Consider the following 115,343-nt stretch of genomic DNA (forward strand, 5'->3'; position numbering starts at 1 on the left):
ACTACCACGGCAACACCAACTACGCCGTGGTGGACATCGACCTCATCGACGACCTGTACCGCCAGGCCTACCAGGAGAAGGTCCTCGGGACCGAGCGGCTGCGCTTCGTCAACGTGTCCCGGCTCACCGGTGTCGAGGAGACGCCGGAGAAGGTCCGGTCCACCGTGAAGTCCCTCGTCACGGGTGAGGAGAGCGAACTGGACGCCGACATCGTGGTGTTCGCCACCGGCTACAGCCCCGTCGACCCCGTCGGCCTCCTCGGCGACGTCGCGGACCGCTGCCTCCGCGACGACGAGGGCCGTGTCCGCGTCGAGCGCGACTACCGCATAGCGACGGACTCCGACCTGCGTTGCGGCATCTACCTGCAGGGGGGCACGGAGCACACGCACGGCATCACGTCGTCCCTGCTGTCCAACACCGCGATCCGGGTCGGCGAGATCCTGGACTCGCTGCTCGACCGGGGCGTCAAGTCCGCTTCCGACGAGGCCAGGCCGGTCACCGACGGGGCCGGCAGCACAGTCCGCTAGCCCGCAGTCGCGAGGCTCGGGGCCGAGGCGCGGGGTGAGCGACCGCCGCGCCTCCCCAGTGGATCAAAGGGATAACGTACGTCGACATGAGCACGACTGCAGTTGAGCGCCCCGCGACCGGGGGAACAACGCAAGCCCGCCGGCGCCGGGTTGTGGGTTCGGCCACGCTCGTGGTCATCCTCCTGACCGTGGGGGTGATGTCGTTGGCCGTCGGGGCGCGCGCGTTGAGTCCTGGCGAGGTGTGGCACGGGCTGTTCGCCGCGCCGGACTCCGACCAGCGGCTCACCGAGATCAGGCTCATCGTGGAGACCGTGCGGATACCCCGGACGGCGCTGGCCATCGTGGCGGGCGTCGCCCTGGGGGTCGGCGGGGCGTTGATCCAGGGGTACACGCGCAACCCCATCGCCGACACGGGCCTGCTGGGGGTGAACTCCGGAGCCTCGTTCGCGGTGGTGACGGTGATCGCACTGTTCGGGCTCTCCAATCCGTTCCAGTACGTATGGTTCGCCTTCCTGGGGGCCGCGGTCGCCGGCGTCGTCGTGTTCGGGCTGTCGAGCATCGGCCGGGGGGCGGGCAACCCCCTGACGCTCGCACTGGCCGGGCAGGGGGTCACGGTCTTCCTCGCGGCGATGACCACGGCGGTCGCGCTGTCGGACAAGGAGTCGCTGAACGCGCTGCGGTTCTGGAACGCCGGCTCCGTGGCCGGTGTCGGATTCGACGTCATCTGGCCGGTGACCGCGTTCATCGCGGTCGGGCTGGTGCTGGCCCTGACCCAGCTGCCCACCCTCAACCTGCTCAACCTGGGCGACGACGTGGCGCGAGGGCTCGGGGTGAACATCGCGCTGAGCCGGACCGTCGGCATCGTCGCGATCACCCTGCTGGCGGGCGCGGCGACGGCGGCGTGCGGACCGATCGCGTTTCTCGGCCTCATGGTGGCCCACGTGGCCCGGTACCTGACCGGCCCGGACTATCGCTGGCTGGTGCCGTACGCGGGTCTGCTCGGAGCCGTCGTCCTGCTGGTCTGTGACATCGTGGGCCGTTTGGTGGTGCGGCCGGGTGAGCTGGACGCGGGAGTCGTCGTCGCCCTTCTCGGCGCCCCGTTCTTCGCGGCCCTGGTGTGGCGAGGAAAGTTCAGGAACGCATGAATGTGACAGACGTGAAGCCGTCGGTGGCGCCGGGCGTACGCCTGGGGCATGTGTCGTTCGTATGGCGGCCCTGGCTCCTGTGCGTCACGCTGCTGCTGATGACGGCGACCTTCCTGGTGTTCTGCCTGTCCGTCAGCGTGGGGGACTTCCCCATCGGCCTTTCCCGGGTGATCGCCACGATCCTCGGCAGGGGCGAGCAGTTCGACGAGTTCATCATCATGGATCTGCGGATGCCGCGGGCCCTGGCCGGGCTCGTCGTGGGCATCGCCCTGGGAGTGTCCGGGGCGATCACGCAGTCCATCGCGCGCAATCCGCTGGCCAGCCCGGACATTCTGGGAATCACCGGGGGCGCCAGCGCGGTCGCGGTGTTCCTGGTGACGGTGTCGGGCGGGACCGCCGCGGCGGTCGTCAGCTCCGTGGGTCTGTCCGCCGCGGCTCTCGCCGGCGGCCTCGGTACGGGTCTGCTCGTGTACTTCCTGGCGTGGCGGCGCGGGATCGACGGCTTCCGGCTCATCCTCATCGGCATCTCGGTGAGCGCCGCGATGGAGGCGATCACGACCTGGCTGCTCGTCTCGGCCGACATCAGGGACGTGGCACGGGCCCAGACATGGCTGGTCGGCTCGCTGGACAACCGGTCCTGGGACGAGGTCGAAGTCGCGCTCTGGGGCACGCTCGTCCTCATGGTGGCGGTGGCATGCGTCGCGTTCCAGTTCAAGCCGATGCACCTCGGCGACGACATCGCCGCGGGCCTCGGCGTCCGGTACTCGTGGGTGCGCGCGGTCCTCCTGCTGTGCGCGGTTCTGCTGGCCGCTGTGGCGGTGAGCGCGGCCGGTCCCGTTCCGTTCGTCGCGCTGGTGGCGCCGCAGGTGGCGATGCGTCTGGCGAGGTACCCGACTCCGCCGATGGTGGCCTCCGGCATGGTGGGGGCGCTGCTGCTGATCGGCGCCGACCTCTTCGCACGTACGGCACTGCCGATCACTCTCCCCGTCGGCGTGGTCACCGCCGCGATCGGCGGCCCGTTCCTCGTGTACCTGCTGGTGCGCGCGAACCTCAGATAGAGCACGCGAAGGCTTCGGCAATCCAGACAGTCTTGACTACAGGGGGACTTGTGGCCGCTCAGTACATCACCGAGACCGAGTCCGGCGTCCACGACGTCGCACGGCTGGCAGCCAGGGGCGTCACGGTCGGGTACGGCAGCCGGACCGTCATCGACGGCCTCGACGTGACGATCCCGACAGGGGTGATCACCACGATCATCGGCCCCAACGGCTGTGGGAAGTCGACCCTGTTGCGCACCCTGACGCGGCTGCTCAAGCCGACCGGCGGGACCGTCGTGCTGGACGGTGAGGACATCGCCCGACTCAGGTCCAGGGACGTGGCGAAGAAGCTCGGTCTGCTGCCGCAGGCGCCGGTGGCGCCGGAGGGGCTGACCGTGTCCGATCTGGTCGCCAGGGGGCGTCATCCGCACCAGAGTTGGCTGCGGCAGTGGTCGTCGGACGACGCCGACGTCGTGGAACGCGCGCTGGCCATGACCGGGGTGTCCGAACTGGCGGACCGTCCGGTCGACTCCCTGTCCGGCGGACAGCGTCAGCGCGTGTGGATATCGATGACGCTGGCCCAGGGCACCGATCTGCTGCTGCTGGACGAGCCGACCACGTACCTGGACCTGGCGCACGCGATCGACGTGCTCGACCTGGTGGACGACCTGCACGAGTCGGGGTGCACGGTGGTCATGGTGCTGCACGACCTCAATCTGGCCACGCGTTACAGCGACAACCTCATCGTGATGAAAGAGGGTTCGATCCTCGCGCAGGGTCACCCGCGCGATGTGATCACGGCTGAGCTGCTGCACGAGGCGTTCGGGCTGCGCGCCATGGTGATCGAGGACCCGGTGGGTGACCGGCCGCTCATCGTTCCGGTCGGCCGGACGCACGTCCAGTTCAACTGAGGGCCGGGTAAGGGAATTAGCTCCAGTTAGGCTAGGCTAACCTCACCAGCGCAGGATAAGGTTTGGCTGCCCTTAGACGGGGGCACGCGGACAGCGCGAAAGCAAGGGATTCCCGGATGCTCCTCCATAGAACGACGACGGTCACGAAGTCCTGGCGGCGGTTGGCTGCCGTCGTTTCCGCCGCGACGCTCGGCGTCGGCCTTCTCGCCGGTTGTGGTTCCGACACGCCGGACAAGACGACTGACAAGGCTCCGGCTGCCGCCTCCGGCGCGTTCCCGGTCACCGTGGAGCACGCGTTCGGATCCACGAAGATCGACAAGGCCCCCAAGCGGGTCGTCACCGTCGGCTACACGGACGATCAGACCGTCCTGGCGTTCGGCATCAAGCCGGTCGGCATGGTCGACCAGTACCCGAACCCGGCGGGCGAGTCCCCTGACATCAACACCCAGTGGCCCTGGGTGAAGGACAAGTGGGGCGACGCCCGCCCCGAGGTCGTCATGAAGAACGGCGACGCGGGCCCCAACTTCGAGAAGATCGCCTCCCTGCGGCCGGACCTGATCCTCGCGGTCTACTCCGAGGTCGACCAGGCCGCCTACGACAAGCTCTCCAAGATCGCTCCCACGGTGGGCCGCACCAAGGGCGAGAAGGATCTCTTCAGCGCACCGTGGCAGGACAACGCGGTGCACATCGCCAAGGCGCTCGGCAAGGAGGCCGAGGGCACCGCGATGGTCAAGAGCATCCAGGGCCAGCTCGACGCGGCCCGTGAGGCGCACCCGCAGTTCGGCAAGGAGACCGCTGTCGCGGTGTCCTGGTACAAGGACTCGATCTCGGCCTTCACCACCACCGACGTGCGCGGCCGGCTGCTGACGGGCATCGGCTACAAGGGTGCGACGGAGATCGACAAGATCGCCGGCGGCGAGTTCTCCACCGCGCTGTCCCCGGAGCGCGTCGACCTGATCGACGTCGACCGCATCGTCGTCATCAACGACAAGGCGGACACGGATGCGTTGAAGAAGTTCGAGCTGTTCAACAACCTGTCCGCGGTCAAGGCCGGCAAGGTCTCGTACCTGCTGGACAGTGAGGGCCCGGCGGTCGGTGCGGCACTGTCCCAGGGCACGCTGCTGTCCATGCCGTACGGGGTCGACGAGCTCGTCAAGTCGGTCGAGTAGAGATGGTGGTCAACCTGTCCAGCCCCCGGCCCGAACCGGTCCGCGCGTGAGTGTCACCGATACACGCGTCGCACCGGCGGCCCTGCGCACGGCGACCGGACGCGAGGGCACCCGATGGGTGGCGGCGCACTGCCGCGAGTTGCCATGGCTGACCGCGGCCACCGTGTTCACCACGGTGGCGGGGGCGGCGCTCCAGGTGCTCCCCGTGCTGCTGCTCGGCCAAGTGGTCGACGGGGTGGTCGCAGGCGAGTCCCGCTCGGTCCTCGTCAGGATCGGGGCGTTGATGGTGGCCGCCGCGGTGTTCGGCGCTGCGGCCACCGCGGCGTCGACGTACCTGATCGGGCGGCTGGGCGCGGATCTGCTCGCGCGGCTGCGGGAAGGTGCCGTCCGGGCGGTGCTCGGGATGCCGAGCGCGCGCGTCGAGCAGGTCGGCCGGGGAGATGTGCTCTCCCGGGTCGGTGACGACGTGGCCGTGCTGTCCAGGGGCATCCGGTCGGCCATCCCCACGGTCTTCTCGGCCGGAGTGCTGGTCGCCATCGCCACCGCCGGAATGTTCGGACTGGACTGGCGGCTCGGCCTCGCGGGTGCCGGCGCACTGCCCGCGTACGCGTTGGCCCTGCGCTGGTACCTCCCCCGCTCCGCCCCGCTCTACCGCAGGCAACGGGCCGCCCAGGCGGACCGTGCGCAGGCGTTGATCAGCGGCCTGAACGGGATCGACACCGTCAGGGCGTACCGCCTGGAGGGCGCCTTCCGCGAGAAGGTCACCAGTGAGTCCTGGCGGGTGCGGAATCTCGGCATCGAGGTGTTCCGGTTCTTCGGCCGGTTCGTCGGCCGGGAGAACCGTGCCGAGTTCATCGGTCTGGTCCTCATCCTCGTGGTGGGGTACGCCCTGTTGGAGGCCGATATGGCCAGCCTGGGCGAGGTGTCGGCGGCTCCGCTGATGTTCCACCGGCTGTTCACGCCGCTGGGCGCCATCATGTTCACCTTCGACGAGGCGCAGAAGTCGGGCGCCAGCCTGACCCGGCTGGTCGGGGTGCTGGGGGAGGCCGCGGAGGAACGGCTGGTCGGTGACGCCACCGTCGCACCGGCGGAGATCGCGCCGTACCCGGTGACGGTGGAGGGACTGACGTTCACCTATCCCGATACCGAGGATCCCGTCCTACGGGACGTCAGCCTGACGATCCCGGCCGGTGGTTCGCTCGCACTCGTGGGGGCGACGGGCGCGGGCAAGTCGACACTGGCCGCGCTGATCGCGGGCATCGGGACGCCGCAGGCCGGATCGGTGCGCATCGGGTCGAACGACCTGGCCGGTACGGACGAGGCGGGGGCACGTGCCCTGGTGAGCATCCTGACGCAGGAGACGCACGTGTTCTCCGGTTCGCTCGCCGACGACCTTCGGCTCGCCGCGCCGGAGGCGACCGATGCGGAACTGATGGGCGCGTTGCGCACCGTCGGCGCCGGCGGTTGGGTCGAGGCGCTGCCCGACGGACTGCACGGCATGGTCGGCGAGGGCGGCGAGCGCCTGGATGTGACCAAGGTCGCCCAGGTGGCCCTGGCCCGGCTGGTGTTGGGCCGGGCCCCCGTGGTGGTGCTCGACGAGTCGACCGCGGAGGCGGGCAGCGAGGGTGCCGCGGAGCTGGAGCGGGCCGTGCTGGCCGCGTGCTCGGGCCGGACCACGCTGTTCGTGGCGCACCGGCTGACCCAGGCGATGGCGGCGGACCGGATAGCGGTACTGGACGCCGGGCGCGTGGTGGAGCAGGGAACGCACGAGGAGTTGGTGGCTCTCGGTGGCCGCTATGCCCGCCTCTGGCAGGCCTGGCGTGAAGGTAGTTAGGCAAGCCTGACTTAGGGTAGCCTAACTTCCATACCTTGGAAGGGACACTGAGTCTTCGATGATGGATCCGAACGCTCGACTCGTACTGCTTTCTCCCGCGAGCCTGGCCGACGTGCGCCGGCGGACCGGTAACCGCTCCGACAGGACCATCGCCGAAGCGTGCGCCATCGGTCTCTCGTACTGGGCGACCGGACTGGGGCCCGACGGCATCGACCTCACCCCGGGGACCCTGTTCGCGGATGTGCTCGGGTGGGTCGACAACGGCGGTTCCGTGCCTGCCGGTTGGGAGGTGGGCGCGGACGGCCGGAGCATTGCCGTCCCCGAAGGCGTGCTGCCGGCCGAGGCCCAGCTCGCTCTGGACGACCTCGCCGACTTCCCGGACCGGCCCATCGGCAGCATCGGCCCGTCCGGCCCGGCGGCGCGGATCGAAGCCCTGGCCGAGTGGAACGACACCGAGGCCGCGCGCATCCGCCCGACCATGGTGGAGATGTTCCGCGAGCAGGCGCGGGCCAGGCCCGACGCCGTCGCCGTCGTCGACGAGAACCGGTCGCTGACGTATCGCCAGGTGGCCGAGCTGTCGGGTCAGCTGGCCCACCATCTGATCGAACGCGGACTCACCGCCGAACAGGTCGTCGGTATATCCCTCGGCCGCTCCGCCGACATGGTGATCGGGCTGCTCGGCGTGCTCCAGGCAGGCTGTGCGTTCGTGCCGCTGGATCCGCAGTGGCCCGCCGCACGCCGCGCCGTCGTCGTCGAGGACGCCCGGGTCGTGCTGCAGCTCAACGACACGGGCGAGCACAACCCGGGTGAACCCGAAGCCGTGGCCGTGGACCTCGACGACTGGAAGTTCGCTTCCTGCCCCGTCGAGGGCCCCGAGGTCACCGTCCCCGGCGACGCCCTGGCGTACGTGATCTTCACGTCCGGTTCCACCGGGCGGCCCAAGGGCGCGATGATCCGGCACGAAGCGATCAGCGAGCGCCTGCTGTGGCAGGTCGACGAGATCCTGCGCTTCGGCCATGACGACGCGTCACTCTTCAAGGCCCCGCTGTCCTTCGACATCTCCATCAACGAGATCTTCCTGCCGCTGGTGTCCGGCGGCAGGCTGGTGGTCCTGCGGCCCGGCGGCGAACGAGACCCGCACCACCTGCTGAGCGTGATCGCCGAACACCGCGTCACCTTCACGTACCTGGTGTCGTCCATGCTGGACGTGCTGCTCGAGATCGCGGGCGACTCCGGTCGGCTGGACAGCCTGCGGCACGTGTGGTGCGGCGGAGAAGTCCTGACCCCGGAGCTGTACGAGCGCTTCCGCACCCGGCTCGACATCCCCATGTACCACGGTTACGGCCCGGCCGAGACCACGATCGGCGTCAGCCACGTCATCTACCGGGGCGAGGCGGAACGCTTGTCGACATCGATCGGCAAGGCCAACCCCAACACCCAGCTCTACGTGCTCGACGACGAACTGCGCCCCGTCCCCGTCGGCGTCGGCGGCGAACTGTACGTCGGCGGATTCCTCCTGGGGCGCGGCTACGTCAACGCGGCCGGCCTGACGGCGTCCCGGTTCGTGGCCAACCCCTTCGCGGGGGACGGGTCCCGGCTGTACCGGACCGGTGACCTCGCGCGCTACGCCCCGGACGGGTCGCTGGACTTCCTCGGACGTGCCGACAACCAGATCAAGATCCGCGGTATGCGTCTGGAGATCGAGGACGTCGAGGCCGGTCTCGCGGAGCACCCCGGGGTACGGCACACCTGCGTCGTCGCCAAGAAGAACACGGCGGGCGGCACCTACCTCGTGGGGTACGTGATCCCGGCCGCCGGCAGCGAGGACCTGCGCGCCGAAGAAGTCAGGGCGTGGGCCGTCGAGCACATGGTGGAGTACATGGTGCCCGCCCACACCGTCGTGATGAAGGAGTTCCCGCTCACCGCGAACGGCAAGCTCGACCGCAAGGCCCTGCCCGAGCCCGTGATCGGGACCGGCGCGATCGTCCCGCCCGCCACCGAGAACGAGCGCGTGCTGTGCGCGACGGTCGCGGCGGTGCTGCGGCTGGACGAGGTCGGCGTCGACCAGGACTTCTTCCGGCTCGGCGGAGACAGCATCCTGGCCATCTCCCTGCTCAGCGCGCTGCGCGAGGCGGGCCTCTACGTCACGGCACGTCAGATCTTCACCAACAGTGTCGTGGGCGCGCTGGCGGCGGTGGCGAGCCGCGAGGACGTCTCCACGGTGCAGCACAGCGATGTGGCGACCGGTTCCGTCGTCGGTTCGCCCATCGTGCAGTGGCTCGGCGAGACCACGGACGCCGTCGACGGCTTCGTGCAGTCGATGGTCCTGAACACCCCGGCGGACCTGACAGCCGGAGCCCTGGACGAGATCCTCACCGCCGTGGTCGGACGCCACGACATGCTGCGCGCCAAGCTGGTGCGCGGTGAACGCTGGAGCTTCGACATCCCCGAGGCGGCACCGGCCGCCGCGGTGTGGCAGGAGAGCGACCGTCCGCTCGACGCCTGCGTGGAGCTCGCCACCGACGGGCTCGACCCGGACGACGGCGTGATGCTGCGAGCCGTCTGGCGACGGGAGTCCCGCCAGCTGGTCGTCGTCGTCCACCACCTGGTGATCGACGGTGTGTCCTGGCGTGTCCTGATGGAGGACCTGGCCACGGCGTGGCGCCAGATCTCCTCGGGCGAACCGGTCGAACTGCCCACGGTGGGCACGTCGTTCCGGCGCTGGACCGAACTGCTCGGGCGCGCGGACTTCGACGCGGACCGTGCCTACTTCGAGCGCCCCCTGCCGGGAGCGGACGCACCCGTGGGCAGGCGCGCGCTGTCCGCAGCCGACACCGTGGTTCAGGAGCGGACCCGGACCGTCTCCGTCGGTCCCGAGGTCACGGCCGCGCTGCTGGGCGAGATTCCCGCGAAGTTCCACGCGGGCGTCAACGACGTCCTGCTGACCGCGCTCGCCGTCTCCCTCGCCCGGTGGCGCCGCGACCTCGGGCAGGACCAGACGTTCGCGCACATCGAACTCGAGGGCCACGGCCGCGAAGGACGGTTCGTGGCGGCCACCGCCGGCTTCGAGCCGGAACTGTCACGAACCGTGGGCTGGTTCACCACCCTGTTCCCGGTGACCGTCGACCCGGGCGCGGCAGCCGACCCCACGGCACCCGAGTACCTGGCCGCAGCACTCAAGGCGGTCAAGGAAGACCTCGCCAGGGTGCCGAGCAACGGCGTCTCCTACGGTGCCCTGCGCTACCTGGCCGGTACCGGGTTCGACGCGCCCGCACCCCAGGTGCTGTTCAACTACCTGGGACGCTTCGACTCCGGCGCGACCGGCGACTGGCAGCCCGCGGGCACCACCGGGCAACTGGGCGAGAAGCGCGACCCGAGGATGCGTCTGCCGCGCTCCCTGGAGTTCAACGCGATCGCCGAACCCGCGTCGACCGGCGAGTACGAGCTGGTCACCACCATCTCCTGGCCCGACGGAATGTTCACCGACGAGGACATCGCGACCGTCGGCGAGTACCTGCGGGTGGCGCTGGCCGGACTGGCCGCCCTCGACCAGGGCGGCCACTCTCCCAGCGACTTCGCCCTGGTGCCGCTCACGCAGCCCGACGTCGACGCCCTGGACGGCCCGGAGCTGCGGGACATCCTGCCGCTGACCCCGCTGCAGGAGGGCCTGTACTTCCACTCGGTCTTCGACGACGACTCGGCGGGCAGCTACGTCGAGCAGCAGTTGCTGACGCTGGAGGGCGAGGTGGACGCCGACCGGCTCACGGCCGCGGCCACCCGGCTGCTCACCCTGTACCCGAACCTGGCCGCCAGGTTCGTGGCCCTCGCCGACGGCCGTGTGGTCTCCGTGCTGGAGAGCGGCGCCCGGGCGCCGTTCACCACGCTGGACCGCCCGGGAATCACCGACGACGAGATCCGCGAATACGCCGAGCGGGACCGCCGCGCCGGATTCGACCTCGCCACCGGCCCGCTGATGCGGTACACGCTCATCCGCGCGGGCTCCGGACGGAACGTCCTGGTGCAGACCGTGCACCACATCATCGCCGACGGCTGGTCGGTGCCGCCGATGCTCCGTACGCTGCTGGCCGAGTACCACCGGCCGGGGACCGTGTACCGGATCGGCGGATTCCCCGACTACGTGCACTGGCTCGCAGGACGCGACGACGACGAGAGCGACCGCGTGTGGCGCGAGCAGCTCGCGGATCTTCCCGGCCCCTCACTGGTCGCCGAAGGGCACACCCCCTCCGACCGGTTCACCGACATCGCCGTGGAGCCGACGGACGACGTCGACGCGGCAGCCCGGGCGGCCGGCGTGCCGCTCAGCGTGGCCGTGCACAGCGCCTGGGCGGTGACGCTGGGCGGCATCCTGCAGGGCAAGGACGTGGTGTTCGGTTCCACGGTGTCCGGGCGCGACGCGGATGTGCCCGGCATCGGGGACATGGTGGGCCTGTTCATCAACACGATCCCCGTGCGCGCCCGGTGGGAGGCCGCCACCACGGCGGGCGACCTCCTCGCCTCCGTACGGGAACACCAGAGCGCGGTGCTGCCGCACCAGCACGTCTCACTGGCGAGGATCGGCCGGCAGACAGGCGCCGGTTCCCGTTTCGACACCCTGGTGGTGTTCGACGTCGCGACCGATGTGGACGCCCTGCGGGGACCCGACGACGAGCTGGTCATCGCCGACATCGTGAACGAGGGCGCCCCGCACTACCCGTTGACGCTGGTGGTGGAGCGCGCACTCGAGGGCCGTCCGCGCTTCAACCTCATCTACGACGGTGAGCTGCTGCGTGAAACGAGCGCCCAGGCCGTCCTGAGCACCTTCACCCGGACCCTCACCGGGCTCCTCACCCGTCCGGACGCCCCGGTCGACGACCTGGCAGCCGACGACGCCCGACGCCCCGCGCCGATCACCCCGACGACCCTGGGCGCACTGTTCGACGCCGCCGCGCACCGCGACCCGGCCGCCACCGCCGTCACCCAGTGCGCGCTCGACGGCAGCACCAGGTCACTGACCTACGGCGAACTGGAGGCGGCGAAGAACGAGCTGGCCGCATCGCTTCGAGCGGCCGGTGTCGGACCGGGCAAGCGCGTGGCCGTCGCCGTCCCCCGTTCCCTCGAGCAGGTCGTCGCCCTCGTCGCGATCGTCTCCGCGGGCGGCGCGTACGTGCCGCTGGACCTGGCGTACCCGGACGAACGGCTGGAGTACATCCTCTCCGACGCCGCTCCGCAGGTTGTTCTCGTCGACCGTGAGCAGCGGGACCGCTTCACCGACCTGCTCACCCGTGAGGGACTGTCGGCCCGCGTGCTCGTCCAGGGGGACGAGCTGTCGCAGGCGGACGGGCTGCCCCAGGACACCGCCGCGCCCGCGGCCGGCTGGTACGACCCGGCATACGTGATCTACACGTCCGGATCGACCGGCAGGCCCAAGGGCGTCGTCGTCCCGCACTCGAGCGTGGTGACGCTGCTCGCGAACACCCGGCCCGACATGGACTTCGGCCCGCGCGACGTGTGGGTCCAGTTCCACTCCTACTCCTTCGACTTCGCGGTCTGGGAGCTCTGGGGCGCGCTGGTGCACGGGGGAGAGCTCCTGGTGCCGGAGTACGCCCTGACCCGCTCCCCGGTCGACTTCCACCGGCTGGTCCAGGAGCGCGGAGTGACCGTGCTCAACCAGACCCCGTCGGCGTTCCACCGGTTCGTGGAGGCCGACCGGCACGCCGGCGGACCGGCCACCGCACTGCGCCGGATCATCTTCGGCGGAGAGGCACTGGATCCCGTGCGGCTGCGCGGCTGGGTCGACCGGCACGGCACCCGTTCGCCCGAGCTGGTCAACATGTACGGCATCACCGAGACCACCGTCCACGTCACCCACCGGGTGCTCACCGACGAGGACTTCGGCGAGGACGTCAGCCCGATCGGCGGTCCGATCCCCGGTCTGGCCACCTACCTGCTCGACGACCGGCTCCGGCCGGTACCGCCGGGCCGGGTCGGCGCCATCTACGTCGCCGGTGACCAGGTGTCCCTCGGCTACCTGGGCAGGCCCGGACTCACCGCCGGCCGGTTCGTCGCGGACCCGTTCGCGGGCGACGGCTCCCGCATGTACCACACGGGCGACCTCGCGCTCCGCACGCTCGACGGCGAGCTGGAGTTCGCCGGCCGCGCCGACGACCAGGTGCAGCTCAAGGGATTCCGTATCGAACTCGGCGAGGTGGAGGCCGCGATCCGGGAACTCGACGGCGTCGTCGACGTGGCTGTCACCGTGGCGGAGGGCGGCGACCACCTCGTCGCGCACGTCGTGGGACGGGTGCCCGGCGACCTCACCGGCCTCCTGTCGGCGAAGCTGCCCGTGCACATGGTGCCCGGGCGGGTGCTGCCGGTCGACGTCCTGCCGCTGACGGTCAACGGCAAGCTGGACCGGAAGGCCCTGACCGAGCGCGCCGCACAGGACGACACCTCCGTGGCCGCGGGCGAATCCGCACGCGCCGCACAGGACGGCACCCCGGTGGCCGCGGGCGAGTCCGCGCTCGCCGCACTGGTCGGCATCTTCGCCGAGACGCTGCCCGGCTCCGCGGACGTGGACGGTGACACCGACTTCTTCATGGCCGGGGGCGACAGCATCGTCGCCATCACCGTGATCAACCGGGCCAGAGCGCTCGGACTCCCGATCGCGCCACGCGACGTGTTCCTCCTCAAGACACCGCGCGCGCTCGCCGAACACCTGGAGACGCGCACGCCGCGGACCGCGTCCGCCGAGCCCGTGCGCCGTGAGGACGGCCCGCTGTCGCCGACGCCGATCATCCTGCGCCAGCGGGAACTGGGCGCCTCACTCGCCCGGTTCGCCCAGGCCAGGGCGCTGGTGGCGGCCGAGGGCACCGGGTTCGCCGACGCCGAGCGCGCCGCCCGCGCGGTCGTGGCCGCGCACCCCGCCCTCCGGTTGCGGCTGAGCGTCGAGCACGGGGTGTGGGCACTGCGCACCGAACCCGCCCGGGAGGTCAGCGTGCTGCGGACGGACACGGACGACGCGACTGCCGCGGCGAACGACGCGGCCGGGCGCCTCGACCCCGAGTCCGGGGAGGTGATCGCCTTCTCCTGGCTCGAGGCGAGCCGCACCCTGGTGGTCACCGTGCACCACCTGGCCGTCGACTCGGTGTCCTGGCTCATCCTGCTGGACGACCTGGCCGCCGCCATGGGCGGTGCCCCGCTCGCACCGCCGACCACGTCCTACGCCGAGTACGCCGAAGCGCTGAGCTCCGGGTCCTCCCACGCGACGGACGCCCTCGGGCACTGGATCACCACGCTCCGGGCCCCGGCGCTGCTGCCCGCCGTCGAGGGTCTGCACGAGACCACCGTCGTACTCGCCGCCGACGTCAGCGACCGCGTGACGCGTACCGCCCCCTCCGTACTGGGCGTCGGTCTCACCGAGTTGCTGTGCGGCGCGCTCCGGACCGCGCTGACCCAGGTCCAGCCCTCGCCGACCGATCTCGCGATCGAGCTGGAGCGGCACGGCAGGGTCCCGGCGCTGGAGCACCACGACTACACCCGTACGGTCGGCTGGTTCACCTCCATCGCACCGGTGCGGCTCACGGCGCACACCGACCCCGTCGCGGCGGCGCGCGAACTCGCCGAACGCCAGCCGGACGAGCTCGGCCACGTCGCCTACGGTCGGCTCAGGTACCTCAACCCTCAGACGGCCCCCCTGCTGAACGCCCGCCCTCAGGTGCTGTTCAACTACCTCGGGCGGGGCAGCGAGTCCCGGGCGCTGCACATCACCGGCGGGGACCAGGGCAGCCCGTACGCCGTCGAGGTCAACGCGTGGACCGACGACGCCACCGGAAGCCTGCACGCGGCGTTCACCCTCGCCGACGGCATCCCCGACGAGATCGCCGTGCACTGGCTGGGCGCGCTGCAGCGCACCGCCGAGGCCTCCGCGACGGCCGAGCGCACGGCACCGGTCACCCCGCTCCAGAGGGGCCTGTTCTTCCAGGCCCAGATGGCGGGCGAAGCCGGACACTACGTCGCACAGAGCTACTTCACCTTCGACCGGCGCCTGGACACCGACGCGCTGGCCGAGGCGATGGCGCACGTGATCGCGCGGCACCCGGTCGTGGGCGCCGGCTTCACCACCGACGCCAACGGAAACCCGGTCCAGGTCCTCAAGGCGGGCCGACGGGTCGATGTCCGCACGGTCCGTCCCGAGACGGAAGCGGACGTGGAAACACTGCGCACCCGCGACCGTGACACGGGATTCGACCCGGACGAGCCGCCGATGGTCCGGCTGACCGTGGTCCGTCTGCCCGACGACCGCGACGGACTGCTGCTCAGTTACCACCTGCTGCTGTGGGACGGCTGGTCCCGCGAGATCCTGCTGCGGGACCTGTTCGACGCCTATCAGGCCGTCCTCGCCGGCGAACCGCTGGACGCGACACCGGTCACGCCCGGATTCGAGGACTACGCCCGGACGCTCGACGCCAGGGACCCCGCCGTATCGGAACGCTTCTGGGCGGAGCACCTGGCCGGCCTCACCGGCCCGACGCTCCTCGCCGGACCGAACCCGTCCCTCACGGACGACCTGCCGCGCGCACTCGTGCACCAGATGTCCGCCGAGCAGTCGGAACTGCTGCGGGAAGCGGCCAGGGCGCACGGAGTCACGCTGAACTCGGTGCTGACCGGCGCGTTCGGCCTCCTGCTGGGCGCGCACACGGGCCGGAGCGACGCCGCGTTCGGCGTGACCGTCTCCGGCCGTGAGGGCGAGGGGCTGTCCGACATCGTCGGCGTACTGCTCAACACCGTGCCCATGTGGACGCGGGCACGGCCGGACGACACCGTCGGTGAGTACCTCTCGGCCGTCCAGGCGGCCAGGGTCGCTGCGATGGACCACGAGCACCTGGGACTCGGCGAGATCCAGCGGGCCAGCGGGCACGACACGCTGTTCGACAACCTGTTCGTGCTTCAGAACTTCCTGGACATGGACGCGTTCGCCGAGATGAACGCCAGGCACGGCATCACCTCGGTGAAGGCCGACGACTCGACGCACTACCCGTTCACCTGGGTCGTCACCCCCGGCGACCGGCTCACCGTCAAGCTGGAGCACCGCGACGGCGACACCGACAACGCCCGTCGTCTCCTCGACGACTACCTGCGCGTGCTCGAGGACCTGGCCCGTTCCACAGGCCCGGTCGGCGCACTGCCCGGTCCGGTGTCCCGTCCCGAGCCCGCCGGGCGTACCGACGTCGGTACGGACACCGTCGTCGACCGGTTCGACCGGGCGGCCGACCGTGACCCGCAGCGGGTCGCTCTCGTCGCACACGGCTCGACCATGACGTTCGCCCAGCTCCGCGACCGCAGCCGCGCACTGGCGGGCGTACTCGCCGGGCGCGGCATCGGCCCGGAGACGGCCGTGGGCCTCGCGGTCCCGCGCTCCCTCGACTCGATCGTGGCACTGTTCGCCGTACTGCGCGTCGGTGCGGCGTACGTGCCGCTGGAGCTCGACCACCCGGACGAGCGAATCGCCGCGATCGTCGAGGAGGCCCGCCCGAAGGTGATCCTCACCGTGAGCGCCGTGTCGCCCAGGCTGACCGGTGACCTGATCGAGCTCGACCGTCCGCTGCCCGAGGCCGAACCGTTCGTGACGTTCGCGCCGGACGCCCCGAACCGACTGCGGCACCCCGCGTACACGATCTTCACCTCCGGATCGACCGGAAAGCCCAAGGGCGTGGTGACGGAGTACGCCGGGCTCACCAACATGCTGATCAACCATCAGCGCCGGATCTTCGAGCCGGTGCTGGCGGAGCACGAGAACAGGGTCTTCCGGATCGCACACACCGTGTCGTTCGCCTTCGACATGTCGTGGGAGGAACTGCTGTGGCTCGCCGACGGCCACGAAGTGCACATCTGCGACGAGGAACTGCGCCGCGACGCGCCCCGTCTGGTCGAGTACTGCCTCGAGCACGGGATCGACGTCATCAACGTGACCCCGACCTACGCGCAGCAACTGGTGGCCGAGGGCCTGCTCGACAACCCCGAACGGCGGCCCGCGCTGGTGCTGCTGGGCGGCGAGGCCGTCACGCCGAGGCTGTGGCAGAAGCTCGCCGAGACCGAGGGGACCGTCGGCTACAACCTGTACGGTCCCACCGAGTACACCATCAACACCCTCGGCGTCGGCACCTTCGAATGCCAGGACCCGGTGGTCGGCGTCGCGATCGACAACACCGAGGTGTACGTCCTCGACCCGTGGCTGCGGCCCCTGCCGGACGGAGTTCCCGGGGAGCTGTACGTGTCGGGGATCGGCATCGCGCGCGGCTACCTCGGCCAGCCCGCCCAGACCGCGCACCGGTTCGTCGCCTGCCCGTTCGGCGAACCCGGCGAGCGCATGTACCGCACCGGGGACCTGGTGGTCCGGCGTCCCGACGGGAACCTGATGTACCTGGGCCGCACCGACCAGCAGGTCAAGATCCGGGGACACCGGGTCGAGCTGGGCGAAGTGGAGGCCGCGTTCGCGGCGCACCCGGCGGTGCGTTTCGCCGCAGCCGTCGCCCAGCCCGCCCCGGAGGTCGACGGAGCGTACCGGCTGGCCGCCTACCTCGTACTCGGTGACGCGGGCCTGGCCACGGTCGCGGCCGAAGTGGGCGCCGCACTGCCGGACTTCCTGCGCCCGACGCACTACGCCCAGGTCGGCAGCATCCCGCTGACGGTGAACGGGAAGGCCGACACCAAGGCCCTCCCGGAAGCCAAGCCCTTGGGCGTGCTGACCACGGCGGGGGAGCGCGGTCCGGAGACCGAGACCGAGACCGTGGTGTGCGAGTTCTTCGCCGAGGCACTGGACCTGGACGATGACGAAGTGAGCGCGGTGAGCGACTTCGTGTCACTCGGAGGACACTCCATGCTGGCGGTGCGGCTGATCGGGCTGCTCCGCCGGGAGTACGGTCCCGTGATCACGATCCGTGACCTGCTCGAACTGCGAACCCCGGAAGCGATTGCCAGCCACCTTGATGACAACTCCTGACACCCAGCGGCCCCGGCAGGGGGCCGACATCCTTCGGACCGCCCTGCGGCGCAACGTCGGCGCCATGACCAGGGGCACCGTCCTCATGGGCATGTACCAGGCCGGCGAGACCGCGTTCCCCATCGCGCTCGGCCTGATCGTCGAACACTCCTTGCAGGAGCGGAGCCTCGGCTCGCTCGGCCTGTCCATCGCCGCGCTGGCCGTGATCATCACGACCGTGTCGCTGTCGTGGCGGTTCGGGATGCGTGTTCTGCAGCAGGCGAACACGACGGAGGCGCACCGCTGGCGGGTGCGGGTCGCGGCCTGCGGGCTCCAGCCGGTGGCCAGGGACGTCGACCTGAAGTCCGGCGAGGTGCTGACCATCGCCACCGAGGACGCCGACCAGACCGCCGACATCATCGAGGTGGTGCCGCTGCTGATCAGCTCGCTGGTCGCGGTGGTGGTCGCGGCGGTCGCGCTGGGCCTGGCCGACATCCGGCTCGGCCTGCTCGTGATCGTGGGAACCGTCGCGATCCTGTCGATCCTGAGCGTGATGTCCAAGCGGATCGGCGCAAGCACCCAGGAACAGCAGGCCAGGGTGGCGCGGGCGGGGGCGAAGGTCGCCGACCTCATCACCGGCCTGCGCCCGCTGCACGGCTTCGGCGGCAACCACGCGGCGTTCCTCTCCTACCGGAAGGTCAGCACGGAGGCGAAGCACCAGGCGATCACCGTCGCCAAGGTGAACGGCGCGTACGCCGGCACCGCACTGGCGCTCAACGCGGTCCTCGCCGCCGCTGTGACCCTGACATCCGGATGGCTGGCGTTCGAAGGGCAGATCAGTATCGGGGAGCTCGTCATGGCCGTGGGGCTGGCGCAGTTCATCATGGAACCGCTCAAGATGTTCTCGGAGATGCCGAAGTACGTGATGATGGCGCGCGCCTCGGCCGAGCGGATGGCCCTGGTACTGGCCGCCCCGCCGGTGACGACCCCGGGGCCGGAACGCCCGGCCGCGGGCGGGGACCTCGAGATCGACTGCGTCCGGTACGGGACGCTGCGCAAGCTCAAGTTCCGGGTCCCGGCGGGCGAGTTCGTGGCCATCGCCGCCTACCAGCCGCGCGCGGCGGCCGACTTCGCGTCGATCCTCGCCGTGAACGTCCCGCCCCAGGCGTACGAGGGAGCGGTACGGGTCAGCGGGCACGAGATCGCGGACCTGTCGGTCGAGGCCGTCCGTGAGCACATGCTGGTGAACCCGTACGACGGGGAGATCTTCGCGGGCACCCTCCGTACGAACATCGACCCGTCGGGCACCAGCCCGATGGTTCCCGAGGCGGTCGAGGCGTCGATGCTGACCGACGTGGTCGCCCTCCACCGCGAAGGGCTCGACCACGGCGTCCGCGACCGCGGTGCGAACCTCTCCGGTGGGCAGCGCCAACGGCTGTCCCTGGCCCGCGCCCTGGCCGCCGACTCCGACATCCTGGTACTGCACGATCCGACGACAGCCGTCGACGCGGTCACCGAACAGCTCATCGCACGCAACATCGCGAAGATGCGCCGCGGCCGCACCACCGTCGTGTTCACCAGCAGCCCGGCGCTCCTGGACGCAGCCGACCGTGTCCTGGTCCTGGACGACGGGGTCATCACCGCCGAGGACACCCATCGCAATCTGCTCGCCACGAACGAGGACTACTGCCTGGCCGTGGCGCGTTGAGCGGCAGGGTCTCCCGTACGGACGGGAGACCCTGCCGCCCGGGTCCCGCGCGTCGTGCGGCGGGGAACCCCGGCGCCGAGGGACTGGGTATCCGGCGGGCTGCCGGCTGAGCACCGGTACTCAGGCCCGCGGCACTCTTCCGGACCACGATGGGGATCACCATCGTCCGAGTCCGGGAGGACCCGCCCATGCTCAGTCGCCTCGCCGGCGCCCTGGTGCCTGCCGTCGGCAGACTGACGGTCACCACCGACAGCGACGTCCGCTTCGCCCCGGGCAGCATCATCGCCGCCAACCACAGCTCACTGGCCGACCCGGCCGTGGTCCTCGCCGCGCTGCGCCGTCTCGGCGTCGAGCCTGTCGTCCTCGCGGCCGCAGGTCTCTGGCGCATCCCCCCGCTCGGGCGTGCGCTCGCCCATGACGGGCACATTCCCGTCCACCGGCACGACGCCCGCGCCGGCGACGCCCTCGACGGCGCCGCCGAGGCCCTTGCCCGAGGACGTCTGGTCCTGATCTACGCCGAGGGCGGTATCCCGGACCGCAAGGACGCGGGAGAAGCAGCCCCGGAAGCCTTCCGCAGCGGGCTGGCCCGCCTCGCCCACCGAGCGGGAGCCCCAGTGATCCCCCTGGGACAGGCCGGGTCCCGCCGAATCGTGTCAGGAAGCCCGCTCAAGCAGCTCGCGGGCCTGGGCACCGCCCCGCTGCGCAGGCCGGGTCTCCACGTCCACGTCGGGGCGCCGGTCATGTTGACGGGCGACCTGCCGAACCGCACCGAACATGCCCGTGCGGCGGTGACCGGCGCCTGGCGGGAGGCCGCCGAACGTCTCGGCGAACCGGTCGTCCTGGCCGCGTGAGCAGTGCGTCGGCACACCGTACGTGAGCCGGCGCGCCCCACCGCTTCGAGGGGCCGCGTCGGCGCCCTGGGCGTGTAGGAGACCAGGAGCGGTGCCCGGCAGCGTCGTTCCCGTGAGCCTTTCAGCCCTGGCCTAGGCGAGCGCCCAGGAGACGTCTCTGAGCAGGGCGTGCCGCCAGCCCGCCCGGTCGTGCTCCGACGGCGACCGGGAAATCCGCACAGTCGCACCGGCCTGTTCGGCCAGGGTCTCGACGAGCCCGCAGTGGGGCAGCATCCGCGTCTCGTGTTCCCCCACGTCGAACGCGACCCGCAGACCGGACAGGTCGGAGTGCTCCCGCAGGCGCGCCGCGATGGCACCGCCCTCCGGGCCACCGAACGGGTCCGGCCGGTCCGGTGCATCGGGCGTCCACCAGAACGACCCGGACTGGCAGGCGACACGGGACACCAGGTCCGGGAACTCCAGTGCCGCGTACATCGCGCTCAGTCCGCCGAGGCTCTGCCCGGCGACCACCAGCCGGTCCGGGTCGGCGGGCACGCCGGACTCCGCCACCAGCGGCAGAAGTTCGTCCCGGACCGCCTCCCACAGTCCGGGGCCGCACCCGAACTCGGCTTTCCTGTCCTTGGCCGGCAGGAAGACGAGAGTGACGGGAGGCATCTCACCACTGGCGACGGCCGCGTCGAACGCGGTCATGGCCGGGTGCAGATACAGCCAGTCGTCCCCATCGAGGAGCAGTACCACCGGCCCGCCGCCGCTCACCGGGTGGACCCGCACCGTGCGCCGTCCGCCCAGCCGTTCGCTTGCCCAGCGGATCCGGGTGCGGGGGACGGGCAGGACGTCGTCGGCGCCGATCAGCGGCCAGTGAGGCTGGGCCGGAGCGTCCGGGGTCGCGGCGATGGAGCGGTCGCCGCCGGCACCGACCGGGTTGAACGGGTCGGCGTACGCCGCGTCGTCGGCCAGGAACTGGTAGGTCACCCGCAGCCGCGCGGGCATGCGGACCTCGGCGTACCAGCAGTCCGTGTCGCCCCATCGGCTCAGGGGTGTCGAGTCCGACCAGCTCTCGAAGCCGATGCTCGCCCCGGTCCCGCGCCGGAGGAACAGGGTCACCCAGCCGCCGTCGTCGGCGGGGACCGACGCGGGTGTCCGCGCCGCCGCCCAGAACTCGTCGCTGCCGGGCCTGCCGGGCAGTCCGTACGCGGCGAAGGCGTCCTCGGCGGGGACCCGTTCGATCACCGGTCGCATGAACGTCTCCTTGTGAGAGGGATATTGAAAGGCTAAGCTCGACTCGATTAGGTGAGCCTAACCTAATGGTGGCCTCCCCTTCCATCCTGATCCACCTCCTGAACGGGCTGGTGATCGCGTTGCGGGAGCACCACACGCGGACCTGATTCACACTCTCGGCGAGGCTGTCACCGGCCCGTCGGCCCGAGGAGGCAATGACACATGAGTACCAACCCCTTTGACGACCCCGAAGGCCGCTTCCTGGTCCTGGTGAACGACGAGGGTCAGCACTCGCTCTGGCCGTCCTTCGCCGAGGTGCCCGGGGGGTGGGTGATCCTCTTCGAGGAGAACACCCGTGACGCGTGCCTGGAGTTCATCGAGGACCGCTGGACGGATCTGCGACCCACGTCCCTCGCGGAGTCCATGGACGCCTGACCGCCTCGTGGCGAGGAGCTGCCGGGCTGTCCGTCCGCGCTGAAGGGACAGCAGGGCGGCACGGGATTGGACTCACAACTTAGGTAAGGCTAACCTAATCTCGCTTGTTGTGTCGGAGTTGCACGGCGACGAGCCGTTCTTCGAAACGGAACCGAGGAAGGGAAAGCCTTGATCACGGCCACGCCGCGTCCCGCCCCGCTGTCGCCTGCGCTCCTCGCGCCGACGCCCTCCGTGCGTTGCGCCCGTGAGGGGGACGCTGCCGCACTCGCCGGACTGTCCCGGCCCTTCATGCGCTCGGGGGCGCTGCGGGAGCGGCCCGCCTCGCTCTACGCCACCCACGCGGCCGACTTCCTCGTCATGGAGGCCGCAGGCCGCGTCGACGGCTGCGTGGGTCTGCGCGTGCACCCGGCGGAGCCGGGGGAGTGCCGCGGATCCGCGGGCGTTCTGTACAACTTCTGCGTGGCCGCGCACAGTCAGGGACACGGAGTGGGGGCCGCGCTCCTGCGTGCGGTCGTGGCCATGGCGCGCGCCCAGTCGCTCGGTGCCCTGTTCACGGCGACGACCGGCGATGGCGCCCTGTTCCTCCGCTACGGCTTCGCGCCCTCGACCGCGCGCCTGGCACCCCGGCCCTGGGCGGATTCCCTGGACCCCCGGCGCAACGCAAGGATCCTCGCCAGGGTCCTGTGACCGTCGGCCCGGCGGTACCCGCCCCCCGGACTTCACCGCGCGATCGCGCCGGTGAAGTCCGGCTGCGTATGCCGGGATTCGGTTCAGGTGGTGCTGATCCCGCCCCGGTTCGGGGCCGGGAACAGGGTGCCGCGGGCGCCCGTCCCGCGCTCCCGCGTCACAGGAGCGGTACGTCACCCGCTGCGGTCATCCAGCCTGTCCGTCGTGGTCCGGGCTGTCGTCAGGGACCACCGTGGTGCCGGGGCCGGTCTCGCCGAGTACGCCACGCAGGACCGCGTGCGGCACGCGGCCGTCGAGTACATGAGCGGTGCGCACGCCGCCGCGCACGGCTTGCAGGCAGCCTTCCATCTTCGGCAGCATCCCGCTCGCCAGTCCCGGCAGCATCTTGTCCAGTGCGTCGGCCGTCAGACGCTCGATCACCTCGGTGCTGTACGGCCAGTTCGCGTACAGCCCCTCCACATCGGTGAGGACCACCAGGCGTTCGGCTTCGAGGGCCACTGCCAGGGCCGACGCCGCGAGATCGGCGTTGACGTTGTAGACCTGTCCGTCCTCGCCGCGGGCCACGGGGGAGACCACCGGGATGTGCCCCTGGTCGAGGAGTGTGCGCACCATGCCCGGGTTCACGTCCACGATGTCGCCGACGAGACCGATGTCCACCGGCCGGCCGTCCACCCAGGCGGGTCGGCGCACGGCCGTCATCGTGTGCGCGTCCTCGCCCGTCATCCCCACCGCGAACGGCCCGTGGTCGTTGATGTGGCCCACCAGTTCCCGCTGGACCCGGCCGGTCAGCACCATGCGGACCACCTCCATCGTCTCCGGCGTGGTCACCCGCAGGCCCGCCTCGAAGCGGGTCTCCAGGCCCAGGCGGTCGAGCATCGCGCTGATCTGCGGCCCGCCCCCGTGCACGACGACCGGGCGCAGACCCGCGCGCCACAACTCCACCACGTCCTGGGCGAACGTCCGCTGCAGGCTCTCGTCGACCATGGCGTTGCCGCCGAATTTGATGACGACCGCGGAGCCCCGCCGTTCCGGCCGGAGAAGCAGCCCACCGGACCGGTCCGCCTTCGCGAGCTCCGTGACGACCGGTCTCATCGCTGCCCCTGCTTTCTTGAATTCACGAGTGGTCACGCGTTCTTCGGCTCCCGGTGCGGGACAAGATCACGCAGCGGACGGTCCGTCGCGCAGACCACGCCGCTGTCCGCCGCCCAGCCCAGGGCCAGGGAATGGCGCTCGGCGGAGAGGTCGGCCACCGCGTCGGCGACGACGAACGGCTGGATGTCGTTCATGAGGGCGTCCGCGGCCGTCAGCAGGACGCCACGGTGTGCGTGCAGCCGGCAGACGATGAGCTGGTCGCGGGCCGGTGAACGCAGCAGCCTGCCCAAATGGCTGCGGAGGGAGGCGTTGGGGCGCACGCGGGCCAGCAGGTGCTCGCCTGCGCGAGGTGCGAGAGGCTCGATGATCGCGGCGGGTCCGGATCGTCCCCGATACCCGATCCCCACAGTTCGCCGACGAGCCCGCGCTGCCCCGGTGGTTGTCCGGCCGGTTCGGCCGAGAAGACGACCCGGTATGCCCAGCGTCCCCGCGAGTTCCCGGAGCGCCACGATGTCGTCGACGAGCTCCACCACGGGGGAGAACACTGCCGAGAACATACCGACGAAGTGGTTCTGCATGGTGTGGACCAGCAGTGCGGCACGTTCGGGATCGATTCTCCGTGCGGCACGTGAGCGGGGAAGGGCGGCGGCCGGCATCGGGTAGGAGCCGGCGCTGGGCAGGCCCATGGGCGATTTCCCCCTCCCTGATGACGCGTGCACGACCGTGTGCGAACTCCACGGTTCCTTAGATTAGCCTAACCTAACTTACTAGTGGGTTGATCCAGGCCGCCCGGCCCTCGACTCACCTCAGGACCGCGGGAGTTCGGCCCGAACCGTGTCGGCGGCCGCTGCCATGCAATCCAGTGACGCAAGCCGCCGCACTCGCCGTCCTCGCCGCCGCGCCCCGGGCTTCCGGTCCCGACCTCTGGTGCCCGATCCGGACACCAGTCGCCGCGAGGTGGTCCGGTACGAGGGCCGTCCGGCCGAGCTGTTCGCGAACGCCCGCGCGGACGTGCCGACGTTCTTCGCGTGGGACAGGGCCCGCCGCCGCGGCACGGTGCTGTTCATCCACGGGCCAGGGTCTGCCCCTGCTGGACCCGCGCGGGGATCTGTCGCGTACACGCGCAGAGGCGCGCGCGGCACTCGCGGCCGGGGGCTCCTCCGTCGACCCCGGCGGAATGGGAGCAAGGCCGCTACGGACTCACCTGCTGGATGGACGACCTGGCCGACGCCCCGTCGGCCGGCCGGTACGAACAGCTTGCGCTCGCCGACTTCACCCTGCGCGAGGCGGCCCATCTGCTGACTGCCCACCACAACGCGTGGGCCGGCACCGGGAAGTGGTCGCCGCGCAGAATGCTCGGCGCTGATCCCGTACGGGGCAAATGCCCTGCCGGACGGCCACAAGGCCGTTGCCGAACTCGGCGGCCCCGCCCCGTTGGCGGCTGCGGTCGAGCAGGTTCTCGACCTGGTCGGCGGACCGTTGAGGGAGGGCTACTCGCACCGCCGGCCGATGTGGTCCACCCCGGCCTCGCCGTTCGTTCTCCGGCGTCAGGCCCCGGTCAGGCAGAAGGGATGCCCGGCCGGGTCGGTGAAGACACGCCACCTGTCTCCGCCCGGCTGGTGCTCCGGTTTGGACGCACCCAGCTCCAGCAGCAGGGTCTCCGCCTCGTCGAGGTCCTCGACCGTGAAGTCGAGGTGGCTCTGCTGCGGCACGGTTTGCCCGGGTCACCGCGGAGCCCGGTAGCCATCGACGCGCTGGAAGCCGATGACGAGGCCGTCCGTGCGGGTGACGCCGGCGAAGTCGGCGTGGGAACCGGGGTGAAGCTCAATTCCGTGGCCTCCCGATAGAACGCGGCCATCGCCTCGGGATCGGCGCAGTCGAGTGTGATCGCCGTCAGCTTCATCTGCGGGGGCATGGAAACTCCGTGACGTCCGGGACGAGGAGGACTCGAACTCGTCGGCTGCCAGACGGTATTGACCAGTTCCAGGCTGCGCGCGCCGATTAGTCTCTCGCGCCTCGTTCCTTGTATCGAACCCATCGTTCGGAGAGATCGCGCGTCCTCTGTCGGACGCGATCGATTCCCGTCGGACTGTTGTTACGCGGCGAAGGGAGGCCACTGGAAGACGAAGGCGGCGCACCTCTTCGGCCGGTAGGCCGAGCTCCAGCGTCCGGCGATCGTGTGGACGGCCGCTGAGATACGCGTCGAGCAACTCCGACGGGGCGGGGCCCACGTCCAGTGATCAGCGTCAACTCGCGCATGTCTGGAGCCCGTTGACACTCCAGGGGGAACTTTCTAAGGTTGCGGCCGAGGGTGGAGAGCGCTCTCTTTCCGTATCGCGACGATTCCGGTCCAGCTCGCCGGGGCCGGCCGGACACCGCGCACGCGGTCGTAGTCCTCCGGCTGACGAGCCACTCCCGTGCACGCCCTCGGACCCACGGGAACCGGTCTGCGCAATTCCCCGCACGAGGAAGACGCACCGGCGGACAACCGGATCCCCGAAGCGGGACAGCAGAACAGGCGCGTCAACGGATGGAGATGCCTCGCGTGAACCCGAAGCTCGAAGCGCGTCGCTCACTGGTGCGGGCGCGTGTTGCCACGTCCTTGCTGTTCCTGCTGTTCGGTACAGCCCTCGGCTGCTGGACCAGTCGTATCCCCGCGATCAAGAGCGACCTCGGGCTGGGTGACGGACTGCTCGGCCTTGCCCTGCTGGCCTTCGCCGTGGGTGCCATCGTCGGGATGATGGGCCTGGGGAGACTCGTCGACCGCTGGGGGAGTACGCGTGTCATGGTGCCGACGGCCCTCCTCGAAGGGCTGCTGCTCATCCCTCCGGCATTCATGCCGACGCTGGTCACCCTCATGGCGGCGCTCTTTCTCTTCGGCCTCGTCCACGGCACCCTGAACATCGCGATGAACGCGAACGGGATCGAGGTCCAGCGGGCATGGGGCCGCCCGATCGTGTCGTCGTTCCACGCCGTCTACAGCATCGGCGGCTTCCTGGGCGCCGCGATCGGCGGGCTCTTCGCCCATCAGGACCTGAGCCCCGAGGCCACCTTCGCCGCCGTGGGTGCCGGTGTGGTGCTGCTCGCGGTGTGGGCCGCGGGGTGGGCCCTGCCGCAGGATGTCCCGCCGACATCGCCCGTGCCTGCGACAGGGGCCGGTGGTGGGGGTGTCTCGCGCTCGTACTACCTCCTGTTCCTCGGAGCGCTGGCCATGTGCACGCTGGTGGGGGAGGGCACCGCTGCGGACTGGAGCGCCGTCTACCTGCACGAGAGCCTCGGCAGCGCGCCGGCCTTCGCCACGGCGGCGTTCGCCGCGTTCTCGGTCACCATGACGGTCGGGCGACTGCTCGGTGACCGGCTGGCCGAGCGGTTCGGGCCCGTGCGGCTCGTACGCGGCTGCGGGGTTCTGGCCTCGGTGGGCATGACCGCTGCCCTGCTGATCGGCCACCCGGTGGCCGGCGTCATCGGGTTCGCATGCCTGGGTGCCGGGATGTCCTGCATCGCTCCACAGGTCTACTCGGCCGCGGGGCAGCGTGATCCCGAACGCGCCGGAGCGGCGCTGTCCCTCGTCGTCAGCCTCGGGTACGTCGGCTTCCTCATCGGCCCACTGGTGATCGGCGGAGTCAGCACCATCACGGGACTCCCGGTGGCCCTCGGCATTCCCGCGCTCCTGATCCTGTTCGTGGTGCTCGGTGCCTCCGTCCTGCGTCCCCCGGGGGTGGCTGCTCCGGCACCCGTTGAGGAGAAGCCGCACCACGATGCCGACCGTTCCGGACTTGCCTCCGGCGGCGGAGGCTGAGCGCGCCGTACGTTTGCTCCCAGTGCGAGGAGCCCTCGACGCCCGTAGCCGCCGGGGCCGATGCATCAGGCCTCGCGGACCTGGTGTCCGTGCAGGACCGAGCGGGCCGCGCGCCCGGGTTTTGCATGGGCATGCGAGATGATGCATAATCTTCCTATGTCTAAGGTCCTCACCTCCCTTCCCGCCGGCGAGCGTGTCGGCATCGCCTTCTCGGGCGGTCTCGATACCTCGGTCGCGGTCGCGTGGATGCGCGACAAGGGCGCCATCCCGTGCACCTACACCGCCGACATCGGCCAGTACGACGAGCCCGACATCGGCTCCGTGCCCGGCCGTGCGCAGGCTTACGGTGCCGAGATCGCGCGCCTGGTCGACTGCCGTGCGGCGCTGGTCGAGGAGGGCCTGGCCGCACTCACGTGCGGCGCGTTCCACATCCGCTCGGGCGGGCGCGCCTACTTCAACACGACGCCTCTCGGCCGTGCCGTCACGGGCACCCTGCTGGTCCGCGCGATGCTCGAGGACGACGTCCAGATCTGGGGCGACGGCTCGACCTTCAAGGGCAACGACATCGAGCGGTTCTACCGCTACGGCCTGCTGGCCAATCCGCACCTGCGGATCTACAAGCCCTGGCTCGACGCGGACTTCGTCACCGAGCTCGGCGGCCGCAAGGAGATGTCGGAGTGGCTCCTCGCCCACGACCTCCCCTACCGCGACAGCACCGAGAAGGCCTACTCCACCGACGCCAACATCTGGGGCGCAACCCACGAGGCGAAGACCCTGGAGCAACTCAACACCGGCGTGGAGACCGTCGACCCCATCATGGGTGTGCGGTTCTGGGACCCCTCCGTCGAGATCGCCACCGAGGACGTGACGATCGGCTTCGACCAGGGCCGCCCGGTGACGATCAACGGTGAGAAGTTCGCCTCCCCCGTCGACCTGGTGATGAAGGCGAACGCCATCGGCGGCCGGCACGGCATGGGCATGTCGGACCAGATCGAGAACCGGATCATCGAGGCCAAGAGCCGCGGCATCTACGAGGCGCCGGGCATGGCCCTGCTGCACGCCGCGTACGAGCGCCTGGTCAACGCCATCCACAACGAGGACACCCTCGCCCAGTACCACAACGAGGGACGGCGCCTCGGACGGCTGATGTACGAGGGCCGCTGGCTGGACCCGCAGGCGCTGATGGTGCGCGAGTCGATCCAGCGCTGGGTCGGCACGGCCGTCACCGGCGAGGTGACACTGCGGCTGCGGCGCGGCGAGGACTACTCGCTCCTGGACACCACGGGCCCGGCGTTCAGCTACCACCCGGACAAGCTGTCCATGGAGCGCACCGAGGACTCGGCGTTCGGCCCGGTCGACCGGATCGGCCAGCTCACGATGCGCAACCTCGACATCGCCGACTCGCGCGCCAAGCTGGAGCAGTACGCCGGACTCGGCCTGATCGGCACCGCCAACCCGGCCATCGGTGCCGCCCAGGCGGCCGCGACCGGCCTGATCGGCACCCTGCCGGAGGGCGGCGCCGAGGCCATCGCCTCCCGCGGCGAGGTCTCCGACGACGACGAGATGCTGGACCGCGCCGCGATGGAGTTCGGCACGGACTGACCGGCTCCGCCGAGCGGAAGACTTGGCACCCCCGCGGGGGTCGCACCACCGGACAGGCCGGCTCGGCGCCCACAGCGCCGAGCCGGCCTGCGCCGTTCGGCCCCGCGTCCCGGCGCAGCCCTGTGTGGTGCAGGGTCGGCCGGGTGCCGCACAGGCCGAGCCCGTTCGCCACACCCACCGCACCGGAGAGAGCATCCGCATGAAGATCGTCCACGCGACGGTGGTCGTCACCAGCCCCGGCCGGAACTTCGTCACGCTGAAACTGACGACCGACGAGGGCCTCACCGGCCTGGGTGACGCCACGCTCAACGGCAGGGAGCTGGCCGTCGTCAGCTACCTCACCGACCACATCGCGCCCCTGCTCATCGGTGCGGACCCGCACCGGATCGAGGACACGTGGCAGTTCCTGTACCGGGGTGCCTACTGGCGGCGCGGACCGGTGACGATGGCCGCACTCGCCGCCGTCGACGTCGCCCTGTGGGACATCAAGGCCAAGGCCGCCGGTCTGCCGCTGTACCAGCTCCTCGGAGGTGCGAGCCGAGAGCGCGTCCGTACCTACGGGCACGCCAACGGCGGCGACATACCCGAACTCCTGGACTCGGTCAGGGCCCGTCTCGACGAGGGGTACCAGGCGGTCCGCATCCAGTCGGGCATCCCCGGGCTGAAGGCGGTGTACGGGGTGCACAGCACGGACGACGACGGCTCGCCGGTCCTCCACCAGAGGGCCCGGCCGCTGGTGGAGGACTGGGACACCGACGCCTACCTCCGCCACGTGCCCGCGGTCTTCGACGCCGTACGCGCCGAGTTCGGCGGCGAACTGCCTCTGCTCCACGACGTGCACCACCGGCTCACACCGATGCAGGCAGCGCGGCTCGGCAAGGACCTGGAGCCGTACCGGCCCTTCTGGCTGGAGGACTGCACTCCCGCGGAGAACCAGGAGGCCCTTCGCCTGGTGCGCCGGCACACCACCACACCGCTTGCCGTGGGCGAGGTCTTCAACACCGTTCACGACTACCAGACCCTGATCACCGAGCAGTTGATCGACTACGTGCGGTCCGCCGTCACCCACTTCGGCGGCGTCACACCGCTGCGGAAGCTCTTCGACTTCGCCGCGCTCTACCAGATCAAGACCGCCGTGCACGGCCCCCAGGACATCTCCCCGGTCGGCATGGCGGCAGCCGTACACCTCGACCTCGCCGTCCACAACTTCGGCATCCAGGAGTACTCGGGCCACCCACCGCTCACCGAGGAAGTCTTCCCGCACGCCTACACGTTCACCGACGGACACCTGCACCCGGGAGAGGCGCCCGGCATCGGCGTCGAACTCGACGAGAAGGCGGCGGCCGCCCATCCGTACGAGGCGGCCTACCTGCCGGTCAACCGTCTCCAGGACGGCACCGTCCACGACTGGTGAAGATCGGTCACGGGCAGGAAAGCCAGGAAGGCCGCCTCAGGGGTCGCGGCCGGCCGGCCCGAGTCACCGGTCCGCCGCGAGGCTGTCGAGGTGGTCGAGAATGGTCTGGACTGTCTCTTCCGGCGTCTGCCGGGAATTGTCGATCCACAGGCCCAGGCGTGGGGTGTCCTCGCGCAGCGACGCGTCGAGGGCCTCGATGGTCCAGACGCCGTAACCGGTCTTGGCCCGGCTCTTCTCCCGTGCCGCCACGACGTCCGGCTCGGGGGACAGGACGACGATGTGGAGCGGTTCGGTCCTGATCAGGGCGGCGTAGTCCGCCAGGTCCTTGCCGAGGATGACGTCCTGGACCACCGCGGTCCAGCCCTGCGCCGCGTACGCGTCGGCGGTGGCGGCCGACAACCGGTAGCGCAGCCACAACTGCGCGAGGGCTTCGGGGGTCTCTTCCGGCATCAGCTCCTCACGGCCGGACACCATCATCCTGCGGAAGAAGTCGCCGCGGACATGAGCGGCCTTCGGCAGCCGCTCGGCCAGCAGTTGGGCGACCGTGGACTTCCCCGCCGCCATGACACCCGTGATCAGTACGACAAGTGCTCGGGTTCCCTCCGCTCCCGGTGTCCGGGACTTGCCCGCTCCGGTCATTTCCGCCCCTGCTTCCTGCGTCGCAGCGTTCGGATCCTCACGGAGGGATTCTCCCTGGAGGGACGGGAGGAGCGGCGGCTCTCGTGTCGAGCAGCATCCTCTCGCGCTCGGCCCGGGGCCGGAAGCGAGCACCGCGGCTCCGCGATATCGGGTTGCACGGACCGCGTCGACCCACTTGGGTCGTGGCCGTGACCTTCCTTGATGACCTGATACGCCCGGACCGCTATCCACGCTCGTCCCGCTACGACCCGACCTGGCTCCTCGGCCTGGACATGGGGCCGAACCCGTTGTGGCTGCTGGAGGACCTGGCTCGGGACCTCGACCTGCGTCCGGGCATGCGGGTTCTCGACCTCGGTTCCGGCAAGGGTGCGACGTCGGTGTTCCTGGCGCGCGAGTACGGCGTCCAGGTCGTGGCGGCGGACTGGTGGATCGGCGCGGAAGAGGCGGCGTCCGTCTTCGCCGAGGCCGGTGTAGGCGACCGGGTGGAGGCCGTGCACGCGGAGGCGCACGTCCTGCCGTTCGAGCAGGGGAGCTTCGACGCCGTCGTCAGCATCGACGCGTTCGAGTACTTCGGCACGGCGGACAGCTACCTGCCGTACCTGCTCCAGTTTCTGCGGCCGGGTGGGCAGTTGGGCATGGCGACACCCGCGATGAATCGTGAGGTCCGGGACCTGGGAGCGATTCCCCCGCACATCAAGGAAGTCGTCGGATGGGAGGCGATCGCCTGGCACACGGCCGAGTGGTGGCGCTTCCAATGGGAGATCACCGAACTGGTGACGGTCACGTCGGCACGGCTGCAGCCGGACGCCTGGCAGGACTGGCTGCTGTGGACCCGGGCGGGCGCCGAGTTCCGGCCGGAAGGCCGGGCATCCAGTCAGCCCGTCATCGACATGCTCACCAAGGACGCCGGCGAGTTCCTCAGCTTCGCACTGGTCACCGCCCGCAGGACGAGCGCCGAGTGAGCGTGCCCGGCCGGCAAGGATCTCCTGCTCGACGCCGCCTCGCGACCGGCGGAACACGAGCAGCCGGTGTCAGTGCCGACTGCGATGCTGCCCGTATGGATGAGCTGGAGTTCATGCGCGGCAGGGTCTACGGGGCGGACCACGAGGATGCCGGACCGCTTCAGGGCCGCGCCTACGTGGAACTGGTCGGCGGACCGCTGGACGGGCTTCTCCTGGATGTCACCGACTGGCCCGACCCCGCCCGTCACGAAACGGTCGCCCTGCCCACGGAGATCGGCCGCTACGGTCCGGGCGGCCGCGCCCTCTACGCCCCGCGAGCGGTGGATCCGCGCCGGTTCCACTGGCACGGGGACAGTCCCTGAGGGCAGTCCCGTGATCCCTTCCGGGCCGGACACGCCTGTGGGAGAACGACCGGGTCGGTCGCTCTCCCACAGTGCCCTCCGCCGGACGGCGGACCGGAGCGGACCTGGCGGTCCGCCGCGATCAGACCGCCGGGGCCGGGTAGGTCGGGTACTCCACCCCGGACACGTGCTGAACCACGCGGATGACCTGGCAGGAGTAGCCGAACTCGTTGTCGTACCAGAGGTAGAGGATCGCGTTGTCGCCGTCGACCTTCGTGGCACCGGCGTCGACGATCGAGGCGTGCCGCGAGCCGATGAAGTCGCTCGAGACCGCGTCGGGTGCGGTGGTGAAGTCGATCTGGCGCTTGAGCGGGGACGTCAACGACACGTTGCGCAGGTAGTCGAGGACCTCCTCACGCGACGTCTCGCGCCCGAGCCTCAGGCTGAGGATCGCGATCGAGACGTCCGGCACCGGAACGCGGATGGAGCTGCCGGTGATCGGCGCGTCGAGGTCGGGCAGCGCCTTGGCGACCGCGGACGCGGCGCCGGTCTCGGTGATGACCATGTTGAGCGGAGCCGAGCGGCCGCGGCGGTCCGACGGGTGGTAGTTGTCCAGCAGGTTCTGGTCGTTGGTGAACGAGTGGACGGTCTCCACGTGGCCGCGCAGCACGCCGTACTCGTCCGCCATCGCCTTCAGCGGCGGGACGATCGCGTTGGTGGTGCAGGACGCACACGACAGGACCTGCTCATCGGGCTTGATCGTGTCGTGGTTGACGCCGTGCACGATGTTGGGGACGTCGCCCTTGCCCGGCGCGGTCAGGACGACCTTGTCGATGCCGGGGCGCAGGTGCTTCGACAGGCCCTCGCGGTCGCGCCACTTGCCGGTGTTGTCGATGAGGATGGCGTTGTTGATGCCGTACGCCGTGTAGTCGATCTCCGACGGGTCGCCGGCGTAGATCACCTTGATCTCGTTGCCGTTGGCGACGATGGTGCTGTTCGCCTCGTCGACCGTGATCGTGCCCTGGAACTGGCCGTGGATGGAGTCGCGGCGCAGCAGCGAGGCGCGCTTGACGATGTCCTGCTCGCCGCCCTGGCGGACGACGATGGCGCGCAGCCGCAGGCCGTTGCCGGAGCCGGCCTTCTCGATGAGCAGGCGGGCGACGAGGCGGCCGATGCGGCCGAACCCGTAGAGGACGACGTCGCGCGGCTCGCGGCGCTCGATCTTGTTGGCACCGGTGGCGCCGGAGACGGCCTCGGCGGTGAACTCCTCCACCGAGAGGCCGCGGTCGTCGGCCTTGTACGTCGCGGCGAGCATGCCGATGTCGACCTGGGAAGGGCCGAGGTCCAGGGTGGTGAGAGCCCGCAGGAAAGGCAGCGTCTCGGTGACCGAGAGCTCCTCACCGGCGATCTGGCGCGCGAAGCGGTGGGTCTTGAGGAGGCTGACCACCGACTTGTTCACCAAGGAGCGGCTGTGGAGGAGAACGGTGACGTCCCCCTCCCGGTGCAGCTTCCCGATGATGGGGATCATCGATTCCGCGATCTCCTCGCGGATCTTCCAGTTGGTGAACGAGTCGTCATTGACAGTCACAGGTTTATCTTTCGAGCTAGGAGGCGCTCATATGCTAACCCGACGTCCTTTTGATCATGCAGGGGGTGCCTCGGGTGCCTCGGGTGCCTCGAGCCCGGCGGTGAACCGGGTCACGGCCGCGGCCAGGGCCGCCCGCCGAGCCGCTCGATGCCGGTGTTGAACCGCTTGAGGTAAGCGGCGAAGGCGGCGATGTCCTGCTCCGGCCAGTCGGCCATGACCCGTCGCAGCGAGCGGACCGTGCGCTCGCGTTCCTCGTCGAGCAGGCGGGCGCCCTCGTCGGTGATGCGGAACTTGCGGGCCATGCCGCCCGCGGGGTCGGGGATGCGCTCGGCCAGTCCGGTGTGCATCACGGCGGCGGTCTGCCGGTTGAGGGTGGAGGCGTCGAGCCCGAAGGCGTCGCTCAGTTCGCCGATCGACATCGGCCCCTGGACGCGGAGGCGGCTGAGCAGGATGTAGGCGCTTCGCTCCAGCCCGCCGTCCTTGGCGCGCCCGTCTCTGTGCTGCAGGAGTCCGTGGCGGCTGAGCAGCATCTGCTCGTACTCGACCTCGTACGTCGGCCTGCTCATGTGTGCGCCGCCTCCTGCACGTCCGCCTGGCCGGCACGTTGCAGTTCGCGGTGGCCGGGGCTCAAGTGTCGCACGATCATGTGCATCGCACACATGACATGCTCGATACATTGGATGTGTACGATGCATATTGCACCCGACAGGAATACGAGGAATCCCTTCATGGAAGCCCCCCAGCCCCCGGCCCGCGCAGGCGCCGTGGTCGCCACGCTGGCTTTCGCCGGCACCACGGCAGCCATCATGCAGACGCTGGTCACGCCCTTGATCGGGGAGCTGCCCCGGATCCTGCACACCTCGTCCGCGAACAGTGCCTGGGTGATCACGGTCACCCTGCTGGTGGCGGCCGTGTGCGTGCCCGTCACCGGACGGCTCGGTGACCTGCTGGGCAAGCGCAGGTTGCTCCTCGCGTGTTCCGTGCCCCTCATCGTGGGTTCGGTGGTGTGTGCGCTCGCGTCCTCCGTCGTCCCCATGATCGTCGGGCGCGGTCTGCAGGGCATGGGTATGGGCATGGTGCCCCTCGGCATCGCCCTGCTGCGTGACGTGGTCCCGGCGGAGAAGCTGAGCTCCTCCATCGCGCTGGTCAGCGCCTCGATGGGCATCGGCGGCGGTCTCGGCCTGCCGATCTCCGCGGCGGTCGCCCAGTACACGAGCTGGCGGGTGCTCTTCTGGGGTTCGGCCGTGCTCGCCGTGACGATCGCCGCACTGATCTGGTTCATGATCCCGGACATCCCGGCGGGCGCCAAGGGCCAGCGTTTCGACGCACCCGGTGCGATCGGTCTCGGTGTGGGCCTGGTCTGCCTCCTGCTCGCCGTCTCCAAGGGCGCCGAGTGGGGCTGGGGCTCGACCGAGACGCTCGGCCTGTTCACCGCCGCCGTCGTGGTCCTGCTGGCCTGGGGCTTCTGGGAGACCCGTACCCGGGATCCGCTGGTCGACCTGCGCACCACGGCCCGCCCCCGGGTCCTGCTCACCAACCTCGCATCGGTGTTCATCGGGTTCGGCATGTACGCCAGCATGCTGATCATTCCGCAGCTGCTGCAGTTCCCCGACGCGACCGGTTACGGCCTGGGCCAGTCGATGCTCGCCGCGGGCCTGTGGATGGCGCCCGGCGGCATCATGATGATGCTCGTCTCGCCGTTCGGCGGAAAGCTCACCGACGCCCGGGGCCCGAAGTTCACCCTGATCTGCGGTTCACTCGTCATCGCCGCGGGCTACGGCCTGTCGCTGGTCCTGATGGGTTCCGCCTGGGGTCTGATGCTCGTCTGCCTGGTCATCAACGGCGGTGTGGGCCTCGCCTACGGTTCGATGCCCGCGCTGATCATGAGCTCGGTGCCGCTCTCCGAGACCGCCGCCGCGAACGGCTTCAACACGCTCATGCGATCCCTCGGAACCTCGATCGGTGCCGCGGTGGTCGGCGTGGTCCTGTCCCAGATGAACATCACCATGGGCGGCTTCAGCCTCACCTCGGAGGACGGCTTCCGCGCCGGCCTGGTCATCGGAGGCGGCGTAGCCCTGGTGGCTGCTCTGATCGCGGCGGTCATCCCGGCGGCCCGCGCCGCCGGGATCGCCGGCGAGAAGGCCGACGGGACCGTCGTCGAGGAGCAGGCCACGGTGAAGGCCTGACACTCGTGCCTCCGCGCCGGGTCACCGACCCGGCGCGGAGGCACGCTGCGGCCGCCGGGGTCCCCGGCGACGGGTGACGACCGCGGAGTTCCACCGATCAGGTCCGGGTCGGCGGACGCCACACGGCGAAGTCGCTGATCCGGAAGTGACTGGTGACCGTACGGAAGGCGAAGTGTCCACTCGTGTACGCCTCCGGGTCGTGGTGGTCGAAGACCAGTCGCCCGTTGTTCCACCACCGGACCGTCGAACCGTCGGAGACGATCCTGACCCGGTTGGGCTCGTTGGCCGTCAGCAGCGGCTGCGTGTAGTCGTACAGCAGCGGCCGGTTGTCCGGATCCCCTACGTAACGCCGTAGCCGTGTGGTGGTGTTGCCGTTCGCGCCGTAGCCGACGTAGTACGTCCTCAGGTAGTTGTACTCGTCGAGCCGGCCCTCCCTCACGGTGGCGAAGAGGTCGTGCGGGGAGCGGGCGTCCGTGGCGTTCCAGAAGTTGTTGAGGTCCGACACCCGGTCGTTCGGACCGCCCCGTGAGACCGGCGTCGCCGTGTACTCGAGCTCGTACCGGCCCTTCAGTCTCTTCCCGAACCAGACGGTGGCGCCGCTGGGCACGTCGATGTCCAGGACTCCGTCCTCGGCCGTCACCGAGCCGCCGTCCTGGAGCTCGGAGCGCCACTGCCCCGTTCCGGAGCGGAAGGCGTCACCGGCGATGCGGGTCCATGCGCGGTCGGCGCCGGTGTCCGTACGGATGGCGGGCTTGCGCGGGTTCCTGGAGTCGAAACCGAGGTAGTAGTCGGTGAAGGTCGACTGGAGGTAGCCGCGCACCGTCCAGCCGAGCCGGTACTCGGGGTTGTGGGCGAGCGTGTAGAGCCGGGTGCGGGTGGGCTCGGTGGTGGTGTAGAGACGAAGTGCGCGGTGGTCCTCGGTCTCGGCGACGATCTCCTCGCGCCAGTCGCCCAGGATGTCTCCGTAGAAGGGCGTCGCGTTGCGGGCCCCCGCCACGACACCGGACGGATCGAAGATCCGCTCCGACGTCTCGGACCTCGGGTTCCACTTCTCGACGTGGGTGCTGTCGAGGAGTTCGGCCCCCTTGTCCCCGTCCCACCAGATACGGAAGTTGACGCTGGGGGTGGTCGTGGAGACCTTGCCGTCCCGGACGTTGCGCACGCCCGCGCCGGGCGCGGTCACGTCGGCCGTGGACGTCCAGAACTCGAGGCCCCGGTGGCGGGGGTCGATATCGGCGGCGGTACCACGGCCCACATCGAGGTCCGCCTCGCCGGCCGGATCTTCCGGGTGGACGCCGGTGGTCAGGCGCTCGCCGGTCCCGGCGTCGTAGTAGTACCAGGGGAACGCGGACACCACGCCGAGCTCGGACTGCTGGATCGCGAACCCTTCGAGTCCGGGGCGGTCCGGGTCCAGGTCCGCGATGTGGAAGCGGTCCCCGTGACCCGCTCCCTCGACGACGTAGCGCAGGGAACCGTCGCTGTCGACCACGTAGTTGCCGTCGGCGATCTCGTCCTTGCCGTCCTGGTCGACATCGACGACCCGGATCTGGTGGAAGCTCGTCGCGCGGCTCTCCGCGGTGGCCACGTACTTCCAGCGGCTGCTCAGCTCGCGGCCGTCGAAGTCCCAGGTCTGGAAGAGGGTACGGAAGGTACCGCGCTTGGCACCGACTCGGGTGACCAGCTTGGTCACCAGGCTGGGGTGCACCCCGTCCAGGTGGGCGACGCCGAAGTGGCCTCCGGAGGGGCCGTCCGCGACGAAGTCCTCCGGAACGGGCTGCCGGGTGCGTTCGGTTCCGCTCTCCCCGTCGATGACAGAGATGAACTGCTGGGCGGGTGAGTCGGCCTCGACCTTCGCGCCGTCGGCGAACGTGGTGCCGTCCGCCGTGTGGACGAGGACCTCCGCCCTGCCGTCGCTGTCGAGGTCGTAGACGGTGACGTTGTCGTCGTTGCGGAAGCCGCCGATGGCCGTCGACCCGCTGATCGCGGCGGGCGCGGGGTCGTTGGCGCCGTTGCCCGCGACCTGGGTGAACGAGCCGGGGCCCTGGTCGACGCGCCACAGCCGACGGCCCAGGAGGGAGTACGCCTCCAGCAGATCGGGCTTGTCCCGGGTGCCGGAGAGGCGGCTGACGACCAGCTCGTAGCGGCCGTCGCCGTCGAGGTCGCCCGGCCAGGCGTGCTGCACCGTGTAGCCGTCGGCATCGGTCAGCGGGATCTCGGCGTAGCCCTCGTCGAAGGAGAGTGCGGGGGCGCCGGCCTGCTGCTCCCTGCTGCCCACGATCGCGCGCACGGTGTACGTACCGCCGCCCGTGCTGTTGTCCTGGTACGTGGTCGACTCGGTGACGGGCCTGCGGTTGAGGCGCTTGCCGTCCCTGTAGACGTTGAACGAGATGTCGGATCCGTACTCGGTGCCGAGCAGGCGCCAGCTGAGGAAGGTCCCCTTCCCCGACGGGACGGCCACGAGTCCCCGGTCGAGGTCCTCCAGGATGCGGCGGGGCTGCGGGGAGCCGCTGTGGCCGGATGCCGTCGCGGCCGGGGCCGACAGGAGTCCGGCGAGGACCGCTGCGGCGCTCGCCGCGGCGATTCTTCGGTATCCGGAACGGATGGCATGCATGACGATCGGTACTCCTCGATGCAGGGGCGCAGGGTGCGGAAGGGCAGCTGCGGAAGGCAGTAAGCGCTTCACACGATGCGGGCCGCCGAGTCCCGTGTCGATCTTTTCCGGTGACGTGCCACACGACCGCAACGACGCGCTAACAAAGGCGCGGGGACGCGGGGGCGCGGACTGCGGATGAGCAACGGCGGGCGCACACTGAAGAAGGAGACGCGTCGGGCGGCGGCGTGCCCGTCCGTCCCCGATGCCGTCCGGAGAGATATGACCAGCCCGGCCGATGACCCGTACGTGCGGGTGCGCGGCGCCCGCGAACACAACCTGCGGGACGTCGACGTGGACATCCCGCGGGACGCCCTGGCCGTATTCACCGGGGTCTCGGGGTCGGGCAAGTCGTCGCTGGCGTTCGGCACGATCTACGCGGAGGCGCAGCGACGCTACTTCGAGTCGGTCGCCCCGTACGCCCGCCGGCTGATCCATCAGGTGGGCGTGCCCGCGGTCGACGACGTCATCGGGCTGCCACCGGCCGTCGCACTGGAACAGCGACGGGGTTCGGCGTCGTCCCGCTCCTCCGTCGGCACCGTGACGACGTTGTCGAACACGCTGCGGATGCTCTTCTCCCGCGCGGGCACCTATCCCCCCGGAGCCGAGCCGGTGGACTCCGACGCCTTCTCCCCGAACACGGCAGCCGGCGCCTGCCCGGAGTGCCACGGCCTGGGCAAGGTGCACCGCACCACCGAAGAACTCCTGGTCCCGGACCCGTCGCTGAGCATCGCGGAGGGTGCCGTCGCCGCGTGGCCCGGGGCCTGGCACGGCAAGAACCTGCGGGACGTCACACGGACCCTCGGATACGACATCGACCAGCCCTGGAGGGAGCTGCCGCACCAGCAGCGGGAGTGGATCCTGTTCACGGACGAGCAGCCGGTCGTGACCGTGGACCCGGTGCGGGAGGCGGGCCGGATCCAGCGCTCGTACCAGGGCACCTTCCAGAGCGCCCGGCGCTATGTGATGCACACGTTCGCCGACTCCAAGAGCCAGACGCTGCGCGCCCGGGCCGAACGGTATCTGGAGAGCTCGGCCTGTCCGTCCTGCGCCGGCAGCAGGCTCCGCCCGGAGTCCCTGGCCGTCACCTTCGCGGGGTGGACGATCGCCCGGCTCAACGCGATGCCGCTCGCCGCCCTGGCCGAAGTGCTGCGGCCCGTCGCCCGGGGCGAGGGCGGTGGATTCCCCGCCGGTCCCCGGCAACAGGTCGCCGAGACGCTCTGCACGGACCTCGTCGACCGCATCGCGGTGATCACCGAACTGGGCCTGGGCTATCTGAGCCTGGACCGCACGACGCCGTCGCTCTCGCCCGGGGAGTTGCAACGGCTGCGCCTCGCAACGCAGTTGAGGTCGGGCCTGTTCGGCGTGGTGTACGTCCTGGACGAGCCGTCGGCGGGGCTGCACCCGGCCGACACCGAGGCCCTGCTGACGGTGCTGGTGCGGCTGAAGGAGGCAGGCAACTCGGTGTACGTCGTCGAGCACGACATGGACGTGGCCCGCAGGGCGGACTGGATCGTCGACGTCGGGCCGCACGCGGGCGAGCTGGGCGGCCGGGTCCTGTACAGCGGCCCGGTGGACGGTCTGGCATCCGTCGCCGAGTCGGCGACCCGCCGGTTCCTGTTCGCCTCGGGTCCCGACCCCGCGGCAGGGCGTACCCCGCGGGAGCCGTCGCTCTGGCTTCGCCTGCGGGGCATCAACCGGCACAACCTGCGCGACCTCGATGTGGACCTGCCCCTGGGGGTGTTCGCGGCCGTCACCGGCGTCTCGGGGTCGGGAAAGTCGACCCTGATCGCACAGGTGCTCGCCGGGGCCCTCGCCGAGCATCTGGGCACGGAAGACCCGTCGGACAACGCCGGCGAGGCGAGTGACGCACGCGACGCGGCGGAGGGGGAGACCGGGTCCGGCGCGGGCTTCGTGGCCAAGGGGATGGAGGCGGTGAACCGTCTGGTGCAGGTGGACCAGAAGCCCATCGGCCGTACACCGCGCTCCAACCTGGCGACCTACACAGGCCTGTTCGACTCCGTGCGCAAGCTCTTCGCAGCCACCGACGACGCGAGGCAGCGCGGCTACAACGCGGGCCGCTTCTCCTTCAACGTCGCCGGCGGCCGGTGCGAGACCTGCCAGGGCGAGGGAATGGTGGCCGTGGAGCTGCTCTTCCTGCCCGGCACCTACGCGCCCTGCCCGCAATGCCGTGGAGCCCGCTACAACGAGGAGACCCTGCAGGTCCGTTACCGGGGCCACGACGTCGCGGAGGTACTGGGCATGACTGTGGACGCGGCCGCGGAGTTCTTCGCCGACGTCCCGCAGGCGGCGCGGAGCCTTCGCACCCTGCGCGAGGTGGGCCTGGGCTATCTGCGGCTCGGGCAGCCCGCCACCGAGCTGTCGGGCGGCGAGGCGCAGCGCATCAAGCTCGCCTCGGAGCTCCAGCGGAGCCGTGTCGGACACACCGTGTACGTACTCGACGAGCCGACAACAGGGCTGCATCCGGCCGATGTCGACCTGCTCATGCGGCAGCTGCACGGGCTCGTCGACGCGGGCCACTCGGTGTTCGTGGTCGAGCACGAGATGGGAGTGGTGGCCGGAGCCGACTGGATCGTGGACCTGGGGCCCGGAGGCGGCGACGCGGGAGGCCGGGTGGTCGCCTCCGGACGGCCGGCCGACGTGGCCCGGGCGTCCGGGAGCCGGACGGCGGACTACCTGGCACGCCGGTTCAACGGCTGAGCCGGCGCGAGGTCCTGTCGGCAGGGTGGACGTGTCCGGACCGCGCCGTCCGAGGGCAGGGAAGTGCCGTCACCGTCCGGTGCCGTGGCCGAACCGCACCCCCTCCCACGGCACTTCCTCCGGGGACGACTCCGCGCGGCGTCAGCCGGCCGGGCGCCGTGCGGCCCGCCGGATCTCGGGCCGGGTGTCCTCGATCCGCGCGAGCCACACCAGCAGCTCCTGACGCAGTGCGTCGGCGACGGCCGGGTGGGAGTCGAGCCCGGCCCCGCCCGGGTTCCGTGGGCACCGGTCGTGTCCCAGCGCTGCTGGTCGGTGAGACCACGATCACCTGCGGTCCCACCCCGGCGGGCGGCGCCATGGCGCCGCCCGCCGGGGTGGGCACGTCGCCGTGCGGGGCGGACACGCTCACGCGCCGGCCTTCTGCGCCACCGAGGACTCCGAGGCGCCGGAGGCGATGCCGAAGGCGGGGTCGGGCACCTCTTCAGGGCTGATGAGGGTGGACGAGCGGCCGTCGACACCGACCGGGACGTCGCCGTCGATGGTGACGCGGCGGAGCTTGCGCACGTGGGTGTCGGAGTCGTCCACGCCGTAGTGCTGTGTGGCCCGGTTGTCCCAGATGGCGACGTCACCGGTCTGCCACTGCCAGCGCACGGTGTTCTCAGGCCGCTCGACGTGCGACTGGAACAGGTCGAGCAGGGCGCGGGAGTCCCGGCCGGTCAGCCCGCTGATGCGCTGGACGAAGTTGCCGAGGAGCAGGACGCGCTCGCCGGTCTCGGGGTGGACACGCACCACCGGGTGCTCGGTGAGGAACTTGGTGGACGTGAACACCTCGCGGTACTGCGCGAGTGCCTCGGGCAGGGCGTTGGGGCGCAGCGCCGCGTAGTCGTAGTCGTTGGAGTGGACCGCGCGCAGACTGTCCGCGAGCACGCGAAGGGGCTCCGGCAACTCGGCATAGGCGGCAGCGGTGTTGGACCACAGGGTGTTGCCGCCGTACGGAGGGGTGACGACGGCGCGCAGGATCGAGAACGCCGGGTAGGCGGGCACGAACGTGACGTCGGTGTGCCACTGGTTCGCCCGGCCGCCGTGATCGGAGTCGATGCCGAGCGAGTAGCGGCCGTCGGCGGAGGGAACGGTGGGGTGGGCGACCGGGGTGCCGAGCAGTTGGCCGAACGCCTCGTGGCTGTCCTCGTCCAGGTGGTCCTGGCCGCGGAAGAAGACGACCTTGTTGGCCAGCAGAGCGGCCCGGACCGCGGCGACGGTCGTGGGATCGAGGTCGCCGCCGAGGCGCACCCCGGAGATGACTGCGCCGAGACGGCCGCCGATCTTCCGGACGGTGACGGTGGAGGCGGGGGCAATGGTTGTCGACGGCATGGATGGGTTCCTTTCGGAGACCAAGATCATTCAATTGATTGATCCTGGAGCGGAAGTAATTGGGTCGAGCGAGGTGCCCTGCGCCGGACGCGATGCGGTACGGGTGCCGCGGAGGGCAGGGGAGCGGGATCGCCGGAGGTGCGGGGCCGGAGCCGGCAGGTCAGACGGCGGTACAGCGACCCGGACACGTCTGGGGCGCTGTGGCGCGGCCGGCGTGCGCGGACCGCGCGGCGGGAACGGCCGTCGCGAACATGTCTCGGAGACTTCCAGCGGCCCGCGGCGTACGTCAAGCACACTTCCACGCCCCGGACGGTGCGCGGCAGTGGTTGAATCGGCGCCTGCGTGAGGCCGGAGCCCTGTCCGGCGACGCGTCGTCAAACAGCTTCTGAGCAGCAGTTATCCCTGCCGCTCTGGATGTACCGCGCACCCTGGTGGGGTGAGGGGCGAAGGCCCCGGCGCGATTTCACGCCGCCGTAACGTTGCGACCGCCCCCGGTCGCAGGACCGGAGGAACTCCCCATGGCAGCCGTCCCTCACATCGCCCGGACGACCGGCGACGGCCGGCGCGAGGCCAACGCCGCCACGGTCCTGCGCACCGTGCTCGATCATGGACCTGTCGCCCGCAGGATGATTGCCGAACTCTCCGGTCTCAGCCCCGCCGCCGTCTCACGTCAGTGCACCGATCTGGTCCGACTCGGCCTCGTGAGGGAACTTCCCGAACTCGTCGAGAGCATCGGTGTGGGCAGACCGCAGATCCCGGTCGACCTGCATGCCGGGGAGACCGACGGGCCGGTGGCCGGTGGTGTCCACATCGGCGTGCCCGGATCGACGTTCGGCCTGCTGGATCTGCGCGGCCGGTTACTGGCCCGCAGCACGCTCCCGCACGACGGCATCGCCCCCGGGGATCTGCCGCACCGCATCCTCGGTGCGCTGCGCACCTTTCTCGCCGACGCCGACCGGGGCCGTCGTCTGCTGGGGGTCGGCGCAGCCCTCGGCGGATGGGTGGATCCAGGTCCGGGGACGGCCGTCCGGCACGACGCGCTGGGCTGGCACCAGCGCCCGCTCGCTGCCGAACTGGCCCGTGGACTGGGCGGAATGGAGGTTCGGATCGACAACCACGCCCGAGCCATCGCGCAGTCCGAGATCCTCTTCGGCCGGCCCGCGGCGCGCCGCAGCCTGGTCCACCTCTTCATCGGCAACGTGGTCGACGCCGCCCTCGGTATCGCCGGGGTCGTCCACCAGGGGCCGGGGTCAGGCGCGGGGGACGTGGCACACCTGCCGGTACCGGATTCCACGGCCGTCTGCCCCTGCGGGCGGTCCGGCTGTCTGGAGGCGACGGCGTCCAACACCGCCGTCGCGCTGACTGCCGTGCGGCGCGGGATCGTGTCCGAACCCGATGTGTACCTCGTCGTGGACGCGGCCGCGGCGGGGGACCGGCGCGCGGACCGGCTGCTGCGCGAGCGGGCCCGGTCGGTCGGTCGTGCGACGGCGCTCCTGCTCGACATCCTCAACCCCGATCTGGTCGTGGTCACCGAGCACTCCAGTCTGCTCAATCCCGACTACCTCGAGGAGATACGGGGCGCGGCGATCGATCTGTCCCACGTCTGCCGGGATCCCGAACGGATCGTCAGTCCCCATTCCGGGACGGCGGTCCTTCCCGTCGCCGCAGGCACCATCTTGCTCAACCCGCTGTTCAAGAGCCCTTTGGCGACCGTCGACAGGTAGTCGTACCCAGGGAGCGGGAGGTGCCGGACGGCTTTCAGGAGAGTGGCCAGTTGCGCAGCGCGGCGTCTGCCATCGTCTGGAGTTCCGCGCGGTCGACTCCGCTCGCGGCTTGCACAGCGATGCCGAAGGCCAGGGTGGTGACGTAGCGGGCCAGGAGTGCTGGATCTGCCTGCGGCGGCAGGTCGCCGTCGTCGACGGCTTGTTGGAACCGCTGCCGCAGGCGGGAGCATCCGTTGTTCCGCCAGGCGGCGAGGAGGTCCCGGACTGCCTGCCCGGAGTCACTGGTGGCCAGGGCGCTCTGGACGCCCATGCATCCGTGGGGCCGGGCCGGGCCTGTGGTGGTCCGGATGGTGCCGGTCAGAATCGCGGTGGCCGTCGCCAGGGCCGTCGGTTCTTCCAGGGCGCGGTCCAAGTACGCGCTGGGGCCTTCGGAGTAGCGCTCCAACGCCTTGCGGAACAAGTTCTCCTTGTTGCCGAAAGCCGCGTACATGCTGGTGGTGGAGATGCCCATCGCGTCCGTGAGGGTGGCCAGGCTGGCGCCTTCGTAGCCGTGCTCCCAGAAGACCAGCATGGCGTGCTCAAGAGCCTCATCGGCGTCGAACCCCCGTGGCCGGCCGGCGGAGCGGTTCTGTTTGATGTCCACGCTCCGCACAGTACCACTTCCGCATCGATCGATGCGGAAGTGGTGTACGTTCGAGTTCTGCATCGATCGATGCGGAATGTAGGGGAGGCTATCGCTGTGGGACTGCTGGAGGGAAAGACCGCTCTCGTCACCGGGGGCAGCACCGGCATCGGCTTGGCAAGCGCCGTGAGGCTGGCGGCCGAGGGAGCGCATGTGTTCATCACCGGCCGGCGCAGGACGGAACTCGACGCGGCCGTCGAAACGATCGGCTCGGCGACCGCCGTGGTCGGCGACATCGCGGACCTGGCCGATCTGGACCGGCTCTACGAGGCGGTCCGGGACCGTGGACAAGGTCTGGACGTCCTGTTCGCGAACGCCTCCGTCGCCGCGTTCGTGCCGCTGGAGCAGATCACCGAGAAGCACTTCGACACCCATTTCGGGATCAACGTCCGGGGCACGCTGTTCACCGTCCAGAAGGCGCTGCCTCTGCTCAACGACGGCGCCTCGGTGATCCTGAACGGTTCCACCAACGCGGACGTCGGTGCGGAGGCGTTCGGCGTGTACGCGGCCTCCAAGGCCGCCATCCGGTCCTTCGCCCGGACCTGGGCCAACGAACTCAAGGGCCGAGGCGTCCGGGTCAACGCCGTTTCGCCCGGCCCGACCGACACTCCTGGCCTGTCGGGACTCGTTCCCGGTCCCGAGCAGGCCGGCCTGCGGCAGCACCTGGCGGCGCACGTTCCGCTGGGCCGGCTCGGGCGCCCGGAGGAGATCGCCGCGGCCGTGGCCTTCCTCGCTTCCGAGCAGAGCAGCTTCATCACCGGTTCGAACTTGTACGTCGACGGCGGAATGAACCAGATCTGATCGGCGGCCGGAAGAGTCCGGCACGGCCGTCGGTCAGTGCGTCCCGGCGTCCTGGCCAACGGCCTCCGGCGTGCACCCGGAAGGCGGAGCCCCGCCCGGCAGTCCACGGACCGCGAGCAACGCCACGCCGCCGCCCCCCACGGCCCAGCCTCCCCACCACACACAGGGACGAGAGATCATGACAGTCATCGGCATCATCGGCGCGGGCGAAGTCGGCAGCCAGATCGCACGTGCGGCGATCGTGAACGGCTACGACGTCGTCATCGCCAATTCACGAGGCCCCGAGACCTTGAAGGACCTCATCGACGAGCTCGGTCCGTCAGCGGCCGCCGCAACTGCCGCCGGCGCCGCCGCCGCCGGAGAGTTCGCTGTCGTGGCGGTCCCCCTCAAGGTGATCAACGACATGCCCGTGCACCAACTGGCGGGCAAGATCGTGCTGGACACGAACAACTACATGACCTGGCGCGACGGCCATATCCCGGCCATCGACTCGGGAGAGAAGACCGTGCACGAGCTCCGCCAGGAGCACCTGCCGGAATCCAAGGTCGTCAAGGCCTTCACCCACATCCAAGCCCCCCGCATCACCACAGCGGGCAGGACGGCAGGCACCCCCGGCCGGCTTGCGCTGTCGGCCTCCAGCGACCACCCCGAAGCCGTGGAGCTCGTGACGCGCCTGTACGACCGGTTCGGGTTCGACACCGTCGACAACAGCCCCCTCAGCGAGTCATGGCGCAGCGGCCCCGGCCAACCCGCATGGCTCGCACACGAGCACCAGGCCCGCGACGAACTCATCGCCAACCTCGCCGAGGCACGACGAACCGTCTGAGCCGAGCCCCGCCCGAAGGCGGTTGCCGCCACCGACGCGGTCCGCCGGATCGTTCCCGGCCGGCTCGGCACCGGGCTGATGACCGTCCGGGGCGGGGGCGCCCCGCTCCGGATCGCGTCCTTCGCCGGACCCCGGGAGGGCACAGCTCACGGCACTCGCCGGCGAACCGGCCCGCCACTTCCCGGTGTCCTCCTCGCAGCGTCAGCTCCGCCCACGTCCGCCCTTCGCCGCCGCGATCAGCGCCGGCACGGTGGCGAACTTGACCCGCGGGCGGCCGAGGGCGCGACCGCGTGCCAGCTCGGCACGGTCGATGGCGGCCAGTCCCCGGGCGTCGACGACATGGCGGGAGCGCTGCTTGGCGAGGCGGCGGAAGGCCTTGGGCGGCTGTGCGGGCGACGGGAGCCGGCCCGCGACGGCGTCGGCCAGAAGAGCGCCGACGGTCTCGGCCGCGCAGGTGCGGTTGGCTCCGATGCCCCCTGAGGGGCCGCGCTTGATCCAGCCGACCACGTACGACCCCGGCATGCCCGCCACCCGGCCGTCCTCGTGCGGCACCGTGCCGGTCGCGTCGTCGAAGGGCAGGCCCGGCAGCGGAACGCCGCGGTAGCCGACCGCCCGCAGGAGCAGGCCGGCGGGTATGTCCTGCTCGCCCGTCGCGGCCGTCACGCGCACGGCCGCGACGCCGTCCTTGCCGAGCACTTCCACGGGGGCGGAGTGGAAGCGGAAGACGATGCGCCTGCCTGCTGCAGGGGGGCGTGACCAGTCGGTCCTCTCACGGGCTACGTCGCGCAGCAGAGCGGCCTTCTCGCCGGGCGCCGCAGCGTCGATCCGCGCACCGGTCCTCGGATCGTGGTCGTCGACGACCAGCTCCACGCCCGGCAGGTGCTTCAGAGCGAGCAACTCGGAGGCCGTACAGGCCACGTCCTCGGGGCCGCGCCGTCCGAGTACGACGACCTCGCGCACCTTCGAGTCGCGCAGGACGGCGAGCGCGTGGTCGGCGATGTCGGTACGCGCCAGCGCGGCGGGATCCGCCGCGAGGATGCGCGCGACATCGAGAGCCACGTTTCCGTTGCCGGCGACGACCACACGCTCGGTGGACAGGCGCACGGCCTCCGGCTCGGCCTCCGGGTGGGCGTTGTACCAGGACACGAACGAGGTCGCCGCGATGCTGCCCGGCAGGTCCTCGCCCGGGATGCCGAGCCGACGGCCCGTGGAGGCGCCGACCGCGTAGATCACCGCGTCATGGTGTGCCGCGAGTTCACCGGCGGTGATGTCCTTGCCGACCTGGAGGCCCAGTTGCATGCGCACGCGGGGATGGGAGTGGAAGCGCGCGAAGGTCTCGCCGACCCCCTTTGTCGCGGGGTGGTCGGGCGCGACGCCGTACCGGACGAGGCCGCCCGCCACCGGCAGCCGGTCGATCAGCGTCACCTCGGCGTTGGTGTGCAGCAGGAGGTCCTCGGCGGCGTACATGCCTGCCGGGCCGGTGCCGACGACCGCCACCCGGATCGGAGTGAAATCGGAAGGAACGCCGCGTGTGAACGAGGGCTCGCCCCAGGCGTGGAAGTTCGGTCCCGCCGGGGCCGGGGCGGCCGGCCTGTCCGCGAAGTAGGCCGCGTTGACGGCCGCGTACTCCTTCTGTGCCCCGAAGAGACTGTCCACCGGGAAGATCGCGTCGACCGGGCAGGCGTCGGCGCAGGCGCCGCAGTCGATGCAGGTCGCCGGGTCGACGTGGAGCATCTCCGTGCTGCCGAACTCCCTTTCCTCGGGAGTCGGGTGGATGCAGTTGACGGGGCACACGGCGACGCACGTGGCGTCGCTGCAGCAGGTCTGGGTGATGGCGTAGGTCATCTCGTCAGCTCAGGTCGTCGGCTCGGGTCAGATCAGGTCGGCGCGCTTGTAGAAGAACAGGGCGGGTTTCGTGAGGAGGCGGGCCGAGGCCAGGAACTCCATCAGTCCCGAACAGCTGGAACGCATGAGGGACTTGTGGTGCTCGTTGGTCCTGGCCTCGGCCAGGGCCCGCTCGGTGTCCAGGCCCGCGTTCGCGTAGACCTTCCGGTTCACCATGCTGGTGACGATGTAGTAGGAGGCGATGGCGACCACGAGCGAGTTGAGCTGCCGCCGCAGCGGGCCCGCGCCGCGCAGCCGCTTGCGGGTCTCGTCCCGGGCGAACTTCATGTGCCGTGACTCCTCCACCACATGGATGTTGTTGATCGTCCGGACGAACGGGGCCACCCGCTCGTCCCGCATCCAGTCGCGCTGCATCACGTCGAGCACCTCTTCGGCGACGAGGATCGCGGCGTACGCGGCCTCGCCGAAGGCGAGCGTCTTGAAGGCCCGGCCGAGCTCGATCACCATGCGGTGGGGGCGGTAGGCCGGCGCGCCCAGCTTCGCGGCACCCCGGGCGAACATGATGGAGTGCCGGCACTCGTCGGCGACCTCGGTGAGCGCCCACTGGAACCGTGGGTCGGTGGGGTCCTTGGCGTACATGTCGCGCAGCACCATCTGCTGCAGGATCATTTCGAACCAGATGCCGGTGCTGGCGACGGACGCCGCTTCCTGACGCGTCAGTGCCTTGCGCTGCGCATCGGACAACTCCTGCCAGTACGCGGTGCCGTAGAGCGTGCTCCACTCCGGGCTCGCGCCGTGGTCGTCCGTGTTGAGGGGGGTCTCCCAGTCCACCTCGATGGCCGGGTCGTACGAGAGCTTCGCGGCCGAGTCGAGCAGCCGCCGGGCGACTTCCTGCTCGGCGAGCCGGTCCCGGTGGTTCCTGTCATCCGGCCGAACGGTGCTGCCTGCCATGCTGCCGCTCCTAGAATCGAGAGATCGACTCGACGCCGCCCCGACCGTGTCCCGTCCCTTGCCCGTTCGACGGGGCCGGTGGCTGCGAGCGCCCTACGCGCTTATTAGACGTCACGTCTAGCAAGCTGTTGGACGGAAGGTATAACAAGAGGGGTGGGCAGGCCTACCCCTGAGTAGGAAATAGGCACGAGCTCTCCATGGAGGTACAGCGCCGTCCCTGCCGGGTGAGGGGCGCACTCCTACGGCGCGAAGCGAGGAGATCGAGCGGAGAGTGCAGGCCGACGGCCGTCGAGGCGGATAATCAGGTCATGGGATTCGCCGTCTTCATGACTCTGCCCGGGCTGGTCCTCGTGCTGACCGTGCTGGCCTTCGTCGATCAGCTGCTGCTGCGCGCCGGGCGGGCAGGGGTTCTGCCATGGCGCAACGGAGCCCGGCAGGGCCAGATATCGGCAACCGGGTTCGAACAGCTGCACGCGAGCTTCTCGCCGGGGAAGCAGAGCGAACTCAAGGAGCGGCAGTCGGCACTGCTGATGCGGGACGACGAGGAGGACGGGGCGCCGCCGAACCGGACAACGGTGGACCTCGACGGCGGCACCGCGGTGATCCGGATGCCGGAGACGGGCCGATAGGAGCGGCCTGTGTCAGGGGGTCTGTTCCCCCGAAGGGCCGGAGCTCCGTCCGCGGGCCAGCTCGACCCTGAACGCGCCTTCGGGATAAGGGAGTTCCGCGGACATCCTCGCCGCCCTGTCGAACTCCTCCTCGGCTTCCCGTTCCAGGCCAAGCGCCGAGAGGGCGGCGGCGTGCACCGTGCGTGCGTCAGTCTCCGAAAGACGTTCGCCGGCCTGCTCCGCGCGCACAACTTCCTCGGCCGCGTGGCGGGCGGCGTGCTCCGGTCGGCCCGACGCGAGCTCCGCCCATGCCAGGAGAGGGGCTGTTCCCGGTCCGCCGCCGTGGACCAGCAGTGCGAGCGCCTCGGCGGGGCGGCCCTCACGCACCAGCATTTCGGCCTCGGCCGTCCGCACCTCGTGCACGGCCTGCTGGTCTCCTTGCGCCCGGGCCGCCTCACCGGCGCGAGCCAACAGCTCGGCCGCACCACGTTCACCCGTCCTGGAGAGGACCCTGGCCAGGGCCGCCAGGGCGTACGGGGTACACCACTCGGACCGCTCGCCCGTCTCCTGGACCGCGCCTTGCGCATGATCGGCGGCCTCGGTGAACTCCCTGAGAAGGAGATGAAGTTCAGCGAGATTGGCGCGCTCGAAAGCGACCGCGGTCGGATCCCCCGTGCGCTCGGCGAGCAGCAGCGCGCGCTGTCCCGTGGAGACGGCCTCGGCGAGCCGCCCGGAGCGGCGGGCGTGCTCCCGCTGAACGGAGAGGATCGTGACCATGAGTTCCTGATCGCCGTACGCCTCGGCGTGCGGCAGCGCCAGGTCGGCGGCCGGGCGCGCCTCCGCCAGCCGGCCCGCGAGGCCGAGGGAGGTCGCCTGCATGGCCAGCGCCCGGGCCAGCAGCCCGCGCCTGCCGTTGCCCGGCACCGCGTCGGCGGCCTGCTGGGCGGTACAGGCGTACTGATGCGCCTCCTCGTACCGGCCCGTGACGAACCTCAGGACCGCTGCCGCCAGATGGTGGGTGGCCGCGGTGAGGGCCGGGGTGCCGGGGGTGGGCGGGAACCTGTGGAGCAGTTCCTCGCCCTCGTCCGTGGAGCGGTACTTCACGAGCACCTCGGTGAGCCGTGCGGCGGCCAGGACCTGGCCGTGCACGTCGCCGCGCCGCACCATGTCCTCCAGTGCCTCCCGGAGCACCGCCGCCGCATCCCGGTACCGGGCCATCCGGCGCAGCACGGCCCCCCTGTCGATCCTGGCCTGAGCGGCGTCGGCGGCCAACGCGTCGAGTCGGGCGGTCAGCTCGATGTAGTACCGGTCCGCCGTGTCGTTCGCGCACAGCGCGGCGGCGCGCTCCGCCGCCTGCCGCAGATACTGCGTGGCGCGCGGGTCGTCGGCGCGCATCAGATGCGAGGCCAGCGTGTCGACCGCGTCGGGCCGGCGGCGCAGGACCGCCTCCGCGTACGCCGAGTGCAGTTGCCTGCGGCGGGCTGCGGACAAGCCGTCGTAGCAGGTCAGCCGCACCAGTGGGTGCCGGAAGACGAGTCCGGGCATAGGTTGCCCGCCGACCACGACGTTCCGTTCCTCCAGGACCGAAGCCTGGACAGCCGCTTCCACGGCATCCGTCGCCTCGGCGGGCGAGAGCCGCGGATGCAGTCCGTGCCCGGCGACATCCACCACCTCGGACAGTGCGGCGCCCCCGCCCGCCACCGATATCGCCTCGACGACCCGCCGTGCCGCAGGTCCGAGCCTGGACAGCCGTGCGGCCACCAACTGCCGTACGCCCTCCGGGGCGCTGAGCGAGGCCGGCTCCGTCGACCCGTCCGCGGTGCGGGCCAGTTCCAGGGCGAAGAGGGGATTGCCGAGTGACAGTTCCCAGACCCGGTCGAGCCCGCTCCGGGCGCCCGCGTCCTCCGCGACCGCCAGGCACTCCGCCCGCCCCAGCCTTCCCAGCTCCAGGGAATGGGCCAGCCCTTGGCGCACCAAGGAGTCCAGCGAGGTGCGTCGGGGATCCGTGCTCCCGATCTCCTCCGCGCGGTAGGTCACAGCGAATCGCCAGTCGGTCCGCGTGGTCACCGCACGCCGGGCCAGATGACTCAGCAGCTGGTAGGAGCCCGTGTCGGCGGCGTGCAGATCATCCAGGACCAGGAGGACGGGTGTGGTCGCCGCGAGATCGCCCAGGAGCCCCGCGGCAGCTCGGAAGAACCGGTCGCGTTCCTCTTCCGGACTACGCTCCGAACCGGCACCGATCTGCCCCAACGAGGGGATCAGCGAGGCGAGTTCGGGGTACTCGCCGCCGATCCTGGCCCGCTCGGCGGACGTCCGGTCGGCGAGCCAGGCATCCAGGGCCTCGACGAAAACGCCGTACGGGGTGTGCCCCTCGGCGTCGTGGCCCGCGCCCCACAGCACGGTCGTCCCGGCCTCGGCCGCCCGCCTGGCCGCCTCTGCGGTCAGCCGCGTCTTGCCCACCCCGGCCTCACCGCGGACCAGCCGCACCGGCGGCCCCCCGGCGGCCAGCAGTGCACCCAGCTCCTCGGACCGGCCGCGGAGCGGCGTCCCGGGCGGGGTGCGGATCGCGGCCGGGAGGACGGGCGCGGAGGCTGTGGGCAGCACCGTCGTGGCGGTGTCCAGTGCGAGCAGGTGCAGCTGCTCGGTGGCGGGCCCGGGGCGGATGCCGAGTTCCGCATCGAGTGCTTCCCGGCACAGGTGGTACTGGCGCACGGCCTGCCGGCGCAGTCCCTGGCGCAGACAGGCGTCGATCAGGACCCGGTGGGCGCGTTCCTCAGCGGGCGCGGCGGCAAGGGCGCGCAGGGCCACCTCGGTGGCCAGCTCGGTCTCGCCCTCCGCGAGGTGGGCCTCGGCGAGGGCGAGCCGTACCCGGTCGCGGAGCGCGGAGAGTTCTTCGCGCCGGACCTCGGCCCACGTGGCGTACCGGTCCTCGGGCAGCAGCTCCCCGGTGAACGACGCGAGCGCGGTGGCCAGGGCGACGGTCGACCCTTCGGCCAGCGCACGCTCGGCAAGGGTCTCCGCGGCATCGGCGTCGATGACCACGGTGTGCGGATCGAGCCGCAGCAGGGTGCCCTCGCCGGTCAGATAGGACGAGGAGGCGCGGGGTGCCAGCTCCGGCTCGATGGCGCGGCGTGCGGCGTGCAGGGCGACCCGCAGGCTACCGAGCGCCGCCTGGGCGTCGGCGTCCGGCCAGCAGATCTCCATGGCCTGCTCGCGATGGAGGCTGTGTCCGGGGGAGACGGCGAGGAGCTTGACCAGAGAGCGGGCACTGGGACGCGGCCATTTGTCGGCGAGGGGGGCACCGCCGTCGCGCTCTACCCGAAATCCTCCGAAAAGGTACACGCGAAGCACCGGGGGCCTGTCCGGGGTGCTCGGTGCCGTCTCGTACGGATGTGCTGCTGCCATGAGAGCAGCCACTCTAACCGCCGGCTCCGCACCCTCCGGCTGGGCACGGAACCGGCGAGGACCGACGCCCGGGCGCGGCGCCGGCGCTCGCCGGTTCCAGCTCCGGGGGGCTCGCGTCAGATGCACGGGGCGTGCTGCTCCAAGGCCGGTCCGGGTGGCCTTCCCGTGCCCGTGCGACGGGGAGTCCGCGGAAAGGGGCTGTACGGGGAAGCGGGGAGGGAGTCGTCGCCGCAGCGGTGCCGCGCGTGTTCAGGTGTCCCCGTCGCCCGGCCCGAAGCCGAACGGCCGGGCCAGGACAGCCGCCAGCGCCCCCGGTGCCGCCATGGAGGCCGCCATGGCCGAAGCGGCGAGCACACCGTGGAAGAGGAGGAGCGGGCCGGCGACGCCCCCGACGACGAGGGCGCCCTGGACGAACGACGTGACCCCTCGGCTGTCGTCCCGTGTCCACCCCTGGACGCGCAGCCCGGCAAGAACCAGGGCGGCGAGCCAGAACTCCGCACCGAACAGCCGGCCTGTCCCTCCGGTGGCGGCACGGACGAAGGGAGCCTCGCCGTACGACACGATCACGGCCGGCGGTGCCACGACGGCCGCTTTCCTGACCGCAGTGATCACGGATGCCATGGCCGGACGGAGTCGCGCGCCGGGCGGGGCCGCCTCGGCCCCGTGCTGCTCCGCCGCGCTGCCGTCGGTGTCGGCCGTCCCCGTCAACTGCCGCCCCTATGTCCCGGTTATGGCTTCCGGCCGGTGTGACGACGCGCTCGTCATGTACCGATGGACGCAGCGGAGGGGCGGCTGGTTCGTCTCGTCGCGGCTTCGTGCCGGAGTCGCCGCGAAAGGCCGACGGGCGCCGCGGGAGACCGATGGGCGGGGTCTCGGGTCCGGCGACAGGACGGGCTGTCCGGGGTATCGAACGTTGTTCGCAATTTCAGCGAGAGTCATTGACGCCGGGTTGCCCCGCGCCTACGGTCCCGTCCGAAGTGACGGGCGGGATTCGACATATCGAACACGCGGCCCGTGGCGAACGACCCGTACCCCTCAGAGACGAGCCGCCATGCACCCACACCACCCCAGCCGGCGCCGCGCCCTCGCAGGCGGAATCGGCGCCCTCGCGGCCGCCGGAGCCCTGGGCTCCCTGTCCGGCTGCGCCGCGCCCGCCACCGCAGCCGGACCGGGGCAGACCCGGCTGCGGTTCTGGCATCTCTTCGGCGGCGGCGACGGCGTCAACATGGCGGGAATGCTGGAGGACTTCCGCACCGAACACCCGGACCTGGCCCTGGAGGCCGCGACCTTGCAGTGGGGTGCGCCGTACTACACCAAGCTCGGCATGGCCGGCGCGGGAGGCAGGGCACCAGAACTGGCCGTACTGCACCTCGCGCGGCTCGCGGGCTTCGCCCCCGGCAGGCTCGTGGACCCCTTCGACCTCGATCTGCTGGCCGAACACGGAGTGGGGGAAAAGGACTTCCCGCCGGAGATCTGGAGCCGCGGACGGGCGGGCGGCCAGCAGTACGCCGTGCCGTTCGACACCCACCCCTTCGTCCTCTACTACCAGACCGAGGTGTGCGAGAAGGCCGGGCTCATGTCGGGCGGCCGGCTCAAGCCGATCGGCGGCGCCGAGGAGTTCGCCGACGCGCTGCGCGCCGCGAAGAAGGTGACCGGACAGCCGGGCCTGGTGACGGAGACGCTCGGCCCCGACTGCATCACCCCCTGGCGCCTCTTCTCCACGTTCTACGCGCAGACCGGTGGCAAGGTCCTGTCGGAGGACGGCAAGCGCCTCGCGCTGGACGACGCCAAGGCCCTGGGCGTGCTGGAGTACATGGCAACCCTCGCCGAGGAGGGGCTGATGGTGCGCCGGTGCGACTACGGCGCCTCCGTGGGCATCTTCAACGGCGGGAAGACCGCCTTCCACCTCAACGGCGAATGGGAGATCACCACCTTCCGGACGGCCGGGATCCCCTTCTCCATGACCCGCGTGCCCGCGCTCTTCGGCAGTGCCGCCGCACAGGCCGACTGCCACTCGTTCGTCCTGCCGCACCAGAACGACCGCGGGGGCGCGACCAACGAGGCGGCGCACGCCCTCGTCGCCTGGATGCTGAAGAACTCCGTCGCGTGGGCCGAGGGCGGCCATGTGCCCGCCTATCTGCCGGTGCTCGACGATCCGGCGTACCTGAAGCTGAAACCCCAGTCCGAGTACCGGGACGTGATCGACGACGTGGCGCTGGACGAGCCCGCCTGGTTCGCCGGCTCCGCCTCCCGCATGTGGATCGAACTCGGTGCCGTGCTGTCCGGTGTGCTCACCGGATCCCGTACGCCGCGCGGTGCGCTGACCGAGTGCAAGGCCCGCCTGAGAACCCTCCTCGACACCCGCAACCCCCTTCCGGGAGCCGCGTCATGACCTCCACCACCGCGGCGGCACCGCCACCCGTGACGAAGCCTGCGGACGCCGTCCGCCGCCCCACGGCCCGTTCCGTGCACAGGAAGTGGACCGAGCACGGTCTGGTGTTCATCGCCCCGTTCCTGCTCGTGTACGGCATGTTCCTGGTCTGGCCGCTGATATCAGGTGTGGGCATGAGCCTGACCAGCGACAACATCACCGGCTCCGGAGGGCAGTTCGTCGGTCTCGACAACTACGCGGAGGCCCTGGGCGACCCCGAGGTGTGGTCCTCGCTCTGGAACACCGTCTGGTTCACCGTCCTGTCCACCGTCCCGCTCGTCCTGGTGGGGCTGGGTCTCGCGCTGCTCGCCCATCAGCTGCGCGTGGTGCAGTGGCTGTGGCGGCTGAGCTGGTTCGCCCCGTTCCTCCTGCCGTCCGGAGTCGTCTGCCTGCTCTTCGCACAGATGATCTTTCCCTCCGGCTTCGGCCTCGCCGACCAGATGCTCGCCTCCGTCGGCCTGGAGCCGGGTATCGGATGGCTGAGCGACGAGCGTTACGCGATGCTCTCCGTCGTGGCCACCACCCTGTGGTGGACCGTCGGCTTCAACTTCCTGCTGTACCTCGCCGCTCTGCAGGCCATACCGGCCCATCTGTACGAGGCCGCCGAGCTGGACGGAGCGGGCGGCAGGCACCAGCTGTGGCACATCACCATGCCGATGCTCCGCCGCACCACGGGGCTTCTCGTGGTCCTCCAGGTGCTCGCCTCGCTGAAGATCTTCGATCAGATCTACCTCATGACCGGCGGCGGCCCCGACGACTCCACCCGGCCGATCCTGCAGTACGTCTACCAACAGGGCTTCACCGGATACCGCATCGGCTACGCCTCGGCCGTCTCCTACATCTTCTTCGCCCTGATCCTGACCGTCTCCCTGGTGCAGCCGTTGCTGTCCCGGCGCCGAGCTGAGGAGGCCGCAAAGTGAGCGGTTCCGTCACCGTCAGAACCCGCCGCGTACTCCGGAGCGAGCAGCCGGGCGGATCCGAGGGCCGGCGCCGGCGCTGGACACCCGGCAGGCTCGTCCTGCTCGTCGTGGCCCTGGTCCTCGCGGTGGCCTGGCTCGTCCCGCTCGCGTGGGCCGTCGCCACCTCCCTGAAGCCGGAGGCGGAGACGACCGGGACGCCGCTGGAGTGGATCGGTTCGCGCGTCACGTTCGACGCGTACTCCAAGGTCTGGGAATCCGGCGAACTGGTGCGCTGGCTCATGAACTCGGCGTACATCTCGCTCATGACGACCGTGCTGACCGTCCTGACCTGCGCGATGGCCGCGTACGGCTTCACCCGTACCGAATTCCGCGGACGCAGACTGCTCTACGGGCTGGTGCTCGCCGGCATCATGGTGCCGCCGCAGGTACTCATCGCGCCGCTGTTCCAGGAGATGGTGCAGCTCGGCCTCGTCGACACCTACTGGGGCGTGATCCTGCCCCAGGTCGCGGTGCCCGCCATGGTGTTCATCCTGGTGAAGTTCTTCGAAGGCGTACCGAGAGAGCTGGAGGAGGCGGCCTTCGTCGACGGCGCCGGACGCTGGCGGGTGTTCTGGACGATCGTGATCCCGCTGTCCCGGCCGGTGCTGGCCGCCGTGGCGATCTTCACCTTCATCTCCACCTGGAACAACTTCCTCTGGCCGTTCCTCGTCACCACCGACCCGAATGGCATGACCCTGCCCGTCGGCCTCGTCAACGTCCAGTCGTCGTTCGGGGTGCGGTACGCACAGATCATGGCGGCGCTCGTGATCGCCGGACTGCCGCTCCTGGTCGTCTTCGCGCTCTTCCAGCGGCAGATCGTGCGCGGTATCGCGCACACCGGTCTGGCCGGCCAGTAGGCGGCCGCTCGGGGCGGAACGGCCGGGGCTGCCCCGCGAGGCCGTTCCGCCCCGCGGGTGCGGCGGACGCTCAAGCGATGGACGTGCCCCGTATCAGCAGCAGCGCCACGTCCACCGACGCCGCGGCCACCGCTCCCGCGAGGGCCGCCGTGCGCCAGGTCCGCCGTGGCACGAACCCGGCGAACGCCGTCGGCACCACCGCGGCCAGGGTGAGCGCTCCCCACCAGCCGGGAGGTCCCGCAGGCCCCAGCACGAGCACCGCCGACGCCGCCACCAGCGGTACGGGGAGCAGCATCCGCGTGCGGGCGGCGCCCAGCCGCTGGGGCAGGCCCCGACTGCCGGATGCCAGATCCCCGTCGATGTCCGGGAGCACATCGCCCAGATGGGCCCCGACACCCAGCATGGCCCCGGCGGTCACGGCCCACCACGCGGGCCAGGGGTGACCGGGCATGTTCAGGGCGACCAGGACGGGCAGGCCGCCGAAGCCGATCACGTACGGAAGCCAGGACAGCGCCGTCGTCTTGAGTTTGAGGTTGTACGTCCACGCCGCCACGACCCCGGTGAGGTGCACCGCACCGGCGACAGGACCGCACGCCGACGACAGCACCACGCACAGCAGCAACGCGGTGAACGCCGCCTGCCACACGGTGCTCCGTGACACCACGCCTTCGGCCACCGGTTTGCCGCGGCGCCCGGCGGCCGCGTCGCGCCGGGCGTCGAAGGCGTCGTTGCACCAGCCGACCGAGAGCTGGCCCGTCAGTACGGCCCCCCCGACCAGGACGCAGCGGGTGCCCCCGAGCCCGGAACTGACGGACAGTGCGACGACGAGGGCGGTCACCGCCACCACCGGGCCAGGGTGACAGGAGAGAGCCAGCCCCACCGCGGGGCGGGGCGGTCGCGTCACGGACTCGTGCACCTGCGGCCGGTCAGTGGTGTCCACGAGGGGATCGTAAGGACTCCGGATCTCACGAACACGCCAGCCGCGTGTCTGATGTGCAGGGTTTCACCCTGTTCTGTAGGCAGGATGAGGGTCATGACCTCTCCGAAGCAGGGGCCAGGATGACCCGGATCGCAGCCGTGCACGGGGTCCTGCCACCGCACCGCCACACCCAGCGGGCGGTCACCGACATGGTGGCGCGCACCTGCCTGCCCGCGGGGGCCGACCGCCGCGTCCTGGACCGGATCCACGAGAACGCCCGGGTCCGCACCCGGAACATGGTTCTGCCCCTGGAGCGCTACGGCGAACTGGACGGTTTCGGGGCGGCCAACGACGTGTTCATCGGCGCCGCGGTCGAGCTGGGCGGTCAGGCGGTGCGCGGGGCCCTGCGGACGGCGGGGCTGCGGCCCGCCGACGTGGACCTGCTGATGTTCACCTCCGTCACGGGAGTTGCGGCTCCCTCCATCGACGCCCGGCTCGTGGGGCGCCTCGGTCTGCGGCCCGACGTGAAACGGCTCCCCGTCTTCGGCCTGGGCTGCGTCGCCGGAGCCGCAGGGGTGGCGCGCCTGCACGACTACCTGCTCGGCAGGCCCGGCCAGGTGGCCGTGCTGCTGTCGGTGGAGCTCTGCTCCCTCACCTTCCAGCGGGCCGACCCGACGCCCGCCAACCTCGTCGCCACCGCGCTGTTCGGCGACGGTGCGGCGGCCGTCGTCGCAGTCGGCGGCGAACACCCCGCCTCGGCGGACGGTCCCGAGGTGATCGACACCCGCAGCCGGCTCTACCCCGACACCGAACGCGTCATGGGCTGGGACGTCCGGAGCTCCGGCTTCAAGGTGATGCTCGATCCGGCGGTTCCCGACGTCGTACGCCGGTACCTCGCCGACGACGTCCGCGGGTTCCTGGAGGAACACGGGCTGAAGCCGAAGGACATCGCCCACTGGGTGTGCCACCCCGGCGGCCCCAAGGTCCTGGAAGCCGTCTCCGACGTACTCGAACTGCCAGAGGGCGCACTCGACGTCACCTGGCGTTCGCTGGCCGAAGTGGGCAACCTGTCGTCCTCCTCCGTGCTGCACGTCCTGAGGGACACGATGCAGCAAAGGCGCCCCGAGCCGGGCACACCCGGTCTGCTGATGGCCATGGGCCCCGGATTCTGCTGCGAACTGGTTCTGCTGCGTTGGTAGTCGGGAGGAACGCGTGATCTGGTACACGGCCCTGGTGCTGGCCGTCGCGGGCGAACGGCTCGCCGAGCTCGTCGTGGCCCTGCGCAACACGCGCTGGAGCCTGGCCCGCGGCGGCACCGAAGCCGGGCGCGGACACTACCCGGCGATGGTGGCCCTGCACACCGCTCTGCTGGCGGGATGCCTCGCCGAAACCTGGCTGGCCGGGCGCCCGTTCCTGCCGTGGTTCGGCTGGACCATGGTTGCGGTGGTGGCCGCGGCGCAGGGGCTGCGCTGGTGGTGCATCCGCACGCTCGGACACCGGTGGAACACCCGGGTCATCGTGGTCCCGGACATGCCCCTGGTGACCGGCGGGCCCTACCGGTGGCTGCGCCACCCCAATTACGCGGCGGTCGCCGCCGAAGGGCTGGCGCTGCCCCTGGTCCACGGCGCCTGGGTGACCGCCACGGTCTTCACCGCACTCAACGCCGTCCTCATGGCTGTGCGCGTCCGGTGCGAGGACCGGGCACTGGCCCCGGTACGGCCGATGGCCGCCCGCCCGTGATCGACGTCCTGGTGGCCGGGGGCGGCCCGGCCGGTCTGGCGGCGGCGATCCGGGCCGCCGGAGCCGGTCGGGAAGTCGTCGTGGTCGAACCCCGCGCCGTTCCCGTGGACAAGGCATGCGGCGAGGGAATCATGCCCAGCGGTGTGGCGGCCCTGCGTGCGCTGGGCGTCGGCGTGGCCGGCCACGACCTGCGCGGAATCCGGTACGTCGAGGGCCACCGCAACGCGGAGGCGACCTTCCGAGGCGACACGGGGCTCGGCGTACGGCGCACAGAACTGCACGCCGCCCTGCACCGGCGGGCCGTGGAACTCGGCGTACGCATCGTCCCCGGGAAAGCAGGGGCGATCCGGCAGGACGACGACAGCGTCAGCACAGCGGGGCTCACGGCACGCTGGCTGATCGCCGCCGACGGACTGCACTCCCCGCTGCGCCGCGAACTCGGCCTCGACCGCCCGGGATCCGCCCCGCGCCGCTACGGCCTGCGCCGGCACTACCGGGTCGCCCCGTGGACGGACTTCGTCGAGGTCCACTGGTCGCGCCGAGGCGAGGCCTATGTGACACCGCTCGGCCACCGGCTGGTCGGTGTCGCCGTACTCAGTCGCGATCGCCGGCCCTACGAACAGCACCTGTCGTCGTTCCCCGCCCTGGCCGACGCCCTCCGGGGCCTGGAGGCGGGTCCCGTCCGCGGCGCGGGACCCCTGCGCCAGGACGCGCGCAGTCCGAGGGCCGGACGGGTCCTGCTGGTCGGTGACGCGGCGGGCTACGTCGACGCACTTACGGGTGAAGGCATCGCCCTGGCCGTGGCGACCGCGACAGCGGCGGTCGCGTGCCTCACCGCGAACCGGCCGGAGGCCTACCCCGCACAATGGGCGCGACTGACGCGACGTCATCGCATGCTCACCCAAGGACTGTTGGGCGCCGCGGGGCACCCCCGCATCGCCCGGCTGATCGTCCCTGCCGCCCACCGCATGCCCCGGGTGTTCTCGGCTGCGGTGCGCGCACTCCAGTAGGCGCAACCCCGTTCACCCCACCCGCGACGTCACGAACCGCGGCCCCCGCTCTGCGATGCTGGCCCGGTGACACCCTCGTCCCGAGCCCCGCAAGCCATCACGGCAGACTCGCCCCACCCGGGTCTCAACCCGCTGATGACACAGTCCTGGCTGGATCTGGCCTTCGTGCACTGGCCGGCAGACCCCTTGGACGTGGCGCCGCTCCTGCCGGTCGGGACGGTTCCCGACACACTGGACGGTGTCACCTACATCGGACTCGTCGCCTTCCGGATGCACCGCGTCGGCTGGTTCCGCCTCCCCGGCGTCCCCTACCTCGGGACGTTCCCGGAGACCAATGTCCGCCTGTACTCCCTGGACTCCCAAGGGCGCCGGGGTGTGGTCTTCCGCTCGCTCGACGCCTCCCGGCTGATCCCGGTGGCCGTCGCACGGACGGCGTTCCGGCTCCCGTACAGGTGGTCGCGGATGGCGATCCGGCGTGACGCGGACACCATCACCTACACCAGCAGGCGCCTACCGGGCCCCCGGGGCGCGCACAGCCGGATAGTCCTGGACATCGGGGACCAGGTGGGGGAGCCCAGCGAACTGGAGCACTTCCTCACCGCGCGCTGGGGCATGCACTACACCTTCTTCGGACGGCAGACGTATCTCCGGAACACCCATCCCCGCTGGCCCCTGCACCACGCCCGGCTCATCGAGTGCGACGAGAACCTGGTGAAAGCGGCGGGCCTGGCAGCACCGGCAGGGGAGCCGGCGAGCGTGCTGTACTCGCCCGGCGTCCCCGTACGCTTCGGCCGTCCATCCCGGCCCGGCGGCATCCCCACCCCGTAGATCCGCTCCACGATGGTCCGACCGTGGCTCATGCCGCGGCCGCACGGCATGTCGCGTGCCCGACCCGCAGGACACCGCTCTACTGTCGCCGCCAGGACCAGGACGACGCGGTGGGAGTGGCATGCCGGACGTACAGCAGCGTCGACGGCAGGGAGTGGCCCGGCTGGTCTGCGGGCGGCGCACCAAGTGGCTGATCGTGGCGTTCTGGCTGATCGTCCTCGTCGTCGCGGCGCCTCTCGCGGGGAAGCTCACCGACGCCCAGGACAACGACGCCACGTCCTGGCTGCCCAGCAGCGCCGAGTCCACCCAGGTCTGGGAGGAATCCAAGGGATTCCGGCCCGAGACCATCACGGCGATCGTCGTGTACGCCCGGGAGTCCGGCCTGACCGGGGCCGACCGCACCCGGATCGCCGAGGACAAGCAGCAGCTCATGACGCTGCGCGCGCACGGTGTGCGGGGTGCCGAGACACGCGGACCGCTCTACGACAGCCAGGACGCACCCGCGGCCGCCCAGATCCTCGTCCCCATCACGATGGACGAGGACGGATGGGAACGCATCGGTCCGGCGGTCGATTCGGTACGGGACGTCGTGGGCGGCAGCGAGGGAGGTCTCGCGGTCCACATCACCGGACCCGGCGGCGTGGCCGCGGACTCCGCCGACGCCTTCTCGGGCATCGACTCGACCCTGCTGTTCGCCGCGCTGGCCGTGGTGATCATCATGCTGCTGATCACCTACCGCAGCCCGACCCTGCTCGTGCTGCCCGTGCTCGCGGTCGTCGCCGCACTGCTCACCGCACAGGCGCTCATCTACCTGCTCGCGGCGCATGGCGGCCTCACGGTCAACGGACAGAGCGCCGGCATCCTGACCGTCCTCGTCTTCGGCGCGGGAACGGACTACGCCCTGCTCCTCGTCGCCCGGTACCGGGAGGAACTGCGCCGGCACGAGGACCGGCACGAGGCGATGGCGCGTGCGCTGCACCGGGCCGGGCCCGCGGTGCTCGCGAGCAGCGGCACCGTGGTGCTGAGCATGCTCGTCCTGCTGTTCGCCGAGATGAACTCCACCCGGGGCCTCGGCCCGGTTGCCGCGATCGGGGTGGCCGTCGCACTCATCGCGATGCTCACGCTCCTGCCCGCCCTGCTGGTGATCTTCGGCCGCTGGGTTTTCTGGCCGGTCATCCCGCACTTCGGCAGCGACGAGCCGACCGAGCACGGATTCTGGGCCCGGACGGGGGAGCGGCTCGCCGTGCGCCCGCGCAGGGTCTGGGTGGCCACCGCCCTCGTGCTCGCCGCACTGTCCCTGGGCCTGATCCAGCTGCGTGCCGCCGGTCTCAGCAACGCCGACTCCTTCCCCGACAAGCCCGACTCCGTCGTCGGCCAGGAGATCCAGAAGCAGTACTTCCCGGCAGGCAGCGGCAGCCCGCTGGTCGTCATCGCGGACCTCGGCAAGGGCGCGCAGGTGCGCAGGGCGGTCGAGACGACCCCCGGTGTGGTGCCCGGCTCCCTCGTCGTACCGCCCGGTGCCAAGCCGGTGCACGAGGGCCGGGTGATCTTCGAGGCGACGATGACCGACCCCGGCGACAGCGAGCAGGCCGAGCAGACCGTGGAACGGGTCCGTGACGCGGTGCATCAGGTGCCGGACGCGGACGCCCTGGTGGGTGGCGACACGGCGGCGATTCTCGACATGGACGCCGCCACCAGGCACGACAACCTGCTCATCATTCCCCTGGTCCTGCTGGTGGTGTTGATCGTCCTGATGCTGGTGCTGCGCGCACTGGTGGCGCCCCTGCTGCTGATCGCGACCGTGGTGCTGTCCTTCGCGGCCGCCCTCGGTGTCAGCGCGCTCGTCTTCCGGTACGTGTTCGACTACGCCGGCGAGACGACGGACTTCCCGCTGTTCGTGTTCGTGTTCCTGGTGGCACTCGGCATCGACTACAACATCTTCCTGACCACACGGATCCGCGAGGAGGCCCTGCACCAGGGCACCAGGGCCGGTGTGCTGACGGGCCTCTCCGCAACCGGGGCCGTGATCACCTCGGCCGGGCTGGTCCTGGCGGGCACCTTCGCCGCACTCGGGACCCTGCCGGTCGTGGCCTTCGCGGAGATCGGCTTCGCGGTCGCCCTGGGCGTGCTCCTGGACACGTTCGTCGTACGGTCCGTTCTGGTCACCTCCCTCTTCCTGGACATCGGCCCCCGGGTGTGGTGGCCCCACCGGCTCGCCCATGAGGACGGGGGCGCAGCGAGGAAGCCGGAGGCGCCGGCCGCGCAGTCGTAGGGTGCAGCTCCGGGCGCTTCCGGCTGCGGTGCCTCGCGGCTCACGGATCGCCCGGTCCATGCCGAGGGTGTAAAAAGGGGACCATGGCCGGACGCTACGGCCGCCCGCGTTCGTTTCTCAGAATGAGGACCGTCGCAGGTCAGGTCTTTCTCCTGCAGTTGGCGATCGTGGTGTTGCTCGTCGCTGCCGCCGTGGCCGCGCTCGTGCTGCAGTCCCGGTCCGACAGCGCACGGGAAGCCCGCAACCGCTCCGTCGCCGTCGCCGAGACCTTCGCGAACGCCCCGGGCATGGAAGCGGCCCTGGAGAGCCCGGACCCCAGCGCGGTGCTCCAGCCGAAGGCCGAGGCTGCCCGGAAGGGATCGGGAGTCGACTTCATCGTCGTACTGAACCTCGACTCGATCCGGTACACCCACCCGTTGCCCGACCGGATCGGAAAGAAGTTCGTCGGCGACGTGCAGCCCGCACTCGAGGGCCGCGTCGTCACCGAGAGGGTCAACGGGACGATCGGCCCTCTCGTGCAGGCCGTGGTGCCCGTCTTCGGCGCGAACGGCAAGGTCATCGGCATGGTGTCCGCGGGAATCACCATCGAGCGGGTGAGTGGCGTCGTCGAGAACCAGTTCCCCCTCCTTTTCGGCTCCGCCGCGGGGATCCTGCTCCTCACCATGGGCGGAACGGCGCTCGTCAGCAGACGGCTCCGGCGCCAGACCCACGGTCTCGGCCCGACCGAGATGACCCGGATGTACGAACACCACGACGCCGTCCTGCACGCCGTGCGGGAGGGCGTACTCATCGTCGGTGGGGACGGCCGGCTCCTGCTGGCCAACGACGAGGCACGACGGCTGCTCGGCCTGCCGGCGCAGGTGGAAGGGCGAGCGGTCACCGATCTGGGTCTCGACCCCCTCACCACCGATCTGCTGGCCTCGGGGCGCATCGCCACGGACGAGGTGCTCTCGGTGGGCAACCGGATTCTCGCGGTCAGCCAGCGCTCCACGGATCAGGACGGCGGCCCGCCGGGCAGCGTGACCACCCTGCGCGACACCACGGAACTGCAGGCACTCACGGGCAAGGCCGACGTGGCGCGGGGCAGGCTGAAACTGCTGTACGACGCCGGTACGGAGATCGGCACAGCCCTCGATGTCGTACGGACGTGCGAGGAACTGGCCGACTTCGCCACTGCCAGGTTCGCCGACTACGCGACCGTCGACGTGGCGGAGACCGTGCTGCGTGGCGAGGAGCCGACGGCGGCGCGTACGGTCGCCGACATGCGGCGCACGGCGCTCAGCGGTACCCGGCACGACACGGGGCTCTATCCGCTCGGGTCGGTCATCCGCTTCATGCCGAGCACCGCCATCGGCGCCGGCCTGCTCAGGGGCGAGGCGGTCATCGATACGAACCTGCCGGCCCTGTCGGGATGGCAGGAGCAGCATCCCGCACGGGCCGAGCGCCTCGTCGAGTGCGGTTTCCACTCGATGATCGCCGTTCCGCTGAGGGCCCGGGGCGTCATCCTCGGTGTGGCCATGTTCTGGCGTGCGCAGAGGCCCGAACGGTTCGAGGACGAGGATCTGTCCGTCGCCGAGGAACTCGTCGCCCGCGCCGCCGTGAGCATCGACAACGCCCGCCGCTACTCACGTGAGCACACCGTGGCGGTCACCCTGCAGCGCAGCCTGCTGCCCCGGGGCCTCCCCGACCAGACCGCCATCGACGCGGCCTACCGGTACCTGCCCGCGCAGGCCGGGGTCGGCGGGCTCGGCGGGGTGGGCGGGGACTGGTTCGACATCATTCCGCTGCCCGGCGCCCGGGTCGCACTCGTCGTCGGCGACGTCGTGGGCCACGGGCTCCACGCGGCCGCCACCATGGGACGGCTGCGCACCGCGGTCCACAACTTCTCCACGCTGGACCTTCCCCCCGACGAACTGCTCTGGCACCTGGACGAGCTGGTGGCCCGGATCGACCAGGACGAGACGGCCGACGGCTCCGCCGGGGGAGTCACCGGGGCCACCTGCCTCTACGCCATCTACGATCCGGTGTCCGGGCGCTGCACCATGGCACGGGCCGGCCACCTCCAGCCGGTGATCGTCCACCCGGACGGCGCCGCCGAGTTCGCCGATGTGCCCGGCGGGCCGCCACTGGGCCTCGGCGGCCTTCCGTTCGAGACACTGGACGTACAGCTGCCGGAGAACAGCCGGCTGGTGCTCTACACCGACGGGCTCGTCGAGGACCGGACCCGGGACATCGACGAAGGACTGGAACTCCTGCGCGGCACCCTCGCCGACTACGCCGGCCGGACACCCGAGGAGACCTGCGAGGCGGTCCTGCGCGTCATGGTTGCCGCACGTGCCCGCGACGACATCGCGCTGCTCGTCGGCCGCGCCCGCCGGCTCGCCGCGCAGGACGTGGCCGACTGGGAGGTGCCGTCCGACCCCGCAGAGGTGTCCCGCGTACGCGCCGAGGTGTCCCGCAAGCTGACGGAGTGGGACCTGGTCGAGGAGGCGTTCACGACCGAGCTGATCCTCAGCGAACTGGTCACCAACTCCATCCGTTACGCCACCGGGCCCATCCGCGTCAGGCTGGTCCGTGACCGCACCCTGATCTGCGAGGTCTCCGACCGCAGCAGCACCTCGCCCCATCTGCGGCAGGCGGCCACCACGGACGAGGGAGGCCGCGGGCTCTTCCTCGTCGCGCAGCTCGCGGAGCGGTGGGGCACGCGCTACACGGACGACGGCGGCAAGGTCATCTGGACGGAGCAGTTGCTGCCGCCCACCGCGCCGCCGGAACACTGAGCGGACCGCGCCGGCGTCAGCTCCGCAGGCAGTGCAGGAACATATGAGGCTCGGGTACCGCCCCGCCGTCGGCCGGCGTGAACACCGTGCGGTCCTCCCACTCAGCCGAGAGCCCCGCGCCGGACGCCAGAGCGGCGAAGGCCTCGGGGGAGAAGCTGCTCACCCGCACCTGCCGGCCCATGAAGACCGTGCTCACCTCCTGCACGTCCAAGGGAACCGTGGCCAGGACCATGCGGCCGCCGTGCCGCAGTGCTCCCGCCAGCCGGTGCACGAGGGCGGTCTGTTCCTCGCGCGACATCTGCAGGAGCGAGAAGTAGACGCAGATGGCATCGAAACTCTCCTTCTCCAGAGGGAGTTCACGAATGTCGGCGCAACGGAAGGATGCCTCGGGCACTTGGCGGGACGCCAGATCGACCATGACCGGCGACACATCGACCCCCAGCACCCGGTGCCCGGCGTCGGCCAGGGTCCGGGCGGTCGGAAGCCCGGTCCCGCTGCCGACGTCCAGGACGGTGCTGCCCGGTGCGAGCTGTCCGAGGAGCCGCGTCAGCGAGTCGCGGTGCGCGGCCGAACCGGCGAACGCACGCTCGTAGTCGGCGCCGATCGCGTCGAACGTCTCTGCCGCAGAGTCGTGGTGAAGGTCCGTCATGACGTGAATCCCTTCGGTGCCGGGTCTACGGGACGAGGGCGACGGCCACGTACAGACCGCTCTCCTCCGGTCGGGGAGCGGGCGTCCCGTGGTACCACTCGGGTGCCGTCACCACTCCGGGTTCGACCACATCGAGGCCCTCGAAGAAGCGCTCGAACTCCGTCCGGGTCCGCAGCGCGAGGCGGATGCCGCCCTTCCCGTACTCCTGCGTGCCCTGCTCGCCGCGCTCGGGGTTCACGTCCGAAGCGCCCTGGGACAGCACCACGAAGCTGCCCGGCGCCAACGAGGCCGTCAGGGTGCGCACGATGGCGTACGGGTCGTCGTCGTCGGGCAGGAAGTGGAGGAGGCCCAGGAGCGAGAGCGCGACGGGGCGGTCGAAGTCCAGGACCTTGCGGGCGGCCTCGATGATCGTGCCCGCCTCGCGCACATCGGCGTGGACGTAGTCCGTCGCCCCCTCCGGACGGCTGATCAGCAGGGCTTCCGCATGCCTCAGGACGATCGGGTCGTTGTCGCAGTAGACGACCCGCGAGGCCGGGTTGATCTCCTGGGCCGTCTGGTGCAGGTTCGGCGCCGTGGGGATCCCCGTACCGATGTCGAGGAACTGGTCGACGCCCTCGCCGGCCAGCCAGGCCGTCGCGCGGTTCATGAACGCGCGGTTCTGGAAGGCGCCGGTCTTCGCCTCGACCGGCAGATGCTCGGCCACCGCCTGGTCCACGGGGTAGTTGTCCTTGCCACCGAGGAGCGCGTCGTAGACACGCGCCGAATGGGGCCTGCTGGTGTCGATCGGGGGCTGAGGCGTCCCAGGCGTCATGGCGAGCTCCGTTGCAGATGGGGTGAACCGCTCCACCTGCGAAGTCTGCCACAACAACTCCACGACGATCAGCGGTTGTTGATGCTGTCCGGAGCGAACACCGGCTCCCGGGAGACGCTCCCGGGAGCCGGCTCGCCCATGGCCGCCGTCAGCCGGCGTTCACCAGACCGTGCGCCGGCACGGTCACCGTACGGGCGCCGGCACGGCCGCCCAGGACGACCTTGCGCAGCGCGCTGTTGTTGCCGAGGTTCGTCTCCTTGAGCCGCTTCTCGGGGTTGGCCAGTACCTGGATGTAGTACGTGCCGTTGGGCAGTCCGGTGATGTCGAACGACTGGCCGGGAAGATCCTGCGTGTAGGTGTCACCGGAGCCTACGTCGAGGACCTCCCGTACGGAGATCGAGTTCTCCTGGCCGCACGCGGTGGACAGATCGGTGTTGTCCGGGTGCCAGTTGGCGTTCTTCACCGTGTAGTCGACGGCGTCCGTGTTGGCCAGGCAGAAGGCCTCCTTGCCGCTTCGGACGGTCTCCTTCTTGTCGGCCTTGAGCAGCCGGTAGCTCGCGAAGTCCGTGAAGTGCCAGTGCTCATGACCCGGGCGGGGGTCCCACTCCATGGTGCCGGTCGGTGTGTAGCCGACCTGCTTGCCCGAGGAGTCGTAGAAGTACTGGTAGGCGTCCATCAGTGCCTTGCCCGGCGCCCGGAAGCCGTCCACCACCAACTGCGCGGGGCCCGCGTTCCACACATTGGCGCTGAACGCCAGGTAGTCCTTGCCCGGGGCGTCCGCGTCGCCCTCGGCGATGGTGATGCCGTACGCGGGCAGCGAACGGAGGTCGGGCTTGGGCACGTCCGGCACCGCGGCCCGGCCGGTCGGCCGCTTCGCGTTGGGGTGGGTGGCGGGCGACTGCCGGGAACCGTCCGTCCGCCCCGGCCCGTCACCTGCCTGCGCGGACCGGAGACTCGCCCGCTTGAGCGCCCAGGGCAGCGCCGCCGGCGCGGGCGCGTAAGGACCGTGGCCCACGTTGTACGAGGGACCCGCGCCGCTGGTGGCCGCGGCGGGCGCGGGCGTGCGCACGGCCGCATGGCCCGAGTGCCCTGCCGCGTGGGAGGCGTGGCCGCCGGCGGACCGGGCGCCCGCGTTCTCCTCCCAGCTGCGCTCGCGCACGGTCACCTTGACCGTCTGCGGCTTGTCGGCGATGCCGAACAGGTCGCGATAGGCCTTGGTCACCGACACCTTCGCGGTGTACTTCCCGGCGGGGAGGACGACCGGCGTCGAGGAGTAGCCCGCGTACGTGTTGGCCGCCCAGCCGTTCTCGACACCCCAGACCGAGCCGAGCGTGAAGGGATTCGCGGGACAGCTCTCGGGATACTTCGACGTGGCCGGTGCGTCGGGGCGGACCCGTCCCGACGCGTTGTTCGGGCAGAACGACTCCGTCTTGTTGACCACGGTCTTCCCCGCGGCGTTCGTGACGGTGACGCGGACGAAGTCCGTCAGCCCCGTGAAGTCCTTCACGAGCCCCTTGGGCAGGGCCCTGGTGCGGGTCTTCTTCCCCTGGCGGATGATCTGCGTGGCGACGACCGGGTCCTGGTAGGACGCGCGGGTCACCTTCAGTTCCAGAGGGGCCTTCGTGGCGGTGAGGTACGTACCGAGATCCAGGTAGACACCGGGTTCCTCCTTCCACGAGTCGAGCGTCACCGACGGCGAAGCAGCGATCAGACCGAGCTCCGGCACGGGCTGTGCCTTCTTGGCGTCCGGTGCCGCGGCGGCGACGCCGGCTATCACGGTGATCGCCGCGGCGGCGGCGACGGAGGGCCGCCACAGCCGGCTGCGGGGGGTTCTGGTGGTCATCGTTCCTCGATTTCCGAGTGCCCGGTGGGCAGTGGAGGATCTTTTCCTGGGAGAGCCGAGGAAGGGCCCCCGAGGTTGTCCGGCGGCGCAGGAGTCACGCATCGTTGGCCGAAAGCCGGTCGTACGGTGTGGAATGAGACGTTGTCCTGCCGTTTATGACTCGAACGCCCAGGACGTGTGTTACGCGGGCGCGGGCCCCGGGGATCGTGCGGGCGGACCGCACACCCGGCCCGGTGCCCGGCGACAGCGCGGGGCATGGAGGTGCCGGTGGTGAGGGGGTGGCGCATGCTGGTGGTGTGACCTGGAGACCCGATGTCGGCCGGGCACCGGGCGGCCCGTCTCTGGTGCTCGCCCAGGCTGTCGTCAGTGCGATCGAGGCCGTCGGCGGGTACGCCGGCGGCATCTACCTGCGCTCCCGCACTCCGGGACTGCTGCTGATGGCGGTCCTCGCCGGGCTTCCTGCCCCCCTGATGCGCCCCTGGTGGCGCATGCATGTGAACCGTCCCTTCCCGGTGGCCGAGGCGTACCGCTCGGGCAGGCCCGTGTACCTCGGCGACGCCGAGGACGCCATGCGGCGCTTTCCGCAGCTCATGGCGGGTCTGCCGTTCCCCTTCGGGTCGCTGTACGTACCCGTCAGGAGCGGGCGCACCATCGTCGGTGTGCTCGTCGTGCTGCGCTACGCCACCCGCGGGGAACCGGTCGGCGGGGCCGACCGCAACAGGCTGCAGGGCATCGCGGAACATCTCGGCGCCGACATCGCGGAGCTGGAGAGGGGCGGGCACCGGGCCGAGTGGGAAGGCGACCCCATGACCGTCCGGCTGCCCGCGGAAACCGCGCAGCCGATGCGGGTCGGCCACTTCGACTGGGACCTGGCTACCGGCGCGGTCACCGCGGACGACGAGGCGTGCCTGATCCTCGGCACCGAGCCCGCGGACCTCCCCCCGCACACCGTGGAAGCGCTGACCGCCCGGCTGCTGCCGGAGGACGTGTGCGGACTGTGGACCCTGGGCAGCCGGGCCGCACGGTCGGCACAGCCGCACGTACGCCGGATGCGGCTGCGCGGCCCCGACGGCCGGTCGCTCCTGCTCGAGCTCTCGGGCCACGGGCCCCGCGCCGGGCAAGCACACCATCTGACCGGTGTCCTGCTCGACCCGGGTGCCGAGCCCGTCGTCCCGGAGGCGGCCGACCGGTTCCCGCGCGGCGTGCTCTCCCACGACCGGCTCGGACGGATCACGTACGTCAACCGGCTCGGGGAGGACATCCTCGGGCACAGTCGGGCGGAGCTGGTCGGCCGGCTCCTGTGGGACGCGTTGCCCTGGCTCGCGCACCCCGCTTACGAGGACCACCACCGGGCGGCCCTCTTCTCCGACGCCCCCGTGCACTTCCGCGCCAAACGCACCCCGACCGAATGGCTGTCCGTGGCGATGTACCCGGGCCGCGACGGGGTCACGGTCACCGTCATCCCCGCGCCGCAGCCCGACTACGCGCCGCACTCCGTCGGCACACCGGGTGCGGGCCTCGGCTCCGCCGCCGACCGCGCAACCGTCCTGTACCGTCCGGTCGCCCTGGCCATCGCGCTGACGGAGGCCGTCACGGCCCGGCAGGTGTCCGCCGTGGTCACGGAGGAACTGCTGCCCGCCTTCGGCGGCAGACAGCTGGCCATCTACCTGCAGAACGAGGGGCGCCTCTACCTGGCATGGGAGACGGGTTTCCCGAAGGGCTTCCTTGACCGCTTCGACGGCGTCGGGCTCGACGCCCACATCCCGGGCGTGGACACGCTCACGACCGGCCGGCCGCTGTTCTTCGAGTCCATGGAGAAGCTGGCGGCCTCCTACCCCGGCATCCCCATGGACACGAGCGTCGGCGCCCGCGCCTTCCTGCCGCTCATCGCCTCCGGGCGGCCGGTCGGTTCGTGCATCCTCGGCTTCGACCAGCCGCGGGGCTTCAGCCCCGAGGAGCGCACCGTGCTCACCGCCCTGGCCGGGCTCATCGCCCAGGCGCTCCAACGGGCCCAGCGCTACGACACCGAGGCCGCCCTGGCGCGCGGACTGCAGGACGCCCTGCTGCCGCACCGGCTGCCCGTGGTCGAAGGCGTCGACACCGTCGGGCGCTACCTCTCCGGCACCCAGGGCATGGAGGTGGGCGGAGACTGGTACGACGTCATCGAGACCGGCAGCGGGCTGGCCCTGGTCATCGGGGACGTACAGGGGCACGGTGTCGCAGCAGCCGCGACCATGGGTCAACTGCGCAGCGCGGTAAGGGCGTTCTCCCTGAGTGGGCACGACCCCCAGGAGATCATGAGCGCCACCAACCGGCTGCTCATCGACCTCGATCCGGGCCAGTTCGCCAGTTGCTGCTACGTCGTCCTCGACCCCGGCACCGGCTTCACCCAGGCCGTACGGGCGGGCCACCCCCAGCCCGTACTGCGCCACCCCGACGGGCGGACCGAGGTCCTGGACCTCCCGGGCGGCGTCGTGCTCGGCGTCGACCCCGAGGCGTCGTATCCGGTGACCGAACTGCACCTCACCCCGGGCGCCGTGCTCGCCCTGTTCACCGACGGACTCGTGGAGAAGTCGGGAGAGGACATCGACGAGGGTATCGAGCGCCTGCGCAGCACCCTCGCCGAGGTGAGCCACGCGCCCCTCGCCGAGATGGCGGACCGGGTCATCGGGCAGGCGATCCAGGACGAGGACCGGCCCGACGACATCGCGCTCCTGCTGGCCGCCTGCGGGGTGTCGCCCGGCTGACCGGGCCGGATAGGTTCGCCCGATGAGTACGGAGCGCGCACGAACCGTGCGGGGCGTGACGACCCCGGGATGTGCCGAATGCGGCGGCACGGTCGCCCCCGACGGCCACTGCTGGGACTGCGGTGCGGCGCAGCCGGCGTTCCGGTCGCACGTGGAGATCACGGCGGACACCGGCGCGGCGGCGGTCAGCGACCGCGGCAGACGGCGCGCGATCAACGCGGACGCCATGGTGCTGACCACGGCCGACCGGTGGACGATCGGGGTGGTCTGCGACGGCGTGTCGATGTCACCGCGCTCCGAGCGGGCCGCGAAGGTCGCGGCCGACGTCGGAGCGAGGTGGCTGACGACGCGTCTGAGCGCCGGAGACCTGCCGGAGACCGCCCTCGACCACGCCGCCGTCCGCGCGGCGCACGCGGTTGCGGCGCTGGCCGTGTCGAGGGACGCCGCTCCGGCCTGCACCTATGTCGCGGGCATCGCCGGCCCGCAGGGCATCTGGAGTTCCTGGATCGGCGACAGCCGCGCCTACTGGCTTCCGGACGAGGGGCCGGGAACGGCGCTGACCGAGGACGACACCGGTGAGCACGAGGCGCTCTCCGCCTGGCTGGGGGCGGATGCGGGGGAACCGGCGCCTCAGGTGCGGAGCTACCGGCCGTCGGTGCCCGGCCGCCTCCTGTTGTGCACCGACGGGCTGTGGCGGTACCTGCCCGACGCCGAGGCGCTGCGGTCGGCGCTGCCCCACCGGCGACGCGGGGCGTCGGCCCGGGGCGACGGCCTGATCGAGGACGCGCGGTCCCTGGTGGACTTCGCCCTCGACGCGGGAGGGCACGACAACGTCACCGCACTGCTGATTCCCGTCGGCACCTGACGCGCCCGTGTCCGTCATACGGACGTGACCCGGGGCGGACCACGGAAGGTACGCGCTCGTGAGGCATCCTCTGCTGGTTGGGTAGAACGGGCCCGGAGCGGCGGACGCACGTCGGTGCGCAGCCGGCACGTGCCTGTGACGGCGAGGGATTTGGAACAAGATGGCAGAGAACTCGGACCTGTTGGCCTTCGTGCGGGCGCGCCTTTCCGAGGAGGAGCGCACCGCGCAGGAAGCCGGCGGTGAGAGCTGGCGGTGCCCTGCGGAGGCACCCGGCGAGGTGCATGACCGCACCAGCGGTATCGCGTTCGTCGTACGGAACCGTGGCTACGACCGGCACATCGCGCTGCAGGACCCCGCGCGCACGCTGCGCCGCATCGAGACGAACAGGGTCCTGCTGGACGAGTACGAGGAGATCGCGTCCATGGACACGGACCGCCCGGGCCAGGACTTCGCCTCCGGCCGTGCCGTGGGGCTGGGTTTCGTCGTCAGACAGATGGCCGCAGAGTACGCGGGGCACCCCGACTACCGGGTGAAGTGGCTGCCCAGGTACTCGCATTGGGGCCCGCCCGCTGCGCCCGGGGCATGACCGCCCGGTGCGCGACCGGTCCGGGCGTCACCGGTCGGGACTGACGACTCGGCCCGGGAACGGCGCCGAATGAGTACGGGGGAGCGGCCGGCCTGAGTACGTTGCCCGATCTCGCGGCGGGCCGCCGCTGATCGAATGGGAACCATGCTCCCCGACGCGCCGCGGCGCCCCCGCATCCAGAACCTGACGAGTGCCGGTACGGCCCTGGCCGTGACCCTGCTCCCGCTGGCTGCCGGCGTGCTGCTGGCCAGGACGATGGCGCTCGATCCGATGACCTCCGTCAACGCGATGGTCACCAGCGGTGGACAGCGGGCCCGCATCGGGCCGGCTGGCTGGGCACTGAACGCTCGAACGCGTGAGCTTCTTTCCAGGCGTAATGGAACTCCTGTCCAGGAAAGCGCTGTCGCTTTCGTTACGCGATGCGTACGTGCCGGGCGGGGGTGCGCGGGGAGCGGAGTGAGGCGTGACGGGGGCGCTGTAATCAGGGAATCGGCCCGCTGAAAGGGTCGGTGCAATGATCAACGGTTGACAGGTATACGACCGACGGGATCGGTGTCGAATGCAGTCGTGTGTGACAGAAATGTCCGTACTTTGTCACACGAACCAGGGCATCTTCCGGCCACAGCGAAAGCGGGACAAAGTTTGCGTTCCCGGCAGTACGCCGGGGCCGAACAACGCCCGGTACTCCGTTCCGGGCCTGCATGATGAGGGGTTCCCATGTCCCGTTCCGCACGACGGATCACCGCCACCGTTCTCGCCTCCGGCGCACTGCTCGCCGCAGCGGCACTCCCTGCCAGCGCCGATGGCCGGGACCACGGCCACAACAGGCCGGCCCAGCGCTCGGCTGTCGTCCTGGGCGAGATCCAGCACGACGCCCCCGGCCGGGACAACGCGTCCAACCGCAGCCTGAACGCGGAGTGGGTCACCGTAACCAATACGGGACGCCGTGCCGTCAACCTCCGTGGCTGGACGCTCACGGACGAGAGCCGCCGCACCTACCGCTTCGACCTCCGCCTGCCCGGCCGCTCCTCCGTCCGGGTCCACACCGGCGTGGGCCGGGACACGAGGCACGACGTGTACCAGGACCGCCGCCAGCAGGTGTGGGACTCCAGGGACACCGCGACCCTGCGCGACAACCGTGGCCACAAGGTCGACTCCAAGTCCTGGGGCCGGCACCACGGTGGCGGTAACAACGGTGGGGGCCACCACAACGGTGGAGGCAACCACAACGGTGGCGGTCACCACAACGGTGGTGGCGGCAACCGCTGATCCGACGGCTTGAAACGCGGCGTACCACGGCTTCGGGGCCGTGGTACGCCGTAGTTCGTTCACCGGCGACAGCAGAGGGCGAGCGGCGTCGGACGGGGGGAGCGGCCCGCATCCGGCGGGTGGCGAGCCGCGCCGGGCGGGGGCTGTGCATCGGGAGGTGACCGGCAATGTCAGGATGGCCCCATGACCATCAAGGCGTATTTCGACATCACCATCGACAACGAGCCCGCCGGGCGGATCGTGTTCAACCTGTTCGACGACGTGGCGCCCAAGACCGCGGAGAACTTCCGCGCCCTGGCCACCGGCGAGAAAGGCTACGGCTACGCCGGTTCGCCGTTCCACCGTGTCATCCCCGACTTCATGCTGCAGGGTGGCGACTTCACCCGGGGCGACGGCACCGGTGGCAAGAGCATCTACGGCGAGAAGTTCGCCGACGAGAACTTCACCCTGAAGCACAACAAGCCGGGTCTGCTCTCGATGGCCAACGCGGGCCCGAACAGCAACGGTTCGCAGTTCTTCATCACCACCGTCCTCACCCCGTGGCTGGACGGCAAGCACGTGGTGTTCGGTGAGGTCGCCGACGAGCCCAGCATGGAGCTGGTCCGCAAGATCGAGTCCTACGGCTCGTCGTCCGGCCGGACCAAGGCCCAGATCGCGGTCTCCGCGTCCGGGGTCCTCTGACACTCGCAACGGGGCTCCCGGCCGCGCCTCCCGCGGGCCGGGGCCCCGCACGCATCCGGTGACGACGGGGCGTCCGCCGTGTCGGCCCGATCGCGGGCCCGCGGAACCGTAGCGTGGCGCGGGCAACCGCCGACGCGTGCGGTTCCGGACCGGAGTGGCGCCATGTGCTGGAGTGCGACCGCCGATCTCGTCGCGGGCGCGGGAGTCGCCGCGATCGGGGTGGCCTGCGTCGCGCGACCGCTACGGGCCCGCGACCTGCCGCTCGCCTCGCTGCCGCTGCTGCTCGGGGCGCACCAGATCGTCGAATCGGTCATCTGGCGTTCCGGAGGCGGCAGCGGGACCGCCACCCTCGTCTGGGCCGTCATCGCGCTTCCCCTGCTGGCACTCTGGGTGCCGCTGGGAGTGCTGTGCGCGGCGCCGCCCACGCCACGTCGCCGTCTCCCGGTTCCCCTCGCGGCCGGCATCGTGACCGCCGCGGCCCTGTCGTACAGCCTGACCACTCGCCCCGTCGCCGCCGACATCCGCGGCCACACGCTCGGCTACGTCCTCGACCTGGCCCTGCCGGAACTGCTCGTGGCGGGATACCTGCTCGCCACCGTCGGGTCCCTGCTGCTCTCGGGTGACCGGTGGCTCGTGCTGCTGGGCGTCCTGGTCGCCGTGGGTGCGGCGGTCTGCGTCGCGCTGTGGCAGACGGAATTCATCTCCACCTGGTGCGCCCTCGCGGCGGTGTGCTCGGTCGTGCTTCTCGGATGGGCACGGCGGCGCCCGGCCGCCGGGGGCTGATACCGCGCCGCCGCGCCCCGGAAGGCGTCCTGGTGCGAGGGGTGCCAGGGTGGAGACGGCCCCCGTACACCGTGGACGGGAGACGGAAGGAGCACAAGGTGCGCATCGATCTTGCCGGCAGGACCGCGGTCGTCACCGGCTCCTCACAGGGCATCGGTCTCGCCATCGCCACCGGGCTCGCCGACGCGGGGGCGCGCGTCGTCCTCACCGGTCGTGGCCTGAACCGTCTGGAGACGGCGGCGGACGTCCTGCGCGGCACCGTGCCGGACGCGACGGTCCTCACGCTCGCCTGCGACCTGACCACCGAGCAGGGAGCGGCCGAACTCCACGAGGCCGTGCCGGCCGCCGACATCCTCGTCAACAACCTCGGCATCTTCGGTGCCAGGCCGTCCCTGGAGATCACCGACGAGGAGTGGCGCACCTACTTCGACACCAATGTCCTCAGCGCCGTACGGCTGATCCGCAGTTATCTGCCCGGAATGGTCGAGCGGGGCTGGGGGCGGGTGCAGAACATCGCGAGCGATTCCGCCGTCGTGATCCCCGCGGAGATGATGCATTACGGGATGACGAAGACCGCGCTGCTGGCGGTCTCCCGGGGCTTCGCCAAGGAGGCCGCGGGCACCGGGGTGACCGTGAACTCGGTGATCGCCGGCCCGACGCACACCGGTGGGGTCGAGGACTTCGTCTACGAACTGGTGGACAGGGACCTGTCGTGGGACGAGGCCCAGCGCGAGTTCATGCGGCTGCACCGCCCGCAGTCCCTGCTGCAGCGGCTGATCGAGCCGGAGGAGATCGCGCACATGGTCGTCTACCTCAGCTCCCCGCAGGCATCGGCCACCACGGGTGCCGCGGTGCGGGTCGACGGCGGCTACATCGACTCGATCGTGCCCTGAGCCCCTGTGCTGGCATGATCAAGGGCATGAACGAGAGCATCATCGCCGCGTGTGACGGGGCATCCAAAGGAAATCCGGGACCGGCCGCCTGGGCATGGGTCGTGGCGGATTCCGAGGGCAGCCCGCGGAGGTGGGAGGCCGGTCCGCTGGGTACCGCCACCAACAACGTCGCGGAGCTCACCGCACTGCGGGAGCTGTTGAGGTCCACCGATCCGGCCGTGCCGGTCGAGGTGCGCATGGACTCCCAGTACGCGATGAACGCGGTGACCAAGTGGCTGCCGGGCTGGAAGCGCAACGGCTGGAAGACATCGGCGGGCAAGCCGGTCGCCAACCGCGAGCTGGTGGTCGGCATCGACGCGCTGCTCGGTGGCCGGAGTGTGAGCTTTCGCTACGTGCCCGCGCATCAGGTGAACGGTGATCTGCTCAACGCGCTCGCCGATCAGGCCGCGAGCGAGGCCGCTGTATCGCAGCAGCCTGCGGGAACAGCGCACGGTTCCGCCGGACTGCCGGTGCCGGCTCCGGCCCGCTCGACGAAGGGCCGGACCTCGGGTGCGGGCACCGAGGGAGCTTCCTCACGTCCCTCCGCGACGATCCGGGCGAAGTTCTCGGGCCGCTGCCACTGCGGAAAGCCGTATGCGGCGAAGGACTTGATCGCGAAGAACCCGAGGGGCTGGGGCCACCCGGAATGCCGGACGCCTGTCGCCTGAGCGGTTCAGACGTCGGCCCAGACGAGCCGACTGGACAGGCTGGTGCGCGTTCCCCATCGTGTCGCCAGCGCGTCCACGAGCATCAGCCCCCGGCCGTCCTCGGCGAGGGAGTCGATATCCGTGATGTCGGGGCCGTCGACGGCCCCGGCAAGGTCCCCGTGGTCCGCGTCGGCCCGGCCTCCTGGGCCATGGGGTCCGTCCCCGGGCGAGCGCGACAGCTCGGGGCGGCGCGGCGTCGGGCCGTGGGAGCCGTGCGAAGCCGACTTCGCGTCCATGGGCCGCGTCGGAGCCGGCACACGGGCCCGGCCGCGGTTCCACACGCAGATCCGCACCCCGCCGGGGGAACGCAGGAGCCTGCAGCGGACCCGTCGGCCCGAGGTGTGCTGCACCGCGTTCGCGACCAGCTCGGTCACGACCAGGGCGGCTGCTTCGACCCGGTCGTCAGGCTCTCCCCACTCCCGCATCGCCTCCTGGACACGGTGGCGCGCCTGAGGTACCCCCTCGGGAAGACGGGGGATCCACCAGCTCTGTGCGCTCCTCCCGCTCGGGTCCTCCGGAGCGAGGCGCGAGCGGGTGTCTATTTCCGGCATGTATGTACTCTCGGCGCAAAGTGCATACTTTGCAAGTGACAGAATGTTCGGGTTTCTCTGTTTCGGAGCCCTCGCGAGGAAGGCGGGCGCATGAGGCCCCGATCCGGTCCCACGGTCGAGCACCGTGTCCTCGCGGCACGCCTGCGGATACTGCGGGAACGCGCGGGCGTCAGCCTGCAGGCGGCCGCCCGGGCCCTCGACGCGCATCCGGCCACGGTGCGCCGCATCGAACGCGCCGAGACCGGGCTGGACGCCCGCCAGGTCCGGGCCCTGCTGGACCGCTACGAGGTTCCCGAGGCGGAGGCGGAATCGATCATCACGGGCCTGGGGGCCGCGAACCTGCCCGGATGGTGGCACCGCTGGCGGGACGCGATGGAGCCGTGGCGGCAGGAGGTCATCGGCCTCGAGTCCTCGGCCTCACTCGTCCGGACCTGGCATCCCGCGCTGGTCCCCGAACTGCTGCGCACTCCGGCCTACGCGGCTGCCCTGGACCGGACCCTGTACCCCGCAGACACCGGGGCGCGGCGCACCCGGCGCCTCGAACTGCTGGAGGAGCGCCAGCGGCGCCTGGAGGGCCGCGGCGCGGCCCTGTGGGCCCTGATCCCGGCCGCGGCGCTGTATACCCGGGTGGGCGGTCCCGAGGTGATGACCGAGCAGTGGGCGGTACTCGCCGAAGCAGCACACCGGCCGCACCTCACCGTGCAGGTGATGCCCCTCGACTCCCCGCCGCACCCCATGACCGCCGTCCCGCCGCTGCACCTCCTGCGGGTGTCCGCTCCCGAGATCGGCGACCGGGCGATTCTCGAGGCCCCGGGGGGCCGGGTGGACATCATCGACGAGCCGGGTGCGGTGACGGACTTCCGCATCAGGCTGGACGCCGCCTGCGCGGCGGCTCCACACCCGGGAACCCCCCTGCCGGCGGTCCGATGAGGGCGGCCGGGCCGGCGCGCAGGGTCTCCTCTGGTTTCGGACCCCCCGATGCCGGTCACCCGCGCTGTGCGGGCCCGCCACTGTCCGGCACAACCTCTTAGGACGATCCGTAACAGAGGAGAAGAACTCATGGACGATTGGCCCATGAATGAGACAGGCAAGCTGTGCGCCCCGGAACGACGCACCCGCACTCGGGCCGGGAGCGGGCTCGCCGGATCCGAAGGCTCCGGCCTTCGGACGGGTGGACGATAGGTCATGGACACCTCCGTCTGGCTCGTTCTCGGCGGGCTCGTCGCCCTGCTCGCGGCGGGCGTCGCCGCCGTTCTCCTGGTACGGGTGTTCCGGGCCAGGAAGCTGCTCCTCGATGCGGGAATCCCGCTGCGCAACAAGGCGCTGATGTGGGCCGCGGTGATCTACACGGTGTCGCCCGTAGACCTGCTGCCGGATCCCGTGTACCTCGACGACATCGGCTTCCTGCTGCTGGCCCTGCGTTCACTGCACACCGCCGCGAACGCCGCCGGGCTGGGGACGCGGAGCGGAAAACGGGCCGGTGAAGCGGCAACCTTTCGGCGTCCGGGAGCAACTGACGTGACGTAAGCCATCCCCGGCCAGAAGGTGCGTACCGTGGACCCTCTGCTCCCCCACCCCGATCCCCGCTCCCACCGCAGGCGACGCCGGATCACCCGTAACCGGGCACTGCTCGGCTCGCTGACGGCAGGCCTGCTCGCCGCTGCCGGACTGGTCGCCCTCGGCCCCACCTCGCACGCCGCCGCCGCCCGGCAGGCCGAGGCACTCGACCGCGGCGTCGTCAGCGTGCACACCGACAGCGGCAACCTCATCAGCTGGCGCTGGCTGGGCACCGACCCCGACGGCGTGTCCTTCAACGTCTACCGGGCCGGAACGAAGGTCAACGCCTCGCCCGTCACCGCCTCGACCAACTACTTCCACTCGGGCGCACCCGCCACCGCCGACTACACGGTGCGGGCAGTCGTCAACGGGACGGAGCAGGGCGACTCGGTCAACGCGATCCAGTTCCGCGCCGGGTACAAGGACGTGCCCATCAGCCCGCCCGCGGGCGGCACGACACCCGACGGGGTCGCCTACACCTACGAGGCCAACGACGCGTCCGTCGGTGACCTGGACGGCGACGGCGCCCTCGACTTCGTACTGAAATGGCAGCCCACCAACGCCAAGGACAACTCGCAGTCCGGCTATACGGGCAACACGATCATCGACGGGATCCGGCTCGACGGCACCCGGCTCTGGCGCGTCGACCTCGGACGCAACATCCGCTCCGGCGCGCACTACACCCAGTTCCAGGTGTACGACTACGACGGCGACGGCCAGGCCGAAGTGGCGACGAAGACGGCCGACGGCAGCGTCGACGGAACCGGCAAGGTGATCGGCAGCTCCTCCGCCGACTACCGCAACTCCTCCGGATACGTCCTGTCCGGACCCGAGTTCCTGACGATGTTCAACGGCAGGACCGGCGCTGCCATGGGCACCGTCGACTACGTTCCCGCACGCGGCACGGTGTCCTCCTGGGGTGACTCGTACGGCAACCGGGTCGACCGCTTCCTCGCCGGCACCGCTTACCTGGACGGGGCCAGACCCTCCCTGATCATGGCGCGCGGCTACTACACGCGCAGCGTCATCGCCGCCTGGGACTGGCGGGGCGGCGCCTTCACCCGGCGCTGGACCTTCGACACCAACAGCTCGACCAACGTGGGCAAGGGGTACGACGGTCAGGGCAACCACCAGTTGTCGGTCGCCGACGTCGATGCCGACGGCAAGGACGAAATCGTGTACGGGGCCATGGCCGTGGACGACAACGGGAGCGGCCTGTGGACGACGAAGAACGGCCACGGCGACGCCATGCACGTAGGCGACCTCGACCCCTCCCGGGCGGGACTGGAGGAGTTCAAGGTCGACGAGGACAGCTCGAAGCCGTCCTCATGGATGGCGGAGGCGAAGACGGGCAAGATCCTCTGGTCCACCCCGGCGAGCGGCGACAACGGCCGCGGGGTGTCCGGTGACATCTGGTCAGGCAGCCCCGGCGCCGAGTCCTGGTCCTCCGCCGTCTCCGGGGTGCGCAACCCGCAGGGCACCGTGGTCACCAGCCGGAAGCCGTCCAGCTCGAACTTCCTGTCCTGGTGGGACGGCGACACGACCCGAGAACTCCTCGACGGCACCCACATCGACAAGTACGGCACCTCGGCCGACACACGCCAGCTGACCGGTGCCTCGGTCCACAGCAACAACGGCACCAAGGCCACGCCGACGATCTCCGGCGACATCTTCGGCGACTGGCGCGAGGAAGTCGTCTGGCCGACGACCAACAACACGGCGCTGCGGATCTACTCGACGCCGTACGAGACCGGCACCAGGATCACCACGCTGCTCCACGACACCATGTACCGCACCGCGCTGGCCTGGCAGAACACCGCGTACAACCAGCCGCCGCACCCCAGCTTCGCCATCGGCAGCGGCATGGCCACCGCACCGCGGCCGACGATCACCACACCCTAGCCGGGGAATCGTCGGACTGCCGCTCACGAATCGGCGACTGCGAGTGATCCACTTGCAGTCGCCGTTTCGATGGCTGGACGCCTCTGGGGAGGACTCCCGGGGAGATCTGATGGGAGCCGATGCAACTCCATGTCCGCCCGGCATCTCCGGATCATCCGTACACAGACCTGATCCAGTGAGCCGTCGCTGAGTCCTCTCGCGAGGCCGGACACACGAGCAGTGAGGCGGAGACGAGGGCGTCTCGTAGCTGCTCGGCCACGTCGCACAATGCGCACCACCTGCCGCGGCCGCCCCGTCAAGATCCGCATCGCGCGGAATTGACGAGCAGTCCCACGTCCAGCAGTGGAAGATGTCCCTCGGCCGGCACACGTGGGAGCACCCCGGAGAAGAGCAGGTCAAAGCCAGCCTGTTCGCCCGGCGCAGCGCCCGGATCAAGAAGACTTGCCCACCAAGGAGTCCCGCATGAGCGACGGCATCGATCTTGCCGCCCTGAACTCGGCAACCAAGTACCCGTCCATCCCGACCTATCACGTGCTCGGTGAGCGTGGCGCTCTCACCGAAGACGCCACCCCGTTCGTCGGCGATGTGGTTCTCACGGAAAAGGTCGACGGAACGAACGCGCGCATCATCCAACTTCCAGGCGCGGACTGGTTCATCGGAAGCCGCGAGGAGCTTCTTGCCGCCCGGGGCGACCGGGTGACCAACCCGGCGCTGGGGATCGTCGGGGCGTTGCGCACCGTCGCCGAAGGCCTCGCCGCGAGGGACGGCATCAACGTCTTCTACCTGGAGGTGTACGGGGCGAAGGTGGGTGCTGCGGCGAAGCAGTACACCGGGACAGGGCAGGTCGGGTACCGGTTGTTCGACGTGGCGACGGTGCCGCTGGAGGTTCTGGGCTGGCCGGTCGAGCGCATATCCGCATGGCGCGAGGGGGGTGGGCAATCGTTCCTCACCGAGGACGCCTTGACTCTCGCCGCCGACATGGAAGGCATCCCGCTCACCCCCCGCCTCGACGTCATGGCGCCGGAAAGCCTGCCGACCAGTGTCGACGGGATGAGCGCCTGGCTCAACGCCAGTTGGCCGCAGACGCTGGTAGCGCTGGACAGCCAGGCTACGGGCCGTGCGGAAGGCGTGGTGCTCCGTACCGCCGACCGCTCGGTGATCGCGAAGGCGCGGTTCGAGGACTACGCGCGGACCCTGAAGCGCCGTACCCGGATGGCCCGTACTCTCTGACCGTCATGCCCCACTGCCCTGCTGGGCATCGGCGTGTCCGGGCGACCGAACAGGCGCGTTCTCGCCGGGAGCGAGCTTCACCGCGGCGATCTGGTCCTCGTCGACACCGAGTTCGGCGGCCTGCCTGTCTTCGTGTAGGTCCTCCTCGTTGCCGCGTTCATCGGGCTCTGGGTCGCCACCGCAGGGCAGCGCGCGAAGGAGCGGGCTGCCGAACAGCCCCGCCCGGACAGACCGTGGCGCAACGCGACACCGACGAGACGTAGGGGGCACGTCCATGGAGAACGAGCGGCCCCCCGCAGCCCGTCAGCAGCACACCCATGCAATCCGCTCAGGGGACGGCGGCTGCAGGGGTGTTCCTCGCAGTCGCCGAATCCATGCTCGTGACAGTAAATCGAAGCGCTGGTCCCGCCTTCACCGGCTAGAGTGAGGCCACAACTTCAAGCACCTCCCGGTGTGCAGGCCGCGGTTACTTCTTTTGGGTAGAACCACTTCGGTGGGCGGGGATCGAACCCCGCAGAGCCGCAGCCGTCTTGATCTCGGGACGCACAGCGTCGGGGGTGCCCGGTGCGCAGGCAGGGGATACTTCCACTCTTAATGGGGCGGTCGCGGGTTCGAATCCCGTCGGAGGCTCACGGCTTCCGTAGCTCAGTGGTAGAGCACCTTGTTCCCCAGCCGATTTGATCTCGGGCACCCCAAACGCTGCGATCCCCTCCATGTGAGGGGGTCAGCCGGCCGCCGAAGGCATTGCCTACGGGCAGCTCTCCTCGTACTTCACCGCGGTGAACTCGACGGGCTGACCGTTCAGGGCCGCTCCCGGGGCCGGCGACTGGGTGCACACCTGCCAGTTGCTCTCCAGTAGGACCATGCGGTCCTGCGCCGCGTCCGTCGTTGTGATCGACGTACCCGAGTCCAGAGCGCCACGAGCTGCCTTGACGGACTTGCCGACCAGGTTCGGCATCTTCCCGTCGGCCACCTCAGGCGCCTCGGCGTCGTCGGCGGGGCAGGTCTCCTCGAGCTTCACCGCACCGAAGTCCAACTCGATGTCGGTGGACACCGTCTTCCCCGCCTTGACGCTCTGGGAGCAGACCTTCCAGTTCCGGTCGAGTGCCTGCAGCCTGTCGCGGCCCGCACTGTCGTGGGACGTCAGCAGGGGGAAACCCTCGGCCTGGGCTTTGTCCTGCGCCGACTGCAGGCCCATTCCGACGAAGTTCGGCACGACCTTGGACGCGGGCGGCTTGTCCGCCTTCTCGGACGGCGGTGCAGCAGGGGCGTCGGTGGAGGACTCGGAGGCGGCAGGCGCTGGGGGCTTCGGATCCGTAGTGGCAGGGTCGCAGCCGACCAACGTCACGGCCGCGAGACAAGCGAGGGCAGCGGTGAGTGCGCGGGTGTTCAAGTCGTCCCCCAAGGGTGGTTCGTGGAGGCATGACCGTAGCGGTGCGGTATGCGACAAGGGGGCGGGATATTTCGGTAGTGACGGAGTTGTGACCGAATGGCCGGTAGGGGTGAGGTCCCGTCCGTCAGTTGTCAGGCCGTGGTCGTTCCATGTCGCGGGGCGCCACTCAGGCGGCGAGGTGCCCCCACGCGATGAAGGCCGCGAGCAGGAGATAGACCGAGTTCACCATCACGAGCTTGAACTGGCCGAGGCGGCCATGGGTGACCATCGCGCCGACCATCAGAAGGATCCAGCACAGTGCGGTCACCGGCACCATGACCGGTGCGATGTCCAGAGCACGGCCGGAAGAATCAGGCCCACCGCGGCGAGCAGTTCGAGGATCCCGGGAGTCTTCAAGAAACCGGCGCCGACGTCTCTGGTCCACTCGCCGCCGTGCTGCGCGGCCAACTTCTCCTTGAGGACCAACGTCTTGGTGATGCCGCCGAGCAGGGCAACGGCGGCCAGCAGTCCGGCAGCGATCCACAGTGCGAGGTCCACGAGGTACTCCTTGTACGGGGTGATCGTCCGGTTCGGGGTTCGGTGGTGCGGGTGTCCAGGGCCGGGGAGATGCGGGCAGTGGCGCGCCCGTCAGAGGGGCGGAGTCCACGTACCGGATCTCGTAAACGCGTTCGCTGAACCTCCAGCCGTCCGAGGTGCGCTGGTAGCGGTCGTGGTACAGGGCGTAGTTCAGGTGCGAAGCGCCATCGCGCATCTGCCCGAACTCCTGGATGCAGGCGCGACCGGTCGCGGTGTCACCGTCCAGCCGGATGACGCCCGGGTGAACGTTCTGTACGAAGAACTCCCAGAGTCCTTGCCCCCACTCGACTCCGGCGCGGATCTGCTCCCGGCCGGCGAACTCCTTTTCGATGTGCGGCCATCGCATGACGCCGCGAGGTGTGAACAGCAGTGCAACGTGGTCGAAGTGACGCATCATCACCGCGTCGGTGAGCTCGGCGCGCAGCGCCTCGATCTCGACGCGATCGGCGATCAACTGCATATCGCACATCGGTTTCCCCTGCCTCATCGATGCGTACGGAAGGCATGTGCCGTCTGTCCGGTGGCGGTGTACTCAGCATCGATGCAGGTCAGCGGTGGATCAATGTAAAGTTCGCGCAGAGATTCATAACAGGGGGGTTATCCATGGAGCTGCGCGACATCGAGATCTTCCTGGCGTTGGCCGAGGAACTGCACTTCGGCCGCACCGCCGAACGGCTCCACGTGTCCCAGGCCCGCGTCAGTCAGGCCATCGGCAGACAGGAACGACGCCTCGGTGTGACCCTGTTCGATCGCACCAGTCGGCGCGTGAGCCTGACTCCCGTCGGCCGACGCCTCCGTGAAGACCTCCAGCAGGCCTTCGACCTCCTCCAGGCGGGACTGGCCCGCGCCGAAGCGGCCTCCCTGGGTGCCGGCCACACCCTGAGGCTGGGTGTCTTCGGCCATGCCGGACACGAACTACGCCCGCTCATCGACGCGTTCTTCGCTCGCACGCCGTTCGGTTTTCCCTGCGCGATGGAACTTGCCGGCCAGTGGGAGGCTCTCGTGCCGGCCCGGGGGTTCTGGCAGGGCATGTCGAGTCGAAGCGGATTCCCGGCCTTGTCGCGCTGATCAGCCGTGGTGGCCAGACGCAAGTCGAAGCGATCGGGACGGTGCGTCATGACGGCTCCGGTCGTGCATTGCTATGGCAGACAGCAACGATGATGCACCACAATCGCGTACATGAGTGTTGAGCTTGTAGTTGCGTTGTCGTCCGCCCTCGTCGCGCTCTCAACGGCCGGAATGAGTGCATGGTGGGCAAGGCGACAATCCCTGCTGGCGGCAGAACTTGACCAGCAGTCAGCGGAGCGGCTGCGGCAGGCGAATCGACTGGACGCGATGAGTCGATATCGCGATCCGCTCCTATGGTCAGCCTTTGACCTGCAGACCCGTATCTATAACCTGGCGGGCGGTGCATCACCAACCGGAATCCGATTCCTCGCCCAATTCCACGAGGGTGGTTCACCCCGGCAGCGTCGATATTCCCTCTACAGCACGCTGCACAGAGTGGCTGAGTACATGGGTTGGGTAGAGATCATGCGCACGCACATTCAGTTCCTGGACCTTGGGACCCATGAAGACAATCGCGTCATCATGAACCATATCTTCACCATCTCATCCGTTTTCACCTCGGGCGACTACGAAGATGAGCACCTGCGAATATTCCGCAGCGATCAACGAGCGCTCGGTGAACTGATGATTCGCCGTGAAGGTGACGCTGTCGATTGCATCGGATATGCCGAGTTCTGCGCCCGAATGGAGCAAGATGATACGTTCCAAGCCTGGTTCGAAGAACTTTCCCAGAGCTTGCAGGAACTCGCGGGCCACGATGGGCCATTGCCGCGACTCCTGGATCTGCGCGATGCCCTGCTGGCATTGATCAACCACTTGGATCCGAAGCACGAGCGCTTCCCCGCGAGATTCAAGAGCTCGCTTCCACCAGATGTCCAGGCCCGAGCCGACTCCCGCAGCGGCACCGGTGACTCGTAGGACACCTTCTTCTCCCAGCCGTTGCCCTGCGCCCTTCGGTTGCTGTGCCGAAGTTGCCCTGGGCCAGGGCCCCAGCAGAGTCGTGCGCGGCCTTGCACGACGGCGTCCCCGTCCTTCTCCAGGCCGGTGGTGAGCCCAGGTGCTCAGGTTTCCCCATCATCAAGCCGGTGATCTGCCTTACGTCCGGTGGTGCCGGGGCGACACCACGGATGCGGCGGCGGCGCCTCGGCCGCAGGCAGTCGCTGCTTCTCTGGTAGCCGGAGAGTTCTCCTTGGCAGAAGTCGACCGCGCGCTCGTGAGCGGTCCACGCCCCGCACCCGTCACCGTCGCAGCTCGGACCAAGTCGGCCTCCTCGTCCAGCCGTGCGTGGAGGACGTCACAAGGTCTTGGCTCGTGGCGCAATCCTGGACGATGGGCCACGCCCGGTCGCCTGATTTTCATACTGTGGTCCGGACCCGGCCGGGCTGATGGGGGTTCGTGAGCGTCACCAGGTCCGCTCTTCGTTTCTTCACGCGGTTGCTCGATCATCGACGGGTCGGGCCACCCGCTCGTGGAGTGTACGGGCGGTGTCGGGGCTCGTGCCATGTCGCGTGGCGCAGGCCACCCTCCCGGTCCTCCCCACTGAAAGGTTGCGGCGCGTCTGTTGCTTCGGATCGTCCAGCACCCTTGGCGGCTTCCAGGGCGTAGGACGCCCGGTCAGGTGCCCGTCACCGGGTCGCGCCGCGTGAGGCAGTAGACGCCGCCCGCAGGGTCCCGCAGCACCGTCCACGCGGGGCCCTGGCGGACGAGCGTGGCGCCGCACCGCTCGTGCCAGGCCTGCCCCCCGTCGAGGTCCGGGCACGCGATGTCCAGGTGCGCCGAGGCAGGGCGGGCCTCGTCCAGGCGCTGGATCAGCAGGTGCACCGGCAGGTCCAGGTGCGGACGCAGCACATGGAACTCCTCGTGATCACCGGGAGTTGACTCCCATCCCGTCAGAGCCGCCCAGAAGGCGACCTCCGAGTCGAACGCGGCCGGTGCGACATCGAGGCAGAGCTGGTCCAGCCGGCTCTCGGGAACCCCGCGGGCCGCGAGGACCGGCGGGCGGACCTTCTGTCCGCGCCAGGGGACGAGACAGAACCGCTGACCGCCGGGGGAGCGCAGCACGGTCAGTTCCGGCTTCCGTGCCTCCACCACTGCTCCGAGCTCGGTGGCCCGCGCGGCGAACGCCGGCATGTCCTCGACCGCCAGATCCGGATGGGCCCCGCCCGCCCCGCCGACGGCTTGCACCGCCAGGCATGCGTCGGCCTCGTCGGGGAGCAGTGTGATGAACTCGGCCCGCTCGCCCTGCGGCACGGACTCGTGCGTCCCCGTGACCTCGGTCCAGAATGCGCGTGCGCGGCCGGCGGCGGCTGTCGGGCGGTCGATGAGGGCGTACGTCCAGAGGATCACGTCGCTCCTTCGCGAGGTCGAGTTCAGGGCAGGTGCTGTCATCGTGCCAGGGGGCCCGCCCCGCCGGGTCGTTCACCACCCGTTCACCGGTGGGAGTCCGCGCAGGGCTTTCCCCCGGGCATTGCGGGGACCTACGCTCGGCCGCGCAACGATCAACGGGGACGTCGGGGAACGGCGTCCGACAACGTTGTCCAACCTGCGGAAGGTACGACATGCCCCCCAGACCGCCCACGGCCAGGCGCTTCGGTGCGCGAGCCGCCGCGATCGTCATCACCGGCGCGCTGGCCGCTGCCGTCATGCCGCCGGCCGCCCAGGCCGACGCGCTCGTCACCCGACCCACCGCCTATGTGGACCCGCTGATCGGCAGTGCGAACGGCGGCAACACCTTCCCGGGCGCCACCCTCCCGTACGGCATGATCGCCTGGTCCCCGACCAGTACGACCGGCGACCAGACCAGCACCGGAGCGGCGAACGGTTACGAGTACGGGGCCACCCGCCTGCGCGGACTGAGCCTCACCCATGTCAACGGTGCCGGGTGCAATCCGGGCGCCGCGGGCGATGTGCCGATCATGCCGTTCGTCGGAGACGTCACCACGTCGCCGTCCGCCGATACGAAGGACGCCGTGTACGCGGCGAACTTCGCGCACGACAACGAGCGTGCGGTGCCCGGCCGTTACACCCTCGGCCTGGACTCCGGCGCTTCGGCCGACCTCGCGGTGAGCAAGCGCGCGGGCGTGGCCGACTTCAGCTTCCCGGCCGGCAAGCCCGCCAATCTGCTCTTCCGGGTGTCCAACTCCCTCAACGGCAGCGAGGACGCCGAGGTCGAGATCGACACCGCACACCGAAAGGTGACCGGTTCGGTGCTGACCGGGGCGTTCTGCGGACGGCGCGCCAATGGTGGCACCAACAACCGCAAGAGCTACTACCGGCTCTACTTCAGCGCCTCCTTCGACCGGGACTTCGCCTCCACCGGTACCTGGAAGGACGGCACCCTCGCACCCGGTTCGACCACCGCGAGCGGCGGCGAGGGGTACGCCACCGGGGCCGACCGGGCAGGACGCGGGTCCGGCGGATGGGTCGGCTTCGACACCACCGCCGATGACGACGTCCGCATGCGGATCGGGATCTCCTACGTCAGCCAGGCCGGAGCGGAGGCCAACCTCCGCAAGGAGATTGCGCCGAAGTCAGGCGTGGACGACGTCGCCCGGGCCGGATCCCGTGCCTGGGACCAGGAACTGAGCTCCGTACGCACGGGCGGCGGGACCGACGCGCAGCGCACCACCTTCTACACCGCGCTGTACCACTCGCTGATGCAGCCCAACCTGATCAGCGACACCGACGGCCGCTACCCGGGCATGGACGGGAAACCGCACCGTGTGACGCGCGGGCAGGGGGCGCAGTACAGCAACTTCTCCGGCTGGGACCAGTACCGCGCCCAGATCCAGCTCCTCGCCCTCCTCAAGCCGAGGATCGCGGGCGACTTCGCCCAGTCCCTGTACAACTTCGCCCGGCAGAACGGCGGGGTGTGGGACCGCTGGGTGCACGTCAACGGTGCCACGCACGTGATGACGGGCGATCCCACGGCGGCCACCCTCGCCACGTTCTACGCGATGGGCGTACGCAACTTCGACTACGAGGGCGCCTTCGAGTCCCTGGCCCGACAGGCCACGGTGCCCCACCCCGACGGCCTCTCGGACGCCGGGTGCCCCGGCCAGTGCACCGGCCAGCGGCCCAACCTCGCCCAGTACCTGGAGTCCCACTACGCACCTCAGGACGTCTGCCACTGCTGGGGCGGCGCCGCCGAGACGCTGGAGGACGCGGTCGCCGACGCAGCACTGGGCCGCTGGGCCCGGCTGCTGGGGCGTGACGAGGAGGCCGACGCCTTCGACGCGCGCGGCCGTTGGTGGCGCAACGTGTTCAACCCCGAGGCCGGCGACGGCGCGGGGACGACCGGCTACATCCAGGCACGCAACCTCGACGGCTCCTGGGTGACCCCCTTCAGCCCCGGCAGCGACCGCGGCTTCGCCCAGGGCACCAGTGCCACGTACACCTGGATGGTCCCGCAGGACGTCCAGGGGCTGGCGGACGCGATGGGCGGCCGGGACACCGCGGCCAAGAGGCTGGACGCCTTCTTCCACAAGGCGGACGGCTCCTGGTCGGTGAAGGGCGGCGACGCGCTGCGCTACGACCCGACCAACGAACCCGGCATCCACGCCCCTTGGCTCTACAACGCCCTGGGGAAGCCGTGGAAGACCCAGGAGACCGTGCGGGAGATCGTGAACACGGTGTACGGGACCGGTCCGCGCGGTCTGCCGGGCAATGACGATCTCGGCACCATGTCCGCCTGGTACGTCTTCTCGGCCCTCGGCATGTACCCGCAGACGCCGGGCAGCGCCACGATGCTCCTGGGCGCCCCGCTCTTCCCGGCCGCGGTGATCGACCGGCCGCAGGGCAAGGGCATCACGATCAGTGCCCCGGCCGCCGATACGACACATCCGTACATCGACGCCGTCGAGGTCGACGGCCGCCCGAGCGACCGGTCGTGGACCGACGCGCGCCTGGTCACCCGGGGCGGTTCGCTGGACTACAGGCTCGCCGACCGGCCGAACACCGGATGGGCCACCGGACCTGCGGGTCTGCCGCAGTAACCGTCACCCGGGCGCGCCCCGATCCTTGGCGATCGGGGTGTGCCCGTGCGGAACGGACCGACGGGGCGAACGGTCGGGCGATCGGCGGGCGGTCGGGGACCTGATTTTTCTATCGTTGAAAATTATGTATGCACGACCGTTGTTAAGTGTTTGAGGCTGTGGCTCAATGTTCGACTATGTGCAGTGCCTCGCCGTTCGGGGCACTCCGGCTTCTTCGACGAGGACGACGCCTTGATACGACAACTAGCCCGCCCCCGCACGCTCTTCAGAACGCTGGCCTGTACGGCCGCTCTGCTGCTCCCCCTCGGGGCCACCCTGGTCCCGGCCGCCGCCGCGGCGCCCGACGCGGGCACCGCCGCAGCCTCCGCGTTCACGGCCGAGGAGCCGTCGACCGAGGTCCACGGCCTCAAGGGCGAGTACTTCGCCATGTCCGCCCCGGGCGCACGGGACTTCGCCCAGCTCGGCGCCGTGGCGCTCGACCCGGAGATCAACTTCCCCGGGCTCACCGGCGCGTTCGAGTCGGCCACCGGCAAGACCGAGCACACCACCGCTCGCTGGACCGGACAGATCGAAGCACCCGAGACCGGTGACTACACCTTCTCCGCCATCGGCGACAACGGGTTCCGGCTCTTCATCGACGACAAGCCCGTCATCGACCACTGGGTACCGGACTGGGACAAGGAGCAGACCAGCTCTCCGGTCGCACTCAAGGCGGGCGAGCCGCACACCTTCCGCCTGGAGATGTTCCAGGACATCGGCGGGGCCAACATGTTCCTGCGCTGGTCGAGCGCGAGGCTCGCCAAGCAGATCGTGCCCGAGTCCGCGTTCACACCGCCCGCGGACTTCGAGGTCTACCCCGTCGCGCTGAGCGTCGCCGAGGACGGCCAGAAGCTGCAGGCGACCTTCGACAACGCTGTCAGTGACATCGAGGGCGTCAAGGACCACCTCACCGTCGAGGCCGACACGACGCCGATGCCCGTCACGTCGGTGTCCGCGGTGAAGGGCGACCCCAAGTCGCTCATGGTCACGCTGGGCGCAGCCGTCCAGAAGAACCAGCAGGTCAGGTTCGCGTACGACGGTGAGGGCGGCCTGAAGGCCGGCGACGAGACCGTCCCGGCGATCAGCCGCAGGGCGAAGAACCTCTCCACACACCGGCTGCTCACCCCGTGGGGCGAGAAGGTCGACCGCAGGAACCCGCTGCCCGAGTACCCGCGCCCGCAGCAGGTGCGCGACGACTGGAAGAACCTCAACGGACCGTGGGAGTTCGCGGGAGCCACCGCCGGTGAGCAGCCGGTCTTCGGCAAGTCGCTCGACGAGCGCATCACCGTGCCCTACCCCGTCGAGTCCCAGCTCTCCGGACTCGAGCGCCACGAAGACCACATGTTCTACCGCAAGCTCGTCACGGTGCCCAAGAGCTGGTCGGTCGGCAAGCGGAGCAGCGACGACCGTCTGAAGCTCAACTTCGGCGCCGTCGACTACCAGGCACGGGTCTGGGTCAACGGCAAGCAGGTCGCCGAGCACACCGGTGGCTACACCGCCTTCAGCGCCGACGTCACCGACGCCCTCAAGGGCAGCGGCCCTCAGGAGATCGTGGTCGCGGTCACCGACACGACCGGGGCCGACCAGCCCACCGGCAAGCAGTCCGCGAACCCCAGCGGCATCTTCTACACCGCCTCCTCCGGCATCTGGCAGACCGTCTGGATGGAGCCCGTCGCGCCCGCCGCGGTCGACTCCCTGACGACCACGCCCGACATCGACAATGGCCGGCTCGCGCTGAAGGTCAACTCCGAGAACGCCTCCCCGGCAGCCCGGATCACCGCCGTCGCCCGTGACAGGAAGGGCAAGGTCGTCGGCACCGTCACCGGCCCGGCCAACAGCGAGCTGAGCCTTCCGGTCGCCAAGCAGCACCTGTGGACGCCGGACGACCCGTACCTGTACGACCTCGAGGTCACCCTCAAGGACGGCCGCTCCAAGGACACCGTCGACAGCTACTTCGGGATGCGCTCCTTCGGCGTCGCCGAGGTCGGCGGCTACCAGAAGCTGGTGCTCAACGGGAAGCCGTTCTTCTCCCTCGCCCAGCTCGACCAGGGCTTCTACCCCGACGGCCTCAACACGGCGCCCAGCGACTCCGCCCTTGTCTTCGACCTGAAGACGCAGAAGGACCTCGGCTTCAACTCCGTCCGCAAGCACATCAAGGTCGAGCCCGCCCGCTGGTACTACCACGCCGACCGGATGGGTCTCCTGGTGTGGCAGGACTTCGTCTCCGGCAACATCACCGGTGAGAAGGGCCAGAAGGCCTTCCTCGACCAGGGCGCCGAGATGATGGAGCAGCTGCACAACTACCCCTCGATCGGTGCCTGGATCGTCTTCAACGAGGGCTGGGGCGAGTGGGACCGCACCGAGACCGGCAAGATCACCGAGAAGGTCCAGGCCGCCGACCCCTCCCGGGTCGTGAACGCCCACAGCGGTGTCAACTGCTGCAACTCCAAGGGCGACTCCGGCAAGGGCGACATCATCGACCACCACGACTACAACAACACCGACCCGGCCTTCCCGGACGACACCCGCGCGGCGATGGACGGTGAGCACGGCGGCTTCACCCTGCGCATGCCCGGACACATGTGGCCGGGTGCACCCACCGCGATCTACAGCGGTGTCGCGGACAAGGACGCCCTGACCGCCAAGTACGTCGAGAACACCCGCACGCACTACCTGGCGGCAGCCGGCGCCGAACTGTCCGGCTCCATCTACACCCAGGTGACCGACCTCGAGAACGAGCTCAACGGGCTCTGGACGTACGACCGTCGGGAGATCAAGGTCGACCCCGCCAAGGTGCGGAAGATCAACGAGGAGGTCATCGCGGCCGGCGCAGCAGCCGGTGAGCGTGACGAGCTCAAGGGTGGCGGCAGCTGGTCCCTCGACGAGAACACGGGCACCAAGGCCGCCGACAGCGGCCCGAACCACAAGGACCTCACCCTCTCCCAGGGGACGTCCTGGGCGCCCGGAGTGCAGGGATCGGCGCTGAAGTTCAACGGCGAGGGCCAGTACGCCGAGACCAGCGGTCCGGTCGTCGACACCACCGGCGACTACACCGTGTCTGCCTGGGCCTGGCTCGACGCCCTGCCGGGCAACTACGCCACGCTCGTCAGCCAGGACGGCCGGCGCCAGGAGAACCCGTTCTACCTCCAGTACGGACAGGGCGCGTTCGCCTTCTCCACACCGGGCGCCCACCGCGCCCGGCTGGAGATGAAGCCCGAGCTCGGCCAGTGGTACCACGTGGTCGGCGTACGCAGCGGTGACGAGATCAAGCTGTACGTCGACGGCAAACTCGCCGCGACCGCGGCGGCCGGCACCGCCGATGTCAGCACCGGCGCGCTGTCCGTGGGCCGCGCCAAGTGGTCGGGCGCCGACACCGACTTCTGGAACGGCTCCGTCGACCAGGTGAAGGTGTACGACAAAGCGCTCACCGACCAGGAGGTGACCGCGCTCCACGACGGCGAGCAGCCGTAGCGACACCGAAGGCCGGCCCGGCAGCGTGTGCTGCCGGGCCGGCCCTTTCAACGGGTGGTCAGATCAGGGTGCCCAGGGCGCATCCACCGCCCAGGTCGTGTCCTCGGTGAACGTTGCCGGGTTGTCCCAGGCATGACCGCCGCCGGGACTGGCCAGCCACACCTCGGACCCGATGTGACGCAGATAGCTGCCGGGCAGATTCGCACTGGACAGCCGTACCCCGCCCGTACCCGCGACCGCGCACCAGGTGGCATCGGCCTTGAAGAGGGCGGAGCCGTCGTTGGCGTCGCGCCGGACCCGGAAGTCCTGGTGGCGCAGGTACTCGCCGGGATAGTTGCGGGACTCCAACGAGTAGCAGTTGCTGTTCGCCAGACCGGTGACGATCTTCCAGGTGGCGTCGCTCTTGAGCAGTGCGCTGCCCGCGGCGTCGACGACAGCGGTGTAGGCGAGCTGCTGCTGGTGGCGCAGGTACTTGTTGGTGTGGCCGGGCGTGGTGACCCGTAGCGACTTGTACTGCCCGGTGGGCAGGGTGACCGGCGGGGCGGGGGTCTTCGACGCCTGGATGAGGGCCTGGTTGGCGGCCTTGACCCGTGCGGTGTCGACCTTGACCACCTGGCGGTCGTAGGTGAGCAGCCCGTTCGCCTCGTTCTCGACGTCGGTGATCTCCGTGTAGACGGAGGCCGACAGCCCGGCCGGCAGCTGGCCGACGCGCATGCTGTCCAGCAGTCCGACGAAGCGGTTGTTGAGCGCGGAGATGCTCGCCTGGTCCTCGTAGCTGAAACCGCCGCCCGGATACCACTCGTGGCCGGGGACCTTGTATCCCAGACCGCCGAACTCGCCGAGGACGGCGGCCCGGGTCGCGGTGGGCGCGGTGTTGCCCGGACCGACGTAGATGTGGTTGTCGATCACATCGCCGTTGCCGCCGTCGACGGAACCGCAGCAGTTGACCCCGCTCATGTTGTTGACCAGCCGGGACGGGTCGTACGCCTTCACCTCATTGGCGATCCTGGCCTGGTCGTACTGACCCCAGCCCTCGTTCTGGTTGACCCACATGACGACGGAGGGCGAGCTGCGGTGCTGGTCGATGATCGCGTGGTACTCGGCCTCCCACTGGGTACGGGCGGCGCCGTCGGGCGTCTTGCCGGTGTCCATCGCCGGCATGTCCTGCCAGACGAGGAGCCCCAGCTTGTCGGCCCAGTGGAACCAGCGCTGCGGTTCGACCTTGATGTGCTTGCGGACCATGTTGAACCCGAGGTCCTTGTGCGCCTGCAGATCAGACCTGAGGGCGGCGTCGGTCGGCGCCGTGTAGATGCCGTCCGGCCAGTAGCCCTGGTCGAGCGTGCCGCTCTGGAAGACGAACTTCCCGTTGAGGACCGGCCGCAGGATGTTGTCGACCTTCGCGACCGCGATCGACCTCATGCCCGCATAGCTGCCCACCGTGTCCACCACGGCTGATCCGTCGAGCAGTTCGGCGCGCACGTCGTACAGATACGGGTCGTCCGGGCTCCACAGCCTGGGGTTCGGCACGGGCACGGAGATCTCCGAGCCGGGTGTTCCGGTCGAGCTGCCCACCACGGTGCCCCCGCTGGAGACCGTGACCCGCGCGCTGCGCCCGCCTGCGGAAGCCGCCAGTACCTTCACCCGCAGGGTGTTGTTGCCGAGGTTCGGCGTCATGTCCAGCCGGGTGATGTGCGAGGTGGCGACGGGCTCGAGCCAGACGGTCTGCCAGATACCGGAGGCGGCCGTGTAGAAGATGCCGCCGCCCGGGTGCGGGTTCACGTCGTTGATCCGCTGCTTGCCGACGGCCTGGCCGCCGGTCTGCGTCGGGTCGTACACGGAGACCACCACGGTGTTCGAACCGCCGTTGAGCTGGGGCGTGATGTCGTAGGCGAACGAGTCGAACCCGCCCTTGTGCGCACCCACCCGGGTGCCGTTGACCCAGACGGTGGTCTCCCAGTCGGACGCGCCGAAGTTGAGCTCGACGCGCCGGCCGTTCCAGTTGGACGGGACCGTGAAGCTGCGCTTGTACCAGAGCTTGTCGTTCTCGGTGATCCTGCGCTTGATGCCCGAGAGCGCGGACTCCGCGACGAAGGGGACCCGGATCTGATCGGGGAACGCCGCGGGCTGCCCGGCATCGCGGCCGGTCACCGCGAAGTCCCAGATGCCGTTGAGGTTGGCCCAGTCGGGGCGGGTGAGCTGGGGGCGCGGATACTCGGGGAGCGGGTTGTCCACGGGCACCTGGCCGGTCCAGGGCGTGGTCATGGGGGAGGGCTTCGGCGTCCACGCCGCGGCCGCGGCGTCGGAGGGGGCCGCGCCGACGCCGACCAGTGCGGTGGCGACGAGGGCAGGCAGCCCGGTTGCGGCGGCTAATCTGCGCCACCAGGGCACACGGCCCGGGACTCGTACGGACTTCATCTTTTCCTCCTGTGTGGATACCCCGCGCTTTAGCTCGGGGAGGAAACACAGCTCCTGCGGAGCAGGGCAACGAGCTGGGATTCGCCGCCAGGGCGGATCGCAGTGCTGTGACCCGCAGGTTTGGTCTTAAGTCGCGGAACCACTAGTTTGTGAGCGTGGTCACGAACCAGGTGAAGCGGGCGTTCAAGTACCGCTTCTACCCGACCGACGCGCAGGCAGCGGAGCTGTCGCGCACGTTCGGGTGCGTTCGCAAGGTCTACAACCTGGCGCTTGCCGCACGGTCCGAGGCGTGGACGCTCCGTCAGGAGCGGGTCAACTACAACGCCACCTCCGCGATGCTCACCTCGTGGAAGAAGTCCGAGGAACTGGCTTTCCTGTCCGAGGTGTCGTCGGTGCCGTTGCAGCAGACGCTGCGGCATCTGCAAGGCGCGTTCGGGAACTTCTGGCAGAAGCGGGCCAAGTACCCGACCTTCAAGTCCCGGAAGAAGTCGCGAAAGTCTGCCGAGTACACCACCAGCGGTTTCCGCTTCCGTGACGGCAAGCTGACCCTCGCCAAGATGCGCGAACCGCTCGACATCGTCTGGTCCCGTCCCCTTCCCGAAGGTGCGACGCCGTCCACCGTGACCGTGTCGCAGGACTCGGCCGGGCGCTGGTTCGTCTCGATGCTGTGTGACGACATCCCCGTGCCGATGCCCGAGACCGCGAACGCTGTCGGTATCGACGCCGGGATCACCAGCCTGGTGACGCTCTCCACCGGGGAGAAGGTCACCAACCCCAAGTTCGAGCGCAAGGACCGCGCCCGTCTCGCCAGGGCCCAACGGGTGCTGGCGAAGAAGGTCAGGGGTGACGGAGCGAACCGGGCGAAGGCCCGGCGTAAGGTCTCGAAGGTCCATGCCCGCATTGCCGACCGCAGGCGCGACTTCCTGCACAAGCTGACCACTCGTCTCGTTCGTGAAAACCAAACGATCGTGATCGAGGATCTGACCGTACGCAACATGGTCAAGAACCTTTCCCCGGCCCGCGCCATCTCGGATGCGGCCTGGACCGCGATGCGCGGCATGCTGGAGTACAAGTGCGCCTGGTACGGAAGGGACCTGGTTGCCATCGACCGCTGGTTCCCCTCCTCCAAGCTGTGCTCCGCGTGCGGCACGTTGCGGGGCAAGATGCCACTGAACGTCCGTGAGTGGACGTGCGTGTGCGGCACGACCCACGACCGGGACGTGAACGCCGCGAAGAATGTGCTGGCCGAGGGGCTCTCGGTGACAGTCTGTGGAGCTGGTGTAAGACCTCAACGGAGTTCTCCGGGCGGGCAGTCGGCGACGAAGCAGAAAACCCCACGGCGCGAGCCGTAGGAATCCCCCTCCTTCCGGAGGGGGAGGATGTCAACGGTCTGATCTCCTTCACAGGGGGAACTCCCCCGCACCGGTGCGGGGGAGCGGTGCGTCAGCTGCGTCCGGAACGCGTGTCAGAGCAGCTGCCAGAGGTGGTCGTCGGTGCCGTTGTCGGCGAACTGGACGACGTGGGCGCTGTCGGCGGTGGACATGGTGTCGACGCCCAGGACCTTGCCGGAGTGGCGGTTGAGGACGCGGTACCAGCCGTCGCCGTTGGGTACGAGCCGCCAGAGGTGGTCGTCGGTGCCGTTGTCGGCGAACTGGACGACATGGGCGCTGTCGGCCGTGGACATGCCGTCCACGCCCAGGACCTTGCCCGAGTGCAGGTTGCCGATCCGGTACCAGCGGTCGGCGAGCCACGGCGCCCCCTGCGGATCCGCGGTGGGGAACGAGGTGATGCGGAGCCGGGCGGCACCCATCGGGACGAGGGTGACCTCCTCCACCGGCTCTGCGCTGCGTGCCGGGCTGACCTGCAGGGGCGCCACCACGTGCTCGCCGTCCGCGGTCCACTCCGGGATCCTGCGTGCCCGGGCGGTCATGGTCAGCGGGGTGCCTTCGAGCGTGAACGGGTTGTCCCCGGGCGCACGCCGCGTGTGGTGGCGCAGCGAGGAGGACGGGCTGTCCCCGTCCAGGACGAGCCCGTAGTTCCAGGCAGTCGTGGCGTGGACCTCGTACTCAGGGAACTGCTCGGTGCCACCGGTGCGCCGGTAGTCCTCGCCGATCCGGAGCGAGTACGTGAGCGGGCCGCGGTCGACGCTCACCGAGCCGTGGTTGTCCGCCCAGGTGCGCACGCCGGTGCGCTGCGGGAAGCGCAGGGTGACCTTGTCGCCGTCGGCCCAGGTGCGGTCGATACGGGTGAAGGCGGGGCCGGCAGGTGCGGCGACGCTGCGCCCGTTGACCTTGACGTCCGGCTCGGCGCACCAGGCGGGAACCCGGAGCACCAGGGGGAAGCGCAGACTCTTCGGTGAGGTGAGCGCCAGCGAGACGGTGTCCGTGAACGGGTAGCCGGTCTCCTCGGTGAAGGTGACCTCCGTACCGTCCGCCACCTTCGCGGTGACCTCGCAGGCCGCGTACATCGCCGCGGCCAGCCCGCCGTCCGGAGTGGCGAGCCAGAGCTCCTCGACGAAGTACGGCCAGCCCATCCCGTAGTTGTGCGGGCAGCAGCGGTACTGGTCGACACCAGGCAGGTACGCCTGCATCGCAAAGCCGTTCTGGAACTGCCGGCCGTTCTTGGGGGCGTTGTCCAGATCGACGCTGTTGGCACTGGTGACGTAGTGGACCGCCCTGCCCGACGGGTCCAGCGAGGCGGGCAGCGAGTTGAAGGCGAGCTCCTCGCAGCGGTCCGCCCACAGAGGGTCGCCGGTGATCCGGGTGAGCAGCTGGTGGCTCGCCATGAACTCGACGATTCCGCAGGTCTCGAATCCCTGGCGGGGGTCTCCGTGCCCGGGACGTGCGTTCTCGTCCCCGGCGAAGCCGCCGCCCGGGAACTGCCCGTACTGGTCCATGGCCTTGCCGTAGGTCCCGTACGTGTCCTGGGTGTCCTGCGGGGAGCCGCTGCGCAGGGCGTACTGGGCGGGTTCCCGGAACCCCTGCGCGATGTTGACGTTGTGCAGGTTGACCAGGTTGTCGCCCCAGTCGGCACCGTACCGGTGGATCTTGTCGGCGAGATCGAGCAGGAAGGTGTCGCCGGTGCGGTTGAAGAGCCAGAAGACGCTGTCGAGGCCGTCGCCCCAGCGCAGCGCTATCCAACTGGTGTTGAAGGCCCCGGGGCCCTGGGCGTTCATGTAGCGGAAGAACCTGCTGAGGAACGGGATGATCCGGTTGTCGTCGCTGTACTCCTGCCAGGAGCGCAGGGCCTGGATCAGCGGCAGGAAGGGCCAGAAGTCCGGCCCCCCGTTGAGCGAGGTCCGCAGTGACTTCGGGCCGAAGAACCCGTCGGACTGCTGGGTCGTGAGGATCGCGTCGATCCAGCGGCGGGTGGCCGCGAGCGCCGTCGCGTCACCGGTCACGATCGCCAGGTCGGCGTATCCGCGCAGCCAGTACGGGACCTCCTCCCAGCCTCCACGGTCGGGGCGGACCCAGCCGGACGCGTCGAAGTCCAGGAAGTGGGAGAACTCTTCGTAGCGGCCGCAGAGTCCGTCCAGCTGGAGCCGGAGCTGGCCGGCGAGCCAGCCGCGTGCGGTGACCCGGCCCGGCGGCAGTTTGAGAAAGGCCGTCGGATGCAGCGGAGCGGCGTTGGGGGAGTAGTGGCCGCCACGGACGGCCGGCGCCTTGCCGCCGGCGGCGGTCGCGGTGGTGGCCCAGCGGCCGCCCGCGGTCGTCGCGGCAGCCGTGACCAGAGCGCCGGTCATGAGTTGTCTGCGGTTCAGGGGCATCGGTGGGGCTCCGCTTCTGCTCTGCAGGACAGGGAGGTGTGCGACCGGTCAGGACCGCCCCGGCGCATGGCGAAGTCGGCTGCCGCGTACGGGGCCCTGTACGCGGCAACGTACTTGCAACGTTGGAAAACTGATGTCGGCGGTATGACAGCACGCCGTCAAGCCGGTGTCCATAGGTGGCGCAACACCTGATGCCGTCCCGCCCCGTCGGCCGCGCGCCGGAGGTCGCGACGCGGGGCGACACATTTTGGAAACGCATCGACAACTCTCTTGCCGCCCGCGCCACCACGCCTATATAACGTTGTAAACCCGAGCCGCCGAGAGGCCGCACAGGCTCTCACGACCACAGTTTGCGCAGCTGGAGCCCACTTCAGCAGCGGGTCGTGAGGAATGCGGCGGCATCTGCCGCCGAGCGGCCGATCCACCGTCCCGCCATGCCCGACCGCACGCCGAACAGCGTGCCGTCATCCCGCCAAGGAGCGTCCCGCGCATGATGACCCAGCGTCGATCCCGTACCCTCGCCGCGGCCTGCCTGCTCGCCGCCACCGCCACGCTGGCCGTTTCCGGCTGCTCGAAGTCGGAGACCCCGGACAACGCGGGCGGTGACAGCAGCCAGGGAGCCCAGGCGGCCAAGACCCCCGAGGCCAGTTCCGGTGCCGGCTGCTCGCTGAAGACCTACGGAGCGCCGGAACTGGACCTGAAGAACGCCGTGGTCGGCTTCTCGCAGTCGGAGAAGGAGGCCAACCCCTTCCGTATCGCCGAGACCCAGTCCATCAAGGACGAAGCCGCGAAGATCGGCGTCAAGAAGCTGCTCGTCACCAACGCGCAGTCGCAGCTCTCCAAGCAGATCAGCGACATCCAGGACATGCTCTCCCAGGGCGCCCAGTTCCTGATCGTCGCCCCGCTCAACTCCGACGGTCTCGAGCCGGCGCTCAAGGCCGCCGCGGCGAAGAAGGTCCCGGTCCTCACCATCGACCGCAAGGTCAACTCCACGGCCTGCAAGGACTACGTGGCCTTCCTCGGCTCCGACTTCGTCGAGCAGGGCAAGCGCGCCGCCGACGCGATGATCAAGGCGACCGGCGGCAAGGCCAAGGTCGCCATCCTCCTCGGCGCCTCCGGCAACAACGTGACCACCGACCGCACCAAGGGCTTCGTCGACCAGATCAAGGCCAAGGCGCCCGGCATCGAGATCGTCGCCCAGCAGACCGGCGAGTTCGCCCGCGACAAGGGCCAGCAGGTCATGGAGCAGCTCATCCAGTCCAAGCCCGACATCACCGCCGTCTACGCGGAGAACGACGAGATGGGTCTCGGCGCCGTCACCGCGCTGAAGGCCTCAGGCAAGAAGCCCGGCAAGGACGTCAAGATCGTCTCGGTCGACGGCACCCGCAACGCCGTGCAGGCCCTGGTCAACGGCGAGTACAACGCCGTCATCGAGTCCAACCCGCGCTTCGGCCCGCTGGCCTTCGCGACCGCCCAGAAGTTCTACGGCGGCGAGGAGATCCCCGAGAACGTCATCATCAGCGACCGCGAGTACGACGACACGAACGCCAAGGAATCGCTCGGCGGAGCGTACTGACCTCTCCGGTCCCGACGGCCCGGCCGCCGTGGCCCTCTGACGAGGGCCGCGGCGGCTCCCGGGCCCACACCCTTGGAACAGCGGAAGGCCAAGACCACCCATGGCACCACCCGAAGCAGTACCTCAGGCACCGGACGCGGCCGTACCCACGGCCGCCGCGGTGCTCGAAGCCCGCTCGGTGAGCAAACGGTTCCCCGGCGTCGTCGCCCTGGACGACGTCTCCTTCTCCCTGCGCGCCGGCGAGACGCACGCGCTCGTCGGCGAGAACGGCGCCGGCAAGTCCACCCTCATCAAGGTGCTGACCGGTGTGTACCGGCCGGACGGGGGCGACCTGCGGATGGCGGGTCAGCCGGTGAGGTTCGCCCGGCCGTTCGAGTCCCAGCAGGCCGGCATCTCCACGATCTACCAGGAGGTGAACCTCGTCCCGCTGATGAGCGTGGCGCGCAACATCTTCCTCGGCCGCGAACCCAAGAACCGCCTCGGCCTCATCGACTTCGCCCGCATGCACCGGGAGACGGCCGAACTGCTCGACGGCTTCGGCGTACGCGTCGACCCGCGCCGGCCCCTGCACACCCTAGGGATCGGCACGCAGCAGATGGTCGCCCTGGCACGGGCCGTCTCGGTCAACGCCCAGGTCGTCATCATGGACGAACCCACCTCCTCGCTCGAACCGCGTGAGGTGGAGACCCTCTTCGGGGTCATCGAGACCCTGCGCGCCCAGGGCATCGCCGTGCTCTACGTCAGCCACCGCATGGACGAGCTGTACCGGATCTGCGACCGCGTCACCGTACTGCGCGACGGCCGCCACATCCACACCGGCGACCTCGCCGACCTCGACCGGATGCAGCTCGTCTCGATGATGCTCGGCCGCGACATGGCCGAGGTCCGCCGCTCCGGCGTCACCAACTTCGCGGCCGAGGGACACGAAGCGGCCCGCACCCCGGTGCTCACCGCGACCGGCCTGACCAGCCGCCACCAGCTCCACGACATATCCCTGTCGCTGTACGCGGGCGAAGTGCTCGGCCTCGGCGGCCTCCTCGGCTCCGGACGCAGCGAGACGGCGAAGGCCCTGTCCGGTGCCCTGCCCCTGGACGCGGGCGAGCTCACCGTCGACGGCACCGCGCTGAACCGCCTCACCCCGGCCGCCGCCATCCGGGCCGGGATCAGCCTGCTGCCCGAGGACCGCAAGGCGGAGGGAATCGTCCCCGGCCTCTCCGTCCGCGAGAACATCGTGCTGGCCGCCATGCCGCGCCTCTCCCGGGCCGGTGTCGTCTCCCGCGCCAAGCAGGACCGGATCGTCGACATCTTCATGAAGCGCCTGCGGATCAAGGCGTCCAGCCCCGAGCAGAAGGTCGGCGAACTCTCCGGCGGCAACCAGCAGAAGGTCCTGCTGGCCCGCTGGCTCTGTCTGGAACCCAAGGTCCTGCTGCTCGACGAACCCACCCGCGGCATCGACGTCGGCGCCAAGGCCGAGGTCCAGAGCCTCATCGACGACCTCGCCCTCGAGGGCCTGGCCGTCCTGCTCATCTCCTCCGACATCGAGGAGCTCATCGAGGGCGCCGACCGGATCGTCGTCCTGCGCGGCGGAGCCGTCGCAGGCGAACTGGCGGGCGACGAGGTGGCCGAGAGCCGGCTGCTCGAAGTGCTCGCCGACCACGCACCGGCGCCGGGAGACAAGGCCCCGGCCGCTCAGGAGGACCCCCGATGACCCAGGCCGCCGTCTCCCCACCCGTAGAGCCCGCGAAGCAGCCCGTCACGCGTGTGACGCCCCTGGCACGGCTGCGTGACCCCGCCTGGTACCAGGAATACGGCGTGTACGTCGCCGTGGCGGTGGTGCTGCTCTTCAACGCCCTGTTCACCGACCACTTCATGACCGCGGACAACTTCCGCACCCAGCTCGTCCAGGTCGCCCCCATCGTCATCGTCGCCCTGGGCATGGCCCTGGTCATCGGGACCGAGGGCGTCGACCTCTCCGTCGGCTCGACCATGGCGCTCGCCGCCGCGTTCCTGCCGCTCTACCTCGGATACGGGCTCGTGCCCGCGCTCGTCGTCTCGCTCCTCGCGGGCGCGGTCGTCGGAGCGGTCAACGGCACACTGGTCTCCCTCATCGGGCTGCAGCCCATCGTGGCCACGCTCGCCCTCTTCGTCGGCGGCCGGGGACTGGCCCTGGTCATGGCCGACGGCCAGCTCAAGCAGATCGTCAACCCCGACCTGCTGTCGCTGGGCACCGGGTCCTTCCTCGGCATTCCGCTGGTCGTCCTGATCGCCGGAGTCCTCGCCGTCGCCGTGGCCTTCCTCGTGCAGCGCACCACCTTCGGGCGGCAGATCGTCGCCGTCGGCGGCAACCGGTCCGCCGCCGCACTCGCGGGACTCCCCGTGAAGCGCGTCCTCATCGGTGTGTACGTGCTGTGCGGCGTGCTCGCGGCCCTCGCCGGCATCCTCGCCACGGCCAGGCTCACCGCGAGCGACCCGTCCTCGCTCGGCACCCTCATGGAACTCTCCGCCATCACGGCGGTCGTGGTCGGCGGCACGCCCCTCAACGGCGGCTCCATCCGGGTGCTCGGCACCGTGGCCGGCGCCCTGCTGATGCAGCTCCTGCGCGCCACACTCGTCAAGCACGACCTGCCCGACTCCACCGCACAGATCGCCCAGGCGGCCATCATCATCGCCGCCGTCTACGTCGCCCGGGAGCGTCGGTCCCGATGAACGAAACCACACCCGCCCCCGCAGTCCAGGCCCCGGCCGTGCGGAAGCCGGCCGCACCCGCGGACGGCAAGGCTCCCCGCCCCGCCGCCCCCGCACCGGACACCAAGCAGCGCATCGCCGAAGTCCTCCAGCGCCAGGGCGTCCTCGCGGTCCTGCTGACCGTCGTGATCGCCGCATCGTTCATCTACCCGACCTTCGCCTCCCTGGACAACGCGCGCGGTGTGACGATCCAGGCGTCCTTCCTCGCCGTGGTCGCCCTCGGCATGACCATGGTCATCATCACCGGCGGCATCGACCTGTCCGTCGGGTCGGTATTCGCCCTCGGCGGAGTCCTCGCCGCGTGGGCCTCGCAGTACGGCTTCCTCGCCGCCCTGCTCGTACCCCTCGTGGTGTGCGGTGCGATCGGGCTGCTCAACGGGCTCCTGATCGCCCGGGGCAACATGGCGCCCTTCATCGTCACCCTCGCCACCCTGCTGGCCGCCCGCGGTCTGCTGCTCACCCTCACCGACGAGGGCGCCACCACCTACCTGGTGCCCAAGGACTCCGCCTTCGGGGAGCTCGGGCAGGGCAGCGTCTGGGGCTTCGGCCACCCGATCCTGATCGCCCTGGTCCTGTTCGGGGCCGGCGGACTGGTCCTGCAGCGCACCTCGTTCGGGCAGACCCTCTTCGCCGTCGGCGGCAGCAGCGACGCCGCCACCCTGATGGGCCTCCCGGTCGCCCGCACCAAGATCCTCGTCTACACCCTCAGCGGCCTGCTGGCAGGACTCGCCGGTGCGCTCAACGCGGCCCGGCTGTCCTCCGGTGTCACCATCGTCGGCGTGGGCATGGAACTGGACGCGATCTCCGCGGTCGTCATCGGCGGCACGCTGCTCATCGGCGGTGCCGGCTCGATCAGCGGAACCCTGTGGGGCGTCCTGCTGCTGGCCGTCATCCAGAACCTGATCAACCAGATCGGCTCGCTCAACTCCTCGTACCAGTCGGTGGTCAGCGGCGGTTTCCTTATCGTTGTCGTGGTGGCCCAGCGCTATCTGGCGCGCAGTCGCAGAAGCACCTGACGACGAACCAGCTGTACCGAGCCGAACCACTGAGCCAAGTCGAGCCAAGGAGTGCCGTGGGCGTCAGCCTCAAGGACGTTGCGCATCGGGCGGGCGTGTCCATCAAGACCGTGTCGAACGTGGTCAACAACTATCAGCACGTCACACCGGCGATGCGCGCCAAGGTGCAGAAGGCGATCGACGAACTCGGCTACCGGCCGAACCTCACCGCCCGCCACCTGCGCAAGGGCCGCACCGGGATCATCGCCCTCGCCGTACCCGAGTTCGGCAACCCCTACTTCGCCGAACTCGCCGGAGCGGTCGTCGACGCGGCCGCCCGGCACGACTACACCGTCCTGGTCGACCACACCGCCGGCCTCCGGGAGAAGGAACTCCTGGTCAGCCAGGGATTCCGGTCCCATGTGATCGACGGCCTCATCCTCAGCCCCATCCACCTGGAGACCGAGGACCTCATGGCACGCACCGAGACGGCGCCGCTGGTGCTGCTCGGTGAGCGCGAGTACGAGGCCCCGTACGACCACATCGCCATCGACAACGTCGCGGCGTCCCGCGAGGCCGTGCGCCACCTCATCGACAACGGCAGCCGCAGGATCGCGTTCCTCGGCTCACGTACCGGACGCGAACGCCAGCCCGCGCATCTGCGGCTGCGCGGCTGGCGCGAGGAACTGGCCGCCGCGGGCATCGAGCCGGACGAGTCCCTCGTCGTGGTCACCGACGGATACGGCCGCGAGGACGGCGCCACAGCCATGGCCTCGCTCCTGGACCGGGGCGAGCGGCCGGACGCCGTGTTCGCGTACAACGACCTCATCGCCATCGGAGCGATGCGGACCATCACCGAACGCGGGCTGAGCATCCCGGACGACATCGCCGTCGTCGGCTTCGACGACATCGAGGAGAGCCGGTACGGCACCACCACGCTCACCACCATCGCCCCGGACAAGGAGGCCATCGCCCGGCTGGCCGTCGACAGCCTCGTCGAACGCCTCTCGGGCGAACCGGTCTCCGAACCACGCCGGCCCCGACCCGGCTACCGCCTCATCGTCCGCGAATCCACCGCACCCGGGCGTGCCCCCGCTCATCCCAAGGACCTCTGATGCCGCGCCCCACCGTGCACCGCACACCGTTCGGCTCCGCCCACGGGACGGAGACCGGCCTGTGGACCCTCGACTCCGGTACGGGAGTCGTCGCCCAGGTACTCACCTACGGCGCCTCCCTCCACAGCCTCACCGTGCCCGACACCAAGGGCACGCCCGCCTCCGTCGTACGGTCGCTCGCCACCGTCGACGACTACACGGGCAAACACCCGTACTTCGGCGCGGTCGTCGGCCGCTACGCCAACCGCATCGCGAACGGCCGCTTCACCCTGGACGGGGAGACGCACCACATCCCCGCCAACGACCGCGGCCACGCACTGCACGGGGGCCCCGAGGGCTTCCACACCAAGGTGTGGGACGCCACGGCGGACGGCACCGACGACAGCGTGTCCCTGCACCTCACCCTGCACAGCCCCGACGGCGACATGGGGTTCCCCGGCGCGCTCGACGCGACGGTCACGTACACCCTCGACACCGCGGGCACCCTGGCCATCGACTACGCCTCGGTCACCGACCGCGCCACGGTCGTCAACCTCACCAACCACGCCTACTTCGACCTGGCAGGCCGTGGCGACGTCCTCGGCCACCGGCTGGAGGTCGACGCCGACACCTATCTGCCGGTGGACGGCGACGGCATCCCCCTGGGAGCTCCGGCCGCGGTACGGGGCACACCCTTCGACCTCACCGCACCCCGCGTACTGGGGGAGTCCATCGGACTGGAGGACGAACAGCTGCGCCTGGCGGGCGGATACGACCACTGCTGGGTGCTGCGCGGGACCGGTGCGGGTCTGCGCCGCGCCGCCCGCCTCACCGCCCCGGACTCGGCCCGGGTCCTGGAGGTGTGGACCACCGAGCCGGGCGTGCAGGTCTACACCGCCAACCAGCTCGACGGCTCGTTCACCGACGCCTCCGGACGCCGCCACGAACGCCACGGCGCGGTCTGCCTGGAGACCCAGCACCTGCCCGACTCACCCAACCGCCCCGGCCAGCCCAGCACCGTCCTGCGCCCCGGAGAGACCGCGCGGAGCCGCACCGAACTGCGCTTCCCGCACCTTGGGGCCTAATTCGATTGCCCCTCGAAGCGGCTGCCTGCTGTAATTCCGGCACCAGCCGAACAACCCTGGAGAAATTCATGCGCCGAGCTTCTGTGTCCACCCAGACAGGAATTCACACCTATCTCGAGGGCATGAAGCTCAGTGCACACATTGAACCTGGGAATTCTGGCGCACGTCGACGCCGGTAAGACGAGCCTGACCGAGCGGCTTCTCCACGCCGCGGGAGTCATCGACACCGTCGGCAGCGTCGACGACGGCAGCACACAGACCGACTCGCTGGCGCTCGAACGGCAACGCGGCATCACCATCAAGTCCGCGGTCGTCTCCTTCGTCATCGACCACGTGGCGGTCAACCTCATCGACACCCCGGGCCACCCGGACTTCATCGCCGAGGTGGAACGGGTCCTCGGCGTGCTCGACGGAGCGGTGCTCGTCGTCTCCGCCGTGGAGGGCGTTCAGGCACAGACCCGTGTCCTGATGCGGACGCTGCGCAGGCTGCGGATCCCCACACTCGTCTTCGTCAACAAGACCGACCGCGGCGGCGCCCGCTACGAAGGTGTCCTCGCGGACATCGCCGAGCGGCTGTCCCGCGACATCGTCGCGATGGGTTCGGCCGAGGCGCTGGGCACCCGCGAAGCCCGCACCGCACCGTTCACCGCCGCGGACCCGGGATTCACCACCGCGCTGACCGATCTGCTCACCGGTCACGACGACGACCTGCTGGCCGCCTACGTCGACGACGCGACGGGCATCCCGTACGACCGGCTGCGCGCCGCCCTGGCGGAGCAGACCCGGCAGACGCTGGTGCACCCGGTGTACTTCGGCTCCGCGGCCACCGGGGCGGGCGTGCCGGAACTGATCGCGGGAATCACCGAGCTGCTGCCCGTCACCGGCCAGGATGCCGGAGGACCGGCTGCGGGCACGGTGTTCAAGGTCGAGCGCGGTCCCGCCGGGGAGAAGATCGCGTACGTCCGGATGTTCTCCGGAACGCTGCGCACGCGTGAACGCGTCCCCTTGCGGGGGGACGGCGAGGACGACGGGCGCGAGGGCAAGATCTCCGGCATCACCGTCTTCGACCGCGGTGCGGACGACCGCGCTTCCGCTCTGACCGCCGGCCGGATCGGCAGGCTGCGGGGGCTCGGCGCCGTCCGGATCGGCGACAGGATCGGTGAGGCGCCCGCGAAGCCACAGGCGCAGGCCCACTTCGCCCCGCCGACGCTGGAGACGGTGGTGACCCCTGTCCGCCGGGAGGACCGGGGCGCCCTGCACACCGCGCTCGGCCACCTCGCGGAGCAGGACCCGCTCATCGGCGTACGGCGTGACGACATCCGTCAGGAGATCTCCCTCTCGCTCTACGGCGAGGTGCAGAAGGAGGTCATCCAGGCGACGCTGGCGGACGAGTACGGCATCGAGGTGACCTTCCGGGAGACCACGACCATCTGCCTGGAACGGCCGGCCGGGACCGGCACGGCCGTCGAGGTCATCGACCGGGAACCCAATCCCTTCCTCGCCACGGTCGGCCTCCGCGTCGATCCCGCACCGGCCGGCAGCGGGGTGGAATTCCGGCGGGAGGTGGAACTCGGATCCATGCCCTTCTCCCTGATGAGGGCCGTGGAGGACACCGTGCTGGAGACACTCGGCCAGGGAATTCACGGATGGCAGGTCACCGACTGCACCGTCACCCTGACGCATTCCGGCTACTGGCCCCGGCAGAGTCATTCGCACGCGGTGTTCGACAAGAGCATGTCGAGCACCGCGGGAGACTTCCGCAACCTGACTCCGCTGGTGCTCATGGACGCGCTGAAACAGGCCGGAACCACGGTGTACGAGCCGATGCACCGATTCCGCATCGAGCTCCCGGCCGATACGTTCGGCCCCCTCGTCCCGGTCCTGGCACGGCTGCGCGCCGTTCCCCGGACTCCGCTGACGCGGGGCCGCGTGTGCACCCTGGAGGGCGAGGTCCCCGCCGCCCGCATCCACGAACTGCAGCAGCTGTTGCCGGAGCTGTCACGCGGCGAGGGGGTGCTGGAGTCCGACTTCGCGCACTACCGGCAGGTCGAGGGACCGGTTCCGCAGCGGCCCCGTACCGACCACGACCCGCTCCACCGCAAGGAGTACCTGCTGCGCACCTTGCGGCGGGTGGCCGGGGGCGAAGGCGCCCGGGCGTGACGGACGCGCATCGCGCGCCCGCCGCGCCCGGGTCCACCCCGGGTCACTTCAGGTAGGTACCCGCCGTCCCGATCATGCCGGGGGCCGCGTTCTTCCCGCCGAGGTCGAGGACGTACACCCGCAGGTTGCCCTTGCCCGGCGCCGGGACGGCGAGCGTGCCGCCCGTCACCACCCGGGTGTCGCCGGTGACGGCGTCCTTGTAGGTGCCGTTGGGGATGCCCGTGTACGTGGCACTGCCGGTGACCGTCACCAGCGCGAAGCTGTCCGTGCCGCTCGCCGCGTCGGTGTAGCGGCGCTTGTACGCCATCGACCCGGTGATGCCCTCGGTGGAGTACTGGCCCATCTGCAGGGCCGGCACGGCCCGTCGGATCTCGTTGAGCCGCTGCACATGCTTGACCAGCGGCTTCGCGAGGGTGTCGGCGACGGCACCGGTCGCCGAGGAGACCTTGCTGAAGTCGGACGCCTTGACGTCGCCCGCGAGTTGACCGCCGAAGTAGGCGCGACCTGTCGTCGCCAGCGGGCAGGTGGGCCCGCAGTCGATCTTCTTGCCGGCCTGGAACTCGACCTCGGAGCCGTAGTAGAGCGTGGGGATGCCCCGGAAGGTCCACATCAGGGACATGTTCTCGGCCCAGGCGTCGGTGCCGCCCGCGTACCGTTCGCTGCTCTTGTTGGGTCCGTAGTCGTGGCTGTCGACGTACACGACGTTGTAGGTGGCGTCGTTGTAACTGTCGTCGGAGTCCTTGCCGTTGTTGTACGCGTTGTTGGCGTCACCGAAGTTCATGTGCATGCGCATGTCGATGACGTTCATCCCGGAGAACCTGCTGTGGTCCGGTGCGTGGTACGCGTTGCCGTTCAGGAAGGCGTTGCTGGAGGTCGGCTGGGAGCCGGTGCCCTGCTGCTGTTCGTAGTCGTACATCTCCAGCGCGGCCTTCTCGTCGTCCGCGTTGTACTCCTTGCGTTCCTTCCAGGTGTAGAACTGCGCGGAGTGGTTGACCGAGCCTCGGTTCCACTTGTCGTTGACGAAGGCCGCGACCTCACCGAAGACGAAGAAGTTCTTCGCGGCCTCGGCGCCGAACCGCTGGGTGACGCGCTCCTGGATCGCCGGCAGGAAGCGGCGGTTCCAGGTCGTACGGGGGATGTGCACGGCGGTGTCGACCCGGAAGCCGTCCACGCCCATGTCGATGTACTTGTTGTAGGCGCCGATCAGGTAGTTCTGTACGGGCGTGCTCTCGGTGTTGAAGTCGGCGAGGTCGTCGTGCAGCCAGCAGCTGCGGGAGTCCTCGCCCTCCCAGTTCCCGATCCAGCAGTTGTGGTAGTACGCCTTCGGGAACATGCCCGAAGTGGGGTTGGGCCACTGGCAGTTGTAGATCCGGTACCCCTCGGGCGAGGTGTACCGGGTGGGCGTGCCCCAGTTGACGCAGGTGTTGCCCGAAGGTTCGGCGGTGGACCACAGATCGCCGTTGTAGTACGACTTCCCGGACTTGGGCTCGACGGTCAGGCCGTCGTACTCGAACCCGTCGTTCTTCTCGTCGTAGAACCAGCTCCACTGGGTGTCGCGGACTCCGTAGGCCTTCGGGGTGAACAGGCCCTTGGCGCCCCAGCGCGAGGAGTGGTTGTAGACGACGTCCTGGTAGATCTTCATGCCCTTGGCGTGGGCCGCGTTGATGAGGTCCTGGTAGGAGGCGCCGGCGGACTCCAGCCGGGCGTCGACCTCGTAGAAGTCGTAGCCGTGATAGCCGTGGTAGTCGTAGTCGGACCGGTTCAGCACCACCGGGGTGATCCACACGGCGGACATACCGAGGCCCTTGATGTAGTCGAGCTTCTCGACCAGGCCCTTGAAGTCGCCGCGGAACATGGGGTCGTTGTCGGCCGCGTTGCCCGACTTCGTGTGCTGGCTCCCGCCCCGGTCGTTGGAGGTGTCACCGTCGTTGAAGCGGGCGGTGAGCACGAAGTAGATCGGGTCCTTGCGGGGATCGGTGCCCAGCGGCTCCCCGGACGCCGGGGCCGCGGGCTTCTCGCCCGTGGTCGCGGTGGCGGATGCGGAGGCGCCCGACACGTTCCCGGCGGCGTCGACGGCCCTGACGGTGTAGCTGTAGGCCGTCCTCTCCTCCAGCCCGGTGTCGGAGTACACCGTGGAGCCGACGTCGGTGACCATCGTGCCCTTCGTGCCCCCGGTCCGGGTGACCTGGTACTTCGTCACACCACGGTCATCGTTGGACGGGTCCCAGGTCAGCACGACGGAGACACCGTCGGCGTCCGCGGTCACCTTCGTGGGCACGGTCGGTGCCTGGGTGTCCGGGACCTCCGCGGCGCAGGGGTCCTTCGCGCCGGCGGTGACCTTCTTGTCCTTCACCGTGGTGAGCCCGGCCGGGACCGTGTAGTTGGCGCCGTTGTTGTTGTCCCACACCCCGTTGCCGTTGTTGAACGTGGCGAGCATCGTGGTCGCCGTGCCGAGGTCGACCGACTTCTTCACCCAGCCGGTACAGGCGGCCTCCATGCCCACGCCGGGCACGGTGGTCCAGGTGCCGCCCGCCGGCTGGTAGTGCAGATTGGTGGTGGTCCAGCCGACCGTCGCGGTCGAGTAGTAGACCGCCGCGCTGTGCGTCTCTTCGGGGTCGGCGGTCGGAGTCGGGTCCGTACCGGTGTCCGCGCACGGGTCGCTGTGGGCCACCACGCCGTCCTTGACGGTGATGCTGCCGGCGCCCAGGGCGTAGTTCTTCCCGGCGTTGTTGTCCCAGACGCCCGAACCGTTGTTGAACGTCGCGGCCAGGCCGGACGCGCTGCCCAGGGTGACGGTCTGCTTCACCCAGTCCGTGCACGCGGCCTCCATCGCCACACCCGGAACGGCGGTCCAGGAGCCGCCGTCGGGTGCGTAGTGGAGTTTGTACGCGGACCAGTTCTTGGTCTTCGTGTAGTAGAAGACGGTCGCGGTGGACTCCGAAGCAGCCACCGGTACAGCCGAATCGGGACCAGCGGCCTTCGGTACCGCGGTCAGGAGCCCCAGCATCACGGTGGCTGCGACGGCCGCTCCCAGAGGGCGTCCGAGCAGCCGGGTGGGGGTGCGTTTCATTCGTGTGTCTCCAGGGGAGTGCCACGGGCGGGTGGACCGTGGCAGCCAACAGCACAACCGCTCCGCGAGCGGCTGCGAGGATCCCGCCGGAGAACCCGGACGCGCCTCGGGGTTCGGGCGAGCAGTGCGTTCCGACAGCAAGTGCTGTCAGAATGTTGCTGCAATCTTTTGCAGTCAGGAAGTTACCCGCGCATGACAGGCGCGTAAAGGGGTTGCGTAGAGGCACCTGGCCGCGGGTTCCGGCGGAATGGCGGACTGCCCGCCGGCGTTCGGACGTTCA

General features: G+C 70.2%; 80 protein-coding genes and 4 pseudogenes (2 of these 84 cut by a window edge). 56 read left to right on the forward strand and 28 right to left on the reverse strand.

The window, feature by feature from the left end:
* The 9 genes from OG844_RS41995 to OG844_RS42035 form a co-directional block, all read left to right on the forward strand.
* Nucleotides 1-527: the final stretch of a lysine N(6)-hydroxylase/L-ornithine N(5)-oxygenase family protein gene (locus OG844_RS41995; RefSeq protein WP_406388045.1), read on the forward strand. The gene continues 829 nt to the left of window position 1, outside the view; only the last 527 of its 1,356 coding nucleotides appear in the window; the start codon falls outside the window, past its left edge; its stop codon occupies nt 525-527.
* Nucleotides 528-613: 86 nt separating this feature from the next.
* Nucleotides 614-1,672 (forward strand): FecCD family ABC transporter permease, encoded by a 1,059-nt coding sequence (locus tag OG844_RS42000; protein WP_406388044.1) that lies wholly within the window; start codon nt 614-616, stop codon nt 1,670-1,672.
* Nucleotides 1,669-2,730, forward strand: a complete 1,062-nt coding sequence (locus OG844_RS42005; protein WP_406388043.1) for a FecCD family ABC transporter permease — start codon at nt 1,669-1,671, stop codon at nt 2,728-2,730. The genes OG844_RS42000 and OG844_RS42005 overlap by 4 nt, the downstream gene beginning before the upstream one ends.
* Before the next feature lie 50 nt (nt 2,731-2,780).
* Nucleotides 2,781-3,620: an ABC transporter ATP-binding protein gene (locus tag OG844_RS42010; RefSeq protein WP_406388042.1), complete on the forward strand. Its 840-nt coding sequence runs from the start codon at nt 2,781-2,783 to the stop codon at nt 3,618-3,620.
* 116 nt (nt 3,621-3,736) lie between these two features.
* Nucleotides 3,737-4,789 (forward strand): iron-siderophore ABC transporter substrate-binding protein, encoded by a 1,053-nt coding sequence (locus tag OG844_RS42015; protein WP_406388041.1) that lies wholly within the window; start codon nt 3,737-3,739, stop codon nt 4,787-4,789.
* A gap of 46 nt (nt 4,790-4,835) precedes the next feature.
* A complete protein-coding gene (locus tag OG844_RS42020) occupies nt 4,836-6,623 on the forward strand; it encodes an ABC transporter ATP-binding protein (protein WP_406388040.1) in 1,788 nt (595 codons plus the stop codon).
* 58 nt (nt 6,624-6,681) lie between these two features.
* The gene (locus OG844_RS42025) at nt 6,682-17,622 is read left to right on the forward strand and encodes an amino acid adenylation domain-containing protein (RefSeq protein ID WP_406388039.1); all 10,941 of its coding nucleotides are present in this window, start codon (nt 6,682-6,684) and stop codon (nt 17,620-17,622) included.
* Nucleotides 17,609-19,309, forward strand: coding sequence for an ABC transporter ATP-binding protein (locus OG844_RS42030; protein WP_406388037.1), 1,701 nt, complete (start codon nt 17,609-17,611; stop codon nt 19,307-19,309). Before OG844_RS42025 ends, OG844_RS42030 begins: the two co-directional genes overlap by 14 nt.
* Before the next feature lie 188 nt (nt 19,310-19,497).
* On the forward strand, nt 19,498-20,160 hold the full coding sequence (locus OG844_RS42035) for a lysophospholipid acyltransferase family protein (protein ID WP_406388036.1): 663 nt from the start codon (nt 19,498-19,500) through the stop codon (nt 20,158-20,160).
* Nucleotides 20,161-20,292: 132 nt separating this feature from the next.
* Here the strand turns inward: OG844_RS42035 and OG844_RS42040 are convergent, their stop codons facing one another.
* Nucleotides 20,293-21,399: an alpha/beta hydrolase-fold protein gene (locus tag OG844_RS42040; RefSeq protein ID WP_406388035.1), complete on the reverse strand. Its 1,107-nt coding sequence runs from the start codon at nt 21,397-21,399 to the stop codon at nt 20,293-20,295.
* A 201-nt stretch (nt 21,400-21,600) separates the two neighbouring features.
* On the opposite strand from OG844_RS42040, the gene OG844_RS42045 reads away from it, so the two are divergent.
* Both OG844_RS42045 and OG844_RS42050 read left to right on the forward strand, forming a co-directional pair.
* A complete protein-coding gene (locus OG844_RS42045) occupies nt 21,601-21,813 on the forward strand; it encodes an MbtH family protein (RefSeq protein WP_406388033.1) in 213 nt (70 codons plus the stop codon).
* Between the two features lie 168 nt (nt 21,814-21,981).
* Entirely contained in the window at nt 21,982-22,500 is a 519-nt protein-coding gene (locus OG844_RS42050; RefSeq protein WP_406388032.1) for a GNAT family N-acetyltransferase, read from the forward strand.
* 186 nt (nt 22,501-22,686) lie between these two features.
* Here the strand turns inward: OG844_RS42050 and argB are convergent, their stop codons facing one another.
* From argB to OG844_RS42065, 3 genes and pseudogenes are all read right to left on the reverse strand, one after another.
* Nucleotides 22,687-23,628, reverse strand: a complete 942-nt coding sequence (gene argB / locus OG844_RS42055) for an acetylglutamate kinase (RefSeq protein ID WP_406388031.1) — start codon at nt 23,626-23,628, stop codon at nt 22,687-22,689.
* Nucleotides 23,625-24,278, reverse strand: coding sequence for an isochorismatase family protein (locus OG844_RS42060; RefSeq protein ID WP_406388030.1), 654 nt, complete (start codon nt 24,276-24,278; stop codon nt 23,625-23,627). Before OG844_RS42060 ends, argB begins: the two co-directional genes overlap by 4 nt.
* A gap of 861 nt (nt 24,279-25,139) precedes the next feature.
* Nucleotides 25,140-25,507: pseudogene (locus tag OG844_RS42065) on the reverse strand (VOC family protein).
* A 630-nt stretch (nt 25,508-26,137) separates the two neighbouring features.
* On the opposite strand from OG844_RS42065, the gene OG844_RS42070 reads away from it, so the two are divergent.
* The 3 genes from OG844_RS42070 to manD all read left to right on the forward strand — a co-directional run bounded on the left by OG844_RS42070 (nt 26,138) and on the right by manD (nt 30,407).
* Nucleotides 26,138-27,391, forward strand: a complete 1,254-nt coding sequence (locus OG844_RS42070) for an MFS transporter (protein WP_406388029.1) — start codon at nt 26,138-26,140, stop codon at nt 27,389-27,391.
* Nucleotides 27,392-27,547: 156 nt separating this feature from the next.
* A complete protein-coding gene (argG, locus tag OG844_RS42075) occupies nt 27,548-28,993 on the forward strand; it encodes an argininosuccinate synthase (RefSeq protein WP_406388027.1) in 1,446 nt (481 codons plus the stop codon).
* Between the two features lie 199 nt (nt 28,994-29,192).
* On the forward strand, nt 29,193-30,407 hold the full coding sequence (gene manD / locus OG844_RS42080) for a D-mannonate dehydratase ManD (protein ID WP_406388026.1): 1,215 nt from the start codon (nt 29,193-29,195) through the stop codon (nt 30,405-30,407).
* A gap of 63 nt (nt 30,408-30,470) precedes the next feature.
* Here manD and OG844_RS42085 read toward each other — a convergent pair whose 3' ends face one another.
* On the reverse strand, nt 30,471-31,046 hold the full coding sequence (locus OG844_RS42085; protein ID WP_406388025.1) for an AAA family ATPase: 576 nt from the start codon (nt 31,044-31,046) through the stop codon (nt 30,471-30,473).
* A 188-nt stretch (nt 31,047-31,234) separates the two neighbouring features.
* On the opposite strand from OG844_RS42085, the gene OG844_RS42090 reads away from it, so the two are divergent.
* Together OG844_RS42090 and OG844_RS42095 are read left to right on the forward strand one after the other, a co-directional pair.
* Nucleotides 31,235-32,008, forward strand: coding sequence for an SAM-dependent methyltransferase (locus tag OG844_RS42090; protein ID WP_406388024.1), 774 nt, complete (start codon nt 31,235-31,237; stop codon nt 32,006-32,008).
* A gap of 95 nt (nt 32,009-32,103) precedes the next feature.
* The gene (locus OG844_RS42095) at nt 32,104-32,370 is read left to right on the forward strand and encodes a hypothetical protein (RefSeq protein WP_406388023.1); all 267 of its coding nucleotides are present in this window, start codon (nt 32,104-32,106) and stop codon (nt 32,368-32,370) included.
* Between the two features lie 121 nt (nt 32,371-32,491).
* Here OG844_RS42095 and OG844_RS42100 read toward each other — a convergent pair whose 3' ends face one another.
* Complete coding sequence (locus tag OG844_RS42100; RefSeq protein WP_406388022.1) at nt 32,492-33,937, reverse strand: glyceraldehyde-3-phosphate dehydrogenase; 1,446 nt, start codon at nt 33,935-33,937, stop codon at nt 32,492-32,494.
* A 110-nt stretch (nt 33,938-34,047) separates the two neighbouring features.
* Nucleotides 34,048-34,503, reverse strand: a complete 456-nt coding sequence (locus tag OG844_RS42105) for a MarR family winged helix-turn-helix transcriptional regulator (RefSeq protein ID WP_406388021.1) — start codon at nt 34,501-34,503, stop codon at nt 34,048-34,050.
* A gap of 162 nt (nt 34,504-34,665) precedes the next feature.
* Here OG844_RS42105 and OG844_RS42110 point away from each other — a divergent pair, with 162 nt between their 5' ends.
* Nucleotides 34,666-36,123 (forward strand): MFS transporter, encoded by a 1,458-nt coding sequence (locus OG844_RS42110; RefSeq protein ID WP_406388019.1) that lies wholly within the window; start codon nt 34,666-34,668, stop codon nt 36,121-36,123.
* A gap of 97 nt (nt 36,124-36,220) precedes the next feature.
* Here the strand turns inward: OG844_RS42110 and OG844_RS42115 are convergent.
* Both OG844_RS42115 and OG844_RS42120 read right to left on the reverse strand, forming a co-directional pair.
* Nucleotides 36,221-36,829, reverse strand: a pseudogene (locus OG844_RS42115) (DUF6250 domain-containing protein); the annotation flags it as partial.
* A 54-nt stretch (nt 36,830-36,883) separates the two neighbouring features.
* Nucleotides 36,884-38,734 (reverse strand): annotated as a pseudogene (locus tag OG844_RS42120) (hypothetical protein); the annotation flags it as partial.
* Nucleotides 38,735-38,995: 261 nt separating this feature from the next.
* Between OG844_RS42120 and uvrA the strand changes: the two are divergent.
* Nucleotides 38,996-41,494, forward strand: a complete 2,499-nt coding sequence (gene uvrA / locus OG844_RS42125) for an excinuclease ABC subunit UvrA (RefSeq protein ID WP_406388018.1) — start codon at nt 38,996-38,998, stop codon at nt 41,492-41,494.
* Nucleotides 41,495-41,899: 405 nt separating this feature from the next.
* On the opposite strand, the gene OG844_RS42130 is transcribed toward uvrA, so the two are convergent.
* Entirely contained in the window at nt 41,900-42,865 is a 966-nt protein-coding gene (locus OG844_RS42130) for a TauD/TfdA dioxygenase family protein (RefSeq protein ID WP_406388017.1), read from the reverse strand.
* Between the two features lie 518 nt (nt 42,866-43,383).
* Between OG844_RS42130 and OG844_RS42135 the strand changes: the two genes are divergently transcribed.
* Nucleotides 43,384-44,589 (forward strand): ROK family protein, encoded by a 1,206-nt coding sequence (locus OG844_RS42135; RefSeq protein WP_406388015.1) that lies wholly within the window; start codon nt 43,384-43,386, stop codon nt 44,587-44,589.
* Nucleotides 44,590-44,623: 34 nt separating this feature from the next.
* Here the strand turns inward: OG844_RS42135 and OG844_RS42140 are convergent, their stop codons facing one another.
* A complete protein-coding gene (locus OG844_RS42140; protein ID WP_406388014.1) occupies nt 44,624-45,232 on the reverse strand; it encodes a TetR/AcrR family transcriptional regulator in 609 nt (202 codons plus the stop codon).
* Between the two features lie 96 nt (nt 45,233-45,328).
* On the opposite strand from OG844_RS42140, the gene OG844_RS42145 reads away from it, so the two are divergent.
* Both OG844_RS42145 and OG844_RS42150 read left to right on the forward strand, forming a co-directional pair.
* The gene (locus OG844_RS42145) at nt 45,329-46,072 is read left to right on the forward strand and encodes an SDR family NAD(P)-dependent oxidoreductase (protein WP_406388013.1); all 744 of its coding nucleotides are present in this window, start codon (nt 45,329-45,331) and stop codon (nt 46,070-46,072) included.
* 178 nt (nt 46,073-46,250) lie between these two features.
* Nucleotides 46,251-46,898, forward strand: a complete 648-nt coding sequence (locus OG844_RS42150) for an NADPH-dependent F420 reductase (RefSeq protein WP_406388012.1) — start codon at nt 46,251-46,253, stop codon at nt 46,896-46,898.
* A gap of 201 nt (nt 46,899-47,099) precedes the next feature.
* On the opposite strand, the gene OG844_RS42155 is transcribed toward OG844_RS42150, so the two are convergent.
* Nucleotides 47,100-48,743 carry an FAD-dependent oxidoreductase gene (locus tag OG844_RS42155; protein WP_406388011.1) on the reverse strand — a complete coding sequence of 548 codons (1,644 nt, stop codon included), beginning with the start codon at nt 48,741-48,743 and terminating at the stop codon, nt 47,100-47,102.
* A gap of 27 nt (nt 48,744-48,770) precedes the next feature.
* Nucleotides 48,771-49,694: a diiron oxygenase gene (locus tag OG844_RS42160; RefSeq protein ID WP_406388010.1), complete on the reverse strand. Its 924-nt coding sequence runs from the start codon at nt 49,692-49,694 to the stop codon at nt 48,771-48,773.
* Between the two features lie 308 nt (nt 49,695-50,002).
* Between OG844_RS42160 and OG844_RS42165 the strand changes: the two genes are divergently transcribed.
* Nucleotides 50,003-50,323, forward strand: a complete 321-nt coding sequence (locus tag OG844_RS42165) for a DUF6191 domain-containing protein (RefSeq protein WP_406388009.1) — start codon at nt 50,003-50,005, stop codon at nt 50,321-50,323.
* A 12-nt stretch (nt 50,324-50,335) separates the two neighbouring features.
* On the opposite strand, the gene OG844_RS42170 is transcribed toward OG844_RS42165, so the two are convergent.
* Nucleotides 50,336-53,707: an ATP-binding protein gene (locus tag OG844_RS42170; RefSeq protein ID WP_406388008.1), complete on the reverse strand. Its 3,372-nt coding sequence runs from the start codon at nt 53,705-53,707 to the stop codon at nt 50,336-50,338.
* Between the two features lie 249 nt (nt 53,708-53,956).
* Nucleotides 53,957-54,415, reverse strand: coding sequence for a hypothetical protein (locus OG844_RS42175; protein ID WP_406388007.1), 459 nt, complete (start codon nt 54,413-54,415; stop codon nt 53,957-53,959).
* Nucleotides 54,416-54,758: 343 nt separating this feature from the next.
* Here OG844_RS42175 and OG844_RS42180 point away from each other — a divergent pair, with 343 nt between their 5' ends.
* The 3 genes from OG844_RS42180 to OG844_RS42190 are packed head-to-tail and all read left to right on the forward strand — an operon-like array spanning nt 54,759 to nt 57,954.
* Entirely contained in the window at nt 54,759-56,099 is a 1,341-nt protein-coding gene (locus tag OG844_RS42180; RefSeq protein WP_406388006.1) for an extracellular solute-binding protein, read from the forward strand.
* A complete protein-coding gene (locus OG844_RS42185) occupies nt 56,096-57,058 on the forward strand; it encodes a carbohydrate ABC transporter permease (RefSeq protein WP_406388005.1) in 963 nt (320 codons plus the stop codon). Before OG844_RS42180 ends, OG844_RS42185 begins: the two co-directional genes overlap by 4 nt.
* Nucleotides 57,055-57,954, forward strand: coding sequence for a carbohydrate ABC transporter permease (locus OG844_RS42190; protein WP_406388004.1), 900 nt, complete (start codon nt 57,055-57,057; stop codon nt 57,952-57,954). The genes OG844_RS42185 and OG844_RS42190 overlap by 4 nt, the downstream gene beginning before the upstream one ends.
* A 70-nt stretch (nt 57,955-58,024) precedes the next feature.
* Here the strand turns inward: OG844_RS42190 and OG844_RS42195 are convergent, their stop codons facing one another.
* Nucleotides 58,025-58,894 (reverse strand): UbiA family prenyltransferase, encoded by an 870-nt coding sequence (locus OG844_RS42195; protein WP_406388003.1) that lies wholly within the window; start codon nt 58,892-58,894, stop codon nt 58,025-58,027.
* A gap of 119 nt (nt 58,895-59,013) precedes the next feature.
* Between OG844_RS42195 and OG844_RS42200 the strand changes: the two genes are divergently transcribed.
* The 6 genes from OG844_RS42200 (at nt 59,014) to OG844_RS42225 (ending at nt 67,503) form a co-directional block, all read left to right on the forward strand.
* Nucleotides 59,014-60,072, forward strand: a complete 1,059-nt coding sequence (locus OG844_RS42200) for a type III polyketide synthase (RefSeq protein WP_406388002.1) — start codon at nt 59,014-59,016, stop codon at nt 60,070-60,072.
* A gap of 13 nt (nt 60,073-60,085) precedes the next feature.
* The gene (locus tag OG844_RS42205) at nt 60,086-60,613 is read left to right on the forward strand and encodes an isoprenylcysteine carboxyl methyltransferase family protein (RefSeq protein ID WP_406388001.1); all 528 of its coding nucleotides are present in this window, start codon (nt 60,086-60,088) and stop codon (nt 60,611-60,613) included.
* The gene (locus tag OG844_RS42210; protein ID WP_406388000.1) at nt 60,610-61,623 is read left to right on the forward strand and encodes an NAD(P)/FAD-dependent oxidoreductase; all 1,014 of its coding nucleotides are present in this window, start codon (nt 60,610-60,612) and stop codon (nt 61,621-61,623) included. The genes OG844_RS42205 and OG844_RS42210 overlap by 4 nt, the downstream gene beginning before the upstream one ends.
* A gap of 135 nt (nt 61,624-61,758) precedes the next feature.
* Nucleotides 61,759-62,451: a YqjF family protein gene (locus tag OG844_RS42215; RefSeq protein ID WP_406387998.1), complete on the forward strand. Its 693-nt coding sequence runs from the start codon at nt 61,759-61,761 to the stop codon at nt 62,449-62,451.
* Between the two features lie 121 nt (nt 62,452-62,572).
* Nucleotides 62,573-64,723, forward strand: a complete 2,151-nt coding sequence (locus OG844_RS42220) for an MMPL family transporter (RefSeq protein WP_406387997.1) — start codon at nt 62,573-62,575, stop codon at nt 64,721-64,723.
* A gap of 83 nt (nt 64,724-64,806) precedes the next feature.
* Nucleotides 64,807-67,503, forward strand: coding sequence for a SpoIIE family protein phosphatase (locus tag OG844_RS42225; RefSeq protein WP_406387996.1), 2,697 nt, complete (start codon nt 64,807-64,809; stop codon nt 67,501-67,503).
* A gap of 16 nt (nt 67,504-67,519) precedes the next feature.
* Here OG844_RS42225 and OG844_RS42230 read toward each other — a convergent pair whose 3' ends face one another.
* The 3 genes from OG844_RS42230 to OG844_RS42240 all read right to left on the reverse strand — a co-directional run bounded on the left by OG844_RS42230 (nt 67,520) and on the right by OG844_RS42240 (nt 70,806).
* Nucleotides 67,520-68,152, reverse strand: a complete 633-nt coding sequence (locus tag OG844_RS42230) for a class I SAM-dependent methyltransferase (RefSeq protein ID WP_406387994.1) — start codon at nt 68,150-68,152, stop codon at nt 67,520-67,522.
* 25 nt (nt 68,153-68,177) lie between these two features.
* The gene (locus OG844_RS42235) at nt 68,178-68,963 is read right to left on the reverse strand and encodes an SAM-dependent methyltransferase (RefSeq protein ID WP_406387993.1); all 786 of its coding nucleotides are present in this window, start codon (nt 68,961-68,963) and stop codon (nt 68,178-68,180) included.
* A 148-nt stretch (nt 68,964-69,111) separates the two neighbouring features.
* A complete protein-coding gene (locus OG844_RS42240) occupies nt 69,112-70,806 on the reverse strand; it encodes a lysyl oxidase family protein (protein ID WP_406387992.1) in 1,695 nt (564 codons plus the stop codon).
* A 155-nt stretch (nt 70,807-70,961) separates the two neighbouring features.
* On the opposite strand from OG844_RS42240, the gene OG844_RS42245 reads away from it, so the two are divergent.
* The 8 genes from OG844_RS42245 to OG844_RS42280 all read left to right on the forward strand — a co-directional run bounded on the left by OG844_RS42245 (nt 70,962) and on the right by OG844_RS42280 (nt 79,337).
* The gene (locus OG844_RS42245) at nt 70,962-73,553 is read left to right on the forward strand and encodes a SpoIIE family protein phosphatase (protein WP_406387990.1); all 2,592 of its coding nucleotides are present in this window, start codon (nt 70,962-70,964) and stop codon (nt 73,551-73,553) included.
* Nucleotides 73,554-73,575: 22 nt separating this feature from the next.
* Nucleotides 73,576-74,418 (forward strand): PP2C family protein-serine/threonine phosphatase, encoded by an 843-nt coding sequence (locus OG844_RS42250; RefSeq protein ID WP_406387989.1) that lies wholly within the window; start codon nt 73,576-73,578, stop codon nt 74,416-74,418.
* 160 nt (nt 74,419-74,578) lie between these two features.
* A complete protein-coding gene (locus OG844_RS42255; RefSeq protein WP_406387988.1) occupies nt 74,579-75,004 on the forward strand; it encodes a DUF6221 family protein in 426 nt (141 codons plus the stop codon).
* A 717-nt stretch (nt 75,005-75,721) separates the two neighbouring features.
* Entirely contained in the window at nt 75,722-76,273 is a 552-nt protein-coding gene (locus OG844_RS42260) for a lamin tail domain-containing protein (protein ID WP_406387986.1), read from the forward strand.
* A gap of 183 nt (nt 76,274-76,456) precedes the next feature.
* Entirely contained in the window at nt 76,457-76,954 is a 498-nt protein-coding gene (locus tag OG844_RS42265; RefSeq protein ID WP_406387984.1) for a peptidylprolyl isomerase, read from the forward strand.
* Between the two features lie 162 nt (nt 76,955-77,116).
* The gene (locus tag OG844_RS42270; RefSeq protein ID WP_406387982.1) at nt 77,117-77,737 is read left to right on the forward strand and encodes a DUF6629 family protein; all 621 of its coding nucleotides are present in this window, start codon (nt 77,117-77,119) and stop codon (nt 77,735-77,737) included.
* 98 nt (nt 77,738-77,835) lie between these two features.
* Entirely contained in the window at nt 77,836-78,630 is a 795-nt protein-coding gene (locus OG844_RS42275; RefSeq protein ID WP_406387981.1) for an SDR family NAD(P)-dependent oxidoreductase, read from the forward strand.
* Between the two features lie 26 nt (nt 78,631-78,656).
* The gene (locus tag OG844_RS42280) at nt 78,657-79,337 is read left to right on the forward strand and encodes a ribonuclease H (protein WP_406387979.1); all 681 of its coding nucleotides are present in this window, start codon (nt 78,657-78,659) and stop codon (nt 79,335-79,337) included.
* A gap of 5 nt (nt 79,338-79,342) precedes the next feature.
* Here the strand turns inward: OG844_RS42280 and OG844_RS42285 are convergent, their stop codons facing one another.
* Nucleotides 79,343-79,801 (reverse strand): ATP-binding protein, encoded by a 459-nt coding sequence (locus OG844_RS42285; RefSeq protein WP_406395985.1) that lies wholly within the window; start codon nt 79,799-79,801, stop codon nt 79,343-79,345.
* Between the two features lie 216 nt (nt 79,802-80,017).
* Here OG844_RS42285 and OG844_RS42290 point away from each other — a divergent pair, with 216 nt between their 5' ends.
* From OG844_RS42290 to OG844_RS42305, 4 genes are all read left to right on the forward strand, one after another.
* The gene (locus tag OG844_RS42290; protein ID WP_406387977.1) at nt 80,018-80,857 is read left to right on the forward strand and encodes a helix-turn-helix domain-containing protein; all 840 of its coding nucleotides are present in this window, start codon (nt 80,018-80,020) and stop codon (nt 80,855-80,857) included.
* A 255-nt stretch (nt 80,858-81,112) separates the two neighbouring features.
* Nucleotides 81,113-81,454, forward strand: a complete 342-nt coding sequence (locus tag OG844_RS42295) for a YkvA family protein (RefSeq protein WP_406387976.1) — start codon at nt 81,113-81,115, stop codon at nt 81,452-81,454.
* A 27-nt stretch (nt 81,455-81,481) separates the two neighbouring features.
* Nucleotides 81,482-83,386, forward strand: a complete 1,905-nt coding sequence (locus OG844_RS42300) for a rhamnogalacturonan lyase (RefSeq protein WP_406387975.1) — start codon at nt 81,482-81,484, stop codon at nt 83,384-83,386.
* A gap of 462 nt (nt 83,387-83,848) precedes the next feature.
* Nucleotides 83,849-84,616 carry an RNA ligase family protein gene (locus tag OG844_RS42305; protein WP_406387973.1) on the forward strand — a complete coding sequence of 256 codons (768 nt, stop codon included), beginning with the start codon at nt 83,849-83,851 and terminating at the stop codon, nt 84,614-84,616.
* Between the two features lie 748 nt (nt 84,617-85,364).
* Here OG844_RS42305 and OG844_RS42310 read toward each other — a convergent pair.
* The 4 genes and pseudogenes from OG844_RS42310 to OG844_RS42325 all read right to left on the reverse strand — a co-directional run.
* Nucleotides 85,365-86,021: a hypothetical protein gene (locus tag OG844_RS42310; RefSeq protein WP_406387971.1), complete on the reverse strand. Its 657-nt coding sequence runs from the start codon at nt 86,019-86,021 to the stop codon at nt 85,365-85,367.
* A 154-nt stretch (nt 86,022-86,175) separates the two neighbouring features.
* Nucleotides 86,176-86,316, reverse strand: a complete 141-nt coding sequence (locus OG844_RS42315; protein ID WP_406396391.1) for a hypothetical protein — start codon at nt 86,314-86,316, stop codon at nt 86,176-86,178.
* Nucleotides 86,313-86,546, reverse strand: coding sequence for a DoxX family protein (locus tag OG844_RS42320; protein WP_406395912.1), 234 nt, complete (start codon nt 86,544-86,546; stop codon nt 86,313-86,315). The genes OG844_RS42315 and OG844_RS42320 overlap by 4 nt, the downstream gene beginning before the upstream one ends.
* 187 nt (nt 86,547-86,733) lie before the next feature.
* Nucleotides 86,734-87,072 (reverse strand): annotated as a pseudogene (locus tag OG844_RS42325) (nuclear transport factor 2 family protein); the annotation flags it as partial.
* Nucleotides 87,073-87,188: 116 nt separating this feature from the next.
* On the opposite strand from OG844_RS42325, the gene OG844_RS42330 reads away from it, so the two are divergent.
* Complete coding sequence (locus OG844_RS42330) at nt 87,189-87,653, forward strand: LysR family transcriptional regulator (protein ID WP_406387970.1); 465 nt, start codon at nt 87,189-87,191, stop codon at nt 87,651-87,653.
* Between the two features lie 111 nt (nt 87,654-87,764).
* Nucleotides 87,765-88,571, forward strand: a complete 807-nt coding sequence (locus tag OG844_RS42335; RefSeq protein WP_406387969.1) for a hypothetical protein — start codon at nt 87,765-87,767, stop codon at nt 88,569-88,571.
* Between the two features lie 696 nt (nt 88,572-89,267).
* Here OG844_RS42335 and OG844_RS42340 read toward each other — a convergent pair.
* Nucleotides 89,268-90,041 (reverse strand): VOC family protein, encoded by a 774-nt coding sequence (locus OG844_RS42340; RefSeq protein ID WP_406387968.1) that lies wholly within the window; start codon nt 90,039-90,041, stop codon nt 89,268-89,270.
* A 170-nt stretch (nt 90,042-90,211) separates the two neighbouring features.
* Here OG844_RS42340 and OG844_RS42345 point away from each other — a divergent pair, with 170 nt between their 5' ends.
* Together OG844_RS42345 and OG844_RS42350 are read left to right on the forward strand one after the other, a co-directional pair.
* Nucleotides 90,212-92,647, forward strand: a complete 2,436-nt coding sequence (locus OG844_RS42345; RefSeq protein WP_406387967.1) for a GH92 family glycosyl hydrolase — start codon at nt 90,212-90,214, stop codon at nt 92,645-92,647.
* A 183-nt stretch (nt 92,648-92,830) separates the two neighbouring features.
* On the forward strand, nt 92,831-96,157 hold the full coding sequence (locus tag OG844_RS42350; protein ID WP_406387965.1) for a LamG-like jellyroll fold domain-containing protein: 3,327 nt from the start codon (nt 92,831-92,833) through the stop codon (nt 96,155-96,157).
* A gap of 63 nt (nt 96,158-96,220) precedes the next feature.
* Here the strand turns inward: OG844_RS42350 and OG844_RS42355 are convergent, their stop codons facing one another.
* Nucleotides 96,221-98,572: an AbfB domain-containing protein gene (locus tag OG844_RS42355; RefSeq protein WP_406387964.1), complete on the reverse strand. Its 2,352-nt coding sequence runs from the start codon at nt 98,570-98,572 to the stop codon at nt 96,221-96,223.
* 149 nt (nt 98,573-98,721) lie between these two features.
* Between OG844_RS42355 and OG844_RS42360 the strand changes: the two genes are divergently transcribed.
* A complete protein-coding gene (locus OG844_RS42360) occupies nt 98,722-99,924 on the forward strand; it encodes an RNA-guided endonuclease InsQ/TnpB family protein (protein ID WP_406387963.1) in 1,203 nt (400 codons plus the stop codon).
* Between the two features lie 113 nt (nt 99,925-100,037).
* Here OG844_RS42360 and OG844_RS42365 read toward each other — a convergent pair whose 3' ends face one another.
* Nucleotides 100,038-102,338, reverse strand: coding sequence for a beta-L-arabinofuranosidase domain-containing protein (locus tag OG844_RS42365; RefSeq protein ID WP_406387962.1), 2,301 nt, complete (start codon nt 102,336-102,338; stop codon nt 100,038-100,040).
* A gap of 490 nt (nt 102,339-102,828) precedes the next feature.
* Here OG844_RS42365 and OG844_RS42370 point away from each other — a divergent pair, with 490 nt between their 5' ends.
* The 7 genes from OG844_RS42370 (at nt 102,829) to OG844_RS42400 (ending at nt 111,993) form a co-directional block, all read left to right on the forward strand.
* Nucleotides 102,829-103,914: an ABC transporter substrate-binding protein gene (locus OG844_RS42370; protein WP_406387960.1), complete on the forward strand. Its 1,086-nt coding sequence runs from the start codon at nt 102,829-102,831 to the stop codon at nt 103,912-103,914.
* 100 nt (nt 103,915-104,014) lie between these two features.
* Nucleotides 104,015-105,622: a sugar ABC transporter ATP-binding protein gene (locus OG844_RS42375; protein ID WP_406387959.1), complete on the forward strand. Its 1,608-nt coding sequence runs from the start codon at nt 104,015-104,017 to the stop codon at nt 105,620-105,622.
* Complete coding sequence (locus OG844_RS42380; protein WP_351177191.1) at nt 105,619-106,620, forward strand: ABC transporter permease; 1,002 nt, start codon at nt 105,619-105,621, stop codon at nt 106,618-106,620. The genes OG844_RS42375 and OG844_RS42380 overlap by 4 nt, the downstream gene beginning before the upstream one ends.
* Nucleotides 106,617-107,675 (forward strand): ABC transporter permease, encoded by a 1,059-nt coding sequence (locus tag OG844_RS42385; protein WP_406387958.1) that lies wholly within the window; start codon nt 106,617-106,619, stop codon nt 107,673-107,675. Before OG844_RS42380 ends, OG844_RS42385 begins: the two co-directional genes overlap by 4 nt.
* Nucleotides 107,676-107,731: 56 nt before the next feature.
* Nucleotides 107,732-108,769: a LacI family DNA-binding transcriptional regulator gene (locus OG844_RS42390; RefSeq protein ID WP_406387957.1), complete on the forward strand. Its 1,038-nt coding sequence runs from the start codon at nt 107,732-107,734 to the stop codon at nt 108,767-108,769.
* Nucleotides 108,769-109,833: an aldose epimerase family protein gene (locus OG844_RS42395; RefSeq protein WP_406387956.1), complete on the forward strand. Its 1,065-nt coding sequence runs from the start codon at nt 108,769-108,771 to the stop codon at nt 109,831-109,833. The genes OG844_RS42390 and OG844_RS42395 overlap by 1 nt, the downstream gene beginning before the upstream one ends.
* A gap of 132 nt (nt 109,834-109,965) precedes the next feature.
* Nucleotides 109,966-111,993, forward strand: a complete 2,028-nt coding sequence (locus OG844_RS42400; RefSeq protein ID WP_406387955.1) for a GTP-binding protein — start codon at nt 109,966-109,968, stop codon at nt 111,991-111,993.
* Nucleotides 111,994-112,036: 43 nt separating this feature from the next.
* Here OG844_RS42400 and OG844_RS42405 read toward each other — a convergent pair whose 3' ends face one another.
* Complete coding sequence (locus OG844_RS42405) at nt 112,037-115,063, reverse strand: carbohydrate binding domain-containing protein (protein WP_406387953.1); 3,027 nt, start codon at nt 115,061-115,063, stop codon at nt 112,037-112,039.
* 279 nt (nt 115,064-115,342) lie between these two features.
* Here OG844_RS42405 and OG844_RS42410 point away from each other — a divergent pair, with 279 nt between their 5' ends.
* Nucleotide 115,343 carries a 1-nt sliver of an acyl-CoA thioesterase gene (locus OG844_RS42410; protein ID WP_406387952.1) on the forward strand. It continues 422 nt past the right edge of the window, so just 1 of its 423 coding nucleotides falls inside the window; only part of the start codon is in view: it crosses the right edge, with 1 base visible at nt 115,343; its stop codon lies off the right edge, out of view.

It is taken from the genome of Streptomyces sp. NBC_00887 (assembly GCF_045207585.1).

Excerpts from the sequence above, each read along its gene's own strand:
- OG844_RS42000 (WP_406388044.1), top strand. The coding sequence starts at position 614 with ATGAGCACGACTGCAGTTGAGCGCCCCGCGACCGGGGGAACAACGCAA.
- OG844_RS42005 (WP_406388043.1), top strand. The coding sequence starts at position 1,669 with ATGAATGTGACAGACGTGAAGCCGTCGGTGGCGCCGGGCGTACGCCTG.
- OG844_RS42015 (WP_406388041.1), top strand. The coding sequence starts at position 3,737 with ATGCTCCTCCATAGAACGACGACGGTCACGAAGTCCTGGCGGCGGTTG.
- OG844_RS42025 (WP_406388039.1), top strand. The coding sequence starts at position 6,682 with ATGATGGATCCGAACGCTCGACTCGTACTGCTTTCTCCCGCGAGCCTG.
- OG844_RS42030 (WP_406388037.1), top strand. The coding sequence starts at position 17,609 with ATGACAACTCCTGACACCCAGCGGCCCCGGCAGGGGGCCGACATCCTT.
- OG844_RS42035 (WP_406388036.1), top strand. The coding sequence starts at position 19,498 with ATGCTCAGTCGCCTCGCCGGCGCCCTGGTGCCTGCCGTCGGCAGACTG.
- OG844_RS42040 (WP_406388035.1), bottom strand. The coding sequence starts at position 21,399 with ATGCGACCGGTGATCGAACGGGTCCCCGCCGAGGACGCCTTCGCCGCG.
- OG844_RS42045 (WP_406388033.1), top strand. The coding sequence starts at position 21,601 with ATGAGTACCAACCCCTTTGACGACCCCGAAGGCCGCTTCCTGGTCCTG.
- OG844_RS42060 (WP_406388030.1), bottom strand. The coding sequence starts at position 24,278 with ATGGGCCTGCCCAGCGCCGGCTCCTACCCGATGCCGGCCGCCGCCCTT.
- argG (WP_406388027.1), top strand. The coding sequence starts at position 27,548 with ATGTCTAAGGTCCTCACCTCCCTTCCCGCCGGCGAGCGTGTCGGCATC.
- manD (WP_406388026.1), top strand. The coding sequence starts at position 29,193 with ATGAAGATCGTCCACGCGACGGTGGTCGTCACCAGCCCCGGCCGGAAC.
- OG844_RS42085 (WP_406388025.1), bottom strand. The coding sequence starts at position 31,046 with ATGACCGGAGCGGGCAAGTCCCGGACACCGGGAGCGGAGGGAACCCGA.
- OG844_RS42095 (WP_406388023.1), top strand. The coding sequence starts at position 32,104 with ATGGATGAGCTGGAGTTCATGCGCGGCAGGGTCTACGGGGCGGACCAC.
- OG844_RS42105 (WP_406388021.1), bottom strand. The coding sequence starts at position 34,503 with ATGAGCAGGCCGACGTACGAGGTCGAGTACGAGCAGATGCTGCTCAGC.
- OG844_RS42110 (WP_406388019.1), top strand. The coding sequence starts at position 34,666 with ATGGAAGCCCCCCAGCCCCCGGCCCGCGCAGGCGCCGTGGTCGCCACG.
- uvrA (WP_406388018.1), top strand. The coding sequence starts at position 38,996 with ATGACCAGCCCGGCCGATGACCCGTACGTGCGGGTGCGCGGCGCCCGC.
- OG844_RS42130 (WP_406388017.1), bottom strand. The coding sequence starts at position 42,865 with ATGCCGTCGACAACCATTGCCCCCGCCTCCACCGTCACCGTCCGGAAG.
- OG844_RS42135 (WP_406388015.1), top strand. The coding sequence starts at position 43,384 with ATGGCAGCCGTCCCTCACATCGCCCGGACGACCGGCGACGGCCGGCGC.
- OG844_RS42150 (WP_406388012.1), top strand. The coding sequence starts at position 46,251 with ATGACAGTCATCGGCATCATCGGCGCGGGCGAAGTCGGCAGCCAGATC.
- OG844_RS42155 (WP_406388011.1), bottom strand. The coding sequence starts at position 48,743 with ATGACCTACGCCATCACCCAGACCTGCTGCAGCGACGCCACGTGCGTC.
- OG844_RS42160 (WP_406388010.1), bottom strand. The coding sequence starts at position 49,694 with ATGGCAGGCAGCACCGTTCGGCCGGATGACAGGAACCACCGGGACCGG.
- OG844_RS42165 (WP_406388009.1), top strand. The coding sequence starts at position 50,003 with ATGGGATTCGCCGTCTTCATGACTCTGCCCGGGCTGGTCCTCGTGCTG.
- OG844_RS42170 (WP_406388008.1), bottom strand. The coding sequence starts at position 53,707 with ATGGCAGCAGCACATCCGTACGAGACGGCACCGAGCACCCCGGACAGG.
- OG844_RS42180 (WP_406388006.1), top strand. The coding sequence starts at position 54,759 with ATGCACCCACACCACCCCAGCCGGCGCCGCGCCCTCGCAGGCGGAATC.
- OG844_RS42185 (WP_406388005.1), top strand. The coding sequence starts at position 56,096 with ATGACCTCCACCACCGCGGCGGCACCGCCACCCGTGACGAAGCCTGCG.
- OG844_RS42200 (WP_406388002.1), top strand. The coding sequence starts at position 59,014 with ATGACCCGGATCGCAGCCGTGCACGGGGTCCTGCCACCGCACCGCCAC.
- OG844_RS42215 (WP_406387998.1), top strand. The coding sequence starts at position 61,759 with ATGACACAGTCCTGGCTGGATCTGGCCTTCGTGCACTGGCCGGCAGAC.
- OG844_RS42220 (WP_406387997.1), top strand. The coding sequence starts at position 62,573 with ATGCCGGACGTACAGCAGCGTCGACGGCAGGGAGTGGCCCGGCTGGTC.
- OG844_RS42225 (WP_406387996.1), top strand. The coding sequence starts at position 64,807 with ATGGCCGGACGCTACGGCCGCCCGCGTTCGTTTCTCAGAATGAGGACC.
- OG844_RS42230 (WP_406387994.1), bottom strand. The coding sequence starts at position 68,152 with ATGACGGACCTTCACCACGACTCTGCGGCAGAGACGTTCGACGCGATC.
- OG844_RS42235 (WP_406387993.1), bottom strand. The coding sequence starts at position 68,963 with ATGACGCCTGGGACGCCTCAGCCCCCGATCGACACCAGCAGGCCCCAT.
- OG844_RS42240 (WP_406387992.1), bottom strand. The coding sequence starts at position 70,806 with ATGACCACCAGAACCCCCCGCAGCCGGCTGTGGCGGCCCTCCGTCGCC.
- OG844_RS42245 (WP_406387990.1), top strand. The coding sequence starts at position 70,962 with ATGACTCGAACGCCCAGGACGTGTGTTACGCGGGCGCGGGCCCCGGGG.
- OG844_RS42250 (WP_406387989.1), top strand. The coding sequence starts at position 73,576 with ATGAGTACGGAGCGCGCACGAACCGTGCGGGGCGTGACGACCCCGGGA.
- OG844_RS42255 (WP_406387988.1), top strand. The coding sequence starts at position 74,579 with ATGGCAGAGAACTCGGACCTGTTGGCCTTCGTGCGGGCGCGCCTTTCC.
- OG844_RS42260 (WP_406387986.1), top strand. The coding sequence starts at position 75,722 with ATGTCCCGTTCCGCACGACGGATCACCGCCACCGTTCTCGCCTCCGGC.
- OG844_RS42265 (WP_406387984.1), top strand. The coding sequence starts at position 76,457 with ATGACCATCAAGGCGTATTTCGACATCACCATCGACAACGAGCCCGCC.
- OG844_RS42270 (WP_406387982.1), top strand. The coding sequence starts at position 77,117 with ATGTGCTGGAGTGCGACCGCCGATCTCGTCGCGGGCGCGGGAGTCGCC.
- OG844_RS42280 (WP_406387979.1), top strand. The coding sequence starts at position 78,657 with ATGAACGAGAGCATCATCGCCGCGTGTGACGGGGCATCCAAAGGAAAT.
- OG844_RS42285 (WP_406395985.1), bottom strand. The coding sequence starts at position 79,801 with ATGCGGGAGTGGGGAGAGCCTGACGACCGGGTCGAAGCAGCCGCCCTG.
- OG844_RS42290 (WP_406387977.1), top strand. The coding sequence starts at position 80,018 with ATGAGGCCCCGATCCGGTCCCACGGTCGAGCACCGTGTCCTCGCGGCA.
- OG844_RS42295 (WP_406387976.1), top strand. The coding sequence starts at position 81,113 with ATGGACACCTCCGTCTGGCTCGTTCTCGGCGGGCTCGTCGCCCTGCTC.
- OG844_RS42305 (WP_406387973.1), top strand. The coding sequence starts at position 83,849 with ATGAGCGACGGCATCGATCTTGCCGCCCTGAACTCGGCAACCAAGTAC.
- OG844_RS42330 (WP_406387970.1), top strand. The coding sequence starts at position 87,189 with ATGGAGCTGCGCGACATCGAGATCTTCCTGGCGTTGGCCGAGGAACTG.
- OG844_RS42335 (WP_406387969.1), top strand. The coding sequence starts at position 87,765 with ATGAGTGTTGAGCTTGTAGTTGCGTTGTCGTCCGCCCTCGTCGCGCTC.
- OG844_RS42340 (WP_406387968.1), bottom strand. The coding sequence starts at position 90,041 with ATGACAGCACCTGCCCTGAACTCGACCTCGCGAAGGAGCGACGTGATC.
- OG844_RS42345 (WP_406387967.1), top strand. The coding sequence starts at position 90,212 with ATGCCCCCCAGACCGCCCACGGCCAGGCGCTTCGGTGCGCGAGCCGCC.
- OG844_RS42355 (WP_406387964.1), bottom strand. The coding sequence starts at position 98,572 with ATGAAGTCCGTACGAGTCCCGGGCCGTGTGCCCTGGTGGCGCAGATTA.
- OG844_RS42365 (WP_406387962.1), bottom strand. The coding sequence starts at position 102,338 with ATGCCCCTGAACCGCAGACAACTCATGACCGGCGCTCTGGTCACGGCT.
- OG844_RS42370 (WP_406387960.1), top strand. The coding sequence starts at position 102,829 with ATGATGACCCAGCGTCGATCCCGTACCCTCGCCGCGGCCTGCCTGCTC.
- OG844_RS42375 (WP_406387959.1), top strand. The coding sequence starts at position 104,015 with ATGGCACCACCCGAAGCAGTACCTCAGGCACCGGACGCGGCCGTACCC.
- OG844_RS42380 (WP_351177191.1), top strand. The coding sequence starts at position 105,619 with ATGACCCAGGCCGCCGTCTCCCCACCCGTAGAGCCCGCGAAGCAGCCC.
- OG844_RS42385 (WP_406387958.1), top strand. The coding sequence starts at position 106,617 with ATGAACGAAACCACACCCGCCCCCGCAGTCCAGGCCCCGGCCGTGCGG.
- OG844_RS42395 (WP_406387956.1), top strand. The coding sequence starts at position 108,769 with ATGCCGCGCCCCACCGTGCACCGCACACCGTTCGGCTCCGCCCACGGG.
- OG844_RS42405 (WP_406387953.1), bottom strand. The coding sequence starts at position 115,063 with ATGAAACGCACCCCCACCCGGCTGCTCGGACGCCCTCTGGGAGCGGCC.